This window comes from Streptomyces sp. NK15101 (genome assembly GCF_020400725.1).
Classification (GTDB): Bacteria; Actinomycetota; Actinomycetes; order Streptomycetales; family Streptomycetaceae; genus Streptomyces.
In genome coordinates this window covers 1-114937 of record NZ_JAINVG010000008.1, presented here as the reverse complement: position 1 = coordinate 114937, position 114937 = coordinate 1, and the positions used below count along the sequence as shown (strand labels likewise).

General features: G+C 72.0%; 99 protein-coding genes and 5 tRNA genes (1 of these 104 cut by a window edge). 84 read left to right on the top strand and 20 right to left on the bottom strand.

All coding sequences use genetic code 11. From position 1 onward, the window contains the following. From K7G60_RS06810 to K7G60_RS06800, 3 genes are all read left to right on the top strand, one after another. Positions 1-123, top strand: partial view of an HPP family protein gene (locus K7G60_RS06810; protein ID WP_374115598.1) — the 3' portion only. 384 nt of this gene lie to the left of the window's left edge; only the last 123 of its 507 coding nucleotides appear in the window; its start codon lies off the left edge, out of view; it ends in the stop codon at positions 121-123. Between the two features lie 9 nt (positions 124-132). Beyond that, positions 133-600: an NUDIX hydrolase gene (locus K7G60_RS06805; RefSeq protein WP_225799876.1), complete on the top strand. Its 468-nt coding sequence runs from the start codon at positions 133-135 to the stop codon at positions 598-600. A gap of 107 nt (positions 601-707) precedes the next feature. Then, positions 708-1847 carry a serine hydrolase gene (locus K7G60_RS06800; protein ID WP_225799875.1) on the top strand — a complete coding sequence of 380 codons (1140 nt, stop codon included), beginning with the start codon at positions 708-710 and terminating at the stop codon, positions 1845-1847. A 3-nt stretch (positions 1848-1850) separates the two neighbouring features. Here the strand turns inward: K7G60_RS06800 and K7G60_RS06795 are convergent, their stop codons facing one another. Then, positions 1851-2855: a hypothetical protein gene (locus tag K7G60_RS06795; protein WP_225799874.1), complete on the bottom strand. Its 1005-nt coding sequence runs from the start codon at positions 2853-2855 to the stop codon at positions 1851-1853. Positions 2856-2993: 138 nt separating this feature from the next. Continuing rightward, entirely contained in the window at positions 2994-5543 is a 2550-nt protein-coding gene (pepN, locus tag K7G60_RS06790; protein ID WP_225799873.1) for an aminopeptidase N, read from the bottom strand. A gap of 147 nt (positions 5544-5690) precedes the next feature. Between pepN and K7G60_RS06785 the strand changes: the two genes are divergently transcribed. Further along, on the top strand, positions 5691-6326 hold the full coding sequence (locus K7G60_RS06785; RefSeq protein WP_225799872.1) for a DsbA family protein: 636 nt from the start codon (positions 5691-5693) through the stop codon (positions 6324-6326). A 116-nt stretch (positions 6327-6442) separates the two neighbouring features. Here K7G60_RS06785 and K7G60_RS06780 read toward each other — a convergent pair whose 3' ends face one another. The 3 genes from K7G60_RS06780 to K7G60_RS06770 all read right to left on the bottom strand — a co-directional run bounded on the left by K7G60_RS06780 (position 6443) and on the right by K7G60_RS06770 (position 10175). Then, positions 6443-7087 carry a superoxide dismutase gene (locus tag K7G60_RS06780; protein WP_225799871.1) on the bottom strand — a complete coding sequence of 215 codons (645 nt, stop codon included), beginning with the start codon at positions 7085-7087 and terminating at the stop codon, positions 6443-6445. Positions 7088-7264: 177 nt separating this feature from the next. After that, positions 7265-8677 (bottom strand): amino acid permease, encoded by a 1413-nt coding sequence (locus K7G60_RS06775; RefSeq protein WP_225799870.1) that lies wholly within the window; start codon positions 8675-8677, stop codon positions 7265-7267. Positions 8678-8792: 115 nt separating this feature from the next. Beyond that, positions 8793-10175 carry an amino acid permease gene (locus tag K7G60_RS06770; RefSeq protein WP_225799869.1) on the bottom strand — a complete coding sequence of 461 codons (1383 nt, stop codon included), beginning with the start codon at positions 10173-10175 and terminating at the stop codon, positions 8793-8795. A 253-nt stretch (positions 10176-10428) separates the two neighbouring features. On the opposite strand from K7G60_RS06770, the gene K7G60_RS06765 reads away from it, so the two are divergent. Beyond that, the gene (locus tag K7G60_RS06765) at positions 10429-11022 is read left to right on the top strand and encodes a biotin transporter BioY (protein ID WP_225799868.1); all 594 of its coding nucleotides are present in this window, start codon (positions 10429-10431) and stop codon (positions 11020-11022) included. A 77-nt stretch (positions 11023-11099) separates the two neighbouring features. Here K7G60_RS06765 and K7G60_RS06760 read toward each other — a convergent pair whose 3' ends face one another. Then, on the bottom strand, positions 11100-12551 hold the full coding sequence (locus tag K7G60_RS06760) for an amino acid permease (protein WP_225799867.1): 1452 nt from the start codon (positions 12549-12551) through the stop codon (positions 11100-11102). A gap of 196 nt (positions 12552-12747) precedes the next feature. Between K7G60_RS06760 and K7G60_RS06755 the strand changes: the two genes are divergently transcribed. Together K7G60_RS06755 and K7G60_RS06750 are read left to right on the top strand one after the other, a co-directional pair. After that, on the top strand, positions 12748-13242 hold the full coding sequence (locus K7G60_RS06755; protein ID WP_123452310.1) for a ribose-5-phosphate isomerase: 495 nt from the start codon (positions 12748-12750) through the stop codon (positions 13240-13242). Then, positions 13242-14051: an Fpg/Nei family DNA glycosylase gene (locus K7G60_RS06750; RefSeq protein WP_225799866.1), complete on the top strand. Its 810-nt coding sequence runs from the start codon at positions 13242-13244 to the stop codon at positions 14049-14051. The genes K7G60_RS06755 and K7G60_RS06750 overlap by 1 nt, the downstream gene beginning before the upstream one ends. 49 nt (positions 14052-14100) lie before the next feature. Here the strand turns inward: K7G60_RS06750 and K7G60_RS06745 are convergent, their stop codons facing one another. Continuing rightward, complete coding sequence (locus K7G60_RS06745) at positions 14101-15330, bottom strand: GNAT family N-acetyltransferase (RefSeq protein ID WP_225799865.1); 1230 nt, start codon at positions 15328-15330, stop codon at positions 14101-14103. Positions 15331-15437: 107 nt separating this feature from the next. On the opposite strand from K7G60_RS06745, the gene K7G60_RS06740 reads away from it, so the two are divergent. Together K7G60_RS06740 and K7G60_RS06735 are read left to right on the top strand one after the other, a co-directional pair. Further along, complete coding sequence (locus K7G60_RS06740; RefSeq protein ID WP_225799864.1) at positions 15438-16583, top strand: PP2C family protein-serine/threonine phosphatase; 1146 nt, start codon at positions 15438-15440, stop codon at positions 16581-16583. Between the two features lie 150 nt (positions 16584-16733). Beyond that, on the top strand, positions 16734-16928 hold the full coding sequence (locus K7G60_RS06735; protein WP_225799863.1) for a hypothetical protein: 195 nt from the start codon (positions 16734-16736) through the stop codon (positions 16926-16928). A gap of 61 nt (positions 16929-16989) precedes the next feature. Here K7G60_RS06735 and K7G60_RS06730 read toward each other — a convergent pair. Beyond that, positions 16990-17063: transfer RNA gene (locus tag K7G60_RS06730), tRNA-Gly, on the bottom strand. Between the two features lie 132 nt (positions 17064-17195). On the opposite strand from K7G60_RS06730, the gene K7G60_RS06725 reads away from it, so the two are divergent. The 5 genes from K7G60_RS06725 to clpX all read left to right on the top strand — a co-directional run bounded on the left by K7G60_RS06725 (position 17196) and on the right by clpX (position 21863). Next, positions 17196-17272: transfer RNA gene (locus K7G60_RS06725), tRNA-Pro, on the top strand. A gap of 170 nt (positions 17273-17442) precedes the next feature. Continuing rightward, positions 17443-18828: a trigger factor gene (gene tig / locus K7G60_RS06720; protein WP_225799862.1), complete on the top strand. Its 1386-nt coding sequence runs from the start codon at positions 17443-17445 to the stop codon at positions 18826-18828. A gap of 240 nt (positions 18829-19068) precedes the next feature. Beyond that, positions 19069-19686 (top strand): ATP-dependent Clp protease proteolytic subunit, encoded by a 618-nt coding sequence (locus K7G60_RS06715; protein WP_123452298.1) that lies wholly within the window; start codon positions 19069-19071, stop codon positions 19684-19686. A 65-nt stretch (positions 19687-19751) separates the two neighbouring features. After that, a complete protein-coding gene (locus tag K7G60_RS06710; RefSeq protein WP_030684990.1) occupies positions 19752-20414 on the top strand; it encodes an ATP-dependent Clp protease proteolytic subunit in 663 nt (220 codons plus the stop codon). 165 nt (positions 20415-20579) lie between these two features. Continuing rightward, positions 20580-21863 carry an ATP-dependent Clp protease ATP-binding subunit ClpX gene (gene clpX, locus K7G60_RS06705; RefSeq protein ID WP_190156657.1) on the top strand — a complete coding sequence of 428 codons (1284 nt, stop codon included), beginning with the start codon at positions 20580-20582 and terminating at the stop codon, positions 21861-21863. Positions 21864-21932: 69 nt separating this feature from the next. Here clpX and K7G60_RS06700 read toward each other — a convergent pair whose 3' ends face one another. Then, the gene (locus K7G60_RS06700) at positions 21933-22889 is read right to left on the bottom strand and encodes a hypothetical protein (protein ID WP_225799861.1); all 957 of its coding nucleotides are present in this window, start codon (positions 22887-22889) and stop codon (positions 21933-21935) included. Between the two features lie 138 nt (positions 22890-23027). On the opposite strand from K7G60_RS06700, the gene K7G60_RS06695 reads away from it, so the two are divergent. From K7G60_RS06695 to galE, 22 genes are all read left to right on the top strand, one after another. Beyond that, a complete protein-coding gene (locus K7G60_RS06695; protein WP_225799860.1) occupies positions 23028-25649 on the top strand; it encodes a valine--tRNA ligase in 2622 nt (873 codons plus the stop codon). Between the two features lie 189 nt (positions 25650-25838). After that, entirely contained in the window at positions 25839-26966 is a 1128-nt protein-coding gene (locus tag K7G60_RS06690; RefSeq protein ID WP_225799859.1) for a sensor histidine kinase, read from the top strand. 62 nt (positions 26967-27028) lie between these two features. Then, positions 27029-28528 carry a folylpolyglutamate synthase/dihydrofolate synthase family protein gene (locus tag K7G60_RS06685; RefSeq protein ID WP_225799858.1) on the top strand — a complete coding sequence of 500 codons (1500 nt, stop codon included), beginning with the start codon at positions 27029-27031 and terminating at the stop codon, positions 28526-28528. 5 nt (positions 28529-28533) lie between these two features. Next, positions 28534-28890, top strand: coding sequence for a DUF4233 domain-containing protein (locus K7G60_RS06680; protein WP_225799857.1), 357 nt, complete (start codon positions 28534-28536; stop codon positions 28888-28890). A gap of 65 nt (positions 28891-28955) precedes the next feature. Next, positions 28956-29369 carry a nucleoside-diphosphate kinase gene (gene ndk / locus K7G60_RS06675; RefSeq protein WP_093876112.1) on the top strand — a complete coding sequence of 138 codons (414 nt, stop codon included), beginning with the start codon at positions 28956-28958 and terminating at the stop codon, positions 29367-29369. Between the two features lie 223 nt (positions 29370-29592). Then, complete coding sequence (locus tag K7G60_RS06670; protein WP_017239313.1) at positions 29593-30612, top strand: rod shape-determining protein; 1020 nt, start codon at positions 29593-29595, stop codon at positions 30610-30612. A gap of 62 nt (positions 30613-30674) precedes the next feature. Then, positions 30675-31655 carry a rod shape-determining protein MreC gene (gene mreC / locus K7G60_RS06665; protein ID WP_225799856.1) on the top strand — a complete coding sequence of 327 codons (981 nt, stop codon included), beginning with the start codon at positions 30675-30677 and terminating at the stop codon, positions 31653-31655. Next, complete coding sequence (gene mreD / locus K7G60_RS06660; protein ID WP_225799855.1) at positions 31652-32320, top strand: rod shape-determining protein MreD; 669 nt, start codon at positions 31652-31654, stop codon at positions 32318-32320. Before mreC ends, mreD begins: the two co-directional genes overlap by 4 nt. A 19-nt stretch (positions 32321-32339) precedes the next feature. Then, a complete protein-coding gene (mrdA, locus tag K7G60_RS06655) occupies positions 32340-34523 on the top strand; it encodes a penicillin-binding protein 2 (RefSeq protein WP_225799854.1) in 2184 nt (727 codons plus the stop codon). 4 nt (positions 34524-34527) lie between these two features. Continuing rightward, on the top strand, positions 34528-35727 hold the full coding sequence (gene rodA / locus K7G60_RS06650) for a rod shape-determining protein RodA (protein WP_225799853.1): 1200 nt from the start codon (positions 34528-34530) through the stop codon (positions 35725-35727). 19 nt (positions 35728-35746) lie between these two features. Next, entirely contained in the window at positions 35747-37261 is a 1515-nt protein-coding gene (locus K7G60_RS06645) for a CYTH and CHAD domain-containing protein (RefSeq protein ID WP_225799852.1), read from the top strand. A gap of 52 nt (positions 37262-37313) precedes the next feature. Then, the gene (locus tag K7G60_RS06640; RefSeq protein WP_225799851.1) at positions 37314-39245 is read left to right on the top strand and encodes a TIGR03960 family B12-binding radical SAM protein; all 1932 of its coding nucleotides are present in this window, start codon (positions 37314-37316) and stop codon (positions 39243-39245) included. 61 nt (positions 39246-39306) lie between these two features. Continuing rightward, positions 39307-39969: a hypothetical protein gene (locus tag K7G60_RS06635; protein WP_225799850.1), complete on the top strand. Its 663-nt coding sequence runs from the start codon at positions 39307-39309 to the stop codon at positions 39967-39969. Between the two features lie 233 nt (positions 39970-40202). Beyond that, positions 40203-40994, top strand: a complete 792-nt coding sequence (locus K7G60_RS06630) for a TIGR03936 family radical SAM-associated protein (protein ID WP_225799849.1) — start codon at positions 40203-40205, stop codon at positions 40992-40994. Between the two features lie 233 nt (positions 40995-41227). Then, a complete protein-coding gene (locus K7G60_RS06625; RefSeq protein WP_225799848.1) occupies positions 41228-44893 on the top strand; it encodes an Rne/Rng family ribonuclease in 3666 nt (1221 codons plus the stop codon). Between the two features lie 248 nt (positions 44894-45141). Further along, entirely contained in the window at positions 45142-45462 is a 321-nt protein-coding gene (gene rplU / locus K7G60_RS06620) for a 50S ribosomal protein L21 (protein ID WP_030211179.1), read from the top strand. A 14-nt stretch (positions 45463-45476) separates the two neighbouring features. Beyond that, complete coding sequence (gene rpmA, locus K7G60_RS06615) at positions 45477-45731, top strand: 50S ribosomal protein L27 (RefSeq protein WP_010041940.1); 255 nt, start codon at positions 45477-45479, stop codon at positions 45729-45731. Between the two features lie 109 nt (positions 45732-45840). Continuing rightward, the gene (gene obgE / locus K7G60_RS06610; RefSeq protein ID WP_225799847.1) at positions 45841-47280 is read left to right on the top strand and encodes a GTPase ObgE; all 1440 of its coding nucleotides are present in this window, start codon (positions 45841-45843) and stop codon (positions 47278-47280) included. Positions 47281-47476: 196 nt separating this feature from the next. Beyond that, a complete protein-coding gene (locus K7G60_RS06605) occupies positions 47477-49114 on the top strand; it encodes a glycosyltransferase (protein WP_225799846.1) in 1638 nt (545 codons plus the stop codon). Between the two features lie 210 nt (positions 49115-49324). Then, entirely contained in the window at positions 49325-52111 is a 2787-nt protein-coding gene (locus tag K7G60_RS06600; protein ID WP_225799845.1) for a CDP-glycerol glycerophosphotransferase family protein, read from the top strand. Continuing rightward, positions 52104-53258 carry a glycosyltransferase gene (locus K7G60_RS06595; RefSeq protein WP_225799844.1) on the top strand — a complete coding sequence of 385 codons (1155 nt, stop codon included), beginning with the start codon at positions 52104-52106 and terminating at the stop codon, positions 53256-53258. The genes K7G60_RS06600 and K7G60_RS06595 overlap by 8 nt, the downstream gene beginning before the upstream one ends. Positions 53259-53428: 170 nt before the next feature. Next, the gene (galE, locus tag K7G60_RS06590; RefSeq protein WP_225799843.1) at positions 53429-54421 is read left to right on the top strand and encodes a UDP-glucose 4-epimerase GalE; all 993 of its coding nucleotides are present in this window, start codon (positions 53429-53431) and stop codon (positions 54419-54421) included. 64 nt (positions 54422-54485) lie between these two features. Here galE and K7G60_RS06585 read toward each other — a convergent pair whose 3' ends face one another. Beyond that, on the bottom strand, positions 54486-56108 hold the full coding sequence (locus K7G60_RS06585) for a hypothetical protein (RefSeq protein ID WP_225799842.1): 1623 nt from the start codon (positions 56106-56108) through the stop codon (positions 54486-54488). 260 nt (positions 56109-56368) lie between these two features. Here K7G60_RS06585 and K7G60_RS06580 point away from each other — a divergent pair, with 260 nt between their 5' ends. The 7 genes from K7G60_RS06580 (at position 56369) to K7G60_RS06550 (ending at position 63203) form a co-directional block, all read left to right on the top strand. After that, complete coding sequence (locus K7G60_RS06580) at positions 56369-57364, top strand: glycosyltransferase family 2 protein (RefSeq protein ID WP_225799841.1); 996 nt, start codon at positions 56369-56371, stop codon at positions 57362-57364. Next, positions 57364-57843, top strand: coding sequence for a GtrA family protein (locus K7G60_RS06575; protein ID WP_225799840.1), 480 nt, complete (start codon positions 57364-57366; stop codon positions 57841-57843). Before K7G60_RS06580 ends, K7G60_RS06575 begins: the two co-directional genes overlap by 1 nt. A 108-nt stretch (positions 57844-57951) precedes the next feature. Continuing rightward, a complete protein-coding gene (gene proB, locus K7G60_RS06570) occupies positions 57952-59055 on the top strand; it encodes a glutamate 5-kinase (protein ID WP_225799920.1) in 1104 nt (367 codons plus the stop codon). A 151-nt stretch (positions 59056-59206) separates the two neighbouring features. Further along, positions 59207-59698, top strand: a complete 492-nt coding sequence (locus K7G60_RS06565; protein WP_225799839.1) for a hypothetical protein — start codon at positions 59207-59209, stop codon at positions 59696-59698. Between the two features lie 386 nt (positions 59699-60084). Continuing rightward, positions 60085-61368, top strand: coding sequence for a glutamate-5-semialdehyde dehydrogenase (locus K7G60_RS06560; RefSeq protein WP_225799838.1), 1284 nt, complete (start codon positions 60085-60087; stop codon positions 61366-61368). Between the two features lie 87 nt (positions 61369-61455). Further along, positions 61456-62022, top strand: coding sequence for a hypothetical protein (locus K7G60_RS06555; RefSeq protein WP_225799837.1), 567 nt, complete (start codon positions 61456-61458; stop codon positions 62020-62022). A gap of 98 nt (positions 62023-62120) precedes the next feature. Beyond that, positions 62121-63203 carry a hypothetical protein gene (locus K7G60_RS06550; RefSeq protein WP_225799836.1) on the top strand — a complete coding sequence of 361 codons (1083 nt, stop codon included), beginning with the start codon at positions 62121-62123 and terminating at the stop codon, positions 63201-63203. Here K7G60_RS06550 and K7G60_RS06545 read toward each other — a convergent pair. After that, positions 63188-64315 (bottom strand): M48 family metallopeptidase, encoded by a 1128-nt coding sequence (locus K7G60_RS06545; protein WP_225799835.1) that lies wholly within the window; start codon positions 64313-64315, stop codon positions 63188-63190. The two genes, K7G60_RS06550 and K7G60_RS06545, sit on opposite strands and share 16 nt — an antisense overlap. A 128-nt stretch (positions 64316-64443) precedes the next feature. Between K7G60_RS06545 and K7G60_RS06540 the strand changes: the two genes are divergently transcribed. The 7 genes from K7G60_RS06540 to K7G60_RS06510 all read left to right on the top strand — a co-directional run bounded on the left by K7G60_RS06540 (position 64444) and on the right by K7G60_RS06510 (position 68694). Next, complete coding sequence (locus tag K7G60_RS06540) at positions 64444-64659, top strand: hypothetical protein (protein ID WP_225799926.1); 216 nt, start codon at positions 64444-64446, stop codon at positions 64657-64659. A gap of 83 nt (positions 64660-64742) precedes the next feature. Continuing rightward, positions 64743-64904, top strand: coding sequence for a hypothetical protein (locus tag K7G60_RS06535; protein ID WP_185893249.1), 162 nt, complete (start codon positions 64743-64745; stop codon positions 64902-64904). A 52-nt stretch (positions 64905-64956) separates the two neighbouring features. After that, entirely contained in the window at positions 64957-65577 is a 621-nt protein-coding gene (gene nadD, locus K7G60_RS06530) for a nicotinate-nucleotide adenylyltransferase (RefSeq protein WP_225799834.1), read from the top strand. 19 nt (positions 65578-65596) lie between these two features. Next, entirely contained in the window at positions 65597-67318 is a 1722-nt protein-coding gene (locus K7G60_RS06525) for an LCP family protein (protein ID WP_225799833.1), read from the top strand. An 84-nt stretch (positions 67319-67402) separates the two neighbouring features. Beyond that, positions 67403-67867, top strand: a complete 465-nt coding sequence (gene rsfS / locus K7G60_RS06520; RefSeq protein ID WP_030684910.1) for a ribosome silencing factor — start codon at positions 67403-67405, stop codon at positions 67865-67867. Continuing rightward, positions 67864-68517, top strand: a complete 654-nt coding sequence (locus K7G60_RS06515) for a histidine phosphatase family protein (protein ID WP_225799919.1) — start codon at positions 67864-67866, stop codon at positions 68515-68517. Before rsfS ends, K7G60_RS06515 begins: the two co-directional genes overlap by 4 nt. A gap of 104 nt (positions 68518-68621) precedes the next feature. Then, positions 68622-68694: transfer RNA gene (locus tag K7G60_RS06510), tRNA-Ala, on the top strand. Positions 68695-68741: 47 nt separating this feature from the next. Here the strand turns inward: K7G60_RS06510 and K7G60_RS06505 are convergent. Further along, the gene (locus tag K7G60_RS06505) at positions 68742-69623 is read right to left on the bottom strand and encodes a helix-turn-helix transcriptional regulator (protein ID WP_225799832.1); all 882 of its coding nucleotides are present in this window, start codon (positions 69621-69623) and stop codon (positions 68742-68744) included. Positions 69624-69724: 101 nt separating this feature from the next. Between K7G60_RS06505 and K7G60_RS06500 the strand changes: the two genes are divergently transcribed. Then, positions 69725-71158, top strand: a complete 1434-nt coding sequence (locus tag K7G60_RS06500) for an MFS transporter (protein WP_225799831.1) — start codon at positions 69725-69727, stop codon at positions 71156-71158. A 137-nt stretch (positions 71159-71295) separates the two neighbouring features. Beyond that, positions 71296-71529: a hypothetical protein gene (locus tag K7G60_RS06495; RefSeq protein WP_005317760.1), complete on the top strand. Its 234-nt coding sequence runs from the start codon at positions 71296-71298 to the stop codon at positions 71527-71529. Here the strand turns inward: K7G60_RS06495 and K7G60_RS06490 are convergent. Next, entirely contained in the window at positions 71508-72728 is a 1221-nt protein-coding gene (locus K7G60_RS06490) for a glycosyltransferase 87 family protein (protein WP_225799830.1), read from the bottom strand. The two genes, K7G60_RS06495 and K7G60_RS06490, sit on opposite strands and share 22 nt — an antisense overlap. A 122-nt stretch (positions 72729-72850) precedes the next feature. Between K7G60_RS06490 and K7G60_RS06485 the strand changes: the two genes are divergently transcribed. The 11 genes from K7G60_RS06485 (at position 72851) to K7G60_RS06435 (ending at position 85518) form a co-directional block, all read left to right on the top strand. Further along, positions 72851-72923 (top strand) — tRNA-Ala (locus tag K7G60_RS06485). 71 nt (positions 72924-72994) lie between these two features. Next, positions 72995-73067 (top strand) — tRNA-Ala (locus tag K7G60_RS06480). A gap of 293 nt (positions 73068-73360) precedes the next feature. After that, a complete protein-coding gene (gene leuS, locus K7G60_RS06475; RefSeq protein ID WP_225799829.1) occupies positions 73361-76234 on the top strand; it encodes a leucine--tRNA ligase in 2874 nt (957 codons plus the stop codon). A 123-nt stretch (positions 76235-76357) separates the two neighbouring features. Continuing rightward, positions 76358-77038 (top strand): hypothetical protein, encoded by a 681-nt coding sequence (locus K7G60_RS06470; RefSeq protein ID WP_225799828.1) that lies wholly within the window; start codon positions 76358-76360, stop codon positions 77036-77038. 151 nt (positions 77039-77189) lie between these two features. Then, positions 77190-78035 carry a DegV family protein gene (locus tag K7G60_RS06465; RefSeq protein WP_225799827.1) on the top strand — a complete coding sequence of 282 codons (846 nt, stop codon included), beginning with the start codon at positions 77190-77192 and terminating at the stop codon, positions 78033-78035. A gap of 393 nt (positions 78036-78428) precedes the next feature. Further along, entirely contained in the window at positions 78429-79196 is a 768-nt protein-coding gene (locus K7G60_RS06460) for a ComEA family DNA-binding protein (protein ID WP_374115597.1), read from the top strand. Continuing rightward, positions 79193-81724 (top strand): ComEC/Rec2 family competence protein, encoded by a 2532-nt coding sequence (locus K7G60_RS06455; RefSeq protein WP_225799825.1) that lies wholly within the window; start codon positions 79193-79195, stop codon positions 81722-81724. The genes K7G60_RS06460 and K7G60_RS06455 overlap by 4 nt, the downstream gene beginning before the upstream one ends. Before the next feature lie 67 nt (positions 81725-81791). Then, positions 81792-82412 (top strand): helix-turn-helix domain-containing protein, encoded by a 621-nt coding sequence (locus tag K7G60_RS06450; RefSeq protein ID WP_225799824.1) that lies wholly within the window; start codon positions 81792-81794, stop codon positions 82410-82412. A gap of 5 nt (positions 82413-82417) precedes the next feature. After that, entirely contained in the window at positions 82418-83680 is a 1263-nt protein-coding gene (locus K7G60_RS06445; RefSeq protein WP_225799823.1) for an MFS transporter, read from the top strand. Between the two features lie 45 nt (positions 83681-83725). Further along, entirely contained in the window at positions 83726-84535 is an 810-nt protein-coding gene (locus K7G60_RS06440) for an arylamine N-acetyltransferase (protein ID WP_225799822.1), read from the top strand. Between the two features lie 98 nt (positions 84536-84633). Continuing rightward, entirely contained in the window at positions 84634-85518 is an 885-nt protein-coding gene (locus K7G60_RS06435; RefSeq protein ID WP_225799821.1) for a YceI family protein, read from the top strand. Between the two features lie 18 nt (positions 85519-85536). Here the strand turns inward: K7G60_RS06435 and K7G60_RS06430 are convergent, their stop codons facing one another. Next, positions 85537-85779, bottom strand: coding sequence for a hypothetical protein (locus tag K7G60_RS06430; RefSeq protein ID WP_030684879.1), 243 nt, complete (start codon positions 85777-85779; stop codon positions 85537-85539). Positions 85780-85841: 62 nt separating this feature from the next. Between K7G60_RS06430 and holA the strand changes: the two genes are divergently transcribed. Further along, positions 85842-86831: a DNA polymerase III subunit delta gene (gene holA / locus K7G60_RS06425; protein WP_225799820.1), complete on the top strand. Its 990-nt coding sequence runs from the start codon at positions 85842-85844 to the stop codon at positions 86829-86831. 756 nt (positions 86832-87587) lie between these two features. Here holA and rpsT read toward each other — a convergent pair. After that, entirely contained in the window at positions 87588-87854 is a 267-nt protein-coding gene (gene rpsT / locus K7G60_RS06420; protein ID WP_225799819.1) for a 30S ribosomal protein S20, read from the bottom strand. A gap of 185 nt (positions 87855-88039) precedes the next feature. On the opposite strand from rpsT, the gene lepA reads away from it, so the two are divergent. The 3 genes from lepA to hemW all read left to right on the top strand — a co-directional run bounded on the left by lepA (position 88040) and on the right by hemW (position 93262). After that, the gene (lepA, locus tag K7G60_RS06415; protein WP_225799818.1) at positions 88040-89905 is read left to right on the top strand and encodes a translation elongation factor 4; all 1866 of its coding nucleotides are present in this window, start codon (positions 88040-88042) and stop codon (positions 89903-89905) included. 198 nt (positions 89906-90103) lie between these two features. Beyond that, positions 90104-91981 (top strand): long-chain fatty acid--CoA ligase, encoded by a 1878-nt coding sequence (locus tag K7G60_RS06410; protein WP_225799817.1) that lies wholly within the window; start codon positions 90104-90106, stop codon positions 91979-91981. Positions 91982-92020: 39 nt separating this feature from the next. Next, positions 92021-93262, top strand: coding sequence for a radical SAM family heme chaperone HemW (gene hemW / locus K7G60_RS06405; protein WP_225799816.1), 1242 nt, complete (start codon positions 92021-92023; stop codon positions 93260-93262). Between the two features lie 444 nt (positions 93263-93706). Here the strand turns inward: hemW and K7G60_RS06400 are convergent, their stop codons facing one another. Both K7G60_RS06400 and K7G60_RS06395 read right to left on the bottom strand, forming a co-directional pair. After that, the gene (locus K7G60_RS06400) at positions 93707-94513 is read right to left on the bottom strand and encodes a DUF3097 domain-containing protein (RefSeq protein WP_225799815.1); all 807 of its coding nucleotides are present in this window, start codon (positions 94511-94513) and stop codon (positions 93707-93709) included. A gap of 69 nt (positions 94514-94582) precedes the next feature. Next, positions 94583-95311, bottom strand: coding sequence for an MBL fold metallo-hydrolase (locus K7G60_RS06395; protein WP_225799814.1), 729 nt, complete (start codon positions 95309-95311; stop codon positions 94583-94585). 148 nt (positions 95312-95459) lie between these two features. On the opposite strand from K7G60_RS06395, the gene hrcA reads away from it, so the two are divergent. The 4 genes from hrcA to K7G60_RS06375 all read left to right on the top strand — a co-directional run bounded on the left by hrcA (position 95460) and on the right by K7G60_RS06375 (position 99515). Further along, positions 95460-96479 (top strand): heat-inducible transcriptional repressor HrcA, encoded by a 1020-nt coding sequence (gene hrcA / locus K7G60_RS06390; protein ID WP_030684865.1) that lies wholly within the window; start codon positions 95460-95462, stop codon positions 96477-96479. Further along, positions 96480-97619 (top strand): molecular chaperone DnaJ, encoded by a 1140-nt coding sequence (gene dnaJ / locus K7G60_RS06385; RefSeq protein ID WP_093876158.1) that lies wholly within the window; start codon positions 96480-96482, stop codon positions 97617-97619. Between the two features lie 73 nt (positions 97620-97692). Next, the gene (locus K7G60_RS06380; protein ID WP_225799813.1) at positions 97693-98775 is read left to right on the top strand and encodes a nitronate monooxygenase; all 1083 of its coding nucleotides are present in this window, start codon (positions 97693-97695) and stop codon (positions 98773-98775) included. After that, the gene (locus K7G60_RS06375) at positions 98772-99515 is read left to right on the top strand and encodes a 16S rRNA (uracil(1498)-N(3))-methyltransferase (protein ID WP_225799812.1); all 744 of its coding nucleotides are present in this window, start codon (positions 98772-98774) and stop codon (positions 99513-99515) included. The genes K7G60_RS06380 and K7G60_RS06375 overlap by 4 nt, the downstream gene beginning before the upstream one ends. Here K7G60_RS06375 and K7G60_RS06370 read toward each other — a convergent pair. Then, positions 99512-99871 (bottom strand): hypothetical protein, encoded by a 360-nt coding sequence (locus K7G60_RS06370; protein ID WP_225799811.1) that lies wholly within the window; start codon positions 99869-99871, stop codon positions 99512-99514. The two genes, K7G60_RS06375 and K7G60_RS06370, sit on opposite strands and share 4 nt — an antisense overlap. A gap of 75 nt (positions 99872-99946) precedes the next feature. Between K7G60_RS06370 and K7G60_RS06365 the strand changes: the two genes are divergently transcribed. The 5 genes from K7G60_RS06365 (at position 99947) to K7G60_RS06345 (ending at position 104767) form a co-directional block, all read left to right on the top strand. Beyond that, a complete protein-coding gene (locus K7G60_RS06365) occupies positions 99947-101290 on the top strand; it encodes an ATP-binding protein (protein WP_225799810.1) in 1344 nt (447 codons plus the stop codon). Next, positions 101287-102381 carry a tetratricopeptide repeat protein gene (locus tag K7G60_RS06360; RefSeq protein WP_225799809.1) on the top strand — a complete coding sequence of 365 codons (1095 nt, stop codon included), beginning with the start codon at positions 101287-101289 and terminating at the stop codon, positions 102379-102381. The genes K7G60_RS06365 and K7G60_RS06360 overlap by 4 nt, the downstream gene beginning before the upstream one ends. A 119-nt stretch (positions 102382-102500) precedes the next feature. Beyond that, on the top strand, positions 102501-102860 hold the full coding sequence (locus K7G60_RS06355; RefSeq protein ID WP_041129179.1) for a histidine triad nucleotide-binding protein: 360 nt from the start codon (positions 102501-102503) through the stop codon (positions 102858-102860). A 3-nt stretch (positions 102861-102863) separates the two neighbouring features. Then, positions 102864-103769 carry a ribonuclease Z gene (locus K7G60_RS06350; RefSeq protein ID WP_225799808.1) on the top strand — a complete coding sequence of 302 codons (906 nt, stop codon included), beginning with the start codon at positions 102864-102866 and terminating at the stop codon, positions 103767-103769. Between the two features lie 2 nt (positions 103770-103771). Further along, positions 103772-104767: an adenosine deaminase gene (locus tag K7G60_RS06345; protein ID WP_225799807.1), complete on the top strand. Its 996-nt coding sequence runs from the start codon at positions 103772-103774 to the stop codon at positions 104765-104767. Positions 104768-105092: 325 nt separating this feature from the next. Here K7G60_RS06345 and K7G60_RS06340 read toward each other — a convergent pair whose 3' ends face one another. Beyond that, a complete protein-coding gene (locus K7G60_RS06340; RefSeq protein WP_225799806.1) occupies positions 105093-106436 on the bottom strand; it encodes an MFS transporter in 1344 nt (447 codons plus the stop codon). 256 nt (positions 106437-106692) lie between these two features. Here K7G60_RS06340 and K7G60_RS06335 point away from each other — a divergent pair, with 256 nt between their 5' ends. The 5 genes from K7G60_RS06335 to K7G60_RS06315 all read left to right on the top strand — a co-directional run bounded on the left by K7G60_RS06335 (position 106693) and on the right by K7G60_RS06315 (position 111125). After that, positions 106693-107811 carry a PfkB family carbohydrate kinase gene (locus K7G60_RS06335; RefSeq protein ID WP_225799805.1) on the top strand — a complete coding sequence of 373 codons (1119 nt, stop codon included), beginning with the start codon at positions 106693-106695 and terminating at the stop codon, positions 107809-107811. A gap of 106 nt (positions 107812-107917) precedes the next feature. Next, entirely contained in the window at positions 107918-108964 is a 1047-nt protein-coding gene (locus tag K7G60_RS06330) for a PhoH family protein (protein WP_225799804.1), read from the top strand. Between the two features lie 12 nt (positions 108965-108976). Beyond that, on the top strand, positions 108977-109474 hold the full coding sequence (gene ybeY, locus K7G60_RS06325; protein WP_041129173.1) for an rRNA maturation RNase YbeY: 498 nt from the start codon (positions 108977-108979) through the stop codon (positions 109472-109474). Positions 109475-109479: 5 nt separating this feature from the next. Further along, positions 109480-110775 carry a hemolysin family protein gene (locus K7G60_RS06320; RefSeq protein ID WP_225799803.1) on the top strand — a complete coding sequence of 432 codons (1296 nt, stop codon included), beginning with the start codon at positions 109480-109482 and terminating at the stop codon, positions 110773-110775. Then, positions 110772-111125, top strand: a complete 354-nt coding sequence (locus tag K7G60_RS06315) for an MmcQ/YjbR family DNA-binding protein (RefSeq protein WP_225799802.1) — start codon at positions 110772-110774, stop codon at positions 111123-111125. The genes K7G60_RS06320 and K7G60_RS06315 overlap by 4 nt, the downstream gene beginning before the upstream one ends. A gap of 67 nt (positions 111126-111192) precedes the next feature. Here K7G60_RS06315 and K7G60_RS06310 read toward each other — a convergent pair whose 3' ends face one another. Continuing rightward, the gene (locus tag K7G60_RS06310) at positions 111193-112608 is read right to left on the bottom strand and encodes an MFS transporter (protein WP_225799801.1); all 1416 of its coding nucleotides are present in this window, start codon (positions 112606-112608) and stop codon (positions 111193-111195) included. 168 nt (positions 112609-112776) lie between these two features. Here K7G60_RS06310 and K7G60_RS06305 point away from each other — a divergent pair, with 168 nt between their 5' ends. The 3 genes from K7G60_RS06305 to K7G60_RS06295 all read left to right on the top strand — a co-directional run. Next, entirely contained in the window at positions 112777-113598 is an 822-nt protein-coding gene (locus K7G60_RS06305) for a helix-turn-helix transcriptional regulator (protein ID WP_263985598.1), read from the top strand. 164 nt (positions 113599-113762) lie between these two features. Continuing rightward, positions 113763-114500, top strand: coding sequence for a hypothetical protein (locus tag K7G60_RS06300; protein WP_225799799.1), 738 nt, complete (start codon positions 113763-113765; stop codon positions 114498-114500). Positions 114501-114541: 41 nt separating this feature from the next. Next, on the top strand, positions 114542-114937 hold a 396-nt coding region (locus K7G60_RS06295), incomplete at its 3' end, for a hypothetical protein (RefSeq protein ID WP_225799798.1).

Genomic DNA, 114937 nt, shown 5'->3' with positions numbered 1-114937 from the left:
CTCCAGGACCCGCCCCCCTGGTCGTTTCTCGGCCTTCTCGCCCTCGCCTCCCTCCTCCTGGTCGCCGTCGGCCTGACGGCCGCCCGCTTCATGGGACGGACGTATCCCGCGTACTGGCTCTAACCTCACCTCATGCAGAAGGAGTTGAGGGTGGCGTCCTACGCCGTGTGTGTCCGTGGCGACGACGTGCTCCTCGCCCGCTGGGTCGCGAAGGACGGCACCAAGCGGTGGACCCTGCCCGGCGGCGGCATGGACCACGGCGAGGATCCCGTCCACACCGTCGTCCGTGAGGTCGAGGAGGAGACGGGCTATCTGACCGAGCCGACCGCCCTCCTCGGCATCGACTCCATCCGGCGCTCCTGGCTCCGCCGGCTCGGCGCCCCCGGCGACTGGCAGGGCCTGCGGATCATCTACGAGGCGCGGATCACCGGCGGCGCCCTGCGGAACGAGGAGGACGGCTCCACCGACCTCGCCGCCTGGCACCCGCTCGACTCCGTGCCCTCCCTCACCCGCGTCGAACTCGTCGACATCGGCCTCCAGCTCTGGCGCGACCGGCCGCCCCTGGGGCGCTCCCGCCTCACCGAGCACGAGAACGGCTGAAAGGCGCTCAACCGCCGAAGACGCGATCAACCCCCGCCCGCCTCCCGGGGTCCCTCCCCCCGACCGCAGCACAACGAACAGCACCGCAACGATCAGGGGAGCCCCGCATGTCAGCCGCACGTACCGTCGTCGCCGCCACCCTCGTGGCAGGTCTCGCCGCCACCGCCCTCGCCGCGCCCGCCCTCGCGGCGCAGCCGCCGGCGCACCGGCAGGACCACGCGGCCACCCAGCAGGCCCTGGAAGCCGCCGTCGCCGACGGCGTGCCCGGCGCCGTCGCCCAGGCCCGCGACGGACGCGACCGCTGGACCGGCACCGCCGGCGAGCGCGAGGGCGGCGACCGCTACCGGGTCGGCTCCATCACCAAGACCTTCGTCGCCACCGTCCTCCTCCAGCTCCAGGCGGAGGGCCGCGTCGACCTCGACGACCCGGTCGAGAAGTGGCTCCCCGGAGTCGTCCGGGGCAACGGCCACGACGGTACGAAGATCACCGTCCGTCAGCTGCTCAACCACACCAGCGGCGTCTACAGCTACACCGAGGACCCCGCCTTCCAGGAGAGGGTCTTCGGCTCCGGCTTCCTGGAGCACCGCTACGACACCTGGACCCCGCGGCAGCTCGTCTCCGTCGCCATGGCCCACGAGCCGGACTTCGCCCCCGGCGCCGGCTGGAACTACTCCAACACCAACTTCGTCCTCGCCGGCATGGTGATCGAGAAGGTCACCGGCCGCCCCTACGGCAAGGCCGTCGAGAACCGGATCATCAAGCCCCTCAAGCTCCGCGCCACCACCGTCCCCGGGACCCGCTCGACCATGCCGGAGCCCAGCAGCCCGGCGTACTCCAAGCTCTCCCGGGACGTGAACGCCCCCGTCCACGACGTCTCCGACCTCAACCCGAGCATCGCGGGCGCGGCCGGCGAGATCATCTCCGACTCCCGCGACCTGCAGACCTTCTACACGGCCCTGCTCAAGGGCCGGCTCCTCACGAAGGGCGGCCTGAAGGAGATGACCGCCACGGTCGCGATCTCCCCCGAGTACCCGAACGTGGGCTACGGCCTCGGGCTCATGAAGGAGAAGCTGAGCTGCGGAGTGGAGGTCTGGGGCCACGGCGGCGGCATCCACGGCTCCTCCTCCCTGGCCCAGGTGACCCGCGACGGCGAGCACTCCCTCGCCGGCAACTTCAACGCCGACTGGACGGGCGACACCCAGAAGGTCGTCGAGGCGGAGTTCTGCGGCACCGTCCCGAAGAAGTAGCGCTCACCGGGGCAGGACGACGACGTACGCGGCGGGCTGCCGGTCCGGGGCGGCCATCAGGGCCGTACGGACCACGGTGGCCTGCTGGTCCATCGCCTCGCGCAGCTTGCGCGGGGTGAGGTGGACGACCGTGATGCCGAGCCGCTCCAGGTGCTCCCGCTTGCGGGTGTACTCGGTCCACAGCTCGTCGTCGTCCTGCCGCGGCGCCCGGGTGTCCAGCTCCACGGCGACCGCCTGGTCCGGCCAGTAGGCGTCCACCCCGCCCAGGTGCGGGCCGCCCGGCAGCCGCAGGTCCACGTTCCACAGCGGGTCCGGCAGCGCGAACTCGCGCACCATCTCGTAGAGCCGCTGCTCGGAGAGCGAGCGCCCCTCGGCGAGCAGCGAGTCCACCGCGTCCACCACGTGCGGCCGGGAGAGCAGCCGGGCCCGGCTCAACTCCCTCACCACCGCGCCCGGTTCGCAGTGGCCGCCGCGGACGGCCTCGGTGAGCAGCCGGCGTACCGTCTCCGCGTCCGAGAGGCCCGACACCGCGTCGGCGACGGCGCGGGCGACGGGGGCGACGGGGACGCCGGTGAGCTCCACCGGCTCCGGCGACTCGGGGGCGCGCACCACCCGCACCCAGCCGGTCGAGCGCAGCCGCCGGGTGCGCGGCACCAGGACGTCGATCCGGTCCAGGGCGGTGAGCGGGGGAGCGGAGGGGAAGCGGTGCAGGGTCAGCGCGGCGAGGCCGGTGATCATCGCGTCGGGGCCCTGCGGGGGCACGGCCCCGGTCCTGCGGGCGTAGAGCAGCGCGGCCTTCAGCCGGTCCTCGCTGGTGGGCGGTCCGGGCTGGAGCAGGAAGACGCCGGGGAGCAGCTGCTGCCAGCCGCCGGGCCGGCAGTGCGCGGCGACCTCGGCGGCGGGGATGCCCTGTGCCCTCAACTGGTCGGCGGACGCGAGGCGTTGCGCACGACCGGTGCGGGAGGAGAGGGGGAGGGGGCGGGGGGTGATGGGGGTGTTGTGGTTCATGTCGGGGGTCTTCCGCTTCCGAAGGCTCCCCTAACCCCTGTTACACATTCGTCGACATTCAGGGACAACCTCGCCCTAAAGTACGCACGTTCGAGTGCCGATGAGGGGCCGCGGGCCGAAGCCCGCGACCCCCGCCCCCTACTGCGCCACGCGCCCGTCGCAGGCCTGCGCGCGCAGCGCCCGCGCCAGGTCGTCACGCGACTCCAGGACGAGGCGGCGCAGCGCCGGCGGGGCCGACTCGTGCTCCGACAGCCAGGCGTCCGTCGCGGCGAGCGTCGCCTCGTCGTCCTGGAGGCCCGGGAACAGGCCCCGGACCACGTCGATGCCGATCTGGATCGACCGCTCGGCCCACAGCCGCTCGATCGCGGCGAAGTACTTCTCCGCGTACGGCGCGATCAGTTCGCGCTGCGAGGGCTGGACGAAGCCCGCGATGGTCGCCTCGACCAGCGCGTTCGACAGGGTGTCCGACTCGACGACCTGCGCCCAGGCCTGCGCCTTGACCGCGGCCGAGGGCCGCGAGGCGAGCAGCCGGGTCTGGTGGCGCTTGCCCGAGGCCGTGTCGTCCCGGGACAGCTCCTCGTCGATCCGGGCCTCGTCCGCGCGGCCGTGCACGGCCAGCGGGGAGAGCAGCGCCCAGCGCAGCTCCTGGTCGACGTCGAGGCCGTCGATCTTCGCCGTGCCGTCGAGCAGCCCCTCCAGGAGCTGGAAGTCGGCCTCGGTGGAGGCGGTCGCCGCGAAGAACCGCGCCCAGGTCAGCTGGTGCTCGCTGCCCGGCTCGGCCACGCGCAGCTCGCGCAGCCCGCCCTCGGCGAGCAGACGGCCGCCCTCCTCGCGCCACGCGGGCGCCGCGTAGAGGGTGACGGCCGACTTCGTCCAGGCGTGGACCATCTGGAGGACGCCGATGTCGGTCTCGCGGCCCGCGAAGGCGAGCGCGACGGCGACGAAGTCCCGGGCGGGCATGAGCCCGTCGCGGGTCAGGTTCCACAGCGCCGACCAGCACAGGGCGCGGGCCAGCGGGTCGGTGATCTCACCGAGGTGCGCCCGCAGGGTCGCGAGCGAGCCCTCGTCGAAGCGGATCTTGCAGTAGGTGAGGTCGTCGTCGTTGACGAGCACCAGGTCGGGCTTCTCCTGGCCCGCGAGCTCGGCGACGACGGTCCGGGCGCCGGTGATGTCGGCCTCGGTCCGCGCGTACCGCACGAGTTCCCCGCCGGAGAGCCGGTAGAGACCGACGGCGGCGCGGTGCGGACGCAGCTCGTCGCCCTCCTGGAGGACGGCGAGCTCGGTGATCCGGCCCTCCGCGTCGTAGGTGACGACCGGGGTCAGGCTGTTGACTCCGGAGGTCTGCAGCCAGGACTTCGCCCAGGCCTTCATGTCCCGCCCGGAGGTCTCCTCCAGGATCGAGAGGAGGTCGGCCAGGCGCGTGTTCCCGTAGGCGTGGCGCTTGAAGTAGCGGCGCGCGCCCTCCAGGAACGCGTCCCGCCCGGCGTACGCGACGAGCTGCTTGAGCACCGAGGCGCCCTTGGCGTACGTGATGCCGTCGAAGTTGAGTTTGGCGTCCTCCAGGTCACGGATGTCGGCCGTGATGGGGTGCGTGGACGGCAGCTGGTCGGCGCGGTACGCCCAGGACTTGCGGTTGTTGGCGAAGGTCACCCAGCTGTTGGTGAAGCGGGTGGCCTCGGCGTTCACGAAGGAGCCCATGAAGTCCGCGAAGGACTCCTTCAGCCACAGGTCGTCCCACCACACCATGGTGACCAGGTCGCCGAACCACATGTGCGCCATCTCGTGCAGGATGACGTTGGCCCGGCTCTCGTACGCGGCCTGGGTGACCTTGCCCCGGTAGATGTACTCCTCGCGGAAGGTCACCATGCCCGGGTTCTCCATCGCGCCGAGGTTGTACTCGGGGACGAAGGCCTGGTCGTACTTCCCGAAGGGGTACGGATAGTCGAAGTTGTCGTGGAAGAAGTCGAAGCCCTGCTTGGTGATCAGGAAGACGTCGTCGGCGTCGAAGTGCTTCGCCAGCGACTTGCGGCACATCGCGCCGAGCGGGATCTCGAGGTCGCCGCGCGTGTAGCTGTCGGTCACGTAGTGGTACGGGCCGGCCACGACGCACGTGATGTACGTGGAGATCGGCGCCGTCTCCGCGAACCGCCACACGCCTTCGGCGTCCTGCTCGCCCGCTCCGTTCGACCAGACCGTCCAGCCCTCCGGCGCGGTCACCGCGAAGCGGTACGGCGCCTTGAGGTCGGGCTGCTCGAAGTTGGCGTACACCCGGCGGGCGTCGGCCGGCTCGTACTGCGTGTAGAGGTAGACCTCGCCGTCCTCCGGGTCGACGAAGCGGTGCATGCCCTCGCCGGTGCGGCTGTAGGCGCACTGGGCGTCCACCACGAGCACGTTCTCGTCGGCGAGGCCGTCGAGCGAGATCCGCGCGCCGTCGAAGACCACCGCCGGGTCGAGGGAGCGGCCGTTGAGCGTGACCGCGTTCACCGAGGGGGCGATCAGGTCGACGAACGTGCTCGTGCCCTCGCCGGTGCGGCGGAACCGGATCGTCGTCCGCGAGCGGAAGGTGCGCACCGCCTCGGCCGACTCGCCGACCGCCGACCGCAGGTCGAGGACGACCTCGTACCCGTCGACGGACAGCAGCGCGGCCCTCTCGTGGGCCTCGTCGCGGGACAGATTCTCACCGGGCACGGTCACTCCTTCGTGGCGCGTTCGAAACAGCACCGATCCTCCCATGTGCCACTGTCGGCCGGGACCCGGGAATGCGTCGGCGCCTCTGCGGGTTCCCTTCTTTCGGCGCACCACCTTCTTCTTTCCGAGGCCTCACCGAGGAGTGACATGTCCGAGCGCAGGACCACCGCCGACTTCTACTTCGACCCGCTGTGCCCGTGGGCCTGGATGACCTCCCGGTGGATGCTGGAGGTGGAGCAGGTCCGCCCGGTCGACGTGCGCTGGAAGGTCATGAGCCTGGCCGTGCTCAACGAGAACCGGCTCGACGAGCTCCCCGTCGAGTACCGCGAGATGCTGGAGACCAAGGCCTGGGGCCCGGTCCGCGTGGTGATAGCCGCCCAGCAGCTGCACGGCGACGAGGTCGTCGGCAAGCTCTACACGGCGCTCGGCACCCGCTTCCACAACAACGGAGAGGGCCCGACCCGCGAGGCGATCGTCGGCGCACTGAAGGACGTCGGCCTGCCCGAGGGCCTGGCGGACTTCGCCGACAAGGACACGTACGACACCGAGCTCCGCGCCTCCCACAAGGAGGGCATCGAGAAGGTCGGCCAGGACGTCGGCACCCCGGTCATCTCGGTGCCGGGCCCGACGGGCGACGAGGTCGCCTTCTTCGGCCCCGTCGTCACCCCGACCCCGCGCGGCGAGGCGGCGGCCCGGCTGTGGGACGGCACGCTGCTCGTGGCGTCGACGCCGGGCTTCTACGAGATCAAGCGCACGCGGACGGCGGCGCCCAGCTTCGAGTAGTCCCCGGTCCGCCCCGGTACGGAAGAACCCCCGCGACTCCTGTCGTCGCGGGGGTTCTTCTTTCATCCGCCTGCCCGGTGAAGGTTGAGAAGACGATCACGAGCAGGAGCCGGGGGTCAGAAGGAGATCAGCGGCACCGAGGCCTTCGCCGACAGGTAGCGGCGGTGCACGTCCTGCCAGTTGACGACCTGCCACATGGCCTCGATGAAGTCGACCTTCTGGTTCTTGTACTGCAGGTAGAAGGCGTGCTCCCAGGCGTCGAAGACCAGGATCGGGACGGAGCCCTGGCCGACGTTGCCCTGGTGGTCGTAGACCTGCTCGACGATGAGCCGGCCGCTGACCGGCTCGTACGCGAGGACGCCCCAGCCGGAGCCCTGGGTGGTCGCGGAGGCCTTGGTCAGCTGGGCCTTGAACTTGGCGAAGGAGCCGAAGGACTCGGTGATCGCGTCCGCGAGCTCGCCCACGCCGTCGGCGGCGAGCGGTTCGCCGCCGCCCCCGTTCTTCGGGCTGTCCATGTTGTTCCAGTAGATGGAGTGGAGGATGTGCCCGGAGAGGTGGAAGGCGAGGTTCTTCTCCAGGCCGTTGACCGCACCCCACTGGTCCTTGTCGCGCGCCTCCGCCAGCTGCTCCAGGGTGTCGTTCGCGCCCTTGACGTACGCGGCGTGGTGCTTGTCGTGGTGCAGCTCGATGATCTGCGGATTGATCACCGGCTCCAGCGCCGCGTAGTCGTACGGCAGCTCCGGAAGTGTGTAGATCGCCATGTGCCCGAGCCCTTCGACGGCTTATTGCAACCTCTATGCAAGTGCAGGCTAGCAGCAGATGCGTATGGAGTTGATCAACCCCTCGGTCCGGGGCCCGTGCCGCCGGGGTGCTCCGGACATGACGAGACCCCCGGACCGAGCGGCGGTCCGGGGGTCTCGTGCGGGGAGGCGCGGGGCTCAGGAGGCCCGGTCCTCCGCCGCCTTCTGGCGTACGAAGCCGACGACGGCGAGCAGCAGCGTCAGGCCGCCCGTCCAGTACAGCTGCACACGGGTGCCCTCCTCGCGCGCCATCAGGACGAAGACCGCCGCCATGCCGGCCAGCGCCACCCAGGTCAGCACCGGGAAGGCCCACATCCGCACGACCAGCTTCTCCGGCTCCGTGCGCTCGGTGCGGCGGCGCAGCACCAGCTGGGAGGCGGCGATGAAGAACCAGACGACCAGGATGATCGCGCCGATGGTGTTGAGCAGCCAGATGAAGATGTCGTTCGGCCGCCAGTAGCTCAGCAGCACGCAGCCGAAGCCGAAGACGGAGGAGACGAGCACGGCCGGGCGCGGGACGCCGCCGAAGGTGCGGCCGAGCGCCTTCGGGCCCTGGCCGCGCGCGACCAGCGAGCCGGCCATCCGGGAGGCGCCGTAGATGTTGGCGTTCATCGCCGAGAGCAGGGCGACGAGCACGACCACGTTCATGATCTGCCCGGCCGCCGGGATGCCCAGGTGGTCGAGGGCGGCGACGTACGGCCCCTTCTCGACGACCGCCTCGTCGCCCCACGGGACGAGGGTGACGATGACCGCCATGGAGCCGATGTAGAAGAGCGCGATCCGCCACATCGCCGTACGGACGGCCTTGGCGACGCCCTGCACCGGGTGCTCCGACTCGGCCGCCGCGATGGTGACCGTCTCCAGCCCGCCGTATGCGAAGACGGAGGCCAGCAGACCCACGATCAGGCCCTCGGAGCCGTGCGGGAAGAAGCCGCCTTCGCCGGTGAGGTTCGCGGTGCCGGGGGCGTCCGTGCCGGGCAGGACGCCCACGATCGCGAGGACGCCGATGCCGAGGAAGAGGACGATGGCGCCGACCTTCAGCGCCGCGAACCAGAACTCGAACTCGCCGAAGTTCTTCACCGCCGCCAGGTTGGTGACGCAGAAGACCACCATGAAGAGCGCGACCCAGGCCCACTCGGGACTGCCGGGGAACCAGCCCGTCATGATCTTCGCGGCGCCGATGCCCTCCAGGCCGACGGCGACGCAGAGCAGGAACCAGAAGGCCCAGCCCGAGGTGAAGCCCGCCCACGAGCCGAAGGCGCGCTCGGCGTGGACGGAGAAGGAGCCGGAGGCCGGGTTCGCGGCCGACATCTCGCCGAGCATCCGCATCACCAGCATGACGAGCACGCCGGAGATCGCGTAGGCGATGACGATCGAGGGCCCGGCGGCGGCGATGCCCGCGCCGGAGCCGACGAAGAGCCCGGCGCCGATGACGCCGCCGAGGGCGATCATCGAGAGGTGGCGCTGCTTGAGGCCGTGCGAGAGGCCGTCGGCAGGTGCGGTCGCGCCGTCCTTGCGGTCGGCCGGCGCGGGCGCGGTGGTCCGAGACATGAGCGAGCCCTGTTCATTGGCTGAGACGGGGAGGGGTCCACAGTCTGGGCGGGCGCACCGTTCAGAGGGAACAGGCGTCCGCTATACGGGCACGACCTTCACACATTGTGAAGGATCAGCTCCGCTTTGTTGGGGGAGTGCGCAGTTCCCGCGCCCACGCCACGAGGAGCACGACCCCGGTCGCCCCCGCCGACCACAGCACCTGCGGCCGCGCCCCGTCGTCGTTCAGCATCAGGACGAGCACCGCGCCCATCGCGGCGAGCGCCGTCCAGGTCAGCCACGGGAAGCCCCACATCCGCAGGCTCAGCGTCTCCGGCGCCTCCCGCTCGATCCGCCGCCGCAGCCGCAGCTGTGAGACCGCGATCAGCGCCCAGACGAAGAGCAGCACCGCGCCGACGGCGTTGAGCATGTAGAGGAAGACGGAATCGGGCCACTTGAGATTGAGCAGTACGGAGACGAAGCCGAAGGCCACCGACGCGAGCACCGCCCGGCGCGGCACGTTGCCGCGCGAGACCTTCAGGAGCCCCCTGGGCGCCTCCCCGCGCTCCGCGAGCGAGAACGCCATCCGGGACGAGCCGTACAGGTTCGCGTTGAGCGCCGAGAGCAGCGCCACGAACACCACGACGTTCATGATCTGCCCGGCCCCCGGCACCCCGATCACGTCCAGGACCGCCACGTACGGGGACTCGCCCGGCCGCATCGAGGTCCACGGCAGCAGCGTCACGATGACCAGCATCGAGCCCACGTAGAAGAAGAGGATCCGCCAGACGGCGCTGCGCACCGCACGCGCCACGTTCCGCGCCGGGTCGTCGGACTCGGCCGCCGCGATGGTGACGACCTCCAGGCCGCCGAAGGCGAAGACGACCGCCAGGACCCCGGAGACCACCCCCGACCAGCCGTTCGGCAGGAACCCGCCCTGCCCGGTCAGGTTCACGAGCCCCACCGGGTCGGTGTCGGGCAGCAGGCCCGCGATCGCGAGCACGCCGAGCACCAGGAAGAGGACGATCGCGCCGACCTTGAGCGCCGCGAACCAGAACTCGAACTCGCCGAAGTTCTTCACCGCCGCCAGGTTGGCCAGGGTGAACACGGTCATGAAGACCAGCACCCAGCCCCACTGCGGCACCCCCGGCACCCAGCCGTGCGCGATCCGCGCCGCGCCCGTCGCCTCCACGGCGAGGACCACGACGAGCAGGAACCAGTACAGCCAGCCCACCGAGAAGCCGGCCCAGCGGCCGAGCGCCCGCTCCGCGTGCACCGAGAACGCGCCCGAGGCGGGCATCGCCGCCGACATCTCGCCGAGCATCCGCATCACCAGCATCGCGAGCGCGCCGGCGATCAGATACGAGACCACGATGCCGGGCCCGGCGACGGCGATGCCGGCGCCCGAGCCGACGAAGAGGCCGGCGCCGATCACGCCGCCGAGCCCCAGCATCGTCAGGTGACGCTGCTTCAGTCCGTGGGAGAGGGGCTCCGGTTCGGGAGCGAGGGGGTCGTGCATGTGGCGGCTCGTGCTCTCTGGCGGTTTATGGAGACTCCACAGTCTCTCCAGTGAACATCCCCTGGCGCAAAAGGGACCTCCCTACCGGAGTTCCCAGTGAGAAGCGTCACGTGGCGCGAGGTGTGAACGACGAGCTTTGTTCGTTCTCCACGAAGCGCTCGACCGCCGCTTTGTCGGCGGCTGACGGTGATCGGCCGTTCACACCTGGCATACCGTCAACCTGTCCCTCCCACCCTCACCCCGCGGAGTACCGATGAGCACCGCCGCCGCCCCCGTCCGCACCCTCCGGGCGGGCACCGTCCTAGCCGACCTCGTCCCGTCGAGCCGCGCCCGCGACATCGCCCTGGTCGTCGGGGGCGCCGCCCTCACCGGCCTCGCCGCACAGCTCTCGGTCCCGGTCCCCGGCTCCCCGGTCCCGGTCTCCGGCCAGACCTTCGCCGCCCTGCTCGTCGGCACCGCGCTCGGCGCCCGCCGCGGCTTCCTCGCCCTCGCCCTGTACGCGGTCGCGGGCATGGCGGGCGTCCCGTGGTTCGCGCAGGCCACCTCCGGCTACGGCATGCCCTCCTTCGGCTACGTCCTCGGCATGCTCCTCGCCTCGACCGTCGTCGGCGCCCTCGCCCGCCGCGGCGCCGACCGCTCCGTGCTCCGCACGGCCGGCGCCATGGTGCTGGGCTCCGCGATCATCTACGCGGTCGGCGTGCCGTACCTGGCCCTCGCCACCGGCATGACCCTCGGCCAGGCCGTCGCCGCCGGCCTCGTCCCGTTCCTCGTCGGCGACGCGCTCAAGGCCGCGCTCGCCATGGGCCTCCTGCCCTCCGCCTGGAAGCTCGTCGGCCGCAAGGGCTGAGCCGCCCGGACGTCCGCGCGCACGCGAAGGGCCCTGCCGCTCGGGGAGCGGCAGGGCCCTTCGCGTGCGCCCGGGGGCTACACGCGCTCGAGCTCCTCGGCGTCGGCGTGCTTGCCGAGCTTCTGGCGGACCAGCGAGATCGCCATCACGAGGGCGGCCACGAGCAGGGACAGCACGACCTGCTCGCGGTTGCTGCCGCCGTCGACGACCATGTAGCCGAGGACGGCGACGATCATGGCGATGGTCGCCCAGGTCAGGTACGGGAAGAGCCACATCCGCACGACCAGCTTCTCCGGCGACTCCCGCAGGATGATCCCGCGCATCCGCAGCTGGGTCACGCAGATGACCAGCCAGACGAAGAGCGCGACGGCGCCGGAGGAGTTCAGCAGGAAGGCGAAGACGGTGTCCGGCCACTTGTAGTTGAAGAAGACCGCGACGAAGCCGAAGACGACCGAGCCGAGGATGGCGGCCGTCGGCACGCCCCGCGCGTTGGTCTTCGCGAAGGCCTTGGGCGCGTCACCGCGCCGGCCGAGCGAGAAGGCCATGCGGGAGGCCGTGTAGAGGCCCGAGTTCAGGCAGGACAGGACGGCCGTCAGGACGATCACGTTCATGATCTGGCCGGCGTGCGGGATGCCGATGGAGTCGAGGGCGGCGACGTACGAGCCCTTCTCGACGATCGACTTGTCGTTCCACGGCAGCAGCGTCAGGACCACGAAGATCGAGCCCAGGTAGAAGACGCCGATCCGCCAGATCACGCTGTTGGTGGCCTTGGTGACCGCCTTCTGCGGGTCCTCGGACTCGCCGGCGGCCAGGGTGACGATCTCGCTGCCCATGAACGAGAAGACGACCATGAGCACACCGGTGAGGATCGCGCCCGCGCCCATCGGGAAGAAGCCCCCGCTGTCCGTGAGGTGCGCGAAGCCGGCGCCCGGGTTGTCCGAGCCGGGCAGCACGCCGAAGACGGCGAGCAGGCCGATGACGACGAAGGCGGCGATGGCGACGACCTTGATGCCGGCGAACCAGAACTCGAACTCGCCGTACGAGGCGACGGAGCCCAGGTTGGTCGCGGTCAGCACCACCATCACGATGAGCGCCCAGCCCCACTGCGGTACGGCCGGGATCCAGCTCTCCAGGATCTTGGCGCCCGCGGTCGCCTCGACGGCGAGGACGACGACCCAGAAGAACCAGTACAGCCAGCCGATCGTGAAACCGGCCCAGCGGCCGAGCGCCTGGTCGGCGTAGGCCGAGAAGGAACCGGAGGACGGCCGGGCGGCGGCCATCTCGCCCAGCATCCGCATCACGAAGACGACCATGGCGCCGACGAGTGCGTACGAGAGGAGGATCGCGGGGCCCGCCGCGGCGATGCCGGAGCCGGAGCCGACGAAGAGGCCGGCGCCGATCACGCCGCCGATCGCGATCATCGACAGGTGTCGGTTCTTGAGCCCGGCCTTGAGGCCGTCGGAGGACTGCGAGCCGCCGGTGGTGCCGGTCTCCTGGCCGTCCTTCGTCAGGGTCGGTTGCGTGTTCATCGACGCTTCCTCGTGTGTGGGGGGTGCTCGGATCGCGAGCCCAAGCATTGAACCCCGTGAGCAGGGGTGATCGGAAGACCTCATTCCGGATCGTTGTACGGGCGACCTCGCGAGAGTCGAAGGTCCGTACCAGGTCGGGTGAAGGTCCCGACCCCGCTGCCTGATACCCGGGCCCTGGCGTGCCACACTCGGCATCATGCGCGTCTATATCGGTTCCGACCACGCCGGCTTTGAACTAAAGAACCACCTCGTCGAGTGGCTCAAGGCCCACGGCCACGAGCCCGTCGACTGCGGTCCCCACATCTACGACGCCCTCGACGACTACCCGCCGTTCTGCCTGCGCGCCGCCGAGAAGACGGCCGCGGACCCGGACAGCCTCGGCATCGTCATCGGCGGCTCCGGCAACGGCGAGCAGATCGCCGCGAACAAGGTGAAGGGGGTGCGCGCGGCCCTCGCCTGGAGCGAGCAGACCGCCGCCCTCGGCCGCGAGCACAACAACGCCAACGTGATCTCCGTCGGCGGCCGGATGCACACCCGGGAAGAGGCGACCAAGTTCGTCGAGATCTTCCTGAACACGCCGTACTCCGGTGACGAGCGTCACACCCGCCGGATCGACATGCTCACCGCGTACGAGAACACCGGCGAGCTCCCCCCGATCCCGGCGCACCACCCGCAGGAGCCGACCGCCTGATGCCCGAAGGGCACACCATCCACCGGCTGGCCGCCGACCACCGCGAGCGGTTCGGCGGCCGGCCCGTGCGCGTCTCCAGTCCGCAGGGCAAGTTCGCCGACTCGGCGGCCCTGCTCGACGGCACCGTCCTGGAGACCGCGGAAGCCCACGGGAAGCACCTCTTCCTGGGCTTCCCCGGCGAGGAGTGGATCCACATCCACCTGGGCCTCTTCGGCAAGGTGAACTTCGGCGACGCCCCGGCCCCGCCGCCCGCGGACACGGTCCGCCTGCGCATCGCCGACGAGAGCGGGTACGTCGACCTGCGCGGCCCCACCACCTGCGCGCTGATCACGGACGCCGAGAAGCGGGCGATACACGACCGGCTCGGCCCGGACCCGCTCCGCCCGGAGGACGACCCGGAGAAGGCGTGGCGCCGCGTCTCCAGGTCCCGGACGACGATCGCCGCCCTCCTCATGGACCAGAAGGTCATCGCGGGCGTCGGCAACGTCTACCGCGCCGAGGTCCTCTTCCGGCACGGCATCGACCCGTACCGCGCGGGCAAGGACCTCACCGCGGACGAGTGGAACGCCCTCTGGACCGACCTCGCGATGCTGATGCGCGAGGGCGTCCGCCTGAACCGCATCGACACGGTCCGCCCCGAGCACACCCCCGAGGCCATGGGCCGCCCGCCCCGCGTGGACGACCACGGCGGCGAGGTCTACGTCTATCGCCGCGCGAACCTGCCGTGCCACGTCTGCGGGGCCGGGATCCGCACGGCGGACCTGGCCGCCCGCAACCTCTTCTGGTGCCCGGGCTGCCAGCGGACCTAGTCGTGGGCGACCGTCCGCCGCGTTGCGCCCGTCCCCGGCACCCGCGCTCCTAGAACCCGTGCGGCAGCCACGGAGCGACGGGCGACCCGAAGGCCACCGACGCCTCGACGAGCGCCCCCTCGCGCAGCTCCCGCACCCGCCCGGCCGAGGCCAACGACACCAGCGAGGTCCCGCCCAGATAAGCGGCCCCCAACTCCCGCACGGACAGCGCGAGATCCGCGGGATCGGAGGTCCGTACGCAGCCGGCCCCCTTCGCGTCGCCCGTCAACCGCCACCGCCCCTCGTTCCAGGGGCAGAACGCGTCCTCGACCTCGAACACCACGTCCACCGGCGTCTGGTACGTCCGGGCCTCGAGCGCCGCGCCCACCTCCACGAGCCGCAGGAACAGCCCCTCCCGCAGCGTCGGCTCGCAGCGCCGCACCTCCGTGACCAGGTGCTGCCAGGCGTCGTCCACCGGCCGGCTGTGGACGTTCACCTTCGTGGTCAGGTCCACCGAACACAGGTAGCGCCACAGCGCCGCCTCCACGACCGGGGCGAGCCCGGCCAGCTGGTGCACCGAGACGGAACCGTCGGCACCGGCGAAGGACCAGTCCGGCTTGATCGCGTAGTGCGCGTACCCGACGACCTCGCCGTCCCGCTCGGCGAGCACGCACAGCCGCGGCGAGGCGCCCGCCCGCTCGCCCGGCGGGTCGAGCAGCGCCTGCCGCTCCCAGCCGGGCCGTCGCGCCAGCATCCCGGGCCGGCCGGGGACCAGCTTCGCGTACACCGCCTCGGTCGCCTCAAGGGCCTCCGCCGGGGTCGTCACCCGGAGCGTCACGTCGTCCGTGCCCTCCGGCACGGTCAGCCGCACCCGGCCCTTGTCGATGGTCGCGTGCGTCGTGTACGTCGCCGCGCCGTAGCCGAAGCGGCCGTAGATCTCCGCCTCGGAGGCCGTCAGGACCGCCAGCGGCTCGCCCCAGCCCCGTACGTCGTCCAGCTGCCGCCGCATCATCGAGGTCAGGATCCCGCGCCGCCGGTGCGTCCCGGCCACGCTCACCATCGTCACCCCGGCCGCCGGGACCGACGCCCCGCCCGGCACCGTCAGCCGGAACGTGAACGCCCCCGCCGTGCCCACGCACAGGTCGCCGTCCCAGGCGCCGATGGAACGGCCGAACTCGGTCAGATCGCGATACAGCTCCCGCTCCTCAGGCGCCAGGGCCACACCCCCGAACGCGAGTTCCAGCACCCCGTACCAGCGATCCCACTCCGACGGGTCGAGAACCCGCAGTTCAGTCGTCATATGCCATCGATATCAGCGGCCCGCGCCCGGGGCGACCCGATTTCACGCACATTGTCACCTGGGGTACCCCTGCACGATGTCCGACGGGATGGATAGGGTCCAGGCCAATGGGACAGCGCGCCGGAGTGAACACGTACGCGGCCCGGACACGCAGGCGCGTGCGCCGGGCCCGTGTCGCGCTGCGCAGATCCGCCGTCGACTACTTCCGCGGCGACGGCGCGGACTGGCTCGCCTTCGCCGGACTCCTCCTGATGATCCCCGCCATCGCGTGCGGGACGATCCTCAACCCCGTCTGGTGCGCGCCGGCCGCGCTCGTCCTGCCCATCGTGGCCGGCGGCCTGCTGCTGCGCCCCGCCAGCCTGCTCGCCCTGTACGCGGCGGCCGCCGGCGCCCTCATCGTCGAGTCCGTCGTCCTCGGCCCGTACACCCAGGGCCCCGCCAGGGTCACCCCCGGCACCGTCCTGGTCGTCGCCGCCTGCGGACTCTTCGGCCTGCTCATCGCCCAGTTCCGCGCCCGGGTCGGCGTGCCCTGGCGGCGCGGCGGCACCATGCTCTTCGACCTGCGCGAACGCATCCGCGTCCAGAGCGCCCTGCCCCGGCTCCCCAAGGGCTGGCACCGCGAGATGGCGCTGCGCCCGGCCGGCGGCCAGTCCTTCTCGGGCGACTTCGTCGTCGCCGCCCGCACCCACGGCGGGCGCATCCTGGAGGTCGTCCTCACCGACGTCTCCGGCAAGGGCATGGACGCGGCCTCCCGCTCCCTGCTGCTCTCCGGCGCCTTCGGCGGCCTCCTCGGCTCCCTGCCCCCGCACGGCTTCCTGCCGGCGGCGAACGGCTACCTCCTCCGCCAGAACTGGGACGAGGGCTTCGCCACCTCGATCCACCTCGTCCTCGACCTGGAGTCCGGCGACTACGAGCTCTTCTCCGCCGGCCACCTGCCCGCCCTCCAGCTCCACGCGGGCAGCGGCCGCTGGGAGGAGAAGGCCGCCGACGGGCCCCTCCTCGGCGTCTACGACGGGGCCGAGTTCCACCCGGTCAAGGGCTCGCTGCGCCCCGGTGACGTCCTGATGCTCTTCACCGACGGCCTGGTCGAGGCCGCCGACCGGGACATCGCCGAGGGCATCGACCGCCTCACCGGCGAGGCCGACCGCTGCGTCGCCGAGGGCTTCGAGGGCGTCGCCTGGCACCTGATCGAGGCCGTCGCCAAGGACGTCAACGACGACCGGGCCCTGCTGCTCCTCTCCCGCCCCGCCTGACCGCCCCGCGTGACGTGATCTTCTGCACGACGATTCGTCACCCGGCAGCGAGGGCAGGGGGGTTGATGGCACGATGGAGACGACGGGGGGTGTTCCGGGACAGGGACTCCCTGGTGGGCAAGGCGGGACCGACCGAGGGTGTGATCAGTTGTGGCCATTTCACTGTCTGTGGTGTTGCTGTTGGCAATCATCCTGGTGGTGCTCATCCGAGGGGGAAACCTCAAGGGCGGCCCGGCCGTGGTAGCGGTCCTCTTCGGCTTCTTCCTCGCCTCCACCGGCATGGCCGACGACATCCAGCGCTTCCTGGACTCGATAACGCAGACGGTGGGCGCCATCAAGTTCTGATCACCTGGAGAAACGATTCAGGGCCGGTCCGGAGAACTCTCCGGACCGGCCCTGACCTGCGTGGAGCGGGTGACGGGAATCGAACCCGCGTAGCTAGTTTGGAAGACTAGTGCTCTACCATTGAGCTACACCCGCACAGCGTCGCGCCGCAGGTCACGAGGATCGCGGCACGAGGAGCATGGTAGCCGGTCTGCGGGCTTTCGCGCACACCCGGAAAACAGGGGGCGCCGCACAGTCCCCGTCCATGTACCCTACGTGTCGCACCGACGGGGTGTGGCGCAGCTTGGTAGCGCGTCCGCTTTGGGAGCGGAAGGCCGTGGGTTCAAATCCCGCCACCCCGACCAGGACGATCACGCGCCCACCTCGCGCGTCCTTGATCACGTTGTGGGCGTCCTCCCGCTTGCGGTTACTATGCAAGCTGCGTGCCCGTGTGTCTTTCTGACCGGGCCGACCCGCCGGTACCGCTGCACGCGGCCCGGTGGATTCCAGGAATCAGCCACAAGGAGACCGAACCGTGAAGAGCGCCGTGGAGACCCTGAACCCGACCCGGGTTCGGCTCACTGTCGAGGTGCCCTTCGAGGAGCTCAAGGACAGCCTCGACGCGGCGTACAAGAAGATCAACCAGCAGGTCACGGTCAAGGGCTTCCGCAAGGGCAAGATCCCGGCTCGCGTGATCGACCAGCGGTTCGGCCGCGGCGCCGTGCTGGAGGAGGCCGTCAACGACGCGCTCCCGAAGTTCTACACCGAGGCCGTCAACGAGGCCGAGGTCAACCCGCTCGGCCAGCCCGAGGTCGACATCACCGAGCTGAAGGACGGCGAGCTGCTGGCCTTCACCGCCGAGGTCGACGTCCGCCCGACGATCGAGATCCCGGACTACTCCGGCATCGAGGTCACCGTCGACGCGGTCGAGGTCACCGACGAGGACGTCGAGAAGTCCGTGGAGCAGCTCCGCGAGCGCTTCGCCTCGACCTCCCCGGTCGAGCGCGCCGCCCAGGACGGCGACGTCGTCACCATCGACCTCGAGGCCAAGGTCGACGGCGAGGTCCTGCCCGACGGCGTCGCCAGCGACGTCTCGTACACCATCGGCTCCGGCGAGCTGCTCGACGGCATCGACGAGGCCGTCAAGGGCCTGGAGGCCGGCGGCGAGGCCACCTTCACCTCGCAGCTGAAGGGCGGCTCCGCCGAGGGCAAGGACGCGGAGATCACCGTCAAGGTCAAGACCGTCGCCGCCCGTGAGCTCCCCGAGCTCGACGACGAGTTCGCGCAGATGGCGTCGGAGTTCGACACCCTCGACGAGCTCAAGGCCGACAGCCGCAAGCGCCTCGAGAACATGAAGCAGTTCGACCAGGCCACCCAGGCCCAGGAGCGCGTCCTCGACGAGCTCCTCAAGCTGGTCGAGGTCCCGATGCCCGAGAAGCTTCTCGAGGACGAGATCAACACCCGCAAGCACAACCTGGAGCACCACCAGCTCGGCCAGATGGGCCTCGACCTCGCGAAGTACCTGGAGATCCAGGGCAAGACCGAGGAGGAGTTCCTGGCCGAGACCAAGGAGCAGGCCGAGAAGGGCATCAAGACGCAGTTCATCCTCGATGAGCTCGTCAACAAGGAGAAGCTCGACGTCTCCCGCGAGGAGCTCACCGAGCACCTGTTCCGCCGTGCCGCCTCCTCCGGCATGAGCCCCGACCAGTTCGCCCAGGCCGTGGCCCAGGGCGGCCAGGTGCCGATGCTCGTCGGCGAGGTCGCCCGCGGCAAGGCCCTCGCGGTCGTCGTCGAGGCCGCCAAGGTCGTCGACACCAACGGCGAGGTCGTCGACCTCTCCGACGACGAGGACGAGGTCGAGGCCGCCGCCGAGGCCGTCGAGGCCGTCACCGGCGAGGCCGAGGTCTCCGAGGACAAGTAAGGGCCCCCGCCCCCGGCGGACCCTGTTCCACGGGCCCGTGCGCACAGCTGTGCGCACGGGCCCGTGGACGTACCCGGACCCGCTTACACGCCCCCAACTACCTTGCGCTCCCAGCGAACAGTTCGGGAACCGGGATGGCGTTGTCCGACCTGCGCGTTAGGGTCCATGAATACGGGGGCACTGCCCTCAGAACGAGACGCTGAGACGGCCCGGGGCCGTCGGAGACGAGCAGGTGGATACGTGACGAATCTGAAGCCTTACGCCGCGGGTGAGCCGTCCATCGGTGGCGGCCTCGGCGACCATGTCTACAACCGGCTGCTCGGCGAGCGGATCATCTTCCTCGGCCAGCAGGTCGACGACGACATCGCCAACAAGATCACCGCGCAGATGCTCCTCCTGGCCGCCGACCCGGAGAAGGACATCTTCCTCTACATCAACAGCCCCGGTGGCTCCGTGACGGCCGGCATGGCCGTCTACGACACCATGCAGTACATCCCGAACGACGTCGTCACCATCGGTATGGGCATGGCGGCCTCCATGGGCCAGTTCCTGCTCACCGGCGGCACCCCCGGCAAGCGCTTCGCGCTGCCGAACACCGACATCCTGATGCACCAGGGCTCGGCCGGCATCGGCGGCACCGCCTCCGACATCAAGATCCAGGCCGAGTACCTGCTGCGCACGAAGAAGCGCATGGCCGAGATCACCGCGCACCACTCCGGCCAGACCGTCGAGACGATCATCCGCGACGGCGACCGCGACCGCTGGTTCACCGCGGAGGAGGCCAAGGAGTACGGCCTCATCGACGACATCATCACGCACGCCGCGGGTGTTCCGGGCGGCGGCGGCACGGGCGCCTGAGCGCCGGCAACCCGCAGAAGAGCCCCAGCCCCCCGCCGAACGCCACCAGGACGGTGAACACCCAGATGCAGAACAACCTCTCCCCGAGCGGCCTCTACACCGGCGCGCCGATGGACAACCGCTACGTCGTTCCGCGCTTCGTCGAGCGCACCTCGCAGGGCGTGCGCGAGTACGACCCGTACGCGAAGCTCTTCGAGGAGCGAGTGATCTTCCTCGGCGTGCAGATCGACGACGCCTCCGCCAACGACGTCATGGCGCAGCTCCTGTGCCTGGAGTCGATGGACCCGGACCGCGACATCTCGATCTACATCAACAGCCCGGGCGGCTCCTTCACCGCCCTCACGGCCATCTACGACACGATGCAGTTCGTGAAGCCCGACATCCAGACGGTCTGCATGGGCCAGGCGGCCTCCGCCGCGGCCGTGCTGCTCGCCGCCGGCACCCCCGGCAAGCGGATGGCCCTGCCGAACGCCCGCGTGCTGATCCACCAGCCCTCCGGCGGCACCGGTCGTGAGCAGCTCTCCGACCTGGAGATCGCGGCCAACGAGATCCTGCGGATGCGCAGCCAGCTGGAGGAGATGCTGGCCAAGCACTCCTCGACGCCGATCGAGAAGATCCGCGACGACATCGAGCGTGACAAGATCCTGACGGCCGAGGACGCCCTGGCGTACGGCCTGATCGACCAGATCGTCTCGACCCGCAAGAGCACGGCCTCCGCCGAGCGCTGACGCCCGACCTTCCCTCGGCACGGTTCGCGGGGCTCGCGTGGCCGAATCGCGACCATGTGAACCGTGCCAAGGGGGGCCCGAACGGGGGGCCCGGCAAGGTACCGTCGAATATGAGGCACCAGGAGTCGCTGAACCAAGCGCTCCCAGGCGAAGGGGAAGCACCTCGTGGCACGCATCGGTGATGGCGGCGATCTGCTCAAGTGCTCGTTCTGCGGAAAGAGCCAGAAGCAGGTGAAGAAGCTCATCGCGGGACCCGGTGTGTACATCTGCGACGAGTGCATCGACCTCTGCAACGAGATCATCGAGGAGGAACTCGCGGAGACGAGCGAGGTGCGCTGGGAGGAACTCCCCAAGCCCCGCGAGATCTACGAGTTCCTCGAGGGGTACGTCGTCGGGCAGGAGCCCGCGAAGAAGGCCCTCTCGGTCGCGGTGTACAACCACTACAAGCGCGTCCAGGCCGGCGAGAACGGCGGCGCACAGGGCCGTGACGACGCCATCGAGCTGGCGAAGTCCAACATCCTGCTCCTCGGCCCCACGGGCTCGGGCAAGACGCTCCTGGCCCAGACCCTGGCCCGCATGCTCAACGTCCCGTTCGCCATCGCCGACGCGACGGCGCTGACGGAGGCCGGCTATGTCGGCGAGGACGTCGAGAACATCCTGCTCAAGCTGATCCAGGCGGCCGACTACGACGTCAAGAAGGCCGAGACCGGGATCATCTACATCGACGAGATCGACAAGGTCGCCCGTAAGAGCGAAAACCCGTCGATCACGCGTGACGTGAGCGGTGAGGGCGTCCAGCAGGCCCTCCTGAAGATCCTGGAGGGCACGACGGCCTCGGTCCCGCCCCAGGGCGGCCGGAAGCACCCGCACCAGGAGTTCATCCAGATCGACACGACGAACGTGCTCTTCATCGTGGGCGGCGCCTTCGCCGGCCTGGAGAAGATCATCGAGGCGCGGGCGGGCGCCAAGGGCATCGGCTTCGGGGCGACCATCCGCTCCAAGCGCGAGATCGAGGCGAGCGACCAGTTCCAGGAGGTCATGCCGGAGGACCTGGTGAAGTTCGGGATGATCCCCGAGTTCATCGGCCGTCTCCCCGTCCTCACCTCCGTCCACAACCTGGACCGCGAGGCGCTCCTCCAGATCCTGGTCGAGCCGCGCAACGCGCTGGTGAAGCAGTACCAGCGCCTCTTCGAACTCGACGGCGTGGAGCTGGACTTCGACCGCCCGGCCCTGGAGGCCATCGCCGACCAGGCGATCCTCCGCGGCACCGGCGCGCGCGGCCTGCGCGCCATCATGGAGGAGGTCCTCCAGTCGGTGATGTACGAGGTCCCGTCCCGCAAGGACGTGGCCCGCGTGGTCATCACGGCCGACGTCGTCCGCAACAACGTCAACCCGACGCTGGTCCCGCGGATCGTGAAGAACGACGGCAGGCACGAGAAGTCGGCCTGAGCCGTCCGGACGTGGAAGGGGCGCCCCGCCGACCGGCGGGGCGCCCCTTCCACGTGTGCGGGCCGTGGATCAGGCCTTGCTGCGGGAGGCCTTGTACTGCTGGGCCGTCAGCTCGGCGACCTGGTCCAGGGTGAGGCCCTGGCCGCCGGTCATCATGGTCGACAGGTCCATGGCGTTGACGACGCCGAGGGTGCTGTAGTCCGCCCAGATGCACGTGGGCACCGTGAACGACTTCGGGCCCGGAGTCGTCTCCGTCTTGGTGCTCTCCAGCGTGATGTTCTGGCACTTCATCAGCGCGCCCTCGAAGCCGCTCGGCGTCTTGCTCTCCGGGCTGCCGACGGGGGTCACCTTGAGGCCCTCGGACTCGCTGGCCTGGTCCTTCTCGTAGTTCGCGAACGCGGTGTCGAGCGCCTTCTCCGGGTCGGCGATCTCGCCCCACATGCCGTTCAGGCTCATGTTCTTGCCCTTGAGCGGGTCGGTGGAGGCGCCGGCCTTGTAAGACGCCTGGACGGCCTTGGGGTTCGTGATCCCCATGGCGTCGGCGCTGACCTTCTGCTTGTCGGTCAGGGGACCGCTCTTGTCGGCCCCCTCCTTCTTGTACTCGCCGACGGTGGCCGCAGGAGTGATCTTGTAGCCCTTGGTGTCGTCGGCGACGGCACCGTTTCCGCCACCGCCCAGCACGAAGTACGCGCCCACGCCGATCGCCGCCACGACCGCGACCGCGCCGATGATCCAGCCGGCCTTGGACTTCTTCGGAGCCGGGGGGTGGGGCACGTAGCCGCCGGGGCCCTGCGGGGCGCCGTACTGCGGCTGCTGGCCGTAGGGGCCGGGCTGCTGCGGGTAGCCGTAGGGGGGCTGCTGCGGCGGGACGCCCTGCGGGGCCTGCTGTGGGTATCCGTAACCCGGCTGCGGAGCCTGCGGCTGGCCGTAAGGGCCCGGCTGCTGCGGCTGCTGGCCGTAGGGGCCCGGCTGGCCGTATGGACCGGGCTGCTGGCCACCGTACGGGCCCGGCTGGTTGTAGCTCATCGACAGGTTCCCCTCACAGGATGTTTATGCCTGGCGAACATCCTGGCGGAACCACCGGCCGGGGAGTGCGGCGGGGGCCACACCGTTACCGAACCAAAGCGTTTCAGGACAGGACCGCGACACCCCTAAACTGGCCCCGTGACCGAGAACACTCAGCAGCAGACAGCGCCCACCACCGAACTGCCGACCACGTACGCGCCGGCCGAGGTAGAGGGGCCGCTGTACGAGCGCTGGGTAGAGCGCGGGTACTTCGAAGCGGACGCGAAGAGCGAGAAGCCGCCGTACACCATCGTCATCCCGCCGCCCAACGTCACCGGCTCCCTCCACCTGGGCCACGCCTTCGAGCACACGCTGATCGACGCCCTCACCCGCCGCAAGCGCATGCAGGGCTTCGAGACGCTGTGGCAGCCCGGCATGGACCACGCCGGCATCGCCACCCAGAACGTCGTCGAGCGCGAGCTCGCCAAGGAGGGCAAGTCCCGCCACGACCTGGGCCGTGAGGCGTTCGTCGAGCGGGTCTGGCAGTGGAAGGCCGAGTCCGGTGGTCAGATCTCCGGCCAGATGAAGCGCCTGGGTGACGGCGTCGCCTGGTCCCGTGAGCGCTTCACCATGGACGAAGGGCTGTCCCAGGCCGTCCAGACCATCTTCAAGAAGCTCTACGACGACGAGCTGATCTACCGCGCCGAGCGCATCATCAACTGGTGTCCGCGCTGCCTGACGGCCATTTCGGACATCGAGGTCGAGTACCAGGACGACGAGGGCGAGCTCGTCTCCATCCGCTACGGCGAGGGCGACGACTCCCTGGTCGTCGCCACCACCCGTGCCGAGACGATGCTCGGCGACACGGCCGTCGCCGTCCACCCCGACGACGAGCGCTACAAGCACCTGGTCGGCAAGCAGATCAAGCTGCCGCTGACGGACCGTACGATCCCGGTCGTCGCCGACACCCACGTCGACCCGGAGTTCGGCACCGGCGCCGTCAAGGTGACCCCGGCGCACGACCCGAACGACTTCGAGATCGGCCAGCGCCACAACCTGCCGAACCTCGCCGTCATGGACGAGCGCGCGGTCATCACCGTCCACGGCCCCTTCCAGGGCCTGGACCGCCTGGAGGCCCGCTCCGCCATCGTCGCCGCCCTGCGCGCCGAGGGCCGGATCGTCGCCGAGAAGCGTCCGTACGTCCACTCCGTCGGCCACTGCTCGCGCTGCAAGACCACCATCGAGCCGCGCCTGTCGATGCAGTGGTGGGTCAAGGTCGGCCCGCTCGCGAAGGCCGCCGGTGACGCGGTCCGCGACGGCAAGGTCAAGATCCACCCGCAGGAGATGGAGAAGCGGTACTTCGACTGGGTCGACAACCTGCACGACTGGTGCATCTCGCGCCAGCTCTGGTGGGGCCACCGCATCCCGGTCTGGTACGGCCCGAACGGCGAGGTCGTCTGCGTCGGACCGGACGAGCAGCCGCCGACGGGCGAGGGCTGGCACCAGGACACGGACGTCCTGGACACCTGGTTCTCCTCCGGCCTGTGGCCGTTCTCCACGCTCGGCTGGCCCGAGCGGACCGAGAGCCTCGAGAAGTTCTATCCGAACTCCGTCCTGGTCACCGGCTACGACATCCTCTTCTTCTGGGTCGCCCGGATGATGATGTTCGGTCTGTACGCGATGGACGGCACCCCGCCGTTCCACACCATCGCCCTGCACGGCATGGTCCGTGACCAGAACGGCAAGAAGATGTCGAAGTCCTTCGGCAACGTGGTCAACCCGCTGGACTGGATGGACCAGTACGGCTCCGACGCCGTCCGCTTCACCCTGGCCAACGGCGCCAACCCCGGCGTCGACGTCCCGATCGGCGAGGACTGGGTCAAGGCCTCCCGGAACTTCGCCAACAAGATCTGGAACGCCACCCGCTTCGCGCTCATGAACGGCGCGACCATCGAGGGCGAACTGCCCCCGGTCGAGCAGCTGTCGGCGACCGACCGCTGGATCCTGTCCCGCCTCAACAAGACCGTCGCCCAGGTCGACGCGTACTACGAGGACTACCAGTTCGCGAAGCTCAGCGACGCGCTCTACCACTTCGCGTGGGACGAGGTCTTCGACTGGTACGTCGAGCTGTCGAAGACGACGTTCTTCGCCGGCGGCGAGCAGGCCAAGGTCTCCGGCCGGGTCCTCGGCGAGGTCCTGGACGTCATGCTGCGCTTGCTGCACCCGATCGTCCCGTTCGTCACCGAGGCGCTGTGGACCACGCTCACCGGGCGTGAGTCCCTGGTCGTCGCCGAGTGGCCGAAGGACAGCGGCTTCCGCGACGACGCCGCCGAGGCCGAGATCGAGAACCTGCAGCAGGTCGTCACCGAGGTGCGCCGCTTCCGCGCCGACCAGGGCCTCCAGCCCGGCCAGAAGGTCCCGGCCCGCCTGGAGCTGGACGGCACGCCGCTCGCCGCCCACGAGGCCGCCATCCGCCAGCTGCTGCGCCTCCAGCCGGAGGGCGAGGGCTTCTCCGCCACCGCCTCCCTGCCGGTCGCCGGTGCCACCGTCGCGCTCGACCTCTCGGGCACGATCGACGTGGCCGCGGAGCGCAAGCGCCTCGCGAAGGACCTCGCCGCCGCCGAGAAGGAGAAGGCGCAGGCGGAGGCCAAGCTCGGGAACGAGGCCTTCCTGGCCAAGGCCCCCGACAACGTGGTGGACAAGATCAAGGGCCGCCTCGCCAAGGCGGACGAGGACATCGCCCGCATCCAGACCCAGCTGGCGAACCTGCCGCAGGCCTGATCCGTACGGAGCGCACGGAGGAAGGGGCCCGGGACCGGTCATCGGTTCCGGGCCCTTCGTCTTCCCCCGCTCGCGGCCGACGGCTTCGTCGGTCTGCGGCTGACAACTTTGTCCGGTTGTGGGTGACATCACGTGACTTGTGACCGAAGCCCGGCGGCCCGGGACGAAAGACCCGGGATGATGGAGGGCATGCTCCGCCTCCCCGCCGTCCCCGCGCTCCGCCGTCGCGTGGACCGGTGGGCCGTCTCGCCCCGCGCCCTCGACGTCGTCGCCGCGCTCTTCGCCTTCGGCCTGATGCTCCTGGACGTGCCGGGACTCGCCCGCGCCGACAACTCCCTCACCGGCGTCACCGCGACCCTCGTCCTCGCGGGCGGGGCGGCCGCGCTGGTGCTCCGGCGACGGCTGCCGTGGCTCCCGTACGCCGTGGCGCTCGGACTGATGGGCTGGCTGCACGAACTCACCATGATCCAGTTCGCGCTGTACTCGATCGGCCGCTACCGGGGACGGCGCGCCGCCGTCATCGCGACCCTGCTGTACGTCGCCGTGGCGTACGGCCTCTTCCTGACGCCCGGCTGGCCCGCCGAGCACGGCGAGACCCTCAGCGACTTCCTCAGCCTGGTCGTCCCGATCGGCGTCCTCGCGGCCGGCGTCGGCATCGCCGCCTACCGGCAGGACCTCGTCCGCGCCCTGGAGGTCCAGCGCCGCGAGGCCGCCGCCCGGCAGGCCGTGCAGGAGGAGCGGATCTCCGTGGGCCGGGACGTCCACGACCTGGTCGGCCGCGAGCTCACCGTCCTCGCGGTGCGGGCCGAGGTCCTCGCCGTACGGGCCAGGGGAGAGGCCCACCAGAAGGACTTCGAGGAGCTCGCGGACACCGCCCGGCGCGCCCACCTCATGCTCAACGAGACGATCGTGCGCCGGGACGCCACCCCGGGCCTCGAAGGGCTCCCCGAACTCGCCGGGGAGAGCGAACGGATGGGCAGCCCCGTCGACCTGACGGTCGCCGAGGAGGCCAAGGCGCTGTCCCCGCTCCGGCAGGCCGCCGTCCACCGCGTCGTCCGGGAGTGCCTGACGAACGCCGCCAAGCACGCGCCGGGCCTCCCCGTGACGGTCGCGATCACGGTGGAGGGGCCCGACCTGCGGATCGAGGTGCGCAACCCGCTGCCGAAGAGCCCGCCGGACCCGGCGCCCGTCTCCACCGGCACCGGCCTGTTCTCGATGGAGGAGCGGGTCACCAGCATGGGCGGCACGCTGCGGGCCCGCCGGGAGGACGGCGCCTACGTGGTGACGGCGCTGCTGCCGACGGGGCTGGGCCGGTAGCCCGAAAGTCCCGAAAGGGGTGGGTCCACGGTCCTGTCGGCACCGCTCCGTAGACTGGGCCCGTGAGCGAGCCGAGCGACCCGAATGACCAGTTCGACGACATCGTCGACACCGAGACAGACCGCGACCCCGACCTGGCGGTGATCGAGGCCGGCAGCCGCACCCTGCGCGCCCAGGCCGGACCGCCCCAGGGCGACCCCGTGCCCAGCCGTCCCGAGGACCCCGAGCTGGACAAGGCGCTGCGCGAGGTCGAGACCGAGCTGGCCACCCGCTGGGGCGAGACCAAGCTGGAGCCCTCCGTCAAGCGGATCGCGGCCCTGATGGACGTCCTCGGCGAGCCGCAGCGCGCGTACCCCTCGATCCACATCACCGGCACCAACGGCAAGACGTCGACGGCCCGCATGATCGAGGCCCTGCTCGGCGCCTTCGAGCTGCGCACCGGTCGCTACACCTCGCCGCACGTGCAGACCATCACCGAGCGGATCAGCCTGGACGGTGCCCCGATCTCGGCCGAGCGGTTCATCGAGACGTACCAGGACGTCAAGCCGTACGTGGAGCTGGTCGACGCCCGCGAGGAGTACCGGCTCTCCTTCTTCGAGGTCCTCACCGGCATGGCGTACGCCGCCTTCGCGGACGCCCCGGTCGACGTGGCGGTCGTCGAGGTCGGCATGGGCGGCACCTGGGACGCGACGAACGTCATCGACGCCTCCGTCGCCGTGGTCACCCCCATCGACCTCGACCACACCGACCGGCTCGGCGGGACGACCGCCGAGATCGCGGCCGAGAAGTCCGGGATCATCAAGCAGGGCGCGACCGTCATCCTGGCCCAGCAGCCGGTCGACGCGGCCCAGGTCCTGCTGAAGAAGGCCGTCGAGGCGGACGCGACCGTGGCCCGCGAGGGCATGGAGTTCGGCGTCGCCTCCCGCGAGGTCGCGGTCGGCGGCCAGCTCCTCACCCTGCGGGGCCTGGGCGGCGAGTACGACGACGTCTTCCTGCCGCTGCACGGCGCCTACCAGGCGCACAACGCCGCGGTGGCGCTCGCGGCGGTCGAGGCCTTCTTCGGGATCGGCGCCGAGCACGCCAGGACCCTGGACGTGGACACCGTCCGCCGGGCCTTCGCCCAGGTGGCCTCGCCGGGCCGCCTGGAGATCGTCCGCTCCTCGCCGACCGTCATCCTGGACGCCGCGCACAACCCGCACGGCGCGCGGGCGACGGCGGAGGGCATCAGCGAGGCCTTCGGCTTCTCCCGGCTCATCGGCGTGGTCTCCACGAGCGGGGACAAGGACGCCAAGGGTCTCCTGGAGGCCTTCGAGCCGATCTTCGCGGAGGTCGTGATCACCGCGAACTCCAACCCGCGGGCCACCGACGTGGACGCGCTCGCCGCGATCGCGGTCGAGGTCTTCGGCGAGGACCGGGTGGTCGTCGAGCCTCGGCTGCCCGACGCCATCGAGGCGGCCATCACCCTCGCGGAGGAAGAGGCCGAGTACGGCGGCGCGGGCGTCCTCGTGACCGGTTCGATCTTCACGGTCGGCGACGCCCGGCTGCTGCTGCGAAGGGGCTGAACCCGATGCGTGTGCTCTGTTCCTCGACCCTGATCGGCGAGTTCTTCGTGATCGGCTTCGCCGGGCTCGTCGCCATGAAGGACGACGGCCTCGCGACGTCCACCGTCTGGTGGGTCTGCGGCGTGGCCATGGCCGTCTCGGTGCTGCTGTGCGGGATGATCACCCGGCCGGGCGGGGTGCAGCTCGGCTGGGCCCTGCAGCTCGGGCTGGTCCTCAGCGGCTTCGTCGTCCCCACCATGTTCTTCCTCGGGGCCGTCTTCGCCGGTCTGTGGTGGGCCTCGGTGCACTACGGGCGCCGCATCGACGAGGTCAAGGCCGGCTGGGCCGCGGCCCAGGCCTCGGCAGGGCCTGACGCTGCGTAATCGCGGGACGTGCGGGCCCTGTAGCCTCGGAGGCCCGCACACCGTTTTTCCGAAGGAGTTCCCCCGTGAGCCAGCGATCGCTCGTCCTGCTCAAGCCCGACGCCGTCCGCCGTGGCCTGATCGGCGAGATCATCGGCCGCATCGAGCGCAAGGCCGGATGGGCCATCACCGCCCTGGAGCTGCGCGAGCTGGACCAGGACACGCTGGAGCAGCACTACGGCGAGCACAAGGGCAAGCCCTTCTACGAGCCGCTGATGGGGTTCATGCAGTCCGGCCCGGTCGTCGCGCTCGTCGTCGAGGGCGAGCGGGTCATCGAGGGCCTGCGCACGCTCGCCGGCCCGACCGACCCGATCGCCGCCGCGCCGGGTTCGATCCGCGGCGACTTCGGCACCATCGTCCGGGAGAACCTGATCCACGCGTCGGACTCGGAGGAGTCCGCCGCCCGTGAACTGAAGATCTTCTTCCCGGGTCTCGTCTGAACCGCTCGCTGACCCGGTGTCAGTCGATCGGCACAACCCTGTGGGGCGACCGAAGGAATTCGGTCGCCCCCAGGCATATGAACGTCAATCCCGGGAACGGATCGCCGCGTCCTTCCGTCACCTGTACAGAGGTGGACCACCGCGCGCCATCCGTGCGGGCGGCACTACGATGGAAAACTCCACGCCGCACCACTCTCAGCCATGGGAAATCAAGGGGAACTCAATGTCGTTCATCGGCCGTGACATGGCTGTCGACCTCGGGACCGCCAACACGCTGGTGTACGTCAGGGGGCGAGGCATCGTTCTGAACGAGCCGTCAGTCGTCGCCATCAACACCAACACCGGAGGCATCCTCGCGGTCGGCGCCGAGGCGAAGAAGATGATCGGCCGGACTCCCGGCAACATCGTCGCCGTGCGCCCGCTCAAGGACGGTGTGATCGCCGACTTCGAGATCACCGAGCGGATGCTCCGCTACTTCATCCTCAAGATCCACAAGCGCCGTTACCTGGCCCGCCCCCGCGTCGTCGTCTGCGTGCCCTCCGGCATCACCGGAGTGGAGCGCCGCGCCGTCATCGAGGCGTCCACCCAGGCCGGCGCCCGCCAGGTGCACATCATCGAGGAGCCCATGGCGGCGGCCATCGGCTCGGGCCTCCCCGTCCACGAGGCCACCGGCAACATGGTCGTCGACATCGGCGGCGGCACCACCGAGGTCGCCGTCATCTCCCTCGGCGGAATCGTCACGGCACAGTCCATCCGGGTCGCCGGCGACGAGCTGGACAACGCGATCATCCAGCACATCAAGAAGGAGTACTCCCTCCTCCTCGGCGAGCGCACCGCCGAGCAGATCAAGATCACCATCGGCTCCGCGTACGACCTCGACAAGGACGAGCACACCGAGATCCGCGGCCGCGACCTCGTCTCCGGTCTGCCCAAGACCGTGGTCATCTCCGCGGCCGAGGTCCGCAAGGCCATCGAGGAGCCGGTCAACGCGATCGTCGACGCCGTGAAGACCACCCTCGACAAGTGCCCGCCGGAGCTCTCCGGTGACGTCATGGACCGCGGCATCGTTCTCACGGGTGGCGGCGCCCTGCTCCGCGGCCTCGACGAGCGCCTCCGGCGCGAGACCGGCATGCCGATCCACATCGCCGAGGACCCGTTGGACTCGGTGGCGCTCGGATCCGGCAAGTGCGTGGAGGAGTTCGAGGCCCTCCAGCAGGTCCTGGACGCCCAGCCGCGCCGCTAGCGACGACGTTTCACCCGAACAGCCGAACAACCGAACCACGAGGAAAGGCACGGCCGCCGCACGTGAGGGACACACGAGAGAGCCGGCTGCTCCTGGTGCTGCTGATCGCCATCGCGTTCGCACTGATCACGGTGGACATCCGCGGCGGCCAGGAGTCACCCGTCGACGGTGCCCGACAGGCCGCAGCGGCGGTCTTCGGCCCGGTCGAGAACGGTGTGGCGGCCGCCGTCGATCCCGTCGGCAACGCCATAGGGGCGGTACGGGATTCCGGCGAGCGGCACACCCGGATCGCCGCCCTGGAGAAGGAGAACGCCGAACTCAAGGCGAAGCTCGGCAGCGACGACCGCAACCGCAGCCGGCTGAGCGAGCTCGACGCCATGCTCAAGACCGCCGGCGCCGGGCAGTACGGCATCAAGGGCGCCCAGGTCGTCGCCATAGGAGCGGCCCAGGGCTTCTCCTGGACCGTCACCGTCGACGTCGGTGCCCGCGACGGCATCAAGCGCGACATGACCGTGCTCAACGGCTCCGGGCTCGTCGGCCGCGTCACCACCGTCGGCCCCTCCACCTCCACGGTCCTCCTCGCCAACGACCCCGACTTCACCGTCGGCACCCGCATGGAGAAGTCGAACGAACTCGGCTTCGCCACCGGCCAGGGCAACGGCCCCCTCCTCGTCCAGCTCCTCAACGGCAAGGCCAAGGTCAAGCCCGGCGACCGGCTCGTCACGTTCGGCTCCGCGGGCGACAAGCCCTTCGTGCCCGGCGTCCCGGTCGGCGAGATCGTCCGCGTCGACCCGGCGGGCGGCGGCCTGACCCGTAACGTCTACGTCCGCCCGTTCGTCGGCTTCACCAGGCTCGACATCGTCGGCGTCGTCGTCCAGGCCCCGGCCTCCGACCCCCGCGACACGGTCCTGCCGCGGAAACCCAAGCCCGCGCCGACCGTCACCGTCACGGTCACGCCACCGCCACCGGACGGCCGGAAACCGGATCAGGACCAGCAGGCACAGCAGAACCAGCAGCAGGACCAGGGGGGCGTGACACCGTGAAGTTCAACCGCATCCTCCTCTCCGCCGCCCTGATCGTGGTGGCCCTGGTCGTCCAGGTCTCCGTCCTCGCCCGCCTCCAGCTCCCCGGCGCCGTCCCCGACCTCGTCCTCCTCACCGTCGTCGGCCTCGCCCTCGTGTACGGACCCGTCGGCGGCTCCCTCGTCGGCTTCACCGCCGGCCTCCTCGCCGACCTCGCCCCGCCCGCCGACCACGCCGCCGGCCGCTACGCCCTCGTGCTCTGCGTCATCGGCTACCTCGTCGGCCTCGCGAAGCCGGACAACGGCCGGCTCACCTCCGCGGCCGGCCCCATGGCCGTCGTCGCCGCCGCGGCCGTCGGCTCCACGCTCCTCTACGCGGGCGTGGGCGCCCTCGTCGGCGACACCGCCGCCCGCCATGTCGGCCTCGGCTTCCTGCTGTTCACCGCGGGCCTGTACGACCTGCTCCTCGCGCCCTTCACGGTGCCGCTCATCATGGCCCTCGCCCGCCGCGCCGAGAACGACCCGCTCGCCGACACCGGCGGCGGCAACGGCGTCGACGTCGCCACCGGCTGGCTCTCCTCCGGCACCGGCCTGAGGATCGGCGCCCAGCGCGGCGGCCTGCGGGTGAAGGCCGCACGCAACCGCGCCTCACGCGCCGGACGCATCAAGGGAGTCAAGCGACTGTGACCGAGGGGGCACCGGCAGTATGAGCAACATCCCCGAGACCGGGCGGACCCCCCGGGTCCAGATCCGGCTCGTCGTCATCCAGATCCTCGTCTTCTCCCTGCTCCTCACCCTGGGGGGCCGGCTCTGGTACCTCCAGATCCGCAACGGCAAGGAGTACACGAACGAGGCGAAGAACAACCACGTCCAGCAGGTCGTCCAGCCCGCCGTCCGCGGCTCCATCATCGACGCCCGCGGCGTCCCCCTCGCCGACAACGAGACCCGGCTCGTCGTCTCCGCGTCCCGCACCGAGCTGATGAAGATGAAGGACCGGGGCAAGGCCGTCCTGACCCGGCTCGCCGGCGTCCTCGAGATGAAGCCCGACGAGGTCATCAACAAGATCCGGCTCTGCGACTCGAAGACCCCGAAGCCCTGTTGGAACGGTTCGCCCTACCAGCCCATCCCGGTCACCGACGACGCCACCACCCAGCAGGCGCTGACGATCCGTGAGAGCTCCGAGGACTTCCCCGGCATCACCGCCGAACCCACCGCCGTGCGCCGCTACCCCGCGCCCGGCAAGGCCCGCACGGCCCAGGTGCTCGGCTACCTCTCGCCCGTCACCGACGGGGAGATCGAGAAGGCCAAGGACACCGACTCGCCGTTCCTCCGCTCCGACCAGGTCGGACGCTCCGGAATCGAGCGCACGTACGACAAGGAGCTGCGCGGCAAGGCCGGCGTGACCCGCTACGAGGTGGACAACCTCGGCCGCGTCATGGGCCAGACGAAGTCCGACCCCGGCGTGGCCGGGTCCACCCTCGTCACCAGCATCGACGCCCGGGTCCAGGCCGTCGCCGAGTACGAGCTCAACGAGGCGATGAAGGCCGTCCGGCAGGAGACCGACAAGATCACCGGCCGCAAGTACGAGGCCGACGCGGGCGCCGTCGTCGTCATGGAGTCCAAGACCGGCCGCGTCGTCGCGATGGCCTCCCAGCCCGACTACGACCCCAACGCCTGGGTCGGCGGCATCTCCGCCAAGGACTACGCCGCGCTGACCAGCAAGGGCTCCAACTACCCGCTGCTCAACCGGGCCATCCAGGGCCAGGCGCCCGCCGGCTCCGTCTTCAAGGTGGTCTCGGCGAGCGCGGCCGTCCGCGCCGGCTACGACTTCAACGACAAGTACAACTGCAGCAGCTCCTACAGCATGGGCAACCGGAGTTTCGCGAACTTCGAGTCCAAGGGGCACGGCCCCATCACCCTCGGCGACGCGCTCAAGTTCTCCTGCAACACCGTCTTCTACCGCCTCGGCCACCAGGAGTGGCAGCGCGACGGCGGCCTCAGCCCCAAGAACCCGCACGACTGGTTCTACCGGACCGCCCACGACTTCGGGTTCGGCTCCGAGACCGGCATCGACCTGCCGAACGAGGTCACGGGCCGCATCCCCGACCGCCAGTGGAAGCAGCGCTTCTGGGAGGCCAACAAGGACGCCTGGTGCAAGCAGGGCAAGAAGGGCGGCACGTACGTCGAGCAGATCGCGTACGAGAGCTGCCTCGAAGGCAACCAGCTCAAGGCCTTCGACAGCATCAACTTCGCCATCGGCCAGGGCGACGTCCTCATCACCCCCATCCAGCTGGCCACCGCCTACTCGGCCATCAGCAACGGCGGCACCCTCTACAACCCCACCGTCGGCAAGGCCGTGATCAGCCCCGACGGCAAGTCGATCCGGGAGATCCGGCCCAAGGCCCACGGCAGGCTGCCGGTCGACGCCCAGACCATCAGGGACCTCGACAAGGGCCTGCGCTCCGTCGTCGAACCCGGCGGCACCGCCGCCTGGCGGTTCGGCGGCTGGCCCCAGGACAAGATCCCGATGCACGCCAAGACCGGAACCGCCCAGGTCTACGGCAAGCAGACGACGTCCTGGCTGGCGACGTACACCAAGGACTTCACGATCGTCATGACGATCTCCCAGGGCGGCACCGGCTCCGGAGCCTCCGGCCCCGCCGTGCGCAACATCTACGACGCGATCTACGGACTCGACGACGCGGGCAACCAGGACCTCAAGCGAGCCCTCCTGCCGCAGCCGCAGAAGGGCCTGCCGAAGGTCAACGCCGACGGCACCATCGACGCCCCCGACATCAAGCCGTACGACCCCAAGTCGCAGCTGGTCGACCCGGCCAAGGACGACGCACCACCGCCACTCGCGGGCCCGCCGGCCCACTTGAGGGACTGACCCGATGACGACCCGTACGAGCTTCTCCGTCTCCCGTTACGCACCCGACCGCGGGCCGCTCGCGAAACTCACCGCCCGCGACTCGGTGCTGCGCCGGCTCGACTGGCCGATCCTCCTGTCGGCGCTCGCGCTCTCCCTGCTCGGCGCCCTGCTCGTCTGGTCCGCCACCCGCGGCCGTACCGAGCTCAACAACGGCGACCCCTACTACTTCCTCTTCCGCCACCTGCTCAACACCGGCATCGGGCTCGCCCTGATGATCGGCACGGTCTGGCTCGGCCACCGGACCCTGCGCGGTGCCGTGCCGGTCCTCTACGCCATCTCGATCGTGCTCATCCTCGCCGTGCTCACCCCGCTCGGCGCCACCATCAACGGCGCCCACGCGTGGATCGTCATCGGCGGCGGCTTCTCGCTCCAGCCCAGCGAGTTCGTGAAGATCACGATCATCCTGATCATGGCGATGCTCCTCGCCGCCAAGGTCGACGCCGGAGACCAGCTCCACCCCGACCACGGCACCGTCGCCAAGGCCCTCGCCCTGGCCGCCCTCCCCATGGGCATCGTCATGCTGATGCCCGACCTCGGCTCGGTCATGGTCATGGCCGTCATCGTGCTCGGCGTGCTGCTCGCCTCCGGCGCCTCCAACCGCTGGGTCCTCGGCCTCATCGGCGCCGGCGTCGGCGGCGCGGTCCTCGTCACCGCCCTCGGCATGCTCGACGAGTACCAGATCAACCGCTTCGCCGCCTTCGCCAACCCCGAGCTCGACCCCGCGGGCGTCGGCTACAACACCAACCAGGCCCGCATCGCGATCGGCTCCGGCGGCCTGTACGGCACGGGTCTGTTCAAGGGCCACCAGACCAGCGGCCAGTTCGTCCCCGAGCAGCAGACCGACTTCATCTTCACCGTCGCGGGGGAGGAGCTCGGCTTCATCGGCGCCGGCCTGATCCTCGTCCTCCTCGGCGTCATCCTCTGGCGCTCCTGCCGGATCGCCCGCGAGACCACCGAGCTCTACGGCACGATCGTCGCGGCCGGCATCATCGCCTGGTTCGCCTTCCAGTCCTTCGAGAACATCGGCATGACGCTCGGCATCATGCCGGTCGCCGGCCTCCCGCTGCCGTTCGTCTCGTACGGCGGCTCGTCGATGTTCGCCGTGTGGGTGGCCATCGGACTGCTCCAGTCGATCCGCGTACAACGCCCGATGACGGCCTGACGACGGTTAGATTCGAGGTATGGCCGAGACGAAGCGCGAGATCGAGCGGAAGTACGAAGCCACCGGGGAGACCCCGCCACCGGACCTCACCCGCGTCCCCGGAGTCTCGGAGGTCGTGGACCGGGGCGTCATGGAACTCGACGCCGTCTACTACGACACCCCGGACCTCCGGCTGGCGGCCGGCGCCGTCACCCTCCGCCGCCGCACCGGCGGGAGCGACGCCGGCTGGCACGTGAAGTTCCCCGTCGCCGCCGGAGTCCGCGACGAGATCAGGGCCCCGCTGAGCGACACCCTGCCGGATGAGCTCGCAGGACTCCTGCGCTCCCGCGTCCGCGACGCGGAGGTCGTCCCGGTCGTCCGCCTCCGCTCGGCACGTGACGTCCGCCACCTCCTCGACGCCGACGGCACCCTCCTCGCCGAACTCTCCGTCGACACCGTCCACGCCGAACGCCTGCCCGAAGGCGCGGTGGCCACCTGGACCGAGATCGAGGTCGAACTCGCGGACGACGTCGACCCGGCCCTCCTCGACGCCGTCGAGAAACGCCTCCGCAAGGCGGGCATCCACCCCTCCGCGTCGCCGTCCAAGCTCGCCCGGGCCCTCAAGGAGACCGGCTCGGAACCCCAGGCGGCCCCCACCGCCGGGAAGCCCGGCACCGCGGGCGCCGCCGTCCTCGCCTACGTACGGGAACAGGCCGAGGCGATCGTCGCGCTCGACCCCGCCGTACGCCGCGACCTGCCCGACGCCGTCCACCAGCTGCGGGTCGCCTGCCGCCGGATGCGCAGCGCCTTCAAGACCTACCGCAAGGTCCTCGACCGGGAGGTCACCGACCCCGTCGGCGACGAGCTGAAATGGCTCGCCGGAGAGCTCGGCGTCGCCCGCGACCAGGAGGTCCTCGACGCACGGCTGCGCGCCCGCGTCGCCGACCTGCCCCCCGCCCTCACCCTCGGCCCCGTCGAGGCCCGGCTGCGCCGCCGGGACGCCGCCCTCGCCAGGAACGCCCGGCACCAGGCCCTCGCCGCCCTCGACTCCGACCGCCACCTCGCCCTCCTCGACACCCTCGACGCGCTCCTCGCCGCCCCGCCGCTGCGCAAGGCCGCCCGCCGCGACGCCCGCCCGGTCCTCGCCCGCGCCGTCCGCAAGGACCACGCCCGCCTCGGCCGCCGGATCGAGCACGCCCTCTCCCTCGGCCCCGGCCACGAGCGCGACCTCGCCCTCCACGAGGCCCGCAAGGCCGCCAAGCGCGCCCGCTACGCCGCCGACGCGGCCCGCCCCACCCTCGGCAAGCCCGCCAAGCGGCTCTCGAAACGCGTCAAGGCCGTCCAGTCCCTCCTCGGAGAACACCAGGACGCCGTCGTCGCCCGCGTCGCCCTCCGGGAGTTCGGGATCATGGCCCACGGCGTCGGCGAATCGGCCTTCACCTGGGGACTCCTCTACGGCCGCGAGGAGGCGGCGGCCGACGCGGCCGAGCGGGAACTGCCCGCGGCGTGGGCCCGGGCCTCGGCTCCGGAGCTCACGGCGGCTCTGACCCGCTGAGCACCGGGGTACGCTTGAGAGTCGCCCCCCTGCCAGCTCACGAAGGTTCGAGATGTCTGCTGCCGAGTCTGTCTTCCCGCAGCTCGAAGCTCTGCTCCCGCACGTGCAGAAGCCGATTCAGTACGTCGGTGGAGAGCTGAACTCCACGGTCAAGCCGTGGGAGTCCGCCGACGTCCGCTGGGCGCTGATGTACCCGGACGCGTACGAGGTCGGCCTGCCCAACCAGGGCGTCATGATCCTCTACGAGGTGCTGAACGAGCGCGAGGGCGTCCTCGCCGAGCGCACCTACAGCGTGTGGCCGGACCTCGAAGAGCTGATGCGCGAGCACAAGGTGCCGCAGTTCACCGTGGACAGCCACCGCCCCGTCGGCGCGTTCGACGTCTTCGGCCTGAGCTTCTCCACGGAGCTCGGCTACACGAACATGCTCACCGCCCTCGACCTGGCGGGCATCCCGCTGGAGTCGAAGGACCGGACGGTCGACCACCCCATCGTGCTCGCCGGCGGCCACGCGGCCTTCAACCCCGAGCCGATCGCGGACTTCATCGACGCGGCGATCATCGGCGACGGCGAGCAGGCCGTCCTCGACATGACCGAGATCATCCGGCAGTGGAAGGCCGAGGGCCGCCCCGGCGGCCGCGAGGAGGTCCTCCTCCGCCTCGCGAAGACCGGCTCGGTGTACATCCCGGCGTTCTACGACGTGGAGTACCTGCCCGACGGCCGCATCGGCCGTGTCGTGCCGAACAGGTCCGGCGTGCCGTGGCGCGTCTCCAAGCACACCGTCATGGACCTCGACGAGTGGCCGTACCCCAAGCAGCCCCTCGTCCCGCTCGCGGAGACCGTCCACGAGCGCATGTCCGTCGAGATCTTCCGCGGCTGCACCCGCGGCTGCCGCTTCTGCCAGGCCGGCATGATCACGCGCCCCGTGCGGGAGCGAAGCATCACCGGCATCGGCGAGATGGTGGAGAAGGGCCTCAAGGCGACGGGCTTCGAGGAGGTCGGCCTCCTCTCCCTCTCCTCCGCGGACCACAGTGAGATCGCCGACATCGCGAAGGGCCTGGCGGACCGGTACGAGGAGGACAAGGTCGGTCTGTCCCTCCCCTCGACCCGCGTCGACGCGTTCAACGTCGACCTGGCGAACGAGCTCACGAGGAACGGCCGCCGCTCCGGCCTCACCTTCGCCCCCGAGGGCGGCTCCGAGCGCATGCGCAAGGTCATCAACAAGATGGTCTCGGAAGAGGACCTCATCCGTACCGTCTCGACGGCCTACGGCAACGGCTGGCGCCAGGTGAAGCTGTACTTCATGTGCGGCCTGCCGACGGAGACCGACGAGGACGTCCTGCAGATCGCCGACATGGCGATGAACGTGATCGCCGAGGGCCGCAAGGTCTCCGGCCAGAACGACATCCGCTGCACCGTCTCCATCGGCGGTTTCGTCCCCAAGCCGCACACCCCCTTCCAGTGGGCCCCGCAGCTGTCGGCCGAGGAGACGGACGAGCGCCTGCGCAAGCTCCGCGACAAGATCCGCGGCGACAAGAAGTACGGCCGCTCGATCGGCTTCCGCTACCACGACGGCAAGCCCGGCATCGTCGAGGGCCTCCTCTCCCGCGGCGACCGCCGCCTCGGCGCGGTCATCCGCGCGGTGTACGAGGACGGCGGCCGCTTCGACGGCTGGCGCGAGCACTTCTCGTACGACCGCTGGATGGCCTGCGCCGAGAAGACGCTCCCCGACTTCGGCGTGGACGTCGCCTGGTACACCACCCGCGAGCGCACCTACGAGGAGGTCCTGCCCTGGGACCACCTGGACTCGGGCCTCGACAAGGACTGGCTCTGGGAGGACTGGCAGGACGCCCTCGACGAGACCGAGGTCGAGGACTGCCGCTGGACCCCGTGCTTCGACTGCGGCGTCTGCCCGCAGATGGACACGCACATCCAGATCGGCCCGACCGGCAAGAAGCTGCTGCCGCTGACGGTCGTCAATCAGTAACGCTTGGGTGACGGCCCGGCGAAGGGGAAACCCTTCGCCGGGCCGTCGCGTCATTCCCGGCATGAGCACGCAGAACACCAGGTCGCAGCCCCCGAACGAGCCCGCGGGCTGTCTCACGGGGGTGGCGCGCGCCATCGCCCTGGTGATCGTCCTGCCCGTCCGGCTGGTCTGGGACGCCCTGGCCTACTGCCTGAAGCAGTTGTGGCGCTGGGTGCTCGCCCCGCTCGGGCGGGCCCTCGGCTGGCTGATCCACCACCTCGTCGTCATCCCGCTGCGGTTCCTGTGGGAGTGGGTCCTCGCCCCGGTCGGCCGGGCCCTGTGGTGGGTGATCGACCTGCTGGTCGTCACGCCCCTCACGTGGCTCGCGCGCTGGGTCCTCCTCCCCGTCGCCAAAGCCGTTTGGTGGGTCGTCGACCTGCTGTTCGTCACCCCGCTGACCTGGCTCTGGCGGTATGTGCTCGCCCCCGTCAGCCGGGCGGTCGGCGCCGCGATCGCCTGGGCCTGGCGGATCGGGGGCCTGATCTCCCGGGCCCTCGGACGCGCCGTCGGCTGGGTGCTGTGGAACGTGATCGGACGCCCCCTCGCCTGGACGTACCGGGTGATCCTCACGCCCGTCGGCCACTGGCTGCGGACCTGGGTGTGGGCGCCCCTCGCCTCCGTGGGGCGCGCCGTCCGCGCCGCCGCCCGCGAGGTGCGCCTCGCCCTCTTCGGCGGGCCCCGCTGACCGCCTCCGGAGAACCGGAGGCGGCGGGGGCGCGTACTCTGGGCAGTACGACGAACGTCCCCGGCGCGGCGCCCGCCCCGAGATCTCCCCGCAGGACGCGGGGGTGATCCGGGCGGGCCGCCCAGGGGACGTCCCCCGAGCTTCCGGGCGGAGCGCCACCCGCGTCCGCCCCGCACCGAGGAGAAGAACCACTGGGCAAGCGACAGCCCGAAGGCCCGCCGCCCGCACCGGCGGTGCAGCGCATCCGACTGCGCTACACCAAGCGCGGCCGCCTCCGGTTCACCAGCCACCGTGACTTCCAGCGCGCTTTCGAGCGTGCGCTGCGCCGTGCCGAGGTGCCCATGGCGTACTCGGCGGGCTTCACCCCGCACCCCAAGGTGTCGTACGCCAACGCCGCCCCGACGGGCACGGGCTCCGAAGCCGAGTACCTGGAGATCGCGCTCACCGAGGCGCGCGACCCGGAGACCCTGCGGGTCCTGCTCGACGAGTCCCTCCCGGCCGGCCTCGACATCACCGACGCCGTCGAGGCCCGGACCTCGGGTCTCGCCGACCGGCTCACCGCCTCCGTGTGGGAGCTGCGCCTGGAGGGCGTCGCCGTCGAGGACGTCGAGAAGGCCGTCGAGGCGTTTCTCGCAGCCGAGACGGTGGAAGTACAGCGCAAGACCAAGAACGGAGTCCGCACCTTCGACGCCCGTTCCGCGGTCACCGAGCTGACGGCAGCCCGTCACCAGGGCGATCCCCAGGGTGATAGGCCGCTGGACAGCGCCTGTGCGATACTGCGCCTGGTTGTTCGGCACGTGACACCTGCCGTACGACCCGACGACGTCCTGTCCGGTCTCCGAGCTGTGGCCGACCTGGCGCCGCCGGTCCCCGCTGCGGTGACCAGGCTGGCGCAGGGGCTCTTCGACGAGGAGTCCGGCACGGTGACCGACCCGCTCGCGCCCGACCGCGAGGCAGTCACGGCCGCTTCACCCACGGCCGCCGCGACCGCCCCGGCGACGGCGCCGGGTGCCGGTACCGCGTAGGGAGCGGTCGTCGTAGCGCCGCCCTGGTACTCGGGAGCCACCTGGGTCGGGCAGCGCACTGACCAGGAGACTTTCGCCAGGCCGTCCGCACAGGGCGTACGGAACCGGCGAGCCAGACACAGAGCTCCCGTGCGGCGCCCGCGCCCCGGACGGCGGCACCGCGCCACAGGCGCGATCGTGCCGCCGGACCGGAACCAGGCGCGGCGCCCGGGAGCGTGACGGGAGAACCCCGCATGCTCGAGTCCAACGAAGACACCAACGCCCCCGGTGACAAGCTGCCGCCGCGCCGCAGGCGCCGCGCCGCTTCCCGCCCCGCCGGTCCGCCGGTGACGGGCGCGACCGCCGAGACCCCGGCCGCGGCCGAGGCCCCGGCCGTCGAGACCCCCGCCGTGGAGGCCGCCCCGGCCGAGACCGAGGCCGCCCCCGCGCCGCGCACCCGCCGCCGGGCCACCCGCAAGGCCACCGCGCCCGCCGTGGAGACCGCGGCCGAGCCGGTCGTCGAGACCGCCGCCGCTCCGGCCGCCGAGGTCGTGGAGGAGGCCCCCGAGGCCGCTCCCGCCCGCCCGCGCCGCCGTGCCACCCGTAAGGCCACCTCGCCGGTGACCTCCCCGGCCGCCGCCGAGGAGACCGCGGCGCCCGCCGCCGAGCCGGTCGCCGAGGCCGCCGCTCCGGCCGCCGAGGTCGTGGAGGAGGCCGCGCCGCCGGCCCGTACCCGCCGCCGCGCCACCCGCAAGGCCACCTCGCCCGAGACGGCCGCCGAGCCGGCCGTCACCGGCGAGTCGCTGCCCCAGTCCACCGTCGAGCAGATCACCACCGACGAGGCCGGGGTCGAGGTCGCCGCCGCCGAGACCGCCGCCACCCGTGGACGCGGCCGCCGCCGCGCCACCTCGCCGCAGTTCACCTCCGAGCCGGCCCCGGCCCGCGAGACGCGCCGCGCCGCGCGCCCCGCCGTTCCCGTCTTCCAGGCCCCGGTCTTCGCCGAGCCGATGTTCCAGACTCCGGAGACCGCCGCCGCGGCCGCCGCCGCCTACGCGGAGGAGCCGGAGGAGGACGAGGCCGTCGAGACGGCCGAGGTCGTGGAGGCCGTCGAGCCCGCCGAGACCGAGGAGACCGCCGAGCGCGCCGAGACCGGCTCTCGCCGTCGCCGGCGTCGCCGTGGCGAGCCCGTCGCCGTCGAGCCCGTCCCGGCCACCGTCGCCGACGAGCCCGAGGTCGAGACCGCCGCCGACGAGGCCGAGGAAGTCGAGGAGGCCGAGGAGGCGGACGAGTACGAGGACCGTCCGTCCCGCCGTCGCCGCCGTGGCGGCCGCCGCCGCCGTCGCGGCGAGCTCACCGAGGTCGAGGAGACCGAGGAGGGCGAGGAGCCGCACGCCGAGGACGAGGTCGAGGAGACCGGGGAGGGCGAGGAGGAGCCGGAGGAGGCCGAGGCCTACGCCGGCGGCTCCAGCAGCTCCCGTCGTCGCCGCCGTCGCCGCCGTCGCAGCGGGGACGTCGCCGCCGACGTCGAGGCGGGCGACGAGGACGGCGTCCGCACGGTCGTCAAGGTCCGCGAGCCCCGCCCGGCCCGTGAGAAGGCCGAGCCGTCCGACGAGGTCCAGTCCATCAAGGGCTCGACCCGCCTGGAGGCCAAGAAGCAGCGCCGCCGCGAAGGCCGCGAGCAGGGCCGCCGCCGCGTCCCGATCATCACCGAGGCCGAGTTCCTGGCCCGCCGCGAGGCCGTCGAGCGCGTCATGGTCGTCCGCCAGAACGGCGAGCGCACCCAGATCGGCGTCCTCGAGGACAACGTGCTCGTCGAGCACTACGTCAACAAGGAGCAGGCCACCTCGTACGTCGGCAACGTCTACCTGGGCAAGGTCCAGAACGTGCTGCCGTCCATGGAGGCCGCCTTCGTCGACATCGGCAAGGGCCGCAACGCCGTCCTGTACGCCGGCGAGGTCAACTTCGAGGCGCTCGGCATGGCCAACGGGCCGCGCCGCATCGAGTCCGCCCTCAAGTCCGGTCAGTCGGTCCTCGTGCAGGTCACGAAGGACCCGATCGGCCACAAGGGCGCGCGTCTGACCAGTCAGGTCTCCCTGCCGGGCCGCTACCTCGTGTACGTCCCCGAGGGCTCGATGACCGGCATCAGCCGCAAGCTCCCGGACACCGAGCGCGCCCGCCTGAAGACCATCCTCAAGAAGATCGTCCCCGAGGACGCGGGCGTCATCGTGCGCACCGCCGCCGAGGGCGCGAGCGAGGACGAGCTGCGCCGCGACGTCGAGCGCCTGCAGGCGCAGTGGGCCGACATCCAGAAGAAGGCCGCCCAGATCTCGACGTCCGCGCCGAGCCTGCTCTACGGCGAGCCGGACATGACCGTCCGGGTCGTCCGCGACATCTTCAACGAGGACTTCTCCAAGGTCATCGTCAGCGGTGACGACGCGTGGGAGACCATCCACGGGTACGTCTCGCACGTCGCGCCCGACCTGGCCGACCGCCTGTCCAAGTGGACCAGCGAGGTCGACGTCTTCGCGACGTACCGGATCGACGAGCAGCTGATGAAAGCGCTGGACCGCAAGGTCTGGCTGCCCTCCGGCGGCTCGCTGGTGATCGACAAGACCGAGGCGATGATCGTCGTCGACGTCAACACCGGCAAGTTCACCGGCCAGGGCGGCAACCTCGAGGAGACCGTCACCAGGAACAACCTGGAGGCGGCCGAGGAGATCGTGCGCCAGCTGCGCCTGCGCGACCTCGGCGGCATCGTCGTCATCGACTTCATCGACATGGTCCTGGAGTCCAACCGCGACCTGGTGCTGCGCCGCCTCCTGGAGTGCCTGGGCCGGGACCGGACCAAGCACCAGGTGGCCGAGGTCACCTCGCTCGGCCTGGTCCAGATGACCCGCAAGCGGGTCGGCCAGGGCCTCCTGGAGTCCTTCTCCGAGACCTGCGTCCACTGCAACGGCCGCGGTGTCATCGTGCACATGGAGCAGCCGGCCACCGCCGGTGGCGGTGGCGCCGGCAAGCGCTCGAAGAAGCGCGGCCGCGGCGGTGCCGAGCACGTCCACGAGCACGAGCACGCCGAGGCCGTGGAGCCGGAGGCCGAGATCGAGACCGAGGCCGAGGTCGCCGCCGAGCTGGCCGCCCCGGTGGCCGTGCCGGTGCCGATCGCCCCGGACGAGGAGCTGTACGGCTCCGCCGCCGAGGCGGAGGCCGCCGCCACGCGCGGTCGCGGCCGCCGTCGCGTCACCCGACGGGTGTCCGCTCCGGTCGTCTCGACGCCGGTCGCCCCCACGCCGATCGCTCCGGCGCCGGTCGTGGAGACCGAGGCCGTCGTGTCCGAGCCGGCGCCCGCCGCCGAGCCGGTCGCCGAGCCCGAGCCCGTCGTGGAGCCCGAGCCGGTGGTCGAGGAGACCGCCGCCCCGGCCCCGCGCGGCCGTCGCCGTGCCACCCGCCGGGCGACGTCCCCGGTCGTCTCGACCGCGGACGCGGCCGCGGAGGTCGTCGCCGAGCCGGTCGTCGAGCCCGCTCCGGAGCCGGAGCCCGTCGTGGCGCCGGAGCCGGTGGCCGAGGCCGTCGTCGAGCCCGTCGCCGAGGAGGCCCCGGTGGCCGCCCCGCCGCGTGCCCGGCGCCGGGTGGTCCGCAAGGCCACCGCTCCCGCCGGTTCGCCCGCGGGCGCCGAGGAGGCGGCCGTCGTCGTGGTGCCCACGGCCCCGGCCGAGGCCGCCGAGGCGCCGGCCGAGCCCGAGGCGGAGGCCGCGCCGGCCAAGAAGACGGCCGCGCGCAAGACCGCGAAGAAGGCCACGGCCAAGAAGGCCGCCGCCAAGAAGACGGCGGCGACCAAGAAGACCGCGGCGAAGAAGACCACCGCCAAGAAGACCACGGCCAAGAAGGCGGCGGAGAAGACCGCCGCCCCGGCCCAGGACTGACCGGCCGGTGCGGGCCGCCCCTCCCGGGACGGGGGAGGCGGCCCGCACCGCACGGGCGAATTTGACCCTCCGAGGCGGCCGCCCGTAACCTAGACCGTCGGCGTGTCTGACGACGCGCCGCGCCTCTGAGCACCTCCCTCCCGCTCGTCGGGAGAGGCCGCTCGTCCGATTCCGGAACGTCGCGGGCCCCCGGGCCCGTGTGGGTGGCTGGCGTCAGAGGTTTCATCCCGAGTGAGAGAGAGATCCGCGTGTACGCCATCGTGCGCAGCGGTGGTCGCCAGCACAAGGTTGCTGTCGGCGACATCGTTGAGGTTGACAAGATTTCCACTGCCAAGGTTGGCGACACGGTCGAGCTCTCGACCCTGCTCGTTGTCGACGGCGACGCCGTGACCAGCGACCCGTGGGTTCTGGCCGGCATCAAGGTCGAGGCCGAGGTCGTGGATCACCACAAGGGCGCCAAGATCGACATCCTGCGCTACAAGAACAAGACCGGCTACCGCCGTCGCCAGGGTCACCGTCAGCAGTACACGGCGATCAAGGTCACCGCGATCCCGACGGCCGCGAAGTAAAGAGGGACTGAGCAATGGCACACAAGAAGGGCGCATCGTCCACCCGGAACGGTCGCGATTCCAACGCCCAGCGGCTCGGCGTGAAGCGCTTCGGCGGTCAGGTCGTCAACGCGGGTGAGATCCTGGTCCGCCAGCGCGGCACCCACTTCCACCCGGGCGCGGGCGTCGGCCGTGGCGGCGACGACACGCTGTTCGCCCTGCAGGCCGGTTCGGTGCAGTTCGGCACCCACCGTGGCCGCAAGGTCGTGAACATCGTTCCGGTCGCCTGATCGGAACTCTTTGCGGAGGCGGACCTCACTTCCCGGAAGGGAAGAGGGTCCGCCTTTCGCGTGTTACTAGATAGACATTCCACCCGTAATTCTCTGGAGGCACAGAACCATGACCACCTTCGTGGACCGCGTCGAGCTGCACGTCGCCGCGGGTAACGGAGGCCACGGCTGCGCCTCCGTGCACCGGGAGAAGTTCAAGCCGCTCGGCGGCCCCGACGGCGGCAACGGCGGCCGTGGCGGCGATGTGATCCTGGTCGTCGACCAGTCGGTCACCACTCTCCTCGAGTACCACCACTCCCCGCACCGCAAGGCCACCAACGGCCAGCCCGGCGCCGGTGACAACCGCTCCGGCAAGGACGGCCAGGACCTGGTCCTGACCGTGCCCGACGGCACCGTCGTCCTCGACAAGAAGGGCAACGTCCTCGCCGACCTGGTCGGCCAGGGCACCACCTTCATCGCCAGCCAGGGCGGCCGCGGCGGCCTCGGCAACGCCGCGCTGGCCTCGGCCCGCCGCAAGGCCCCCGGCTTCGCGCTCCTCGGCGAGCCCGGCGAGGCGCGGGACATCGTCCTGGAGCTCAAGACCGTCGCCGACGTGGCCCTCGTGGGCTACCCGAGCGCCGGCAAGTCCTCGCTCATCTCCGTCCTGTCGGCCGCCAAGCCGAAGATCGCGGACTACCCGTTCACCACGCTCGTCCCGAACCTCGGCGTGGTCACGGCCGGCTCGACCGTCTACACGATCGCCGACGTGCCGGGTCTGATCCCGGGCGCCAGCCAGGGCCGCGGCCTCGGCCTGGAGTTCCTCCGCCACGTGGAGCGCTGCTCGGTCCTCGTCCACGTCCTCGACACGGCGACGCTGGAGTCCGAGCGCGACCCGGTCACCGACCTCGACGTCATCGAGGAGGAGCTCAAGCAGTACGGCGGTCTGGAGGACCGGCCCCGGATCGTCGTCCTCAACAAGATCGACATTCCGGACGGCCAGGACCTCGCGGACATGATCCGCCCGGACCTGGAGGAGCGCGGCTACCGGGTCTTCGAGGTCTCCGCCGTGGCCCGTACGGGTCTGAAGGAGCTCTCCTTCGCCCTCGCCGGCATCGTCGCCGAGGCGCGCGCGGCCAAGCCGAAGGAGGAGGCGACCCGGATCGTCATCCGCCCGAAGGCCGTCGACGACGCGGGCTTCACCGTCACGTACGACGAGCACGAAGAGGTCTACCGGGTGCGCGGCGAGAAGCCGGAGCGCTGGGTCCGCCAGACCGACTTCAACAACGACGAGGCCGTGGGCTACCTGGCCGACCGCCTCAACCGCCTCGGCGTCGAGGACGAGCTGATGAAGGCCGGTGCCCGAGCGGGCGACGGCGTCGCGATCGGCTCCGAGGACAACGCGGTCGTCTTCGACTGGGAGCCCACCATGATGGCGGGTGCCGAGATGCTCGGCCGTCGCGGTGAGGACCACCGTCTGGAGGCCCCGCGTCCGGCCGCGCAGCGCCGCCGCGACAAGCAGGCGGAGCGCGACGACGCGCAGCGCGAGTACGACGAGTTCGACCCGTTCTAAGCGAGTTCGACCAAGCGGGTCCGCCCCGTCCCGGCGGGCGGGTCGGCGCTGGATCTCCCGGGCCGGCTCCGCCCCTCCCGCGGGCACGGGCCGGCCGTCCGTCGGCGGTCACCGGCCGGGCACCCCTGGGTGCCCGGCCGGTTCCGTTCGGATGCGGGCCCCCGGGGGCCGTCCGGGGGCCGCGTAGGATTCTCGGGTGAGTGAGACCCCCCGGCCGCAGGCCGCCGCGCGCGTCAGTGTCGTCGTCATCGCGTACAACGACGCGGCACACGTCGGCGACGCCGTCCGTTCCGCGCTCGCGCAGGGCGAGGCGGTCGGCGAGGTCGTCGTCGTCGACGACGCGTCAGGGGACGACACGGCCGAGGTCCTCGCGGGCTTCGCCGACGACCCGCGGGTGCGCCCGCTGGTACGGCGGGAGAACAGCGGCGGCTGCGGCACCCCCCGCAACGACGGCATCGACGCCGCGGTCCACCCCTACGTCCTGTTCCTCGACAGCGACGACCTGCTGCTGCCCGGCGCCGTCGACGGGCTGCTCGCCGTCGCCTCCGAGCAGCACGCCGACGTCGTCGCGGGGATCTGCGTGCGGCGCGAGCTCCCCGAGGGCCGCGAGACCGTCTGGGCCCCCTCGCTGTACGACGTCTCCCAGGGCGCCACGCTTCCCGGCACCGTCCTCGACGGCATCGAGGACCACCCGGAGTTCGTCCTCGACACCCTCTCCGTCAACAAGCTCTACCGCCGGGACTTCCTCGACCGGCACGCCATCCGTTTCCCCGACGGGGCCTTCCACTACGAGGACTTCGTCTTCAGCGCCCGGGTGCAGGCCGCCGCCCCCCGGCTCGCCGTCACCGACGTGCCCGTGTACGTGTGGCACGTGCGGCGGCAGGCCGCGACCCTGTCGATCTCGCTGCGCCGCGCCTCCCTCGCCAACTGGGAGCACCGGATCGCCGCGCACGCCGCCGTCGTCGAGGTGTTCCGCGCGGCGGGACGGCCCGCGCTGGCCCGGGCCGCGCAGACGAAGTTCCTCGACTACGACCTCCCCATGTACCTGCGCGAGCTGCCGCAGCGGACCGTCGCCTACCGGGCCGAGTGGTGGACGGCCACCCGCGCCCACCTGGCCGGCTTCGAGGACGCCGCGGTCGCCGCCGCCCAGGCTCCTAACCGTTGGCTGTACGCCGGGCTCGCCGCCCTCCCCGCCGTGCCCGAGGGGTCGGAGTCGGCCCGGTTCGTCGAGCTGGCCGCGCCCCTGCCCCGGCTCGTGCCGCCCTACCCGCGCGCGGAGGACGGCGCTCCGGTCCTGTCCGCCGCGCCCGCCGACGTCCCCCTGGAGGGTCTCGCGGAACTCGCGCCCGCGCGGTTGCCCGTGGCCGTGGACGGTTCCGTGACCGTCGGGGCGTCGACCCGGCTGACCCTGACCGTCCACGAGCTCTACGGGCGGGTCGCCGAGCTGGGGCCCACCGCCGTCCGCGTGGTGTTCACCGAGCGGTCCTCGGCGGCGGAGCTGTCGCTCGACGCGCCGCTGCTCCCCGCGGAGGAGGGCTGGACGGCCACCGTCTCGCTGCCGACCGCGAAGCTGCTCCGCGCGGGCCGGCTCGCCGCCTGGTCGCTCCGTGCCGAACTGCGGTACGCGGACGGCTCGACCGGGGAGGCCGAGGTCAGGGCCCCGCAGGGGTTCGTGGGCCGGCGCGGAATGGTCCTCGGGCGACTGGGCCGGGTGCTGCTCGTCCAGGTCGTGGCCTCGGCGCGCCGGGGGCTCGTCCTCCGCTTCGCGGGCGGCGCGGTCGGCGCGCGGCAGGTGGTCTCCGGCCGCTTCAAGAGGCTGTTTGCGATGCGGTGAACATCACCGGAGGCCCGGGTGGGGAGGTATGAAACAATTCCTCCTGCCGGGTAGTCTTTCCGGTCGCCGGGTGGCGCTCGTCGAACATGTGAGGGGCGACACCCTCCACCACCGAAGGCGGTAACGCGCCATCGACCATGGCGCAGGCAGCGCCGCGCCTGGCCGGAACGCGTGCCAGATCTCGCCGGCCGCATTTGTGAGAGGACTTGGATGCCGACTAGCGACGTCCCTGATGTGAGCGTCGTCATCATCGTTTACAACGATGAGGAACGGCTCCCGCGAGCGGTCCGGTCCGTGCTCGACCAGACCCTGAACAACCTCGAAGTGATCATCGCCGACGACTGTTCGACCGATGGCACCGAGCGTGTCGCGCGTTCTCTGGAAGCCGCCGACCCGCGCGTGCGCTACGTGCGGCTCGAGCAGAACAGCGGTGGCTGCAGCGCGCCCCGCAACCGCGGCATCGCGGTCGCCCGCGCCCCGCACATCATGTTCCTGGACAGCGACGACGAGCTGCCCCGCCACGCCTGCAAGAGCCTGCTCCTCGTCGCCGAGGAGACCGGGGTCGACTTCGTCACCGGTGAGGTGACCCGCCTCTTCGAGGAGTCGAACACCACCGGCCTCTGGTACCCGCACCTCTTCACCGAGAAGCGGGTCGTCGACGGCATCGCCGAGGCGCCGGAGTACTTCTTCGACCACCTGTCGACGAACAAGCTCTACCGGACCGCCTTCATCCGGGACAACGCCCTCACCTTCCCGGAGGGCATCCACTACGAGGACCAGCTGTTCTCCGCGCAGGCCTTCACGCTCGCGGAGTCCTTCGCCGTCGTCCCGTGGTCGGTCTACACCTGGCGCCTCGCGCCGGAGAGCGTCTCCATCTCCTCCAGCCGGCACAAGATCCAGAACGTCGCGGACCGCATCGGCGTGGCCCGGCTCATCGACACCTGGTTCGAGGAGAACGGCCGCGGGGAGCTGCGTGCGGAGAAGGACTACAAGTTCCTCCGCCACGACTTCCGCCTGTACCTGGGTGACCTGCCGTTCCGTGACCTCGAATGGATCGCCGAGTTCGCCGACGTGGTGAACCCGTACCTGGGCGAGATCTCCGACGAGACCTACGCCCGGCTCTCCCGCGAGGAGCGCATCTGCATCCACCTGCTGCGCACCGGCCGCCTGGAGGAACTCCACGTCGCCGCCCGCCAGCTGGGCCGGCCGCAGCTCGCCCCGCGCTTCGTGACGGACGAGGACGACGTCACCTACTGGGGCGCCGTCGCCCCCACCGACGACGTGAGCCGCCGTGAGCTGGACATCAGCGAGTGGTACATGCGCGAGCAGGTGCTCGCCACCGGCCGCATCCGGCACGAGCTGACGTCCGTGTCGATGCGGGGTCCGGTCCTGCACCTGGAGATCCACACGTACGACCCGGCCGGCCTCATCACCGAGGACACCAAGGCCTCGGTCAAGCTCGCCGCGCACAAGACGCCGCTCACGGTGCCGCTGGACCTCCGCCCCCAGGGCGAGGGGCAGTACGTCTCCAAGGCCGCCCTCGACTTCCGCAAGGTGCCCGTCGGCAAGGTCGGCGTGGCGACCCGCCGCCACCCGGTGGTCGCCCTGGAGCGCGACGGCGCCCGCCGCACGGACGTCCTGCTGGCCCAGCACGACCAGCCGGACTTCCGCGCCACCGTCACGTACCACAAGTTCGGCATCCACCACCTCCGCATCAAGGCGGAGCAGAAGGGCGCCGGACGCCTCGAGGTGACCTGGCAGCGATCCGGTGTCCTGAAGTCCCTCGAACCCCTCGGCCCCTACGCCCGCAAGGCCAAGGGCAAGGTCGGCAAGGTCAGGAAGATCCTCGTCGGCAACGAGGGCAAGGCCAGCGCGTACGACACCGTGGCCAAGCTCCCGCGGCGCAAGCGCGGCCTCGCCGTGTTCGAGGCGATGGAGGGCCGCGGCTACGCGGACAGCCCTCGCTACATCTACGAGGAGCTCAAGCGCCGCAACCTCCCGATCGACGTGATCTGGTCGTACTCCGGCGACCGCTCGTCCTTCCCGGAGGACGTCACCCTCGTCAAGCGCGGAAGCTTCGCCTACGGACGTGCGCTGGCCCGAGCCACCTACTGGGTCGACTCGCACAACCTGCCGTACCTGTACCCGAAGCCGAAGGGCACCCGGTACCTCCAGACCTGGCACGGCCAGACCTTCAAGGCGATGGGCTTCGACGTGCCCTCGCTGCGTGGCGCGTCGGAGATCGAGAAGGGGCGTTTCCGCGCCGCCGTCGGTCGCTGGGACGCCCTCGTCTGCCCCAGCGCCGAGTTCGAGCGGACCTTCGTCCCGGCCTTCGAGGTCTCGGCCGACCTGATCCGCTCCGGCTACCCGCGCAACGACGTGCTGGTGCGCTGGGCCGAGCCCCAGCAGCAGGCCAGGGCCGCCGCCGTTCGCGAGGCCCTGGACATCCCGGCCGACAAGAAGGTCCTGCTCTACGCCCCGACGTTCCGTGACGCGGCCCGCCGCACCGGACAGTCGGTGCGGGTGGACCTGGAGGCGCTGGCCCCGCTCCTGTCCGACCAGTGGATCGTCGTCGTGCGGACCCACCCGTACGACCGGTTCAAGATCGCTCCGGAGCTGGGCCACTTCCTGCGCGACGGTTCCTCCTACGCCGACATCAACGACGTGATGCTGGCCTCGGACGCGGTCCTCACGGACTACTCGTCGCTGATGTTCGACTACGCCAACACCGGCCGTCCGATCCTGCTCTACACGGACGACTACGAGGTGTACAAGGGCGGCGACCGCGGCACGTACTACGACCTCGAAGAGATCGCGCCCGGCCCGATGCTGACGACCACCGAGGACCTCGCCGCCGCCGTGCGGGACCTGGAGGGCACCCAGGAGCGCCACGCCGAGCGGTACGCGCGCTTCCAGGAAATGTTCTGCTCGTACGAGACCGGCCACGCCAGCAAGATGGTGGTCGATGCTTTTTTCGAAGGCGGCACCCATGACTGAGGCTTCCCCTGTCCGCAACGTGTTCTTCGTCGGCATCGACGTCGACTCGATGGGCGGATCCCAGCGGGTGCTGCACACCCTCGCCCAGGGCATGGGGGAGCGCGGTCACCGCGTCGAGCTGATCGGCATCCGGCCGAGCCCCGAGCCGTTCCCGTACAACGCCACGCGTACGTACCGGCACTCGACGCTCTACCCGGCCCCCTCCGAGCCCAAGCCGCCCGTGCGCACGGTCGGCGACCGGTTGAGTCTGGCGCGGCGCGCCGAGGCCCGCCGCGCCCGGGCCGACCGCGACAACGCGCGGGCGGAGTTCGAGCGGAAGCTGGCCGAGGTCGAGGACGGCTACATCGTCTTCGGCTCGCCGTGGGCGGTGGACTGGGTCATGCCGCTGAAGTGGCGTCACCTCAAGGGCATCGGGCAGTACCACGAGTCCTTCGCGCAGGCGAAGCGGAGCGCCAACCTGGGCCTGATCCGCCGCCACTACCCGGCGCTGGAGCAGACCCTGGTGCTTTCCGAGGGCGACGCGGTCGAGTTCGTCAACCAGCGCGTGCCGAACGTGCGCGTCATGCCGAATCCGCTGCCGTTCTTCCCGGACGAGCTGGCCCCGCTCGACACCCGCAAGATCGGCGCGGTCGGCCGGCTCGACCCGATCAAGCGGTACGACCGCATGATCGAGGCCTTCGCGCAGGCCCACAAGGGCCGCGAGGGCTGGGAGCTGCACCTCTTCGGCGAGGGTCCCCTGGAGGGCGAGCTCCGGATGCGGGCCGAGGACCTCGGCGTCGCCGACCAGGTCGTCTTCCGCGGCACGGCGCAGGACATGGCCGCCGCCTACCGCGAGCTGTCCGTCGTCGCGATCAGCAGTGAGCGCGAGGGCCGGCCGATGGCGCTGGCCGAGGCCGCCGCCTGTGGCGTGCCGTGCGTGAGCTTCGACGTCTCCGGCGGAGTTCGGGAGCTCGTCGCGGACGGCGTCTCGGGCACCCTGGTGCCGCCGGCCGACGTGCCGGGGCTCGCCGCCGCGCTCGGCGAACTGATGGACGACGACGAGATGCGCCTGCGGTACGGCAGGGCCGGCCGCGAACACGTCGCGCACCTGGCGCTGCCGCACGTCCTCGACCAGTGGGAGGCGGCGTTCGAGGAGATCGAGCGCTAGGACCTGTCCGACCTTTCCCGGCGAGTACCCGTCCGACCGTTTTCGCCGGGCCCGGACCCGCGGAACGCCCGAAGCCCCGTCCGACCCTGTGCCCGGGCGGGGCTTCCGGCGTGTCCGGGGCCACTTCGGGAGCCTCCGGGAGGCCCGGAGGCTGTGGCTACACTGTCGGAATGACCTGGCTCATCACCGGCGGTGCCGGTTACATCGGTTCCCACGTCGTCAAAGCAATGACCGAGGGCGGCGAGCGCGTCGTCGTGGTCGACGACCTCAGCACCGGCAACCCGGCGAGGGTCCCCGAGGGCATCGTCCTGGAGCAGGGCACGGTCCTGGACCGCGAGTTCCTCGACCGGGTGCTGCGTGAGCACCGGATCACGGGCATCGTCCACCTGGCCGGCAAGAAGCAGGTCGGCGAGTCGGTCGAGAAGCCGCTGTTCTACTACCACGAGAACGTGACGGGTCTGCAGACGATCCTCGACGCGGCGGTCTCGGCCGGTGTGAAGAGCTTCCTCTTCTCCTCTTCCGCCTCCGTCTACGGCATGCCGGACGTGGACCTCGTCACCGAGGACACCGAGTGCCTGCCGCTCAGCCCGTACGGCGAGACGAAGCTCGTCGGCGAGTGGATGGCCCGCGCCGTCGGTCAGGCCCACGGCCTGTCCACGGCCTGTCTGCGGTACTTCAACGTGGCGGGCGCGGCGGCCCCGGAACTCGCCGACACCGGCGTCTTCAACCTGGTGCCGATGGTCTTCGAGCGCCTCGACGCCGGCGAGTCCCCGCGCATCTTCGGCGACGACTACCCGACGCCGGACGGCACCTGCATCCGTGACTACATCCACGTCGCCGACATCGCGAGCGCCCACCTCGCCGCGGCCCGCTCCCTCGCCGCGGCGGCCGAGCGAGGCGAGACGGCCACGCTGACCCTGAACATCGGGCGCGGCGAGGGCGTGTCGGTGCGCGAGATGGTGAACCTCATCAACGAGGTCACCGGTCACAGCGTCGAGCCCGTCGTCACCCCGCGCCGCCCGGGCGACCCGGCCCGCGTGGTCGCCTCGGCCGAGCGCATCGAGTCGGAGCTCGGCTGGAAGGCGCAGCACGACGTCCGCTCCATGATCAGTTCGGCCTGGGAGGGCTGGGGCGCCAACCGCGCGGTCCGCGTGACCGTCTGACGTCGGCGTTCCAAGGAGGAGGGGTGTCCCGGCCCGGGGCACCCCTCCTCGCGCGTGCCCGGCCTCAGGGCCGGTGGATGCGGTTCACGCCGTAGTACGTGGCCGTGCACCGCGCCGCCCAGTCCCGCTCGTACGAGGACGCGAAGAGGGGTTCGGTGAGGCCGCCGATGAGGAGCGGCCTGTACGCGACCTCACGGGCACCCGCCGCCACCTCGTCCCGGATACGGGCGTTCTGACGGTCCCAGGCGACGGAGCGCGCCACCGTGCTCGTGGTCAGCGCCCGCACCGGATGCACCAGGGCGGCCGTGCTGCCGACGGCGACCGTGCCGACCGCCACGAGCACGGCCGCGCGTGCGGCGGGGCGCAGGGGCGACGCCAGGTGGCGTCCCAGGAGTCGGCCGCCCCACGCTCCGTACGCGCAGAGGGTGATCAGCAGCGGAAGCAGGAAGCTCGTCCAGGTGCGGCCGTAGGTCCAGCCGGTGTCCCCGTAGCCACTGCGCAGCCCGAAGACGACGCCCAGCGAGGCCAGGCCGATCAGCGGCAGCGGCAGGAGCACCGCCACGCGGAACAGCGCGCGCGGGGGGAACCCCGGGGGTGTCGGGGCGTCCCGGCGGACGCGCCCGCTCTCCTGCCGGGCGACGCCGCCCTCCCGCCGGGCGGCGAGCGCCATGCCGAGCAGCACGCCGGCGGCGAGGGCGCCCAGATACGCCCACTGGCCGCCGATCGTCTGCCAGAGGCGCCACCAGTCGCGGAAGGTCTCTCCGACGCCGGCGACCGACAGCGGCTCCGGCGGGTGCTGGGCCCGCCGCCAGCGCGCTCCGGGTGAGGTGTAGAGAAGGACGAGGCCCGCGAGGAGCCCGAGACAGGCCGCCGCGCACCAGGTGGACACGTACCGGTCCCGGGTCCAACCGAACCGGGGCAGACAGAGGACGGCCACGGTGGCCGAGAACACCCAGGCCACCAGGGTGAACGGTTCGCTCAGCATGCCGAGCACCACCCCGACCAGGAGCGCCGCCCCCACCGCCGCGACCCTGGCCCACCGCGCGTCGCTGCGCGCCGCACGGACCGCACCGAGCACGGTCCAGATGCCGATCACGCTCGGCAGGGTGTGGGAGATCGTCGCCGGCGCCCAGAGCAGCACCTGGTACGAGCGGGTGCCGGCGAAGAACAGCAGCGCGGTGACGAGCGCCGCCGCGGCCATGAGGGGCACGGTCGGCGGTTCGGCGGGCCGACGCGGTGCGCGCAGGGCGGTGCGGGCCAGAAGGAACAGCCCGGTGCCCAGCGCGAGGATCAGGAAGGCGGGCAGCAGCTTGGGACCCCGCATGCCGTCGGAGTAGAGGAGGCCGGTGAGGAAGGCGTTGGTGACGCGTCCGTTCTGGGTGCGGTAGAAGTCCGAGGTGATCCCCAGGACCCCCATGTCGCGGGCCTTCCACAGGGCACACCAGTCGTCCGACGTGGGACGGACGTAAACGCCCAGGAAGGCGCCGACCGAGAGCAGCGCTCCGGCCCCGGCGGCGACGAGCAGGGAGATCCAGGGCAGCACCTGCCGCAGACCCTCCCGGCGCCCGGCGGCGTCGCCCGCCTCCTGCGCGCCGCCGGTGTCCCGTCCGGGGTCCCCGTCGTCGCCGTTCTGCTCGTCGTGCGGCATCCGCGTGTCACCGGGCTCCGAGGTGGTGGTCCTGCTCAACGGTCATCGCTCCAGCCGGCCAAGGTCCGTGGCATGTCGCCCCTATGAGTGACGAACGGGTGAAAATGCCACGTATACCAATATCTTCCCCACATGCTTTGCTTCATGGACGACATGCCGACCAGAGGCCGTCACCCGGACGCCGTCGGGCGGTCATCGCCCCGCCGTACCGTGGCCGCGCTGCTCGAAGGAGAGTCCGGTGGCGGTCCTTCCAGTCCTTCGGGACGTACTCTCGCCCATCCCTCTGGAGTGACCGTTCCATGACCAGGCTTTCCGTCGTCGTCCCCTGTTTCAACGAGGAGGACGTCATCGAGCGCTTCGACACGCGGATGCGACAGGTGCTCGACGCACTCCCGGTCGGATACGAGATCTGCTACGTCGACGACGGAAGCTCCGACGGAACGCTGGGAAAGCTGCGCGAGATCGCCGCCCGCCACCCGCAGCGCACCCAGTACGCCTCCTTCAGCCGCAACTTCGGCAAGGAGGCCGCCATGCTCGCCGGACTGCGCAAATCCACCGGTGACGCCGTCGTCATCATGGACGCCGACCTCCAGCACCCGCCCGAGCTGCTTGGACGCATGCTCGACCTCTACCACCAGGGCCACGACCAGGTGATGGCGCGGCGCACCCGCGAGGGCGACAAGAAGGTCCGTACGGCGCTCAGTCGTGTGTACTACCGGGCCGTGAACCGTTGGGTGGACGTCGAACTCACGGACGGAGTAGGCGACTTCCGCCTGCTCTCCCGGCCCGCCGTCGACGCCCTGCTGTCACTGCCCGAGTACAACCGCTTCTCCAAGGGCCTCTTCTCCTGGATCGGCTTCGACGCCGTCACCTTCGACTACCAGAACGCCGCGCGCGAGGGCGGCGAGACGAAGTGGAAGTTCAGCTCCCTGCTCAACTACGGCATGGACGGGCTGATCTCCTTCAACAACCGTCCGCTGCGCATCGCCCTCTGGCTCGGCATGATGCTCACCGGCCTCGCCGCCCTCTACGCCGTCTGGGTGGCCGTCGCCGCGATCACCCAGGGCGTCACCGCTCCCGGCTACGTCACCCTGGTCGCCATCATCGTGGGGCTCGGGGGCGTGCAGATGGTGATGCTGGGGCTGATCGGCGAGTACATCGGCCGCATCTACTACGAGACCAAGCGCCGGCCGCACTTCCTCGTGAAGGAGACGCACCGCTCCTTCGGCCGCGCGGCCGCCGAGCGCGCCGCCGCCGAACGGATCCGCGTCGTGACGGCCGAGCGGGAGCGCTGATGGAGCCGGCGGGCCCCGGCGGAGTGCGGAACGCGCGACGCGCCCGGCTCGCGGAGATCTTCCGCTTCGCGCTGGTCGGCGGCGTCAACACCGGGACCTTCTTCGGCTGTTACCTGCTCCTGCACCCCTGGATGCCGTACTTCGCCGCGTACTCCCTCGCCTTCCTCCTCAGCATGATCGGCTCCTTCTTCCTCAACACCTACTTCACCTACCGCACCCGGCCGACCTGGAAGAAGTTCGCCCTCTTCCCGCTCACCAACGTCACCAACTACCTGGTGCAGAGCGTCGGTCTCTACGCCCTCGTCACCTGGGCCGGAATGGACGACAGGATCGCGCCACTCGTCGCGGCCGTCGTCGCGATCCCGTTCACCTACCTGATCTCCCAGCGGATCCTGGTGCCCCGCGGCACCGGCCGGGCCGCCGGCGTCTCCGGTCCAGGGAGCGAAACCGACGAGCGGCAGCCCTCCCGGCTCGCGTAGATTGCCTGGAAGCCGCGGCGGGGAGCGCGCGGCGTGTGGGACAGCCGAGTGAGGACGACGCAAGTGGCGACGCAGGTGACGGGACAGACGGACGTGGCAAGGCAGTACGTGGCGGAGGCCCGCAGGATCGTCGTCAAGGTCGGCTCCTCCTCGCTCACCACCGCCTCCGGAGGCCTCGACGCCGACCGCGTCGACGCCCTCGTCGACGTCCTCGCCAAGGTCCGCAGCGGTGGCGAGAAGGAGGTCGTCCTCGTCTCCTCCGGCGCCATCGCCGCGGGACTCGCACCCCTCGGCCTCACCCGCCGCCCCAAGGACCTCGCCCGCCAGCAGGCCGCCGCCAGTGTCGGCCAGGGCCTCCTGGTCGCCCGCTACACCGCCTCCTTCGCCCGCTACGGCGTCCGCGTCGGCCAGGTCCTCCTCACCACCGACGACACCAGCCGGCGCGCCCACTACCGCAACGCGTACCGGACCCTGGACCAGCTCCTCGCCATGGGCGCGCTGCCCGTCGTCAACGAGAACGACACCGTCGCCACGGACGAGATCCGCTTCGGCGACAACGACCGGCTCGCCGCCCTCGTCGCCCACCTCGTCCGCGCCGACCTGCTCGTGCTGCTCTCCGACGTCGACGGACTCTACGACGGAGACCCGTCCAAGCCCGGCACCTCGCGGATCGCGCAGGTCACCGGCCCCTCGGACATCGCCCACGTCGAGATCGGCTCGGCCGGCAAGGCGGGCGTCGGCACCGGCGGCATGGTCACCAAGGTCGAGGCCGCCCGGATCGCCGCCGCCGCCGGCATCCCGGTGGTCCTCACCTCCGCGAGCCGCGCCGCCGACGCCCTCGCCGGACGGGACACCGGCACGTACTTCCACCGGACCGGCCGCCGCTCCGCCGACCGGCTGCTCTGGCTCGCCCACGCCTCCACCCCGCAGGGCCACCTCAGCCTCGACGACGGAGCCGTGCGGGCCGTCGTCGAAAGCAAGAAGTCCCTGCTCGCGGCCGGCGTCGCGGCCGTCGAGGGCGACTTCGTGGCCGGTGACCCCGTCGAACTCCGCGACGCCTCCGGCCGGGCCGTCGCCCGCGGCCTCGTCAACTTCGACGCCAAGGAGCTGCCCCGGATGCTCGGCCGCTCCACCCACGAGCTCGCCAAGGACCTCGGACCCGAGTACGAACGCGAGGTCGTCCACCGCGACGACCTGGTCGTCATCCGCTGACGGAGCCGACGCCGAAACGGCTGAAAGTCTGGCCATCCGGAAGGGACGTTCCCCAAAACCGCCCCAAGTGCCGCCTCGGACTGGTCAACTTTGTCTCGGGGGTAAGACAAGGCGGGGTACAGCACCACACGCATCACACAGGAGGCCGCCGGTGAGACGAGCGCGCCCAGGGGCACCGCCCCGCGGGACTGCCGAACGCGCCCTGACCAGTGTCGAGGCCGGAGCCGACTTCGACGAGGCACGGGACAGGTCCACGGACAGGAAGACCGAGACCACCACCGAGACACGTGAGGAACGGCCGGTGTCCAAGCTCTGGCACATCACCCTCAGTGTGTCGGGCGTGGAGTCACCGCTGAAGGAGGTGCGACGCGGGCTCGAACAGCTGGCCCACGACCACCCCTTCCTGCTGACCAGCCGCTACGCCAACGACCACGCCGAGATCCGGTACTGGGAGGAGGCCCGCGACCTGCACGACGCGGCGGCCGTCGCCCTGCGCCTGTGGGGCGAGCACCGGCAGACCGCCAAGCTGCCGCCCTGGGAGATCGTGGGGCTCGAGGTCATCGACCGCGAGACCTACCACCAGCGGATCGCGGAGGGCTATGGCCCACCCCCCGCCGCCCCCGTCGGCGTCCACCCCTACTGACGGACAGGACGCGCCCCCGGGCGGGGCATGCGCCCGTGGCGCGTACCAGGGCAGGGCGTGCTTCCGGGCCGGGCGTGCGCCTGCGGTGCGGTCCGAGCAGGGAGTGCTTCCGCGGCGGCTGTGCGCCCCCGGCAGGACGTGCTTCCGGGCTGGGCGTGCGCCTGCGGTAGCGGCCCGTCCCGGGCAGGGGGCAGCTCCGGGTGGGGCGCGTCTCCGGGTGCGCTTCCGCGGCGGTGGTGCGCCCCGGGGCGGGGCCGTGTTTCCTGGCAGGGACTGCGCCTTCGGCGGTGGTACGTCCCGGGCGGGGCGTACCACCGCCGCGGTGGTACGTCTCGGACTGCGGGATACGTGAGGGATGTCCGCTGCGGTGCCAGTACCCTGCGAACATGACCTCGCTCACGCCCCTCGACAACCTCTCCCCGGTCACCCAGGCCGCCTACCGGGCCCGTGGCGCCGCCGCCGAAATCGCGCCACTCCCGCGCGCGGCCAAGGACGACGCGCTCCTCGCGATCGCGGACGCCCTCGAAGTCCGCACCGCCGAGATCGTCGAAGCCAACGCCGTGGACATCGCCAAGGCCCGCGAAGCCGGGACCAGCGAGGCCATCATCGACCGTCTGACCCTCACCCCGGAGCGCGTCCGGGCCATCGCCGCCGACGTCCGTGACGTCGCCGCGCTGCCCGACCCCGTCGGCGAGGTCGTCCGCGGCTCGACCCTCCCCAACGGCATCGACCTCCGCCAGATCCGCGTCCCGCTCGGCGTCGTCGGCATCATCTACGAGGCCCGCCCCAACGTCACCGTCGACGCCGCCGCCCTCTGCCTCAAGTCCGGAAACGCCGTCCTGCTCCGCGGCTCCTCCTCCGCGTACGCCTCCAACACCGCCCTGGTGACCGTCCTGCGCGACGCCATCGGCGGCGCCGGACTCCCCGCCGACGCGATCCAGCTCGTCCCCGGCGAGTCCCGCGAGTCGGTCCACGAGCTGATGCGCGCCCGCGGCCTCGTCGACGTCCTCATCCCGCGCGGCGGCGCCTCCCTCATCCGCACCGTCGTGGAGGAGTCCACCGTCCCGGTCATCGAGACCGGCACCGGAAACTGCCACGTCTACGTCGACGCCCAGACCGACCTCGACATGGCCGTCGACATCCTGATCAACTCCAAGGCCCAGCGGGTCAGCGTCTGCAACGCCGCCGAGACCCTCCTCGTCCACCAGGACGTCGCCGAGGTCTTCGTGCCCAAGGCCCTCGCCGCCCTCGCCGAGGCCGGCGTCACCGTCCACGCCGACGAGCGGTTCCTCGCCCTCGCCGAGGGCTCCAAGGCCACCGTGGTCCCGGCCACGCCCGAGGACTGGGAGACCGAGTACCTCTCGTACGACATCGCCGCCGCCGTCGTCGACTCCCTCGACAAGGCCGTCGAGCACATCCGGATGTGGTCCTCCGGCCACACCGAGGCCATCGTCACCACCTCGCAGGCCGCGGCCCGCCGCTTCACCCAGCTGGTCGACTCCACCACGGTCGCCGTGAACGCCTCCACCCGCTTCACGGACGGCGGCCAGTTCGGCTTCGGCGCCGAGATCGGCATCTCCACCCAGAAGCTGCACGCCCGGGGCCCCATGGGCCTCCCGGAGCTGACCTCGACCAAGTACATCGTCACCGGTGACGGTCACGTGCGGTAACACCTCCTTATCGGTACGGGGAGGGACGGGCGGGGAGGCTTCGCACTCTCCCTGCCCAAAACCACCTTCCGGGTCTACTCTGAATCCGTGCCGGACGACGTGGGGGGCCAGCCGTTCCAGGACGGCGGGGACCCCGAGGACGCTGTCGACCGCGGAGGCGCCGACGAGGTCTGGGCCGACGTGGTCTTCGACGAGGACTTCGTCAGGTCCGCCACCGTCCACGAGCCCACCGCGGTCGAGCGGCTCCTCGCCGCCGCCCAGGCTCGTGCCGAGGCCGAGGCGGCCCGCGCTCGCGCCGGCGGCGGATCCGTCGAGGACGACCCCTACGAGGACGGCCACGACCCCGTCGGCCTCACCTACGAGCCCGACGACATCGGCGACGACGCCAGCCCCTACGGCCGCCACGGCGGGGCCCTGCGCCCCTACCGGGGCCGCGCCCGCTGGCTCCGGCCCGTCGCCTGGGTCCTCGCCCTCGTCATGGGCGTCGGCATGGTCGCCCTCGCCTTCAGCGCCGTCTACCGGGGCGCCGCCGCCAACCACGAGGACCAGGTCCCGCCGCCGGCCACCACCGGCGTCGACACACCGAACCCGAACCCGGCCCCGCCGGCCGCCCAGGCCTCCGCCCCCGCGGCCCGGTCGGCATCATCCCGTTAATCCCCCGAGGCCCCCGGCACACCCTGACGGCGGAATTCTTCCGAACTTGTCGTGTACCTGGGCGTTTACCGAAGCCCGTGCGGACCTACCCTGAAGGTATGGCAGGGCGTGGCGACCCGCCTGAGGGGACGCCCGAGGGGTTCCCCGGCGGTGGTGAGGACGAGTACCGATCCGTCGTCTTCGACGAGGCGTTCATCCGCGCTGCCCACCTCCAGGAGTTCTCCGCGCGGGAGCGGATGGGCGAGCACGCCCAGGCCGTCCGGAGCCGCTCCTCCTGGGAGAGCCGGAGCGGCTCCCGCCAGGCGGTCCTGCTCGTCCTGCTGATCCTCCTGGCCTTCGGCACCGCCATCTACCTGGGAGTCCGCAACCCGTACCAGCCGCCCCTCGACCAGCGGGCCGAGCCCCTGCGGACCACCGTGGTCCCGCTCGCCCCCCAGGGCCCCGTCCCGGGCGGCACGCCCGCCCAGCTCTTCGCCCACAGCCCCGCCGCCGAGTACCGCACCGGGGCCGCCGGCATCAACCTGCCCGTCGCCGGGCGCACCTCCCACTTCGCCGAGAGCCAGGTCATCACCGGCCTCAGCATCGCCAAGGACTACCTGGTGGCCTCCGCCCTGGAGCCGGACGTCCTGTCCGGGGCGACCGTCCGGCCCGCGCGCCTGCTGATCGACCCGGACCAGCAGGAACAGTTCGACCGGAGCGTCGAGTCCCCCGCCGACGACGGCCGGCACGCCCTCGCGGGCTGGCTCTTCCGCTTCGACCCCCGGCAGGTGGCCCTCGCGGAGCCCACCGCCCGCGTGCAGGGCGTCCTCCGCTTCGAGGAGACCGGTCCCGACACACTGGACGTCACCGCGGACCACACGTACACCTACGCCCTCCGCCCGGCCGTCCAGGGCGCGGGACCGGCCGCCGCGGCGTCCCTGTTCACGATCCACCGGGTGGTGCACTTCCGCTTCGACCGCGAGGACCTGCGGATGCACCGCGCCGAGCTGCTGACCAGCACCGTGGAGGCCGGCCCGCAGGCGTGTGGCGCCGACACCACGGGCTCCCTGAAGCCGCTCCTGGCGGGAGCGAGTGCCCCGGACGCGGGCGGCCCGGCGGTCACCGACCCGTACGCCACCGCCCGGCCCGCCGCCCCCGCGCTGTGCGGAGCCCTGGCGCCGAGCGCTCAGCCCTCGCTCTGACCGTCCCCGGCCCCGTCGCCCGCCGTCCCGTCCCCGGCGCCCTTGCCGCCCCCGGCCGGGCCGCCGTCCGGCTTCTGGCCCTGGCCGCCGAACCGGTTGCGCAGCCGGCCGCCCAGGTCGCCCGCCAGGTCACCGGCGCCGCCGGCTATGTCCCCGACCAGCTTCATCAGGGGATCCTTGCTCGTCCGCACCGTGTCGGCGTAGTGCCCGGCCGACTCGCGGAAGGAGTCCGCGACCGAGGTGTCCTTGTCCTCCGAGCGCTTCGGGTAGTGCCCGTCCATGATCCGCTGGAAGTCGCGGCTCTCCGACCACTTCTTCAGCTCCGCCGCCCGGACGGTGGTGAAGGGGTGCGAGCGCGGCAGCACGTTGAGGATCTTCAGGACCGAGTCCCGCAGGTCCCCGGACTTCTCGTACTCGTCGGCCTGGGCGAGGAACGCGTCCACGTTCATCTCGTGCAGGTGGTTGCCGCCGGCGATCTTCATCAGTCCGCGCATCGAGGCCCGCACGTCCTGGCCGACCAGGAGGCCGGCCCGGTCGGCGGAGAGCTCCGACTTGCGGAACCACTCGCGCAGCGCCGTCACGATGGCCGTGATCGCGACCGTCCCCAGCGGGATCCAGGCGATCTTGAGCGCCAGGTTGGTGAGGAAGAGCAGGACCGTGCGGTACACGGCGTGTCCGGAGAGCGCGTGCCCGACCTCGTGGCCGACGACCGCCCGCATCTCCTCCTCGTCGAGGAGCTCCACCAGACCGGTGGTGACCACGATGATCGGCTCGTCCAGGCCGATGCACATCGCGTTGGGCTTCGGGTCCTGGGTGACGTACATCGGCGGGACCTTCTCCAGGTCCAGGATGTAACAGGCGTCCCTCAGCATGTCGTTGAGGTGGCTGAACTGCGCGTCGCTCACCCGGACGGAGTCCGAGAGGTAGAGGAGCCGCAGGCTGCGCTCCGGCAGCAGTCCGCTGAGCGCCTTGAAGGCCGTGTCGAAGCCGCTGAGCTTCCGCAGGGCCACGAGGGCCGAACGGTCGGCCGGATGCTCGTAGGCCCGCGAGGAGATGCCGGGGAACCGCTTCCGCTGCCTGCTCGGCACGTTCCCCTGGTCGTTCTCGGTCATGGATGCCCCCTGTTCGTACGAGTCGGTGCTCGTCCCCCTGACTGACCCCAGCGTAGGCGCTGGCGCTACCGTGTGCCGGAGCCTGTGGATAACCAGGACACAGCGGACGACCGAAGGGCACGACCGGCATGCCGGACACCGTCGACGCCGCAGCCGTGCTGCTCGCGGCCGCCGCGCAGCAGGGGCTGGGCGACACGCTCCGGATCCTGCTGCTCGCCTCGATCGCGGGCGGAGCCCTGCTCGCCTGGTTCCTGCTGCGCGGGTACCGCTCCGATGACACCGGCGACGGCGGCGGCGACGGCACCGGCGACGGCGGCGGCACGGACCGCGGCGCCAACGCCTGAGTCGGCGTGAGCACGCCGCGACCGCCCGCATACGATGTGCGCGAAGTCTCCGCTCCCATCCCCGATCGATAGGTCTGCCGAAGATGAGCCTCCACAGCACCGCCGCCCACCTGGTCACCCTCGCCGAGGGTGCCGAGCACGGCGGCAACCACGAAAGCCTCAGCCCCTACCTCACCGGCTTCGGTGCCTTCGGCGCCCTGCTTCTGCTGCTGTGGATCACCACCCGCTTCAACCGCGACCGCTGAACCGGAGACCGCTGATCCGGCGTCCGCCGCCGTGCCAGTAGGCTCTGCACGCATGGGAGAGCAGGAAGTGCCTACTGGCGGGCGCGGCAAGCGCCGACTCGGCGTGATGGGCGGAACCTTCGACCCGATCCACCACGGACACCTGGTGGCGGCCAGCGAGGTCGCCGCCCTGTTCCACCTGGACGAGGTGGTGTTCGTGCCGACCGGGGAGCCGTGGCAGAAGAGCCACAAGGCCGTCTCCGCGGCCGAGGACCGCTATCTGATGACGGTCATCGCCACGGCGTCCAACCCGCAGTTCTCCGTGAGCCGGATCGACATCGACCGCGGCGGCGCGACCTACACCATCGACACCCTGCGGGACCTGCGGTCTCTCAACAGCGACTCGGACCTGTTCTTCATCACCGGGGCCGACGCGCTGTCGCAGATCCTCACCTGGCGCGACGCCGAGGAGCTCTTCTCGCTCGCCCACTTCATCGGCGTCACCCGACCGGGTCACGACCTCACCGACGACGGACTGCCCAAGGGCGGGGTCTCGCTCGTCGAGATCCCCGCGCTCGCCATCTCCTCCACCGACTGCCGCATGAGGGTCGCGCAGGGCGATCCCGTCTGGTACCTGGTCCCGGACGGCGTGGTGCGCTACATCGACAAGCGCCAGTTGTACCGCGGCGAGTGAGCTTCGGGGAGGGGCACCGGTGAACGATCAGCAGCACCCGTACGACCCGTACTATCCGCAGCCGCAGATCATCGGCTACGACGAGTACGGGCAGCCGGTGTACCAGCAGCCGCAGGCCCAGCAGCAGGCGCCCGCACAGCACTACGACCCGTACGCCGGACAGCAGCCGCAGCAGGCGTACGGCTACGACCCGTACGCCCAGCAGCCGCCCGTCCAGGAACCGGACCGGCCCGCGCAGTACGACCCCTACGGGCAGCAGGGCTACGCCTACCCGTCCTACGACACCGGACAGCAGTGGGCCGCCCGGCCCGAGCCCGCCCCCGCGCCGGCGCAGACTCCCGTCCAGGCCCCCGCGCAGACTCCCGTGCAGGCGCCGCCGGCGGCCCCCGCCGCCCCGGTCGCGGCGCCGGCCGGAGTCCCCGGCCAGCGCCCCGCGTCCGAGCGCCCCGCCCCGCCGCGGCAGGCCGAGGACGACCGCGCGTACCGCACGGAACAGTTCTCGTTCATCGAGGAGCCCGACGAGGACTCCGAGGACGTCATCGACTGGCTCAAGTTCACCGAGAGCCGCTCGGAGCGGCGCGAGGAGGCCAGGCGGCGCGGCCGCAACCGGATCGTCGCGCTCGTCGTCGTCCTCGTGCTCGCCGTCGCCGGCGGCGTCGGCTACCTCTGGTCGGCGGGCCTGCTCCCCGGTTCGTCCGATCCGGAGGGCAGGGGCGGGAACGCCGCGACCGGACCGCAGCAGCGCGACACGATCGTCGTCCACCTCCACGACATCAAGAACGGCACCACCTCCACCGCCCTGCTCGTGGACAACGCCACCACCCGCCAGGGCACCACGGTCCTCCTCCCCAACTCCGTCGTCGTCGCCGACGCCGAGGGCGCCGGGACCACCCTCGGGAAGTCCGTCGAGGACGACGGCTCCAGCGGCACCCGGGAGTCGATCGGCAACCTGCTCGGGACGGAGATCACCGGCACCTGGCGGCTGGACACCCCCTACCTGGAGAACCTCGTCGAGTCCGTCAGCGGCATCGAGATCGACACCGACACGGACGTCCCCGACACCAAGAAGGGCGCCGAGCCGCTGGTCCGGCAGGGCGAGAAGCAGACGCTGAACGGTCGCGCCGCCGTCGCCTACGCCACCTACCGGGCGCCCGGCGAGGCCGAGGCCAAGCAGCTCCAGCGCTTCGGCGGGGTCATGTACGGGGTGCTGCGGAAGTTCTCCAGCGACCCCGAGACGGCCACGATCACCATCGAGACCCTCCAGCAGATCCTCGATCCCTCGCTCCCGGAGAAGGACCTCGCCGCCTCCCTGGCCAAGCTCGCCGAGCACGCCAAGATCGGCGACTACAAGACGGCCCTGCTCCCGGTGGGACCGGACGGCGAGCTGACCGAGGGCGCGAGCGACAGCGTGGTGAAGGACATCCTGGGCGGCAAGGTCACCGCCCCCGAGGCGGGCGAGGTGCCCCGGGTCTCGGTGCGGGACGGTTCCGGCAAGAAGGCGGCCGAGGCGGCCCGGATCGTCCTGATCAACGGCGGCTTCACCTTCGTGGGCGGTGCCGACGCGGCGACCCGGGAGGAATCGCAGGTCCTCTACGGCGACGACGCCCAGAAGGCGACGGCCACCGAGGTGGCCAAGACGCTGGGACTGCCCGCCTCCTCCGTGGAGAAGGGCAAGCCCTCGGGAACGATCGCGGTCACCGTGATCCTGGGCCAGGACTACAAGGTCCCGGGGCGCCGGTAAGGGGCGCCCCGGAAAACGCCGACGGGGCCGTCGGCGGTCCGTGAGACCCTGGAGGGGTACTGGACCGCCGACGAAAGCCTGCTTGTGACCGCCACGGACCGTTCCATCGAGCTCGTCAAGACCGCCGCCCAGGCGGCCGCCGACCGGCTCGCGCACGACATCATCGCGTACGACGTCAGCGACGTGCTGTCGATCACCGACGCCTTCCTGCTCGCCTCCGCGCCCAACGACCGCCAGGTCAAGTCGATCGTCGACGAGATCGAGGAGCGGCTGCTCAAGGAGCTCGGCGCCAAGCCGGTCCGCCGTGAGGGCGACCGCGACGCGCGCTGGATCCTCCTGGACTACGTCGACATCGTCGTCCACGTCCAGCACAGCGAGGAGCGGGTCTTCTACGCCCTCGAGCGGCTGTGGAAGGACTGCCCCGAGCTCGACCTGCCCGAGGACGCCGTGAACACCCGCGGCAAGGCCGCCGAGCACGCCGCCCTGACCGGCGCCGACATCGAGGCCGGCTCCGGCCTTCCCGAAGGACCGGACGGTGAGCTGAGCTGAGCGCCGCCAAGGGCGGCAGCGGCCGCCGCATCGTCCTCTGGCGTCACGGCCAGACCTCCTGGAACCTGGAGCGCCGCTTCCAGGGCTCGACCGACATCGAGCTGACGGAGACCGGCGTCGCCCAGGCGCGCCGGGCCGCACGGCTGCTCGCCGCGCTCAAGCCGGACGCCATCGTGGCCTCCGACCTGAAGCGGGCGGCGGCCACCGCCGCGGAACTCGCGTCGATCACCGGCCACGCCGTCGCCCACGACTCCGCCCTGCGCGAGACGTACGCGGGGGAGTGGCAGGGACTGACCCACGACGAGATCGTCGCGCGGTACGGCGAGCAGTACGCCGCCTGGAAGCGCGGCGAGCCCGTGCGCCGGGGCGGCGGCGAGCTCGAGACCGAGGTGGCCGACCGGGCCGCCCCGGTGGTCCTGGAGCACGCCGACAAGCTCCCCGAGGACGGCACGCTCGTCGTGGTCAGCCACGGCGGCACCATCCGCACCACCATCGGCCGGCTCCTGGGCCTGGAGGCCCGGCACTGGGAGAGCCTGGGCGGGCTCTCCAACTGCTGCTGGTCGGTCCTCGGCGAGGGCGCGCGCGGCTGGCGCCTGATGGAGCACAACGCCGGCACGCTGCCCGAGCCGGTCCTCGGCGACGACGACTGAGCCCCACGACCGGCCTGCCGGACCCGGATTTCACTTTCCGGCAGGTCACAGGCTAGAGTTCTTCTTGTTCGGAGCGCGCGGCGCGAAGAACACGAAGAACACAAGGGGCTATAGCTCAGTTGGTAGAGCGCCTGCATGGCATGCAGGAGGTCAGGAGTTCAATTCTCCTTAGCTCCACAGTCACCGGATCCCGTCCCCGGCAGGGGGCGGGATCCGTCGTTCCGTCACGTGGCCCGCGGTCCGTCCATGGCACGCAGGATCTCGATCCCACGGCGGCTCTCCTCGTCGCTCGGCGTGTACGTCACGATCCGGCACTCCGGCATCCCGTTGACCGAGAGGGAGACCGAGGTCAGCCGGATCTCACCCGTCAGATCGTGCCGGAAGGTCTTCACCCTCGTCCCCGGCGGGACCACGTCGCCGCTGCGCCACAGCCGGGCGAACTCCGGGCTGGCCTCCGCGAGACGCCGTACGAACTCCTCCCACTCGGGCTCGCCCACGTGGCGGCCGTACGCGCCCCGCAACTGGGCCACCATCAGCGGGAGCTCCCGCTTCCGGTCGACCACCGGACACTTGGGCCCCGGCACGCTGAACAGCGCCCAGAGCACGTTGCGTATGCCGAACGGGCCGGTGTCCAGGCCCGGTCCGTCCTGCATCAGGAGACGCTCGTACAGGGCGTTGGTCGCGAGCACGTCGTAGCGCGCGTTGTAGAGCACCGCCGGGAGCCGGTCCAGGGCGTCGAGGATCCCCTGGATCTCCGGGCTCACCTCCGGGACGTCCAGGGCCGGCCGGTCCGGTGCGTACGGCACTTCGGCGAGGTGGTAGAGGTGCTCGCGCTCCGGCCGGTCGAGCCGCAGGGTGCGGGCCACCGCGTCGAGGACCTGCGCGGAGGCGTTGATCGGCCGGCCCTGCTCCAGCCAGGTGTACCAGGTGACGCCGACGCCGGAGAGCTGGGCGACCTCCTCGCGGCGCAGCCCCGGCGTGCGCCGGCGGAGTCCCGGCGGCATGCCCACGTCCTCCGGGGTCACCCTGGCCCGGCGGCTGCGCAGGAACGCGGCCAGTTCCGGTCGTCGCCGTCGCTGTGTCGGTAGCGCTGCCACGATCGTCACACCCCCATGGTCGAGTCCCCGTGCCGCCGCTGCCAGGTGGTGTCAGTACCAGCATCGGCGGGCTCTCGTTACCCGTATCCGATCACGGTCACGCTCCTCGCATGACCTCGACCACGACACGTCCCGCACCCAGTAAAGACCGTGCCACCGACAACCGGCCCGGGCTGCTGCTCGGAGTGGTGCTCGCCGCCCAGTTCATGGCGCTCCTCGACGTCTTCATCGTCAACGTCGCAGCCCCCACCATCCGGACCGAACTCTCCGCCTCCGGAGGCGCGCTCCAGTTCGTCATCGCCGGATACACCATCGCCTACGCGGTGTTGCTGATCACCGGGGCCCGCCTCGGAGACCTGATCGGCCACCGGCGGGCGTACCTCGGCGGCCTCGCCCTGTTCACCGCCGCCTCCCTCGCCTGCGGACTCGCCGCGGACGCCGGTCAGTTGATCGCCTTCCGGCTGGTGCAGGGCGCGGGGTCGGCAGTGATGATCCCTCAGGTGCTGAGCCTCATCCAGCGCAACTTCACGGGCGAGCGCCGGGTCCGCGCCCTCAGCGCCTACTCCGCGGTCCTGGCCATCGGCGCGGCCGCCGGTCAGGTCGTCGGCGGCGTCCTGGTCAGCGCCGACCTCTTCGGCACCGGCTGGCGGCCGGTCTTCCTGGTCAACGTCCCCCTCGGGGTCGCCCTGCTCGTCCTCGGCGTCCGGGTGCTGCCCCGCGACGTCCACGCGGGGCCCACGCGTGCGCGTGCCCTCGACCTGCCGGGGCTGCTCCTGCTCGCCGCCGCCGTGTCCCTGCTGACCGTCCCCCTGGTCCTCGGCCAGGAGCGGGGCTGGCCGCTGTGGTCCTGGTTCTCCCTCGGAGGCTCACTGCTGCTCGCCGCCGTCTTCGGCGCCCACGAGTCCCGGCTCGCCCGGCGCGGCGGCACACCGCTGATCGCCCCGCGCGTGCTGCGCGTTCCCGGCATGGGGCGGGCCGTCCTCTGGATCTCCGCGGCGATGGGCGTCAACGCCGGCTTCCTGTTCACCCTGACCCTGCACCTGCAGGGCGGGCTCGGCCACAGCGCCCTGCGCGCCGGACTCACCTTCGGGCCCGCCGCCGCCGTCTTCGGCGCCGTCGGCCTGACCTGGCGGCGCTGGCCGGCCCGGCTGCACCGTGAGCCGGTCCCAGCCGGATTCCTGCTCGCGGCCGCGGCGCTCCTCGCCGTCGGGGGGCTGCTCGTGGACGGCGGTACCGGCGGCTGGGGGCTCTACCCGGCCCTGGGGGCGTTCGGTGCGGGGATCTCGCTGGCCTTCAGCCCGGCCCTGACCGGGGCGCTGGCCACCGTGCGCCCCGAGGACGCGGCCGACGCCAGCGGGCTGCTCGCCACCGTCACCCAGCTCGGGCAGCTCGTGGGCGTCGCCGCGTTCGGTTCTCTCTTCCTCGGCCGGTACGCGGGTTCCGGAGCCCAGGAGTCCGCCGACGCGCTGTGGGCGACCGCCCTCGCCCTGGCCGCCGCCTCCGTCGCGGGCGCCGCCGCGGGGCTGCCGCGACGATCACGCTGACCCTCTTGCGGGGCCATGGCAGAATCGGACGGCCGGAGGGGGACGAGGATCCGGACGGGAGGGTGACCCAAGTGCTCGGCGACAACGGCAGGGTGTCCTATGGGTGCACGGCCTGCGGCTACAGCTGGAGCTGATTGATGGGTGCACACAGGCGGAAGTGCGACTGGTGCGGCAGCGGTACGCCCATCGTGCGCGACATGGACCCCGTCAACCCCGAGTTCCAGTACTGGTGCGAGGAGTGCGCGCGGGCGCTGATCATAAAAGGCGACCCCATCGAGACCTACCGCGAGCTGGAGGGGGAGCCGATCTACGGCCGGCTCCTCGACGAGCACTGCACCCTCAAGCGCTTCTACTCCTTCGCGACGGCCTGACGCCGCAGCGTCAGCGCGTACCCCACGAGAAGCGCCGTCGCCGTCAGCGGATAGACCGCCGAGAGCAGCATCTGGCCCGCGTTCTGGTCCAGTTCGGGGCGGCCCGGGTCGTGCGGGACCCACCACAGCGCGAACGAGGCGAAGGCCAGTGCCACCGCCCCCGTCACCGGCCACGCGCGCGTGGCGCGGTCCGCGAGCAGGACCAGCAGGGGCACGCACCAGACCCAGTGGTGGGACCACGAGATCGGGCTGATCATCAGCGCCGTGAACGCGCAGACGACCACGGCCACCGCCTTGTCGCCGCGCACCGCCGCCCGTACGGCGAGCACCATCGCCGCGCCGCCCAGGACGGCCGCGGTCACCGCCCACCACATGCCCGGGTCGTCCGTGTGCATCAGCCGGGCCAGGACTCCGCGGATCGACTGGTTGGCGGTCTCCTCGGCGAAGCCGACCCGGCCGGTCTCGAACAGCGTCTCCGTCCAGAACCGCTTCGAGTCGGCGGGCAGGGCGACCGCCACGGCCAGCGTCGTCCCGAGGAACACCCCGGTCGCCGTCAGGGCCGTGCGCAGCCACTGGTTCATGCCCCGGTCCCGGCGCCACAGCAGCAGGCCGGCGGCGAGCAGGAGGACCACGAAGAGCCCCGGAGTGAGCTTCACCGCGGTCGCCAGACCGATGCCCAGGCCGGCCAGGCGGCCGCCCTCGCGGCGGGTGAGGTCCCAGAGCACCGCCACCGCTATGAGCAGGTTGATCTGGCCGTACCGCAGGGTCGTCCACACCGGCTCGCACCAGACCACGACGGCGGCGACCCACAGCGTCGTGCGCCACAGGTCCGTACGCGACAGCGAGGGGCGGACCAGCCGGAGCGACAGCTGGACCAGGGCGACCACCAGGAGCAGGTTCCCCGCCGTGGTGAGCGTCCGCATCAGCGGGACGTCCACCAGGGTCAGCGGGACGAACAGAAGCGCCGCGAAGGGCGGGTAGGTCATGCCGAGGTTCGCCGAGGTCGCGCGCATCGCGTACAGGTCGCCACCGGCCCGGACCGTCTCGCCCTCGGCCCGGTAGACCATCACGTCGAGCATGTTCACGTGGGCGAGGCGTTGCGCCACCCAGAAGGCCGTGAGCGAGAGCAGGCAGACCACCGCGGCGGTGGCCAGGGGCCAGGGCCGGGCGCGGGTTTTGGAGAGCACGGAGACGGACACAGTCGGCGACCCTACCCGGGGCCCCGGAGGGGCCGGAGAAACGGATTTGGCGATCTGCCGGGCGGGCCGTTAATGTTCTGTCCGTCGCCGCGAGGAACATGGAAGCGCGGACGGCAAATCAAGGGGCTATAGCTCAGTTGGTAGAGCGCCTGCATGGCATGCAGGAGGTCAGGAGTTCAATTCTCCTTAGCTCCACAGAGCGGAAGTGAGCCATCCGGATCGGATGGCTCACGCCGGTTCTGCGGTAATCTGAAATTCCCGCACGCGGGGCTATAGCTCAGTTGGTAGAGCGCCTGCATGGCATGCAGGAGGTCAGGAGTTCAATTCTCCTTAGCTCCACAGAAGAGAAGCGGGCCACCCGGATCGGGTGGCCCGCTTCTTCGTGTGCGACGTCTCCACCGCGGCCCTTCGCCGCCGCTCCGCGGAACGTCGGTGCGGCCCGCTCGGGCCCTGCGGTACCCTGGCGCCATGCGTGCCGTACGCCTCCTGCTTACCGAGCCGCGCTGACCAGTCCCGACGGGCGACAGACATCCCGTCGGAGTCGGCGCGGCATCCCCTCCTGTGCGAGGGGATTTTTCATTTCGGGCAGTTCGTGGCAGTGGGCAGAGACGATCGATGGAGCATCAAGGACCATGACCGAGATCACTACGGCCGCCGAGACGGCGGCCCCTCATCGCTACACGGCGGCCATGGCCGCCGACATCGAGGCACGCTGGCAGGACTTCTGGGACGCCGAGGGCACCTACGAGGCGCCGAACCCCACCGGTGACCTGGCGGGCGACCCCGCCGTCGCCGCCCTGCCCAAGAAGTTCATCATGGACATGTTCCCGTACCCCTCGGGTGCGGGGCTGCACGTCGGTCACCCGCTGGGCTACATCGCCACGGACGTCTTCGCCCGCCACGCGCGCATGACCGGCCACAACGTGCTGCACACCCTGGGCTTCGACGCCTTCGGCCTGCCGGCCGAGCAGTACGCCGTGCAGACGGGCACGCACCCGCGCGTGTCCACCGAGGCCAACATGGAGAACATGAAGGTCCAGCTGCGCCGGCTGGGCCTGGGCCACGACAAGCGCCGGTCGTTCGCCACGATCGACCCGGAGTACTACAAGTGGACCCAGTGGATCTTCCTGCAGATCTTCAACTCCTGGTACGACGACGAGGCCAAGAAGGCCCGGCCGATCGCCGAGCTGATCGAGCAGTTCGAGAACGGCACGCGTGAGGTCCCCGGCACGCGCGCGTGGAGCGAGCTGAGCGCCGCCGAGCGCTCCGACGTCCTGGGCGAGTACCGCCTGGCGTACGCCTCCGACGCCCCGGTCAACTGGTGCCCCGGCCTGGGCACCGTCCTGGCCAACGAGGAGGTCACCGCCGACGGCCGCTCCGAGCGCGGCAACTTCCCCGTCTTCAAGGCCAAGCTGCGCCAGTGGAACATGCGGATCACCGCCTACGCGGACCGCCTGCTGGACGACCTGGACGCGCTGGACTGGCCCGAGGCCATCAAGCTGCAGCAGCGGAACTGGATCGGCCGCTCCGAGGGCGCCCGCGTCGACTTCCAGGTCGGCGACACCGGAGCCATCACCGTCTTCACCACCCGCCAGGACACCCTGTTCGGCGCCACCTACATGGTCCTGGCGCCCGAGCACGACCTGGTCGAGAAGATCGTCCCGGCCGCCTGGCCCGAGGGCACCCACGAGGTGTGGACCGGCGGTCACGCCACCCCCTCCGAGGCCGTCGACGCCTACCGCAAGCAGGCCGCCTCGAAGTCCGACGTCGAGCGCCAGGCCGAGGCCAAGGACAAGACCGGCGTCTTCACCGGCGCGTACGCGACCAATCCGGTCAGCGGCCGGCAGGTCCCGGTCTTCATCGCCGACTACGTCCTGATGGGCTACGGCACCGGCGCGATCATGGCCGTCCCGGCGCACGACAGCCGCGACTTCGCCTTCGCGCGCGCCTTCGAGCTGCCGATGCGCTGCGTCGTGGAGCCGAGCGACGACCGCGGCACCGACCCGTCGACCTGGGAGGACGCCTTCTCCTCGTACGAGGCGAAGCTGGTCAACTCGGCCAACGACGAGATCTCCCTGGACGGCCTGGGCGTCGTCGACGCCAAGGCGAAGATCACCGCCTGGCTGGCCGACCGCGGCATCGGCGAGGGCACCGTCAACTTCCGTCTGCGCGACTGGCTGTTCAGCCGCCAGCGGTACTGGGGCGAGCCCTTCCCGATCGTCTACGACGAGGACGGCGTCGCCCACTCGCTGCCCGAGTCGATGCTGCCCCTGGAGCTGCCCGAGGTCGAGGACTACTCGCCGCGCACCTTCGACCCCGACGACGCGGACACCCAGCCGGAGACCCCGCTGTCCCGCAACGAGGACTGGGTCAACGTCACCCTGGACCTGGGCGACGGCCGCGGTCCGCGCCGCTACCGGCGCGAGACCAACACCATGCCCAACTGGGCCGGCTCCTGCTGGTACGAGCTGCGCTACCTGGACCCGCACAACTCCGAGAAGCTGGTCGACCCCGCCGTCGAGCAGTACTGGATGGGCCCGCGCGAGGGCATGCCGACCGGCGGCGTCGACCTGTACGTCGGCGGTGCCGAGCACGCCGTGCTGCACCTGCTGTACGCGCGCTTCTGGTCCAAGATCCTGTTCGACCTGGGCCACGTCTCCTCGGCCGAGCCGTTCCACAAGCTCTACAACCAGGGCATGATCCAGGCCTTCGTCTACCGGGACGCGCGCGGCATCGCCGTGCCGGCGGCCGAGGTCGAGGAGCGGGACGGCGCGTTCTACTACCAGGGCGAGAAGGTCAGCCGCGTCCTGGGCAAGATGGGCAAGTCCCTGAAGAACGCGGTCACGCCGGACGAGATCTGCTCCGAGTACGGCGCCGACACCCTGCGCCTGTACGAGATGGCGATGGGCCCGCTGGACGTCTCCCGCCCCTGGGACACGCGCGCGGTGGTCGGCCAGTACCGGCTGCTGCAGCGGCTGTGGCGCAACATCGTCGACGAGGCGACCGGCGAGGTCACGGTCGTCGACACCGCGCCCGACGAGGACACGCTGCGCGCCCTGCACAAGGCGATCGACGGCGTCGCGCAGGACATGGCCGCGATGCGCTTCAACACCGCCATCGCCAAGATCACCGAGCTGAACAACCACCTGACCAAGTCCGGTGGCGCGGTCTCCCGGCCGGTCGCCGAGCAGCTGGTGCTGCTGATCGCCCCGCTGGCCCCGCACATCGCCGAGGAACTGTGGCGCAAGCTGGGCCACACCGACTCGGTCGTCCACCAGGACTTCCCGGTCGCCGACCCGGCCTACGTCGTCGACGAGACCGTGACCTGCGTCGTGCAGATCAAGGGCAAGGTCAAGGCCCGCCTGGAGGTCTCTCCGTCGATCACGGACGCGGAGCTGGAGACGCTGGCGCTGGCCGACCCGCACGTGGTCGCGGCGCTGGGCGGCGCACAGATCCGCAAGGTGATCGTCCGCGCGCCGAAGCTGGTCAACATCGTCGCCGGCTAGCGGCACCCAGGGGTTTCCCCTACGGGCAGGTTGGGGGTTCCGATGGAACCCCCAACCTGCCCGTTCCGTTTAACGTGGAGGAACCACAGCCGTGGGGAATCGACGGACGCCGGAGGGGCACACATGGAAGCCACGATTATCACGATCATGGCGCTGCTCTTCTTGTCCTTCGTGGCACTCGGGGTGTACGTCACCGTGAAGGTCGCGAAGGCCGCCAAGCGCGGTGTCGACCGCACCATCGACCAGGCCCGGCGCACGGTCGAGGACACCACGCTGCGCGCCAAGAGCCTCGGCCAGGCCGGGACCGCGGGTGAGCTCGCCCGACTGCGGCTCTCGCTGCGCACCTCGATGCGCGCCACCCAGGAGGCGCTGCAGGCGGGGGTCGCCGAGGACGCCTCGCTGAAGGAGTCGCTGGACCTCTTCCACCGCCTCAGCGCCCATGGACTCGAACTGGACGCGGACCTCAAGCGCCTGGAGCGGGAGCCCGACCGGGCGTGGGTGGCCGGCCAGCTGCCCGAACTCGCCGCGCGGACCGAGCGGATCACGGGCTCGGCCGACGCGCTGCGCCGCGCCGCCCGGGAGCGGGCGCTGAAGTTCGCCGAGGACGACCTGTCGTCGCTCAGCGCCCAGATCGACGTCGAGGCGGGTGCCCTGCGCCACTGGGCAGACCCGGACACCACGCCGGAACCCGCTCGCGAGACGGGCCCGGGGACCGGTGGAGAACCGTCCGCGATCACGGCGCCCGATCCCCGTCGGCCCGCCTACCCCTGGGAGAAGTCGGCCCGCCCGGAGACCACCACCTGACGGAACGGCCCGGGGCGGCGCCGTGCCGGGGCGGGACCGGGGCCGGATGAAGGACCGCGCGGCCTCGGGCGAAGCCGTGCCGGGCGCGGTGAGTGGTCGGTGAGGGGGGCCGGGCTGCCGTGCGGGAGCCTCGGCGGGTAACCTCCCGCTCATGTCCCGGCATGTCGCGATCGTCACCGATTCCACGGCCTACCTGCCACGCCAGACGAGGGAGCGGCACGCCATCACCACGGTCCCGCTGACCGTCGTCATCGGCGACCGCGCCCTTGAGGAGGGCACCGAGATCTCGGCGAAGGCGCTTGCCGAGGCCTTGCAGAAGCGCCGGTCCGTCACCACCTCGCGGCCGAGCCCCGAGGTCTTCGCCGAGGCCTACCGCGAGGCCGCCGAGGCGGGTGCGAAGGGCGTCGTCTCGCTCCATCTCTCCGCCGAGGTCTCCGGGACCTACGACGCCGCCGTGCTCGCGGCGAAGGACGCCCCCGTGCCCGTGCGGGTGGTGGACACCCGCATGGTCGGCATGGCGCTGGGCTTCTGCGCCCTCGCGGCGGCACAGGTCGTGGAGGCGGGCGGTTCCCTCGACGAGGCGGTCGCGGCGGCCGAGAAGCGTGCCGCGGGAACGTCCGCCTACTTCTACGTCGACACCCTGGACTATCTGCGCAGGGGCGGGCGCATCGGCACCGCGCAGGCCCTGCTGGGTTCCGCGCTGGCGGTGAAGCCGCTCCTCGAACTCGACGGCGGGCGGATCGAACTGCGGGAGAAGGTGCGGACGGCCTCGAAGGCCATCGCGCGCCTGGAGGAGATCGCCGCGGAGCGGGCCGGCTCCGGCTCCGTCGACATCGCCGTGCACCACCTCTCCGCACCGGAGCGGGCCGACGCGCTCGCGGACCGGCTCCAGGAGCGCGTACCGGGAATCGAAGAACTCCAGGTCAGCGAGGTGGGAGCGGTCATCGGCGCCCATACGGGCCCCGGCCTCCTCGCGGTCGTCGTCTCGCCCCGCTGACCCCGGCCGCCCGGCCGCCGGGTCCGTCCGTCCCTCTCAAGGGTGACGGAATTTTCCACAGCGAAGCGCCTGTCCACGGAAGACGGCCGATCTCCGCACAGGTCGGCCGTGATCTCTACCGTCACGGACATGACTCTTCGTACACGCATCGCATCGACCACTTCCAGGACCTCGGGCTCGGCGGGCGCTCCGACGAGCGGGCCCGGCCGGGCATCCGGCTCGGACGCGCGCAGTCGCCCCGGAGGGCGCGGCTCACCCGCCGGACGGGCCCGGAGGCGCGACCGGGTCGGACACGCCCCCGCGGCGCCCGCGGAAGCCGTGCGGCGGCGGGGGGACGCCCTGTTCCCGCCGGTGCCGGTGCCGGTGTCGGTGCCGGTGCCGGAAGTCCGGGAGGTGCCGGAAGCACCGGAGCGTGGTTCCCCACCGGGGGTACGGGAGCGGGTGGCCGCGCTGCTCCGTGACCGGACCCCCGTGTGGGTGCGGACCAGGTGCGGGCTCGAACCGAGGGCGCTGGCCGCGCTGACAGTGGTCCTGCTCGTGGCCGTCGGTCTCGCGGGCGGGTACTTCTGGACCGGTCGGCCGGAGTCGGTGCGCGCTCCCGAACTCGTTCACGCCGCTGTTCCCGTGCCCGCCGTGCCCGCGTCGAGGGGCGGTGCGGGGGAGCCGCCGGGAGCCGCACCGGAGGCGGGGCCCGGGCCGGGGCCGGTGCGGGGGGCCGGGGCTTCCGGGGGGCGGGTCGTCGTCGACGTCGGCGGCAAGGTGCGCAGGCCCGGGGTGCTGACCCTGCCGGCCGGCTCGCGTGTGGCGGACGCCCTGCGGGCTGCGGGTGGGGCGGAGCCCGGCGCGGACCTCACCGGGATCAACCGGGCTCGCGTCCTGTTCGACGGCGAGCAGGTCCTGGTCGGGCTGCCGGGGACACCGGCGGGCGGTCCCGGCCCGGGCGGCGGTGTCGGGGGTGGTGCGCCGGGGGCGCCGCTGAGCCTCAACACGGCCACGGCGGAACAGCTCGACGGCCTCCCGGGTGTGGGGCCCGTACTCGCCCGGCACATCGTCGACCACCGCACGGAGCACGGCGGCTTCCGGTCGGTCGCGGAACTGCGGGAGGTCGACGGCATCGGTGAGCGCCGGTTCGCCGATCTCGAGCCGCTGGTCCGGCCATGAAGCCCGACGAGGGAGCCGGTGAGGAGGGCGGTGCGGGACGACCGTCGTGGCGGGAGGAGGCGACCGATCTCCGGCTGGTTCCCCTCGCGGGCGCGGCCTGGGCGGCGGCGGCCTGTGCCGTGGGCGCCACCGGGTGGTGGACGGTGGCAGGGGTCGCGTTCTGCCTGGTGGGAGCCCTGATCCTGCTGGCACGGGGGCGGGCCAGGAGGCGCGGGGACCCGGGCGGCGGTCGTGGAGCCGCCGCACCAGGGACCGCACCGGGGTGGCGGTCACAGACGACCGCGTGGGCCGGGGTCCTGCTGTGCGCGGCGGCCGGAGCCGCCTCGGCGGGGCTGCACGCGGCGGATCTCCGGCGGGGTCCCGTGCCGGAGCTGGCGCGGGAGTACGCGCGGGCGCGGCTGGAGGTGGCGGTGACCTCCGACCCACGGCTCACCCGCCCCAAGGTCCGGGGCAACGCGATGGCACCGGTCTCGATCGTCCTGGACGGCGAGGTGACCCGGGTCGAGCGGTCGGACGGCTCGGTCCACCGGACCCGGACGCCGGTCCTGCTGATCGTGCCGTCGGGGGAGGGGCGGGAGGAATGGCTGCGCCTCCTCCCCACCACCCGGCTGGGGGTCGGCGCCCGGCTCGCGCCGCCGCTGCTGCCCGGTGAGCCCTTCGCGGCGGTGCTCAAGGTCGACGGGGCCGGTCCTCCGAGGATCGTCGGCCCGCCGAGCACCCTGCAGCGGACGGCGGGCGAGCTGCGCGCCGGGCTGCGGGAGGCGACCGGGAAGCTCGATCCGGACGCGAGGGCCCTGCTGCCAGGACTCGTCGTGGGGGACACCTCCAGGATCGGTCCCGAGCTGCGGGACGCGTTCGAGGCGACCGATCTCACCCACCTCCTGGCGGTCTCCGGCAGCAACCTCACGGTCGTGCTGCTCCTGCTCGTCGGACGGCCCGGGCGGGCGCACCGGGTGGAGCGGGGCGGGCTCGCGCCGAGGATCGGGCTGTCGCTGCGGGGCACGGCGCTGGCCGGGGGAGGGCTGACGCTCGCGTTCGTGGTCGTCTGCCGGCCCGACCCGAGCGTGCTGCGTGCCGCGGCCTGCGGTCTGGTGGCGTTGCTCGCGATCGGTACCGGACGGCGGAGATCGCTGATCCCCGCGCTGGCCGCAGCCGTCCTCGTCCTGGTGCTCTACGACCCCTGGCTCGCCCGGAGTTACGGCTTCCTGCTCTCGGTCCTGGCGACCGGGGCGCTGCTGACGATCGCCCCGCGCTGGAGCGAGGCGCTGCGGCGGCGCGGGGTACCCGGCCGGGCGGCGGAGGCGCTGGGCGCGGCCCTGGCGGCGCAGGCGGTGTGCGCGCCGGTCGTGGCGGTGTTCGCCGCCCGGGTGAGTCTGGTCGCCGTCCCGGCGAACCTCTTCGCCGAGCTCGCGGTGGCGCCGGCGACGGTGTGCGGATTCGCCACGCTCGCCCTGGCGGCGGTCTGGATGCCCGCGGCGGAGGGGCTGGCATGGGTGGCGGGATGGCCGGCCGGGTGGCTCGCGCGGGTGGCCCGTACGGGCGCCGCGCTGCCGGGGGCGGAGCTGGCCTGGCCCGGCGGGTGGTGGGGCGGCCTCGCGCTGGCGCTGCTCACGGCGCTGGTGGTGCTCGGGGTGCGGAAGCTGCCGTACCGGGGTGTGGTCGGCGCGCTCGTCGCCGGGCTGCTCCTGCTCGTGGTGGTGCGGCCGGCGCCGCTGGCCCGGTGGGCCACGGGGTGGCCGCCGCCGGGCTGGGTTTTCGCGATGTGCCAGGTGGGGCAGGGGGACGCGACGGTGCTGGCGGCGGGCGGGGACTCCGCCGTCGTGGTGGACGCGGGGCCCGACCCCGTGCCGGTGGACCGCTGCCTGCGTGAACTCGGGGTGCGGAGGGTGCCGTTGGTGGTGCTCACCCACTTCCACGCCGACCATGTGGCCGGCCTTCCCGGCGTGCTGCGGGGGAGGGCGGTGGGTGCGATCCAGACCACGGGGCTCGAAGAGCCGCCCGGCCAGGCGGCGTTCGTGCGGCGGACCGCGGCCGCGGCAGGGGTGCCGCTGATCCGCGCGGGCCCGGGCGAGCGGCGGAGGATCGGGGCCCTGGAGTGGCGGGTGCTCTGGCCGTGGGCCGGCGCCGGCGGGAACGGTGCCTCCGGGGCGTCCGCCGACGGGCCCAACGACGCCAGTGTCACGCTGCTCGTCCGCACCGCCGGAGGGCTGAGCCTGCTGCTCCTCGGGGATCTGGAGCCACCGGCCCAGCGGGCGTTGACGGGGCTGCATCCGGGACTCGGGCCGGTGGACGTGCTCAAGGTCGCCCATCACGGCTCCGCGCACCAGGACCCCGGTCTGATGCGGGCGGTGCGGCCGAGGCTCGCGCTCGTGTCGGCGGGGCGCGACAACCCGTACGGCCATCCCTCGCCCCGGACGCTGGGGGCGCTGAGGGCGGGCGGCGCGCGGGTGCTGCGGACCGACCGGGACGGGGCCGTCGCGGTGGTGGGGGCGGGGCGCGACCTCGTGGCCGTGCCGGAAGGGAGGTGAGGACGCTGCCGGAGAACCTTGTAAAGAAATCCTTGTAAAGAAGTCTTTCTAAAGATACCTTTTCGGCATGCCGGAGAGCAGGGAAACCCAGTCCGGGGGCGAGCAGCCCCGCAGCATCCGACTCACCGACCCCCGCGCCCTGCGGGCCTACGCCCATCCGCTGCGGATGTCGCTGGTGGGCCTGCTGCGCAGCAGCGGTCCTTTCACCGCCACCCGGGCCGCCGAGCTGACCGGCGAATCCGTGGCCAGCTGCTCCTACCACCTGCGGATACTCGCCAAGTACGGGCTGGTGGAGGAGGCGCCCGGCGGGCGGGGGCGGGAGAAGCCCTGGCGGGCCACCGCCCGGTACACGGAGTGGCCGGACCACAGCGAGGACGCGGCGGTCGCCGAGGCGGCCGACGCGCTCGGCGCCGCCGTCATCGAGCGCTACTTCGAGCGGGTCACCCGGGCCCTGGAGAACCGGCACCGGCTGCCGAAGGAGTGGCGGGAGGCGGAGGAGTTCGGCGACTCCCTGCTCCACCTCACCCCCGAGGAACTGACCGGCCTCGGCGAGCGGATCGGCGAGCTGCTCCGGCCCTACGAGGCCCGCACCTCCGACCCCTCTCTCAGGCCCGCGGGCGCCCGGCCCGTCAGCATCCTGCGGATCGCCTACCTGGACCAGGAAATCCCCGACGGCGAAGAGGAGTGAACGAGATGGCCCTCGTGGAACGCGTACCGGCGCTGCTGCGCGAGCGGACCTTCCGCCGCTACTGGACCGGGCAGACCGTCTCCCTCGTCGGGGACCAGATCTCGCTCCTCGCGATCCCGCTCGCGGCCGTCCTGGTCCTCGGCGCCGACGCCACGGCGATGGGCCTGCTCAAGACGGCCGAACTCCTGCCCGCGCTCCTGCTCAACCTGCCGCTCGGCGCCTGGGCCGACCGTCAGGCCGGTCGCCGGCGCGCCATGATCGCGGCCGACCTCGGACGGGCGGCGCTCATCCTGACCCTGCCCGTCGCCCACGCGCTGGACGCGCTGACGCTCGGCCAGCTGTACGCGGTGGCCTTCGGGGTCGGCGCGCTCACCGTGCTCTTCGAGGTCTGCAACGTCACGCTGTTCGTCGCGCTCGTCCCCACCGAGCGCTACGTCCAGGCGAACTCGCTGGTCAACGGCAGCCGTTCGATGGCCTGGCTCGCCGGACCCGGGGCCGGAGGGCTGCTCGTGCAGCTCCTCACCGCCCCCTTCGCGCTCGTCGCGGACGCCCTCACCTATCTGGTGTCGGCCGGGTACCTGGCCCGGATCAAGCCGGTCGAACCCGCTCCGGCGCCCGTGGCCAAGGGGCACTTCACCGAGGGGCTGCGCTGGGTGGTGCGGGAGCGTTCGATGCGCGCGCTGTTCGCGGCCTCCGGCACGATCCAGTTCTTCAACTACATGTTCCACACCGTGTTCGTGCTCTACGCCACCACCCGGCTCGGCATCGGCGCGGGCCTGCTCGGCCTCGTGCTCGCGGCCGGAGCCGTGGGCGGTCTCCTCGGGGCGGTGTGGAGCGGGGCGGTCGTCCGGCGGATCGGCGTCGGCGCCTCGCTCGTCGCCGGCTTCCTCGGATTCACCCTCCCCCTGCTCCTGATACCCCTGGCGGACGGGCCGCTTCCGCTGGTGGTGGGAGTGCTGTTCGCCGCGGAGTTCCTCTCCTGCCTCGGGGTGATGCTCGCCGACATCGCCGCGGGATCGTTCCAGATGGCGCTGATACCCGACGCCGTACGGGCCAGGGTCATGGGCGCGTACCGGACGCTCAACCACGGTTTCCGTCCGCTCGGCGCACTCGTCGGAGGCCTGCTCGGCACCGCGATCGGGCTGCGCCCCACGTTGTGGATCGCCACCGCCGGGGCCGTCCTCGCCGTACTCTGGCTGCTGCCCTCGCCGCTGCCGCGGATGCGGGAACTGCCCTTGAGGGAAGGGGAGTCCGTGCCCGTCGGATAGGGAATCGGGGTGAGGCGCGGATCGTCCAGGGGGCAGACTGCCGGTATGACCACACACGAACCTGCCACCATCGACGCCTACCTGCGCCGCATCGGTGCGGAGCGGCCGGAGCGGGCGGACGCCGCCGCGCTGCGTGAGCTGCATCTGCTCCATCTGCGGACCGTGCCCTTCGAGAACCTCTCGATCCACCTCGGCGAGCCCGTCGTCCTCGACGAGAAGGCGCTTCTCGACAAGGTGGTCGGTGCCCGCAGGGGCGGCTTCTGCTACGAGGTCAACACGGCGTTCGCCGTCCTGCTGCGGGGGCTCGGCTACGAGGTCGCGCTGCTCCAGGGGCGGGTCATCGGGCCGGACGGGAAGCCGGGCATCCCGTACGACCACATGGCGCTGCTGGTGGAGACGGCGGAGGGGGAGCGGTGGCTGGCCGACGTCGGGTTCGGCGACCACAGTCACCATCCGCTGGCCTTCGACGCGCGCGACGACCAGCAGGACCCGGGCGGGGTCTTCCGGATCGTGGAGACCGCGGAAGGCGATCTGGACGTGCTGCGGGACGGGAAGCCGCAGTACCGGCTGGAGCGGCGGCCGCGGGAGCTCGCCGACTTCACGGCGGGCGCCTGGTACCACCAGACCTCGCCCGACTCGCACTTTCCGCGGTCCCTCATCTGCTCCCGGCTCACCGAGGACGGCCGGATCACGCTCAGCGCGCCGAAGCTGATCATCCGCACCGGAGGCGAGCGCGAGGAGCGGATCCTCGGTGGTGAGGACGAGGTGAGGGACGCGTACCGGGAGCTGTTCGGCATCGAGCTCGACGTGCTGCCGGCCGTACGAAGCGGAACCCTCAATTCGGACCCTCGGTAACACTTGCCTCCACTCGCCCCGTTTGCCTCGAACGCCTCAACGGTGATCGAATGCGACTTCGTTGCACAGTGAACGAGTCGCACGGGGGTGCGTGAAGAATGTTCGATCGTCTCTTCGGGAAGCGTGCGGCGGGAGCCTCGCGCGGCGGTCCGCTCGCCGGTCTCTCCGTCCCCTCCTCGGCGGGCGTGCTCAGCTGCCGGGTGCTCGACCCCGTGCACGAACCCGTCCGGCAGGCCGAGTTCCTCGTCAGCGACACGGCGGGCCGCAAGGTCATGGCCGGCGAGACCGACCCGTACGGCACGGTCCTCGCGACCGTCCCGGCGGGCGAGTACCGGGTCGCCGTCACCTCCGAGGGCTACACGCCCTACCACGGCGCCGCCGTCGTCGCCGAGGGCGAGCACCAGGGCCTCGGCGACGTCCTGCTCCAGGTCGCACCCCAGCCCCAGCTCCCGGAGCCCGGCGACTGGGAGATCGACCCCGCGCACTCGCAGATCGGCTTCACGGCGCGCCACATCGGCCTCGCCCGGATCCACGGACGGTTCAACAGCTTCGCGGGCGCGGTCCGGATCGCCGAGCGCATGGAGCACTCCGCGATGCACGTCGTCATCGACGCGGCCTCCATCGACACCGGAGTGCAGATGCGCGACGACCACCTGCGCTCCGGCGACTTCCTCGACGTCGGCGCCTACCCGACGCTGGAGTTCTTCAGCGAGCGCTTCGTCCACCGGGGCGGCAGCCGCTGGGCCGTCACCGGAGCGCTCACCCTCCACGGAGTGAGCCGCACGGTGACCCTGGACACCCAGTACCTGGGCCTCGGGAACGGCCTGGAGGGCGAGACCCGGGGCGCCTGCCGGGCCACCACCGAGCTGCACCGGGAGGACTTCACCCTCACCTGGCAGACGCTGCTCGCGCGGGGCATAGCGGCGGTCGGGTCCAGCATCAGCATCGAGCTCGACGTCCAGATCGTTCCCAAGAAGGGCTGACGGGCGGACCCGGCGGTCCTACGGGGCCTCCAGCCAGCCCTCGTACTCGGCGGCCAGCGCGTCCAGCGCCGCCGGGTCGAGGCGGGCGTCCGGGTCCTCGACGACCACCAGCCACTGCGCGTCCTCGGCGTCGTCCTCCCCGGCCAGGGCGTCCCGTACGAGCTGCGGCTCCTCGGCCACGCCGAAACGGTCGGGGAGCTCTCCGGCGACCTCCTCGGCGGCGTCGCGGTCGGGCAGTACCAGTACGTGTCGTTCACTCACCCCGCCATTCTCGTCCCCTTCCCGGGCAGCGGTGTCAGTGGCCCGTGGGATGCTGGACCGCGATGGCCACCAGAAAGACTTCCCCCGACGACCTCCTCGGCCCCGTGACGCTCGCCGTGGGACAGGAGGACCTGCTCCTCGACCGAGCCGTCCAGGAGGTGGTGGCGGCCGCGCGGGCCGCCGACGCCGACACGGACGTGCGCGACCTCACCCCCGACCAGCTCCAGCCCGGGGCGCTGGCGGAGCTCACCAGCCCCTCGCTCTTCGCCGAGCGCAAGGTGCTGGTCGTGCGGAACGCGCAGGACCTCTCCGCCGACACGGTCAAGGACGTCAAGGCGTACCTGGACGACCCGATCGAGGACATCTCGCTCGTCCTGCTCCACGCCGGCGGCGCCAAGGGCAAGGGGCTGCTCGACGCGGCGCGCAAGGCGGGGGCCCGGGAGGTCGCCTGCCCGAAGACGACGAAGCCGGCGGAGCGGCTGACGTTCGTACGGCAGGAGTTCCGGGCGCTGGGCCGTTCGGCCACGCCGGAGGCCTGCCAGGCGCTCGTGGACGCGATCGGCAGTGATCTGCGGGAGCTCGCGTCCGCCGTCTCGCAGCTCACGTCCGACGTGGACGGGACGATCGACGAGGCCGTCGTCGGGCGGTACTACACGGGCCGCGCCGAGGCGTCCTCCTTCAACGTCGCGGACCGCGCCGTCGAGGGGCGCGCCGCCGAGGCCCTGGAGGCCCTGCGCTGGTCGCTCTCGACCGGGGTCGCGCCCGTGCTCATCACCAGCGCGCTGGCCCAGGGCGTACGGGCGATCGGCAAGCTCTCCTCGGCGCGGGGCGGGCGGCCCGCCGACCTGGCGCGGGAGCTGGGCATGCCGCCCTGGAAGATCGACCGCGTGCGGCAGCAGATGCGCGGCTGGACCCCGGACGGGGTGTCGCTGGCCCTGCGGGCGATCGCGGAGGCGGACGCGGGGGTGAAGGGCGGGGGCGACGACCCGGAGTACGCCCTGGAGAAGGCGGTGGTCGCGGTGGCGCGGGCGGCGAGGATGCGGCGGGCCTGACGGCCGAGCGGTGGGCGGTCCGGGGGGCGGGGCGGGCTTGGCGGTCGGCGGTGCGGGCCTGATGGTCAGCGGTGCGGGGTGGGCGGGGGTGTGCTGTCTGGTGCGGGGCGGTTCGCGGCCGGTGTGCGAGCGGATCCCCCGCCCCGCCCCGCCCCTTCCCGAAACCCCGCCGGGGGCTGGTGGGGCTGAGGCCCGTCTCCTCCGGGGCTCCGCTCCCGACCCCGCCGGATTCCCAGGGCCGGACGGCAGCTTCCCGCCACCGACGCCGGGCCCCGACGGCTCGCACCGCCTGGTGGTCCCGCGGCTGCTTCGCGGCGGTGATTCCGGTTCCGGCGGCTCGCGCCACCGGCTCCGGGTCCCGCGGCCGCGCCGTCCGGCAACCCTGTCGCTGCTCCGTGCGGTCGGCCCCGGGGCCCGGCTGCTCGTGCCGTCCGATGGGTCTTGCGGCTGCTTCGCGCCGTCGGCTCCGGGCCGAAGCCGTGCCGTCCGGTGGTCCTGCCCGCTGCGTCCTGCCGTGCGTCCTGCCGTTCGGTTCGGCTTTTCAGGTGCGTGGGCGTGGGTGCTCGTCGGGGATCTGCGGGAGTGGGTACGGCGAAGGCCCCGGCGGCTCCTGGGGAAGGAGGCGGCGGGGCCTTCGGCGTGTATCTGGTGGGCTCGCACCCGCGTGGCGAACGCGTCCGCGCGCGAGTCCTGGGTGGCCGGGCGGGAGCGGGGTAGAGGGCCCGCTGAGTCCCGTACGGCCGATCACATCAGAGCTCAGCCCTGGAGGGAGGCGACCTTGAGAGCCAGCGCCGACTTCTTGTTGGCGGCGGCGTTCTTGTGGATGACACCCTTCGAGACAGCCTTGTCGAGCTGACGCGAGGCGGCGCGAGTGGCAACGGTGGCCTTCTCGAGGTCGCCGGCGGCGACAGCCTCACGGGCCTTGCGGATCGCGGTCTTGAGCGAGGACTTGACGGCCTTGTTGCGCAGGCGCGCCTTCTCGTTCGTCTTGTTCCGCTTGATCTGGGACTTGATGTTCGCCACGAAAAGAGCCTTTACAGGTTCGATGTTCCTTCTGGATGCGCCCCGCAGCTGAGAGGGCATGCGAGACACAGCTGTCCACAGTATCAGCCACCCTCGGAGCCGCCCAAACCGGGCGCCGGGCGCCGGGCATGGGACCATGGTGTCTACGTATCCGTTCTGAACATCGCCCGAGACGAGATCCCTGCGTGCCCGCGACTCCTACCAACGTGCCCGAGCCGAGCCGTACCGACCCGGCTCTGATCCGCAACTTCTGCATCATCGCGCACATCGACCACGGCAAGTCCACTCTTGCCGACCGGATGCTCCAGCTGACCGGTGTGGTCGACCAGCGGCAGATGCGTGCCCAGTATCTCGACCGCATGGACATCGAGCGGGAGCGCGGCATCACGATCAAGTCCCAGGCGGTCCGGCTGCCGTGGGCGCCGACCGAGGGGCCGGCTCAGGGCAACACACACATCCTGAACATGATCGACACCCCCGGGCACGTCGACTTCACCTATGAGGTCTCGCGCTCGCTGGCCGCCTGCGAGGGCACGATCCTGCTCGTGGACGCGGCCCAGGGCATCGAGGCGCAGACCCTCGCGAACCTGTACCTCGCGATGGAGAACGACCTCACGATCGTTCCCGTGCTCAACAAGATCGACCTCCCGGCCGCCCAGCCGGAGAAGTTCGCCGACGAGCTGGCCAACCTCATCGGCTGCCAGCCGGAGGACGTCCTCAAGGTCTCCGCGAAGACCGGCATGGGCGTCGAGGCGCTGCTCGACCGTGTCGTCCGGGACATCCCGGCCCCGGTCGGCGTCGCCGACGCCCCCGCCCGCGCGATGATCTTCGACTCCGTGTACGACTCGTACCGGGGCGTCGTGACCTATGTGCGTGTCGTCGACGGACAGCTCAACAAGCGCGAGCGCATCCGGATGATGTCGACCGGCGCCACCCACGAGCTCCTCGAGATCGGTGTCTCGTCGCCCGAGATGACGTCGTCCGACGGCCTCGGCGTCGGCGAGGTGGGCTACATCATCACCGGTGTGAAGGACGTCCGGCAGTCCAAGGTCGGTGACACGATCACCTCGCAGAACCAGGGCGCCACCGAGCCCCTCGGCGGCTACAAGGACCCGAAGCCGATGGTCTTCTCGGGCCTCTACCCGCTGGACGGCTCGGAGTACCCGGACCTCCGCGAGGCCCTCGACAAGCTGCAGCTCAACGACGCCGCGCTGGTCTACGAGCCGGAGACCTCCGCCGCGCTCGGCTTCGGCTTCCGCGTCGGCTTCCTCGGCCTCCTCCACCTCGACGTGATCCGTGAGCGGCTCGAGCGCGAGTTCGGGCTCGACCTGATCGCCACCGCGCCGAACGTGGTCTACCGCGTCGTGATGGAGGACGGCAGCGAGCACACCGTCACCAACCCGAGCGAGTTCCCCGAGGGCAAGATCAGCGACGTGTTCGAGCCCGTCGTGCGCGCCACGATCCTCGCCCCGAGCGAGTTCATCGGCTCGATCATGGAGCTCTGCCAGACCCGTCGCGGCACGCTGATCGGCATGGACTACCTCTCCGAGGACCGGGTCGAGATCCGCTACACCCTGCCCCTCGCCGAGATCGTCTTCGACTTCTTCGACCAGCTGAAGTCCAAGACGCGCGGTTACGCCTCCCTCGACTACGAGCCCACCGGCGAGCAGGCCTCCAGCCTGGTCAAGGTCGACATCCTGCTGCACGGCGACAAGGTGGACGCCTTCTCGGCCGTCACCCACAAGGACGCCGCGTACGCCTACGGTGTCCGGCTCGTCGCCAAGCTGCGCGAGCTCATCCCGCGGCAGGCCTTCGAGGTGCCCATCCAGGCCGCCATCGGCTCCCGGGTCATCGCCCGCGAGACCATCCGCGCCATCCGGAAGGACGTCCTCGCCAAGTGCTACGGCGGTGACATCTCCCGTAAGCGGAAGCTGCTGGAGAAGCAGAAGGAAGGCAAGAAGCGCATGAAGATGGTCGGCTCGGTGGAGGTGCCGCAGGAGGCCTTCATCGCCGTCCTGTCGAGCGACGAGTCCTCCGGCAAGAAGAAGTAGCCGGCCGGCCGTGACCGGCTGCCCTGTGCGACGAATCGGGCCCACGCGCCATGCGCGCGTGGGCCCGTTCGTTATGAAGCGACGCCCTGCGGGGCCTTACGCGCCGGTCCTCGGGCCTTTACTCTGATCCCGGCTCGAAGGTTACTCGCCAGTTAGTTACGAACCACCAGCAGGCACCGCCGCCGCCCGGAGGACGTCGTGAGCGACACACAGACCCAGATCGAGAACCGGCCGCCCTCCGTGGCGACCCTCTTCCTTGAGCGCGTCGAGCGGACCCCGGACGCGGAGGCCTACCGCTACCCGGTCCCCGCCCCCACCGGCGCCGGCCCGGACGACTGGAAGTCACTCAGCTGGGGGCAGGCCGCCGAGCGGGTCTACGCGATCGCCGCGGGCCTCGTCGACCTCGGCGTCCAGGCCGAGGAGCGCGTCGCCCTCGCCTCCTCCACCCGGGTCGAGTGGATCCTCTCCGACCTCGGCGTGATGTGCGCGGGCGCCGCGACCACCACGGTCTACCCGCAGACCAACGCCGAGGAATCGGCGTTCATCCTCTCCGACTCCGGGTCGAGGGTCCTCATCGCCGAGGACGCGGCCCAGCTGGCCAAGGCCGTCGAGCGCCGCGCCGACCTGCCGAACCTCCGCCACGTGGTCGTCATCGACGCCACCGGCGTGGAGGGCGACGGCGACTTCGTCCTCTCCCTCGCGGACCTCGAGGCGCGCGGCAAGGCCTACCTGGCGGAGCACCCCGGGGCGGTCAAGGAGCGGGTCGCCGCGATCACCTCCACGCAGCTCGCCACGCTCATCTACACCTCCGGCACCACCGGCCGTCCCAAGGGCGTCCGCCTCCCGCACGACAACTGGTCGTACATGGCCAAGGCCATCGCCGCCACCGGCCTCGTCACCCAGGACGACGTCCAGTACCTGTGGCTGCCGCTCGCCCACGTCTTCGGCAAGGTCCTCACCTCCGGCCAGATCGAGGTCGGCCACGTCACCGCCGTCGACGGCCGCGTCGACAAGATCATCGAGAACCTTCCGGTGGTCCAGCCGACCTACATGGCGGCCGTCCCCCGCATCTTCGAGAAGGTCTACAACGGGGTCGCCGCCAAGGCCCGCGCGGGCGGCGGCGCCAAGTACAAGATCTTCCAGTGGGCGGCCGGCGTCGCCCGCGAGTACGCCAAGGCCACCCAGGACAACTTCCGCCGCACCGGCACCGCCTCCGCGCCCTTCGGCCTCTCCGCCAAGCACAAGGTCGCCGACGCCCTCGTCTACGGCAAGATCCGCGAGGCCTTCGGCGGCAACCTGCGCGCCTGCATCTCCGGCTCCGCCGCCCTCGCCCCCGAGATCGGCTACTTCTTCGCCGGCGCCGGCATCCACATCCTGGAGGGTTACGGCCTCACCGAGTCCTCCGCGGCCTCCTTCGTCAACCCGGGCGAGGCCTACCGCACCGGCACCGTCGGCAAGCCGCTCCCCGGCACCGAGGTCCGGATCGCCGACGACGGCGAGATCCTGCTGCGCGGCCCCGGCATCATGGAGGGCTACCACGGCCTGCCGGAGAAGACCTCCGAGGTCCTGGAGTCCGACGGCTGGTTCCACACCGGCGACATCGGCGAGCTGTCCGCCGACGGCTACCTCCGGATCACCGACCGGAAGAAGGACCTGATCAAGACGTCCGGCGGCAAGTACATCGCGCCGGCCGAGGTCGAGGGCCAGTTCAAGGCCGTCTGCCCGTTCGTCTCGAACATCCTCGTCCACGGCGCCGACCGGAACTTCTGCACCGCCCTCATCGCCCTCGACGAGCCCTCCCTCCTCGGCTGGGCCGCCGAGCACGGCCTCGGCGGCAAGTCGTACGCGGAGGTCGTCGCCGACCCGCGGACCGAGAAGCTGATCCAGGGCTACGTCGACCGCCTCAACGAGGGCCTCCAGCGCTGGCAGACGATCAAGAAGTTCCGCCTGCTGCCCCGCGACCTCGACATCGAGCACGGCGAGCTCACCCCGTCCCTGAAGCTGAAGCGACCGGTCGTCGAGCGGGAGTACAAGGACCTCATCGAGGAGATGTACACGGGCTCCCGCGAGGCCTGAGCGACCGCGCAGGACCTTCACCCCGGGCAGTACGGGACAATGGGGCTCATGCCTTCCGTACTGCCCGATGGTGAGTCCGTTCCCGACGACGGGGCGCTGCCCCCGCACGCCCTCGAAGGGGCCGGGGAGCGGCCGCTCGGGTTCTACCTGCACGTGCCGTACTGCGCGACGCGCTGCGGCTACTGCGACTTCAACACGTACACGGCGAGCGAGCTGCGCGGCACGGGCGGTGTGCTCGCCTCCCGCGACAACTACGCCGAGCAGGTCGTCGAGGAGATCCGCCTCGCCCGGAAGGTCCTCGGCGACGACCCCCGGCCCGTGCGGACCGTCTTCGTCGGCGGCGGCACCCCGACGCTCCTCGCCGCCGGGGACCTCGTGCGGATGCTCGGGGCCGTCCGGGACGAGTTCGGGCTCGCGGACGACGCCGAGGTGACGACGGAGGCCAACCCGGACTCCGTCGACCCCGCCTACCTCGCCGAGCTGCGCGCCGGCGGCTTCAACCGGATCTCCTTCGGCATGCAGAGCGCCCGGCAGCACGTCCTGAAGGTCCTCGACCGCACGCACACCCCGGGGCGGCCCGAGGCGTGCGTCGGCGAGGCGCGGGCCGCCGGGTTCGAGCACGTCAACCTCGACCTCATCTACGGCACCCCCGGCGAGTCCGACGACGACTGGCGGGCCTCGCTGGAAGCGGCGATCGGCGCGGGGCCCGACCACGTGAGCGCCTACGCCCTGATCGTCGAGGAGGGCACGCAGCTCGCCCGGCGCATCCGGCGCGGCGAGGTGCCCATGACCGACGACGACGTCCACGCCGACCGGTACCTGATCGCGGACTCCGTCCTGACCGAGGCCGGATTCCAGTGGTACGAGGTCTCCAACTGGGCCACCTCCGAGGCCGGCCGCTGCCTCCACAACGAGCTGTACTGGCGCGGGGCCGACTGGTGGGGGGCCGGGCCGGGCGCGCACTCGCACGTGGGGGGCGTGCGGTGGTGGAACGTGAAGCATCCCGGCGCGTACGCCGCGGCGCTCGCGGACGGCCGGTCCCCGGGTGCCGGGCGGGAGCTGCTGTCGGACGAGGACCGGCGAGTGGAGCGGGTGCTCCTCGAGCTGCGGCTGCGGGAGGGGGTCGAGCTGTCGGTCCTCAAGCCGGCGGGGCTGGCCGCATCCCGGAAGGCCCTCCAGGACGGACTCCTCGCGCCCGAGCCGTACGCGGGCGGGCGGGCGGTCCTGACGCTGCGGGGGCGGTTGCTCGCGGACGCGGTGGTGCGGGACCTGGTCGACTGAAGCGGCGCGGTCCACGCCCTTCCGCGACGGACGGCCGCCCCGCCGGGGCGGTGCCCACCCCTGTTGCAGGCGGTCGCTCTGCCGGGCGGCGCCCACCCCCGTTGTGGGCGGTCGTTCCGCCGGGGCAAGGGGTCCCCCTGCTCGAGTGGAGCCGAGAGCTTGGGGGAGGGTGGGCACAACGGACGGCGTCCTTGCCGGGCCCAGGCTCCCGCGCCTGAACCCGCACCGGATGCGCGCCGCACATAGGGTGCGGGTCCAGGCGCGGAACGCGGGGGCGCCGCTATGGGCGCCGTCCCGTGTGCCCACCCGTCCCGCCCAGCGGGACGATTGCCCACACGGGCGGGAGCGCGGCCCGCACGGGCCGGGGCGGGCACCGGCCCCGCCGGGTGCGGCGCCCGCACGGCGGGTGGGCGGGGGCGCCGTCCCGCCGGGTGTTGCGCTTCGCTACGGCGCCGTCACGAAGTCGATCAGTTCTTCCACCCGGCCCAGCAGCGCCGGCTCCAGGTCCTTGTAGGAGTGGACGCGCTCGAGGATCGCCCGCCAGACCGCGCCCGTGTTGTCCGAGGGCCAGCCCAGGGCGCGGCAGACGCCCGTCTTCCAGTCCTGGCCGCGGGGGACCGCCGGCCAGGCCGGGATGCCGAGGGAGGACGGTTTCACGGCCTCCCAGACGTCGACGTACGGGTGGCCGACGACCAGGACGTCCGGGGAGGTCACCTGCGCGGCGATCCTCGACTCCTTCGAGCCGGGGACCAGGTGGTCCACCAGGACGCCGAGCCGGGCGTCCGGCCCCGGGGCGAACTCCGCGACGATCGCCGGCAGGTCGTCGACGCCCTCCAGGTACTCCACGACCACGCCCTCGATCCGCAGGTCGTCGCCCCAGACCCGCTCCACGAGCTCCGCGTCGTGGCGGCCTTCGACGTAGATCCGGCCCGCCCGTGCCACGCGCGCGCGTGCGCCCGGGACCGCGATCGAGCCGGAGGCCGTACGGGTGGGGCGCGCCGGACCGCCGGCCGCCGGGCGGACCAGGGTCACGACCTTGCCCTCCAGGAGGAAGCCGCGCGGCTCCAGCGGGAAGACGCGGTGCTTGCCGAAGCGGTCCTCCAGGGTCACCGTGCCCGCCTCGCAGCGGATCACCGCCCCGCAGAAGCCCGTGGCGACCTCCTCGACGACCAGGTCGTGCTCCGCCGGGACCTCGGGCGCGGGCGCCGACTTCTTCCAGGGCGGAGTCAGGTCCGGGTTGTAGCTACGCATGGGTTCCGTTCTGTCCCGTACAGCCGAGGCGGCGTCAGGTTCGGTTCGTGGCCGCGCATTCGGGCGACGTTATGACACCTCGAAGCGGCGTGCCAGTTCATCGCGCTGTGCCCGGACGAACGCGGCGTCCACCACCGCTCCGTGGCCCGGTACGTACGCCGCCTCCTCGCCGCCCAGGGCGAGCAGCCGGTCCAGGGCGTCCGGCCAGCGGGACGGGATCGCGTCCGGACCCGCCTGCGGCTCGCCCGACTCCTCCACCAGGTCCCCGCAGAAGACGATCTCGCGCCGGCCGGGGACGAAGAGCGCCAGGTCGTGGCCCGTGTGGCCGGGACCCACGTTCGCCAGGAGGACCTGGCGGCCGCCCAGGTCGAGCGTCCACTCGCCCGTGACCACGTGCCGGGGGGCCACCAGGGCGTCCGTCGCCTCCGTCGCCGCCCGCGGGTCGACCCCCTGCCGCACCGCGTCCCCGTACAGCTCCTCCCGGGCCCTGGCCCCGCTCATGAGCTCGTCCGAGCCCACCGCGCCGAAGACCTCCGCCCCGGCGAAGGCCGCCGTGCCGAGGACGTGGTCGAAGTGGGGGTGGCTGAGTGCGATGTGCGTCACCTTCCGGCCGCCCGTGAGCGCGGCCACCTGTGCCCGCAGCTCGGCGCCCTCCGCGAGCGTGGACCCCGTGTCGTACAGCAGAACCGCCCGTGTGCCCAGGACCAGGCCCACCGTGGCGTCCCAGCCGGGCAGCCGCCGCCGGCCCACTCCGTCCTCGAGCCGCTCCCATCCGTGCGCTTCCCAATCCATGTCCATGGGGCGACGCTAACCGGTGCGGGCGCCGCCTCCTTGCCAGGAGCGATGCCCGCCGCCGTACACTGACCGGGGGATCGCTGGCACTCGGACAGGGCGAGTGCCAAAAGCGGAGCAACCGGAACGACGTCGCCAGCTGGAGGTGCGCACGATGCTCAGCGAACGCAGACTCGAGGTCCTGCGCGCCATCGTCCAGGACTACGTCGGGACGGAGGAGCCCGTCGGCTCCAAGGCGCTCACCGAGCGCCACAAGCTCGGCGTGTCGCCCGCCACCGTCCGCAACGACATGGCGGTCCTGGAGGAGGAGGGGTACATCGCCCAGCCTCACACCAGCGCCGGCCGGATCCCGACCGACAAGGGCTACCGCCTCTTCGTCGACCGGCTCGCCGGCGTCAAGCCGCTGTCGACGCCCGAGCGGCGGGCCATCCACAACTTCCTCGACGGAGCCGTCGACCTCGACGACGTCGTCGGGCGCACGGTGCGACTGCTCGCCCAGCTGACCCGCCAGGTCGCCGTCGTCCAGTACCCCTCGCTGACCCGCTCGACCGTCCGGCACGTGGAGCTGCTCTCGCTGGCCCCCGCACGCCTGATGCTCGTCCTCATCACGGACACCGGCCGGGTCGAGCAGCGCGTCGTCGACTGCCCCGCGCCCTTCGGCGAGACCTCGCTCGCCGACCTGAGGGCCCGGCTCAACAGCCGGGTCGTCGGCCGTCGGTTCGCCGACGTGCCGCAGCTGGTGCAGGACCTCCCCGAGTCCTTCGAGGAGGCCGAGGACCGCGCCACGGTCTCGACCGTGCTCGCGACCCTCCTCGAAACGCTCGTCGAGGAGCACGAGGAGCGGCTGATGATCGGCGGCACCGCCAATCTCGCCCGCTTCGGACACGACTTCCCCCTGATGATCAGGCCCGTCCTGGAAGCCCTGGAGGAGCAGGTCGTGCTCCTCAAGCTGCTCGGCGAGGCCAAGGAATCGGGCATGACCGTACGGATCGGGCACGAGAACGCCCACGAGGGGCTGAGCTCCACGTCCGTCGTCTCGGTCGGCTACGGTTCGGGCGGCGAGGCAGTCGCCAAACTCGGCGTGGTCGGACCGACCCGCATGGACTACCCCGGAACGATGGGAGCGGTACGCGCAGTGGCACGTTACGTCGGACAGATCCTGGCGGAGTCGTAAGTGGCCACGGACTACTACGCCGTACTCGGCGTGCGCCGCGACGCGTCCCAGGACGAGATCAAGAAGGCCTTCCGGAGGCTCGCGCGCGAGCTGCACCCGGACGTCAATCCCGATCCGAAGACGCAGGAACGCTTCAAGGAGATCAACGCCGCCTACGAGGTCCTCTCGGACCCGCAGAAGAAGCAGGTCTACGACCTCGGCGGCGACCCGCTCTCGGCCTCCGGCGGCGGTGGCGCGGGCGGCGGCTTCGGAGCGGGCGGCTTCGGCAACTTCTCCGACATCATGGACGCCTTCTTCGGCACGGCCTCGCAGCGCGGCCCGCGCTCGCGGACCCGCCGGGGCCAGGACGCCATGATCCGGCTGGAGATCGACCTCAACGAGGCGGCCTTCGGCACCACCAAGGACATCCAGGTCGACACGGCCGTCGTCTGCACCACCTGTTCGGGTGAGGGCGCCGCGCCCGGCACCTCCGCGCAGACCTGTGACATGTGCCGCGGCCGCGGCGAGGTCTCCCAGGTCACCCGGTCCTTCCTCGGCCAGGTCATGACCTCCCGCCCCTGCCCGCAGTGCCAGGGCTTCGGCACGGTCGTCCCGACCCCGTGCCCCGAGTGCGCCGGCGACGGCCGCGTGCGGTCCCGCCGTACGCTCACGGTCAAGATCCCGGCCGGTGTCGACAACGGCACCCGCATCCAGCTCGCGGGCGAGGGCGAGGTCGGCCCCGGCGGCGGCCCCGCCGGCGACCTGTACGTCGAGATCCACGAGACCCCGCACGAGGTCTTCCAGCGGCGCGGCGACGACCTGCACTGCACGGTCACCATCCCGATGACGGCGGGCGCGCTCGGCACCAAGGTGCCGCTGCAGACCCTGGACGGCGTCGAGGAGATCGACATCCGCCCGGGCACGCAGTCCGGCCAGTCGATCCCGCTCCACGGGCGCGGCGTCACGCACCTGCGGGGCAACGGGCGCGGCGACCTGATCGTGCACGTCGAGGTGACGACCCCGAGCAAGCTCGACGCCGAGCAGGAGCGCCTCCTGCGCGAACTGGCCAAGCTGCGCGGCGAGGAGCGCCCCACCGGGCAGTTCCAGCCGGGGCAGCAGGGTCTGTTCTCGCGGCTCAAGGACGCGTTCAACGGGCGGTAGGCCCGATGAAGGGGCGGCACTCCGGTGCCGCCCCTTTTCCTGTGGCCCCTCGGGGGCATGACACGATGCCCATATGTCCACCACCGCACTGAACGATCTCTCTCGGTTCCCGATCGTGCAGGCCCCCATGGCGGGTGGCGCCTCCTGTCCCGAGCTCGTCGGGGCCGTCTGCGAGGCCGGGGCGCTCGGTTTCCTCGCCGGCGGGTACAAGACGGCCGGAGGCCTGTACCAGGAGATCAAGCGGGTGCGCGGGCTCACCGCACGCCCCTTCGGGGTCAACCTCTTCCTGCCGCCGGACGGGCGGCCCGCCGATCCCGCAGCCGTCGACGTCTACCGCCACCAGCTCGCGGGCGAGGCCACCTGGTACGACACCCCGCTCGGCGAGACCGACGACTCCCGCGACGACGCCTACGACGCCAAGCTGGCCATCCTCCTGGAGGACCCGGTTCCCGTCGTCTCCTTCACCTTCGGCTGTCCGGCGAAGGAGACCTTCCACGCCTTCGACCGCGCCGGCACGTACACGATCGTCACCGTCACCTCCGCCGAGGAGGCCCTCGTCGCGCAGCGGGCCGGCGCCGACGCCGTCTGCGTCCAGGGCGTCGAGGCCGGCGGCCACCAGGGAACGTACCGCGACGATCCGGCCGACGAAGGCGCCCCCGGCACCGGGCTCCTCACCCTCGTCACCGAGGTCCGTGAGGCCGTCGCGCTGCCGATCGTCGCCGCCGGCGGCATCATGCGCGGCGCGCAGATCGCGGCCGTCCTCGCCGCCGGGGCCGAGGCCGCCCAGCTCGGCACCGCCTTCCTCTGCTGCCCCGAGTCGGGCGCCCACCCGCTGCACAAGCAGGCCCTGACGGACCCGCTGTTCACCCGGACCGCCCTCACCCGGGCCTTCTCCGGGCGCCCCGCGCGCGGCCTCGTCAACCGATTCATGCGCGAGCACGGGCCGTACGCCCCCGCCGCCTACCCCGAGATCCACCACCTCACCGCCCCGCTCCGCAAGGCCGCCGCCACCGCCGGCGACGCCCAGGGCATGGCCCTGTGGGCCGGCCAGGGCCACCGCCTCGCCCGGGAACTCCCCGCCGGGCAGCTGGTCGAGGTGCTGGCCGCCGAACTCGACACCGCCCTCTCCGGGCCGGCCTTCAGGAGCGCCTCATGACCGCACCCGTCTTCGTCGTCGACACCGTCCCCGGTGCCGGGAGCTTCCTCCTGGACGGGCCCGAGGGGCGGCACGCCGTCTCCGTGAAGCGGCTGCGTGCCGGGGAGGAGCTGGTCCTCGCCGACGGGCGGGGCCGCTGGGCCGAGTGCGTGGTGGTCTCCGCCGAGGGCAAGGACGAGCTCACCGTGCGGGTCGACGAGGTCCACGAGGACCCCGAGGAGGAGCCGCGCGTCACGGTCGTCCAGGCCCTTCCCAAGGGCGACCGGGGCGAACTCGCCGTCGAGACCATGACGGAGACCGGCGTGGACGCGATCGTGCCGTGGGCCGCCTCCCGCTGCATCACCCAGTGGAAGGGCGACCGGGGCCTCAAGGCGCTCGCCAAGTGGCGGTCCACCGCGCGCGAGGCCGGCAAGCAGTCGCGCCGGACCCGCTTCCCCGAGGTCGCCGACCTCATGACGACCAAGCAGGTCGCCGCCCTCCTCGCGGGCGCCGACTTCGCGGCCGTCCTGCACGAGGACCGTGATCACCCCAGCGGGACGCTCGCCACCGCCGAACTCCCGGCCAAGGGCTCGATCGTGCTCGTCGTCGGCCCCGAGGGCGGGGTCTCCCCGGACGAGCTCGCCGCCTTCGAGGCCGCCGGGGCGAAGCCGTACCGCCTCGGCCGCAGCGTCCTGCGCACCTCCACGGCCGGTACGGCGGCCACGGCCCTGGTCCTGGGGCGCACGGGCCGCTGGAGCTAGCCCCCCGCGGGAGCCGTCAGGGCGTCGTAGAGGGGCCAGGCGTCCTCCTCGCGGACGCCGTGGGCGGTGGGGAGGAGGCCGCGGGCCGCGGCCTCCCCCAGGAACCGGCGTACGACACCGGGCTCGTTCAGGTTCAGGACGTCGCCGCCGGTCGAGGCCACGTCGCCCAGGCCGAAGGGATATCCGGCCACGATGCGGCCCGGCCCGTCCCGGAAGACGAGACGGAGCTGCGCGTGGCGGTGCTCCGCGCGGCGCAGCGAGAGCACGGTCCGGCAGTCGGGGTGCCGGTGCCGGACGTTCCAGAGCCACACGGTGCCGTCCACGGTCAGCCTGCGCGGTGCGCCTTCCCGTCTCATGCCGTGCACCCTACGTCCCGGACCCTGCCGAACCCGGTGGACGGCGACCCCCGGACGCTCCTTAGGCTGACCCGCATGGCCGACGAGTCCCCCCTCATCCGCAGTCTGCGCGCCGCAGTGGCCGCCGCGCCCGGTGACGTCCCCCTGCGCCTCCACTTCGCCGAACTCCTCCTCTCCGAGGGGCGGAACGACGAGGCCGTCATGGAGGCGGCCGTCGCGCTCCAGCACGCGCCCGGCGACGCGGCCGCCCGCGCGCTGATGGTCCGCGCGATGGGGCCGGCCCCATCGCCCGCGCCGGTCTCCGAGGAGCCCGCGGAGCCCGTCGCGCCCGCGCCGGTTCCCGAAAAGCCGGCCCCGGTGTCCGAAGGACCCGTGCCGGTGTCCGAAGGACCCGCGCCCGTCCCCGGGGCGCCCGCCGTCCCCTCCTTCGACTGGGACGCCGCCGAGCAGCAGGTCCGGGACCTCGTCGGGCCCCGGTTCCTGGACGACCCGCAGGCCGACGGCGCCGAGGGGTCCGCGGGGGACGCCGCCGCCTGGGACGTCGACGCCCCCGGTGCCGTACGCCTCGCCGACGTCGGCGGCATGGACGACGTCAAGGAGCGCCTGGAGGCCGCCTTCCTCGCACCCATGCGCAACCCCGAACTGCGCAGGCTGTACGGCAAGTCGCTCCGCGGCGGCCTCCTCCTCTACGGCCCGCCCGGCTGCGGCAAGACGTTCATCGCGCGGGCCGTCGCGGGCGAGCTCGGCGCGAACTTCCTCACCGTCTCGCTCTCCGACGTCCTCGACATGTGGATCGGGGCCTCCGAGAAGAACATCCACGACATCTTCGAGACCGCCCGCCGCCAGGCGCCCTGCGTCGTCTTCCTCGACGAGCTGGACGCCCTCGGCGCCAAGCGCTCCCGCACCCACCACAGCGGCCTGCGCAACGTCGTCAACCAGCTCCTCACCGAGCTCGACGGCATCGCGAGCGGCGCCGGCAACGAGGGCGTCTTCGTCCTCGCCGCCACCAACGTGCCCTGGGACGTGGACATCGCGCTGCGCCGCCCGGGCCGCCTCGACCGCACCCTGCTCGTGCTGCCGCCGGACGCAGCGGCCCGGGAGTCGATCCTCCGCTACCACCTGCGGGAGCGCCCCATCGAGGCCGTCGACCTCGGCAAGCTCGTCAAGGCCACCGAGGACTTCTCCGGCGCGGACCTCGCGCACGTCTGCGAGACGGCCGCCGAGGCCGCGCTCCTCGACTCCGCCCGCACCGGCTCCGTACGCCTGATCACCACCAAGGACCTGCTCGGCGCGGCCCGGCAGATCAAGCCGTCCACGGAGCCGTGGTTCGCCGCCGCCCGGAACGTCGCCATGTTCGCCAACGAGGGCGGGCTCTACGACGACCTCCTCGCCCACCTCAAGCGGAAGCGCAAGCTGTGACCGCCTCCACCGCGCTCGCCCGAGCCGAGGCGCTCTACGAGACCGGGCGGTACGCGCAGGCCGGTGAGCTCGTCGCCCGGCACCTGGCGACCGAACCCGAGGACGCCGAGGCGCTCGTCCTGCTCGCCCGCTGCCACCACCGGGCCGGCGACCGGGCCGCCGCCCTCGCCGCCGTCGACCAGGCGCTGCGGGCCGAGCCCGAGCTGCTCGGGGGCTGGCTGATGCGGGTCCACGTCCTGCTCGCCGACCGGCGGTTCCAGGAGGCCGAGGCCACCGCCCGGCACGCCGTCGAACTCGCCCCGCAGTACTGGGGCACCCACTACGCGCTCGGCACCGCCCTCGCGGAGCACGGCGAGCACGCGCGCACGCCCGCGCGTACCGTCGAGGCGTACGAGGCGGCGCGGACCGCCGTCACCCTCGCCCCCGAGGAGGACGCGGCCCACTTCCTGGTCGGCCTCACCGCCCAGCGGCGCGGCGACCACGCCACCGCGCAGCGGGCGTACGAGACGACCCTGCGCCTCAACCCGCAGAGCAGCGAGGCCCACAACAACCTCTCGCTGCTGCGGCTGCGGCGCCGCTGGTTCCGGCGTGGGGCCTGGACGCAGGCCGCCGAGGGCTTCGTCGCCTCCGCCGCGCTCGACCTCCAGGACCGCAAGGCCCGCTACAACCTGGAGGCCATGGCCTGGAACACCGCCGCCGGGGCCCGCTGGGTCGCCCTCCTCGGCTTCGTGGCCTCCGCCGTCGCCGTCGCCGCCGTCCCCGACCGCGCGACCTGGGCGGACGCGGCCGTGCCGCTCCTGGTCGGCGGGGCCGTGGTCCTCGGTGCCTGGACCGGCTGGGGGGTGTGGATGGCCCGCCGGGTGCCGCCCCGGCTGCGCCGGCCCCTGTTCCTCGTGGCGCGGGGCTGCCGGCCGGTGCTGTTCATGGCGGGGGCCGTCGGGCTCCTCGGCCTCCACTCGCTCGCCTCGCTCGCCCTGTGGTCCTTCGACCCGGGCGTGGTGGGCGGGTTCGGCACGCCCCTGTTCTGGGGCGTGGTCGTCACGTACTGGGTGAGCCGCTCGGCGCTCAACCGCCGCGCACCGAAGGAGTAGGCCCGCCGACCGGCCCGTGAGGTCCTCCGCCGGCTGTCGGGGGCGGCGGATAGCATGACCGGGTAGTTGATCGTCAGCACACCGTCAGTGATCGGCACCAGACCGAGGAGGCCCGGGACATGGCCGGAGAGCCGCAGAGCGACTGCCTGTTCTGCAAGATCGCGGAAGGGGAGGTGCCGGCGACGATCGTGCGCGAGACGGAGACCACCGTCGCGTTCCGCGACATCAACCCGCAGGCGCCCACGCACGTCCTCGTGATCCCGCGCGTGCACTACCCCGACGCCGCGTCGCTGGCCGCCGCCGCGCCGACCGTCGCCGCCGACATACTGCGCGAGGCGGGCGAGGTCGCCGAGCAGGAGAAGATCGACGGCAGCGGCTTCCGGATCGTCTTCAACACCGGCGCCGGCGCCGGCCAGACCGTCTTCCACGCCCACGCGCACGTCCTCGGCGGCCGCGGCCTCAACTGGCCCCCCGGATAGCCCGTGTCCGTACGCGAACTGGTCGTCCTCGGGACCGCGAGCCAGGTCCCGACCCGGCACCGCAACCACAACGGCTACGTGCTGCGCTGGGACGGCAGCGGCATCCTCTTCGACCCGGGCGAGGGCACCCAGCGCCAGATGCTGCGGGCCGGGGTCGCCGCGCACGACCTCGACCGGATCTGCGTCACGCACTTCCACGGCGACCACTCGCTCGGCCTGGCCGGGGTGATCCAGCGGATCAACCTCGACCAGGTCCCGCACCCGGTCACCGCCCACTACCCGGCGAGCGGGCAGCACTTCTTCGAGCGGCTGCGGTACGCCACGGCCTACCGCGAGACCGTGAAGCTGACCGAGTCGCCCGTCGCCGCCGACGGGCCGCTCGCCGTCACCGGGTCCTTCACGCTGGACGCCCGCCGGCTCTCCCACCCCGTCGAGTCCTACGGCTACCGGATCACCGAGCCCGACGGGCGCCGCCTCCTGCCCGGGAAGCTCGCCGCGCACGGCATCAAGGGCCCCGACGTGGGCCGGATCCAGCGCGAGGGCAGCCTCGGCGGCGTCTCCCTCGACGAGGTCAGCGAGGTCCGGCGCGGACAGCGCTTCGCCTTCGTCATGGACACCCGGCTCTGCGACGGGGTGCACGCCCTCGCCGAAGGCGCCGACATGCTCGTCATCGAGTCGACCTTCCTCGACGAGGACGTCCGGCTCGCCACCGACCACGGCCATCTGACGGCCGGACAGGCCGCCGCCGTCGCACGCGACGCGGGCGTCCGGCACCTCGTCCTGACCCACTTCTCGCAGCGCTACTCCGACCCCGCGGCCTTCGAGCGGCAGGCGCGGGCGGCCGGGTTCGACGGCGAGCTGAGCATCGCCCAGGACCTCATGAGGATCCCCCTACCGAAACGAACGTGAACATGCCCGTACCCAAGGCCGAACTGCACCTCCACATCGAAGGCACCCTCGAACCCGAGCTCGCCTTCGCGCTCGCGGCCCGCAACGGCGTCACCCTGCCCTACGCGGACACCGAAGCCCTCCGCGAGGCGTACAGCTTCAGCGACCTCCAGTCCTTCCTGGACCTCTACTACGACCTGGTGGCGGTCCTGCGCACCGCCGAGGACTTCACCGAGCTCGCCGACGCCTACCTGGAGCGGGCCGCGGCCCAGGGCGTCCGGCACGCCGAGATCTTCTTCGACCCGCAGGCGCACACCGCCCGCGGCGTCCCGATCGGCACCGTGATCGAGGGCCTCGGCGCCTCCCTCGACCGCGCCGAGGAGCGCCACGGGATCTCCACCCGGCTCATCCTGTGTTTCCTGCGCGACGAGTCGGCCGAGTCGGCGCTCGCGACCCTGGACGCCGCGAAGCCGTACCTGCACCGGATCACCGGCGTCGGCCTGGACTCGGCGGAGGTCGGCCACCCGCCGGCCAAGTTCCGCGAGGTGTACGAGGAGGCCGCCCGGCTCGGCCTCCGCCGCGTCGCCCACGCGGGCGAGGAGGGCCCGGCGGCCTACGTCCGCGAGGCGCTCGACGTGCTCGGCGTGGAGCGGATCGACCACGGGCTGCGCTGCATGGAGGACCCGGAGCTCGTCGACCGGCTGGCCCGCGAGCGGGTGCCGCTGACGCTGTGTCCCCTGTCGAACGTCCGGCTGCGCGTCGTCGACGCCCTCGCGGACCATCCGCTTCCCGCGATGATGTCGGCGGGCCTGCTCGTCACCGTCAACTCCGACGACCCCGCGTACTTCGGCGGGTACGCGGGCGACAACTTCGACGGGGTGCGCGACGCGCTGGGCCTGACGCCGGAACAGCTCCGCGAGCTGGCGCGGAACTCCTTCCGGGCGTCGTTCCTGGAGGACGACGAGGAGCGGCGTGCGCGGTACCTCGCCGAGGTGGAGGCGTACGAGTTCGAGGCGTAGCGGCGGTTCTCCGCCGTACCGGTTCCGCGGGCTCCCCGCGCGGTGACACCGGGCGCCGGCAGTCGTCCCGGGGGAGCGGCAGGGGGTCGGACGCCTCCGGTCCCGGACCCCGCCCGCCCGGCGGTCCGAGGCGCCCGCCCCGCCCGCCCGGCAGGACGCCGGCGGCGCCGTGGCGCCCCCGTGGGCTCGCTCGTGCGGATCGTGAGCGGCCACAGCGGTCCGTGCCTCGCGGTGTCCGGCGCGTCGACCGGGGTCGTCGACCTGAACCGGTTCGGCCGCGGCCCGTCCGCCGACCGCTCCTGGCGGTTCGGCCGGGAGCGAGCCCTCAGCCCCGGTCCGACGGGCGGGCCAGGCGGAACGTCGACTTCGCCACGCTGCGCCCCGCCGGGACCGCGACCGGGGCGACCTCCTGCTCCGGCGCTCCCACCTGGGGCACCAGGGCCGTCCCCGCGCCCCGCCCCGCGAGCACCGCCGCGGGCGCCCCGCCGCGGCGGCGGATCGAGCCCGGGACCAGGGGGCGGCCGGAGGCGTGGCGGGCGACCGCCGTCATGGGGGCGGCGACCAGCAGGAGCAGGGAGCAGAGGACCAGGCCCATGCCCGGGTAGCCCGCGCGGTCGGAGAGCAGGGAGCCGGTCACCGGGCCGCAGGCCACGCCGAGGGAGGAGGCCGAGCCGACCATGACGGCCCAGCGGCCGCGCGGGTCGAGGGAGGCGGCCAGCCCCAGGAGGTAGGACAGGACGACCGGGTAGACGGCGTTCCACAGGATCTCGCCGGTCGCGAAGCCGGCGAGGTCCTCGGCGGACGAGCTCAGCCACACGCAGCCCGCGATGATCACCGTGCCCGCGCCGATCGGGACCGCCCGGCCCAGGCGCGAGCCGAGCGCGCCCGCCGCCGTGACGCCGGCGAGGCCCGCGCCGAGCGCCGCCGCGAAGACCGCGCCGACGGTCACCTCGGAGAGGCCGGCCTGGGTGAGTCCGATGCGGCCGCTCACGCCCCAGAGGGCGTTCTGCGCGAGGGACCAGCACAGGACGCCCCCGGCGAGCACGGCACCGGCCCGCCGGTACGGCAGGGGGCCCGGGGCCTCCCGCACCCCGCGTGCGGCGCCCACGGCCTCCCTCACCGCCCGCGTGCCGCCCGGCAGCCGGCCCGTGACCGGCCACACCGACGCCGCCGCGCAGGCGATCGCGAGGAGCGGCGCGGCGTGGCCGCCGCCGAGGTGCGGAAGGGTCAGGTAGAGGGCGCCCGCCATCGCCGAGACGGAGAGCAGGCCGAGGGTGGAGGCGCGGTGCGGATCGCGCTCCCCGGCGATCCCGGCCACGGCCACCGCCGTCGCCGTGCCCGAGCCGAGGCCGCCGAGGACCGCGCCCGCGACCACCAGCGGCACGAGGCCGGTCGCGGCGGCGGAGCCGTATCCGACGGCCATCGCGAGCAGGCCGGCGCGGGCGGCGCGGCGCGGCGCGATCCGCTCCCCGCGCGCGGCGAGCGTGAAGCCGGCGGCCGAGGAGCCGAGGAGGAGGACGGAGCCGACCAGACCGGCCTGGGCGGGGGTGAGGCCGAGTCCGGCGGAGAGGCGGCCGACGACGGTCGGCAGCAGGTACGGGGCGAGGTAGCCGGCGGTGAAGAGGGCGACGAGGGCGACGAGGGCCCCGCCGCGGGTCCGCGAGGACATGGGCGTTCCCAGGAACGGAAGGGGAGGGGTGGAGCGCCCGGGGCGTGCGCGATGCACGGGGTCGCGGAACCATGTGTATCAAGCGGGTGGGCGGCCGGAGAAGGCGGTTTCCGCCGGTTCGGCGTGTGATCCGGGTCACCATGTGTTTGGCCTGTGGGATCGGGGGTATGGGAGGCGCCTTCCTGTGCGTCCCGCCCGTCACCCCATCCCCATCGGGCACACTGATCTGGTCCGCACCGCGACCGGGGAGCCTGCCGTGAGCACAGCAAGGGGAGAGCAGCCGCAACACGACGCCGAGGTCGACCCGTTGGTGTGCCTGCGCGAGCCCACCGACCCGGCCTGCGACGTCTTCCTGACCGGCACCGTCTTCCTGGACATCATCTTCACCGGCCTGGACAGCGCACCCGTCCGCGGCACCGAGTCCTGGGCCCGGGGGATGGGGTCGAGCCCGGGCGGCGTCGCCAACATGGCCACCGCCCTCGCCCGGCTCGGGCTCCGGACCTCGCTCGCCGCCGCCTTCGGCGACGACCACTACGGCGAGTACTGCTGGGACGCCCTGGAGCAGGGCGAGGGGATCGACCTCTCGCTCTCCCGGACCGTGCCCGGCTGGCACTCGCCCGTCACCGTCTCCATGGCCTACGAGGGCGAGCGCACGATGGTCTCCCACGGCCACGAGGCCCCGCCGCTCGACGGCGCCCTGCCCGCCTACCCGCCGCACGCGCGCGCCGCCGTCGCCTCCCTCGTGCCCGGCCGCTCCGAGGAGTGGGTCGCCCAGGCCGCCCGCGGCGGCGCCAAGGTCTTCGCCGACGTCGGCTGGGACGACACCGGCCGCTGGGACCTGGCCGGCCTCACCGACCTCCAGCACTGCGAGGCCTTCCTGCCCAACGCCGCCGAGGCGATGCGCTACACCCGCACCGAGTGCCCCCGGGCCGCGGCCCGCGCCCTCGCCGACAAGGTCCGCTACGCCGTCGTCACCCTCGGCGCCGAGGGCGCCTACGCCGTCGACGGCGCCACCGGCGAGACCGCGGAGGTCCCCGCCATCCAGGTCTCCGCCCTCGACCCGACCGGCGCGGGGGACGTCTTCGTCGCCGGTTTCGTCACCGGCACCCTCGCCGACTGGCCGCTCGCCGACCGGCTCGCCTTCGCCGGCCTGACCGCGGCGCTGTCGGTGCAGGAGTTCGGCGGCTCGCTGTCCGCCCCGACCTGGGGCGAGATCGCCGCCTGGTGGCAGCACGTCCAGGGCCACGCCCGGCAGGACCCCGAGGCGCTGCGCGGCCGCTACGCCTTCCTGGAGCGGCTCCTGCCCGCCCCCGCCCGGGCGTGGCCGCTGCGCAGGGCCGTGCCGACGATCGGGTTCAGAGCGGCCCACTCGTAAACCGCTACGGGCTTGTCGGCGCCTGGTCGTAGGCTTGGTAACCGAGAGGTCGTCGAGCGGCGAGGACCCTGCAACGGGAGGTATGCGCAGGCCACAGTGCCGGCCCATGACTCACACACCCACAGCCCACGACGGAGCGCCCCGCGAGGAGGCGCCCGGACAGGCCCGCGCCCACTTCACCGTCCCCGCGAAGCACCCCATGGTGACCCTGCTCGGCTCGGGCGACGCCCTGCTCCGCGTGATCGAGCGGTCGTTCCCGGACACCGACATCCATGTGCGGGGCAACCAGGTCAGCGCGGTCGGAGACGCGGCGGAAGTCGCCCTGATCCAGCGCCTGTTCGACGAGATGATGCTGGTGCTCCGCACCGGTCAGCCGATGACGGAGGACGCAGTGGAACGCTCGATCGCCATGCTCAGGGCGAGCGAGAACGGATCGGCCGAAGGCGGCGAGGAGACCCCCGCCGAGGTGCTCACGCAGAACATCCTCTCCAGCCGGGGGCGCACGATCCGCCCCAAGACGCTCAACCAGAAGCGGTACGTCGACGCGATCGACAAGCACACGATCGTCTTCGGCATCGGCCCCGCCGGCACCGGCAAGACCTATCTCGCCATGGCGAAGGCCGTCCAGGCCCTGCAGTCCAAGCAGGTCACCCGGATCATCCTGACCCGCCCCGCCGTCGAGGCGGGCGAGCGCCTCGGCTTCCTGCCCGGCACGCTCTACGAGAAGATCGACCCGTACCTGCGGCCGCTCTACGACGCCCTGCACGACATGCTCGACCCGGACTCCATCCCCAAGCTGATGGCGAACGGGACGATCGAGGTCGCGCCGCTGGCGTACATGCGCGGACGGACGCTGAACGACGCGTTCATCATCCTCGACGAGGCGCAGAACACGAACCCCGAGCAGATGAAGATGTTCCTCACCCGCCTCGGCTTCGACTCGAAGATCGTCATCACCGGTGACGTCACCCAGGTCGACCTGCCGAACGGGACGAAGAGCGGTCTGCGGCAGGTCCGGGACATCCTCGACGGGGTCCCCGACGTCCACTTCTCGACGCTCACGTCGCAGGATGTCGTCCGGCACAAGCTCGTCGGCCGTATCGTCGACGCGTACGAGCAGTACGACAGCCGCAACGGCCGCAACGGGAAGTAGTACACAAGCACCATGTCGATCGACGTCAACAACGAGTCCGGTACCGAGGTCGACGAGCAGGCGATCCTCGACATCGCCCGCTACGCCCTCGCGCGCATGCGCATCCACCCCCTCTCCGAGCTCTCGGTGATCGTGGTGGACGCGGAGGCGATGGAGCAGCTCCACATCCAGTGGATGGACCTGCCCGGACCGACGGACGTCATGTCCTTCCCGATGGACGAGCTGCGCCCGCCGTCGAAGGACGACGAGGAGCCCCCGCAGGGGCTGCTCGGCGACATCGTGCTCTGCCCCGAGGTCGCCACCCAGCAGGGCAAGGACGCGCCGACGCAGCACTCCATGGACGAGGAGCTCCAGCTCCTCACCGTCCACGGGGTGCTGCACCTGCTCGGGTACGACCACGAGGAGCCGGACGAGAAGGCCGAGATGTTCGGCCTCCAGGCGGCGATCGTCGACGGCTGGCGCGCGGAGAAGGGGCTCACCGGCCCGTCCCCGGCGCCGACCGTCTCCTGACCCCGATGGACGCTTCGCTGATCTTCGGCGCGGTCGCGCTGGTCGTCGTCGCCTGGCTCGCCGCCTGCGCCGAGGCCGGTCTCGCCCGCGTCTCCAGCTTCCGTGCCGCCGAGGCCGTCCGGTCCGGGCGGCGCGGGTCGGAGAAGCTCGCCCAGGTCGCCGCCGACCCGACCCGCTATCTCAACGTGGCGCTGCTCGTCCGCGTCGCCTGCGAGATGGCGGCCGGCGTCCTCGTCACGTACGCCTGCCTCACGGCCTTCCCGGAGACCTGGCAGGCGCTCCTCGTCGCCATCGTCGTGATGGTCCTCGTCTCGTACGTGGCCGTCGGCGTCTCGCCGCGCACCATCGGCCGCCAGCACCCGCTGAACACGGCGACCGCCGCCGCGTACGTGCTGCTGCCGCTGGCCCGGATCATGGGCCCGATCCCGCAGCTGCTCATCCTCATCGGCAACGCGCTGACCCCGGGCAAGGGCTTCCGCAAGGGCCCCTTCGCCTCCGAGGCCGAGCTGCGGGCCATGGTCGACCTCGCCGAGCAGGAGTCGCTGATCGAGGACGAGGAGCGCCGGATGGTGCACTCGGTCTTCGAGCTGGGCGACACCCTCGTCCGCGAGGTGATGGTGCCCCGGACCGATCTCATCTGCATCGAGCGGTACAAGACGATCCGTCAGGCCCTCACCCTGGCGCTGCGCTCCGGCTTCTCCCGGATACCGGTCACCGGCGAGAACGAGGACGACATCGTCGGCATCGTCTACCTCAAGGACCTGGTCCGCCGGACCCACATCAACCGGGAGTCCGAGGCCGACCTGGTGTCCACCGCGATGCGGCCCGCCGCCTTCGTGCCCGACACCAAGAACGCCGGCGACCTGCTGCGCGAGATGCAGCAGGAGCGCAACCACGTCGCCGTCGTCATCGACGAGTACGGCGGCACGGCCGGCATCGTCACCATCGAGGACATCCTCGAGGAGATCGTCGGCGAGATCACCGACGAGTACGACCGGGAGCTGCCGCCCGTCGAGGAGCTCGGCGAGGACCGCTACCGGGTCACCGCCCGCCTCGACATCGGCGACCTCGGCGAGCTGTACGGCTTCGGCCCCGACGAGTACGACGACGAGGACGTGGAGACCGTCGGCGGTCTGCTCGCCAAGGCCCTCGGCCGGGTCCCGATCTCGGGCGCCGAGGCGGTCGTGGAGCTGCCGGACGGACGCTCGCTGCGGCTGACGGCCGAGGCCCCCGCCGGCCGCCGGAACAAGATCGTCACCGTCCTCGTGGAACCGCTGGAACCGGAGGAGAAGCCGGAATGACCCCCGACGAGCTGCGCGCCTTCTGCCTGGACTTCAACGACGCCTCGGAGGAGTTCCCCTTCAGCCCGGAGGTCTCCGTCTTCAAGGTCGCCGGGAAGATGTTCGCGCTCTCGTGGCTCGACGCCGAGCCGCTGCGGGTCAACCTCAAGTGCGATCCGGACGAGGCGGTGCGGCTCCGCGAGGAGCACCCCGCGATCGCCCCCGGCTACCACATGAACAAGCGGCACTGGAACACCGTGACCGTCGGAGAGCTCCCGGACCGGATGGTCCGGGAGCTCGTCGAGGACTCGTACGACCTGGTGGTCGCGGGTCTGCCGAAGGCCGTGCGGCTCCGCCTCGACCGGCCGTAGCCGAGGCCGTACGGCTCCGGCCCCGACAGGCCGTGACCGTACGGCTCCGGCCCGGACGGTCCCCGGTTCAGGACCGGCGCCGCAGGCCGAGGGCGACCAGGGCCGCCGCGCCCAGCACGATCGCCGCGTCCAGGGCGATGACCGTGCGGACACCGGCGAAGAGGTCCGCGCCGGTGGTGGCGAGCACCCCGAGCAGCGGGATGCCGACGGTGAGACCGACCTGCTGGGTGGTGGTGACCAGACCGGTCGCGAGCCCCTGCTCCTCGTCGCGGACGCCGGAGGTGACGGTCACGCCGTACGAGATGATCGCGCCGAGGTGCAGCATCGACGCCAGGGAGACGGCCACGGTCGCCAGGACCGCGCCCGAGTCCCGGCCGACGCCGAGCAGCGCGGCGGTGAGCAGTCCCTGACCGGCGAGCGAGACCACCAGGGTGCGGTGGGCCCCGATCCGGCCGATCACCTTCGGGGTGATCATGCCGGCGAGGACCGAGAAGGCGCCCTGGACGCCGAAGACGATGCCGGAGGCGAAGGCCGAGAGGCCGAGGGTCTCCTGCAGGTACAGGGTCAGGACGAAGACGATCGTCGACATCATCGAGAAGGTGACCAGACCGCCCGCGTTGCCGAAGGCGACGGTGCGGCGGCGCAGCACCGGCAGCGAGACCAGCGGGGCCGGGTGCCGGGACTCGATCACGCCGAAGGCCACCAGCAGCAGCACGCCGAGGGCGAGGGTGACGGGGACGTCCACACCGCCGAAGCCGCGCTCGGCGGCCGTCGTCAGGGCGTAGATCAGGGAGAGCAGACCGCCGGTGACGGTCATCGCGCCGGGCACGTCGAGACGGGGCCGCTCGGGGGTGCGGGACTCGGGCAGCAGGCCCGGGGCGAGCGGCAGCACGACCAGTGTGAAGACGGCGAGCAGGGCCATGGTGGAGCGCCAGCCGAGGGTGTCGGTCATGACACCGCCGAGCACCATGCCGATGGTGAAGCCGAGGGACATCAGGGTGCCGGAGATGCCCAGCGCCCTGGCCCGCAGCGGGCCCTCGGGGAAGACGGTGGTGAGCAGCGCCATGCCGGTCGGCACGATCGCCGCCGCGCCCAGGCCCTGGAGGGCCCGGCCGGCGAGGAAGGCGCCGGGGCTCCAGGCGAGGGTGGCGAGCAGGGAGGCCGCGCCGAAGAGCACGAGGCCGGAAAGGAAGAGCTTCTTGCGGCCGAAGAGGTCGCCGATCCGGCCGAAGAGCAGCAGGAAGCCGCCGGAGGGCAGGGCGAAGGCGGTGACCGCCCACTGGAGGGCGGACGGGTCGAAGCGCAGGTCGGCGCCGAGGACGGGCAGCGCGACGTTCAGTACGGAGAAGTCGAGCGCCACCATGAACTGGGCGGCGCACAGGACGAAGAGGACGAGCCGGTCGCGGCCGGTGAGGGCGGGGGGAGCGGCCGGGGCGGCGGAGGGGGCGGTGGGGGACTCGGGCGGGGTGGTCGTCGTTGCCATGCCCCCACCTTCGGCGGACGGGAACAACGCCGGGGAGCGGGTACTTATCCTGTTGGTCGCACCACCAGGCATCCACCATGCGTCCAGGGGGAGGAAGCACACGTGGCCACCGCTCTCGAGAGTGCCGGCGCGAAGCAGCGCCGACTCGCCGAACTGCGCGAGTTCCTGATGAGCCGTCGGGCCCGGGTCAGCCCGGCCGAGGCGGGACTCCCGGACGGCGGTGCGCGCCGCCGCACCCCGGGCCTGCGCCGCGAGGAGGTCGCGGTCCTCGCGGGCGTCGGGGTCTCCTGGTACCAGTGGCTGGAGCAGGGCCGGGACATCACGGTCTCCCCGCAGGTCCTCGACTCGGTGGCGCGGGTGCTGCGGCTGAGCCCGGCCGAGCGGCGCCATCTGTACGTCCTGGCGGCGCTGAACCCGCCGCCGCTGGAGGCGGCCCCGGAGGACCGGGACATGTGCCACGGCCTGCGGCGGCTCATCGACGCGTGGATGCCGTTCCCCGCGCACATCATGGACCAGTACTGGAACACCGTGATGTGGAACGACGCGGCGGCGGTCGTGCTCGGCATGCGGCAGGAGATCGTGCAGAACTGCCTGATCGCGTTCTTCACGGATCCGCTGTACCGCGAGCGGGCGACGCTCTGGGAGGAGCTGGCGCCGAAGGTCGTCGCGCAGTTCCGTTCGGCGTGCTCCGAGTGCCCGGACGACGAGGGCTTCCGGGCGGTGGTCGAGGAGGCCAAGGAGCTCAGCCCGGAGTTCGCGGAGCTGTGGGAGCGGCGGGACATCCTGCCGGGCGGCCAGAACCGCAAGGAGATGGAGCACCCGCTGGTCGGCACGCTGGTCGTCGAGTCCACCCAGCTCAGGGTGCCGGCCCGGCCGGACCTGGTGATCGTGATGCACACCCCGCTCCCGGAGGCGGACACGGCCGAGAAGCTGGAGTGGCTGGTCTCGCCGGAGGGGCGCCGCGGGGCGATGTACCCGGTCGCGGGCTGACCGCGCACGACCCCCTGTGACCAGTGGATTTGGCGATCTCTTGAGGAATCGGGGCCCTCGCTGAGGCGATGTCGGAGGGCCCGGATATTCTCACGCGGCACGACATCGCAGGACGCGGTCGTGCCGCTTCCCGTCGTCCCTCTCACCCTTGAGGCTCCCGCATCATGCGCACGCGTATCACCCGTGGCCTGTCCGCCGTTCTCGCCGTCTCCGCGCTCTCGCTGACCGCCGCGTGCGGCGGCTCGGACGGCACCGAGAAGGACGGTGCCGACAAGCCGGCCGCCGGTGGGTCGGCCTCCGCCTCCGCGGCTCCGACGTCCCAGGCTCCGGCCGCCGCGCCGCTGACGGCCGCGCAGATGAAGGCCGCCGCCCTGGAGGTGAAGGACCTGCCGTCCGGCTGGAAGGCCAAGAAGGGCGAGGACGACAAGACGGTCTACAAGGCCGACAAGGCCGAGTGCCAGCCCCTGGCCGCCATGATGAGCGCCGGCATCGAGGGCGCCACCCAGGGCGCGAGCGTCGACTTCGTCATCGGCGACAACGCCTCCGAGCTCAGCCAGGAGGTCGCGACCTTCCCGGCCGGTGCCGGCGCGGCCGACTACACGAAGAAGATCGCCGCGGCGCTGGACGGCTGTGCGGGCTTCAGCGTCGAGGTCGAGGGCCAGAAGATGAAGGTCGAGTCGAAGAGGCTCACCGCCCCGCAGGGTGCCGAGGAGGCCATCGCCTTCGGGATGACCCTGGAGGTCGCGCCCGGCATCAAGATCGCGCCCGACCTGGTGGTCGCGCGCCAGGGCGCGGGTGTGTTCCGCATGCTGCACCTGGCGGACGCCGCCGCGGCCAAGAAGGACTTCGACGGCCTCGCCAAGGCGGCCACCGACAAGTTCGTCGAGGCCGCCCGGGGCTGAGCCCCCGACCCGTGCCACAGGCCCCGGCCTATCCTCGGATCATGACACTCAACCGCGAGCACGAGGACCTCGGCGCCGAGGACCTCAAGATCATCACCCTTGCGCGGAGCGCCCGCGCCCGCAACGGCGTGCCCGAGGGCGCGGCCGTGCGCGACGAGACGGGCCGCACCTATGTGGCCGGCACCGTGGAGTTGGAGTCGCTCAAGCTGAGCGCGCTGCGGACCGCGGTCGCGATGGCCGTGGCCAGCGGCGCCCAGTCGCTGGAGGCGGCGGCCGTGGTGTCGAACGCCGAGGCCGCGTCGGACGACGACCGCGCAGCGGTGCGGGACCTGGGCGGGCCGGAGACCCCGGTGCTGCTCGCCGGTCCGGACGGGCGGCTGCGCGCGGCCGTCACGGCGGGCCGGGGGGGCGGGAAGGGACGGCGGGGGGGGGGGGGG

What these genes read in the sequence shown, in the direction of transcription:
- K7G60_RS06795 (WP_225799874.1), bottom strand. Translation starts at nt 2,855, where the DNA reads ATGAACCACAACACCCCCATCACCCCCCGCCCCCTCCCCCTCTCCTCC.
- hrcA (WP_030684865.1), top strand. Translation starts at nt 95,460, where the DNA reads ATGCTCAGCGAACGCAGACTCGAGGTCCTGCGCGCCATCGTCCAGGAC.
- K7G60_RS06345 (WP_225799807.1), top strand. Translation starts at nt 103,772, where the DNA reads ATGCCCGTACCCAAGGCCGAACTGCACCTCCACATCGAAGGCACCCTC.
- K7G60_RS06700 (WP_225799861.1), bottom strand. Translation starts at nt 22,889, where the DNA reads ATGAGCTACAACCAGCCGGGCCCGTACGGTGGCCAGCAGCCCGGTCCA.
- K7G60_RS06580 (WP_225799841.1), top strand. Translation starts at nt 56,369, where the DNA reads ATGACCAGGCTTTCCGTCGTCGTCCCCTGTTTCAACGAGGAGGACGTC.
- K7G60_RS06375 (WP_225799812.1), top strand. Translation starts at nt 98,772, where the DNA reads ATGACCGCACCCGTCTTCGTCGTCGACACCGTCCCCGGTGCCGGGAGC.
- K7G60_RS06310 (WP_225799801.1), bottom strand. Translation starts at nt 112,608, where the DNA reads ATGGCAACGACGACCACCCCGCCCGAGTCCCCCACCGCCCCCTCCGCC.
- K7G60_RS06640 (WP_225799851.1), top strand. Translation starts at nt 37,314, where the DNA reads ATGTCTGCTGCCGAGTCTGTCTTCCCGCAGCTCGAAGCTCTGCTCCCG.
- leuS (WP_225799829.1), top strand. Translation starts at nt 73,361, where the DNA reads ATGACCGAGATCACTACGGCCGCCGAGACGGCGGCCCCTCATCGCTAC.
- K7G60_RS06370 (WP_225799811.1), bottom strand. Translation starts at nt 99,871, where the DNA reads ATGAGACGGGAAGGCGCACCGCGCAGGCTGACCGTGGACGGCACCGTG.
- K7G60_RS06500 (WP_225799831.1), top strand. Translation starts at nt 69,725, where the DNA reads ATGACCTCGACCACGACACGTCCCGCACCCAGTAAAGACCGTGCCACC.
- K7G60_RS06805 (WP_225799876.1), top strand. Translation starts at nt 133, where the DNA reads ATGCAGAAGGAGTTGAGGGTGGCGTCCTACGCCGTGTGTGTCCGTGGC.
- K7G60_RS06315 (WP_225799802.1), top strand. Translation starts at nt 110,772, where the DNA reads ATGACCCCCGACGAGCTGCGCGCCTTCTGCCTGGACTTCAACGACGCC.
- K7G60_RS06690 (WP_225799859.1), top strand. Translation starts at nt 25,839, where the DNA reads ATGCTCCGCCTCCCCGCCGTCCCCGCGCTCCGCCGTCGCGTGGACCGG.
- K7G60_RS06435 (WP_225799821.1), top strand. Translation starts at nt 84,634, where the DNA reads ATGTTCGATCGTCTCTTCGGGAAGCGTGCGGCGGGAGCCTCGCGCGGC.
- K7G60_RS06755 (WP_123452310.1), top strand. Translation starts at nt 12,748, where the DNA reads ATGCGCGTCTATATCGGTTCCGACCACGCCGGCTTTGAACTAAAGAAC.
- K7G60_RS06635 (WP_225799850.1), top strand. Translation starts at nt 39,307, where the DNA reads ATGAGCACGCAGAACACCAGGTCGCAGCCCCCGAACGAGCCCGCGGGC.
- K7G60_RS06770 (WP_225799869.1), bottom strand. Translation starts at nt 10,175, where the DNA reads ATGCACGACCCCCTCGCTCCCGAACCGGAGCCCCTCTCCCACGGACTG.
- K7G60_RS06330 (WP_225799804.1), top strand. Translation starts at nt 107,918, where the DNA reads ATGACTCACACACCCACAGCCCACGACGGAGCGCCCCGCGAGGAGGCG.
- K7G60_RS06625 (WP_225799848.1), top strand. Translation starts at nt 41,228, where the DNA reads ATGCTCGAGTCCAACGAAGACACCAACGCCCCCGGTGACAAGCTGCCG.
- K7G60_RS06600 (WP_225799845.1), top strand. Translation starts at nt 49,325, where the DNA reads ATGCCGACTAGCGACGTCCCTGATGTGAGCGTCGTCATCATCGTTTAC.
- K7G60_RS06395 (WP_225799814.1), bottom strand. Translation starts at nt 95,311, where the DNA reads ATGGACATGGATTGGGAAGCGCACGGATGGGAGCGGCTCGAGGACGGA.
- K7G60_RS06645 (WP_225799852.1), top strand. Translation starts at nt 35,747, where the DNA reads ATGGCCGAGACGAAGCGCGAGATCGAGCGGAAGTACGAAGCCACCGGG.
- K7G60_RS06575 (WP_225799840.1), top strand. Translation starts at nt 57,364, where the DNA reads ATGGAGCCGGCGGGCCCCGGCGGAGTGCGGAACGCGCGACGCGCCCGG.
- K7G60_RS06445 (WP_225799823.1), top strand. Translation starts at nt 82,418, where the DNA reads ATGGCCCTCGTGGAACGCGTACCGGCGCTGCTGCGCGAGCGGACCTTC.
- hemW (WP_225799816.1), top strand. Translation starts at nt 92,021, where the DNA reads ATGGGGCTCATGCCTTCCGTACTGCCCGATGGTGAGTCCGTTCCCGAC.
- K7G60_RS06535 (WP_185893249.1), top strand. Translation starts at nt 64,743, where the DNA reads ATGAGCCTCCACAGCACCGCCGCCCACCTGGTCACCCTCGCCGAGGGT.
- K7G60_RS06550 (WP_225799836.1), top strand. Translation starts at nt 62,121, where the DNA reads ATGGCAGGGCGTGGCGACCCGCCTGAGGGGACGCCCGAGGGGTTCCCC.
- K7G60_RS06545 (WP_225799835.1), bottom strand. Translation starts at nt 64,315, where the DNA reads ATGACCGAGAACGACCAGGGGAACGTGCCGAGCAGGCAGCGGAAGCGG.
- K7G60_RS06440 (WP_225799822.1), top strand. Translation starts at nt 83,726, where the DNA reads ATGACCACACACGAACCTGCCACCATCGACGCCTACCTGCGCCGCATC.
- galE (WP_225799843.1), top strand. Translation starts at nt 53,429, where the DNA reads ATGACCTGGCTCATCACCGGCGGTGCCGGTTACATCGGTTCCCACGTC.
- K7G60_RS06560 (WP_225799838.1), top strand. Translation starts at nt 60,085, where the DNA reads ATGACCTCGCTCACGCCCCTCGACAACCTCTCCCCGGTCACCCAGGCC.
- rodA (WP_225799853.1), top strand. Translation starts at nt 34,528, where the DNA reads ATGACGACCCGTACGAGCTTCTCCGTCTCCCGTTACGCACCCGACCGC.
- nadD (WP_225799834.1), top strand. Translation starts at nt 64,957, where the DNA reads ATGGGAGAGCAGGAAGTGCCTACTGGCGGGCGCGGCAAGCGCCGACTC.
- K7G60_RS06365 (WP_225799810.1), top strand. Translation starts at nt 99,947, where the DNA reads ATGGCCGACGAGTCCCCCCTCATCCGCAGTCTGCGCGCCGCAGTGGCC.
- mrdA (WP_225799854.1), top strand. Translation starts at nt 32,340, where the DNA reads ATGAGCAACATCCCCGAGACCGGGCGGACCCCCCGGGTCCAGATCCGG.
- K7G60_RS06760 (WP_225799867.1), bottom strand. Translation starts at nt 12,551, where the DNA reads ATGAACACGCAACCGACCCTGACGAAGGACGGCCAGGAGACCGGCACC.
- K7G60_RS06305 (WP_263985598.1), top strand. Translation starts at nt 112,777, where the DNA reads ATGAGCCGTCGGGCCCGGGTCAGCCCGGCCGAGGCGGGACTCCCGGAC.
- rpmA (WP_010041940.1), top strand. Translation starts at nt 45,477, where the DNA reads ATGGCACACAAGAAGGGCGCATCGTCCACCCGGAACGGTCGCGATTCC.
- K7G60_RS06710 (WP_030684990.1), top strand. Translation starts at nt 19,752, where the DNA reads ATGCAGAACAACCTCTCCCCGAGCGGCCTCTACACCGGCGCGCCGATG.
- K7G60_RS06740 (WP_225799864.1), top strand. Translation starts at nt 15,438, where the DNA reads ATGGGACAGCGCGCCGGAGTGAACACGTACGCGGCCCGGACACGCAGG.
- K7G60_RS06320 (WP_225799803.1), top strand. Translation starts at nt 109,480, where the DNA reads ATGGACGCTTCGCTGATCTTCGGCGCGGTCGCGCTGGTCGTCGTCGCC.
- holA (WP_225799820.1), top strand. Translation starts at nt 85,842, where the DNA reads ATGGCCACCAGAAAGACTTCCCCCGACGACCTCCTCGGCCCCGTGACG.
- K7G60_RS06540 (WP_225799926.1), top strand. Translation starts at nt 64,444, where the DNA reads ATGCCGGACACCGTCGACGCCGCAGCCGTGCTGCTCGCGGCCGCCGCG.
- ybeY (WP_041129173.1), top strand. Translation starts at nt 108,977, where the DNA reads ATGTCGATCGACGTCAACAACGAGTCCGGTACCGAGGTCGACGAGCAG.
- K7G60_RS06680 (WP_225799857.1), top strand. Translation starts at nt 28,534, where the DNA reads ATGCGTGTGCTCTGTTCCTCGACCCTGATCGGCGAGTTCTTCGTGATC.
- K7G60_RS06340 (WP_225799806.1), bottom strand. Translation starts at nt 106,436, where the DNA reads ATGTCCTCGCGGACCCGCGGCGGGGCCCTCGTCGCCCTCGTCGCCCTC.
- K7G60_RS06455 (WP_225799825.1), top strand. Translation starts at nt 79,193, where the DNA reads ATGAAGCCCGACGAGGGAGCCGGTGAGGAGGGCGGTGCGGGACGACCG.
- K7G60_RS06355 (WP_041129179.1), top strand. Translation starts at nt 102,501, where the DNA reads ATGGCCGGAGAGCCGCAGAGCGACTGCCTGTTCTGCAAGATCGCGGAA.
- K7G60_RS06470 (WP_225799828.1), top strand. Translation starts at nt 76,358, where the DNA reads ATGGAAGCCACGATTATCACGATCATGGCGCTGCTCTTCTTGTCCTTC.
- K7G60_RS06785 (WP_225799872.1), top strand. Translation starts at nt 5,691, where the DNA reads ATGTCCGAGCGCAGGACCACCGCCGACTTCTACTTCGACCCGCTGTGC.
- K7G60_RS06400 (WP_225799815.1), bottom strand. Translation starts at nt 94,513, where the DNA reads ATGCGTAGCTACAACCCGGACCTGACTCCGCCCTGGAAGAAGTCGGCG.
- obgE (WP_225799847.1), top strand. Translation starts at nt 45,841, where the DNA reads ATGACCACCTTCGTGGACCGCGTCGAGCTGCACGTCGCCGCGGGTAAC.
- K7G60_RS06380 (WP_225799813.1), top strand. Translation starts at nt 97,693, where the DNA reads ATGTCCACCACCGCACTGAACGATCTCTCTCGGTTCCCGATCGTGCAG.
- K7G60_RS06670 (WP_017239313.1), top strand. Translation starts at nt 29,593, where the DNA reads ATGTCGTTCATCGGCCGTGACATGGCTGTCGACCTCGGGACCGCCAAC.
- K7G60_RS06465 (WP_225799827.1), top strand. Translation starts at nt 77,190, where the DNA reads ATGTCCCGGCATGTCGCGATCGTCACCGATTCCACGGCCTACCTGCCA.
- K7G60_RS06750 (WP_225799866.1), top strand. Translation starts at nt 13,242, where the DNA reads ATGCCCGAAGGGCACACCATCCACCGGCTGGCCGCCGACCACCGCGAG.
- K7G60_RS06300 (WP_225799799.1), top strand. Translation starts at nt 113,763, where the DNA reads ATGCGCACGCGTATCACCCGTGGCCTGTCCGCCGTTCTCGCCGTCTCC.
- K7G60_RS06780 (WP_225799871.1), bottom strand. Translation starts at nt 7,087, where the DNA reads ATGGCGATCTACACACTTCCGGAGCTGCCGTACGACTACGCGGCGCTG.
- K7G60_RS06745 (WP_225799865.1), bottom strand. Translation starts at nt 15,330, where the DNA reads ATGACGACTGAACTGCGGGTTCTCGACCCGTCGGAGTGGGATCGCTGG.
- K7G60_RS06495 (WP_005317760.1), top strand. Translation starts at nt 71,296, where the DNA reads ATGGGTGCACACAGGCGGAAGTGCGACTGGTGCGGCAGCGGTACGCCC.
- K7G60_RS06450 (WP_225799824.1), top strand. Translation starts at nt 81,792, where the DNA reads ATGCCGGAGAGCAGGGAAACCCAGTCCGGGGGCGAGCAGCCCCGCAGC.
- K7G60_RS06775 (WP_225799870.1), bottom strand. Translation starts at nt 8,677, where the DNA reads ATGTCTCGGACCACCGCGCCCGCGCCGGCCGACCGCAAGGACGGCGCG.
- K7G60_RS06765 (WP_225799868.1), top strand. Translation starts at nt 10,429, where the DNA reads ATGAGCACCGCCGCCGCCCCCGTCCGCACCCTCCGGGCGGGCACCGTC.
- K7G60_RS06800 (WP_225799875.1), top strand. Translation starts at nt 708, where the DNA reads ATGTCAGCCGCACGTACCGTCGTCGCCGCCACCCTCGTGGCAGGTCTC.
- K7G60_RS06595 (WP_225799844.1), top strand. Translation starts at nt 52,104, where the DNA reads ATGACTGAGGCTTCCCCTGTCCGCAACGTGTTCTTCGTCGGCATCGAC.